Raw genomic sequence first — 111296 nt, forward strand, 5'->3', positions numbered from 1 at the left:
GGGAGGGGACCTTCGTCCGCTGGCCCGGCGGCCGGTGTCGGCACGGCAGTGGTGGCGGTTGGCGCGCTGGCCGCAGGCGTGGCCGGTGCGGCGGCCGGTGGCGCAAACGATGGCGGCTCCGGCAGGAAGGCGATATTGGCGATCAGGTCCATGGTGGTGCGGATGGGAGCGGCGTTGCCGGCCAGCCAGGCGTCGGCGCCGGCGTCGTCCAGCCGCGCGATCTGCAGGATCAGGTCGACCCCGGCCAGCAGCGCATCGACCCGGTTCGGCGTCAGTTGCATGCGGCCCTGCTGGGCGGCGACAAAGCTGTCCTCCATGCCGTGCGCCAGCTGCACCACAATGTCCAGCCCGACGATGGCGGCCGCCCCCTTGATCGAATGGGCGGCGCGCATCATCGCCTCCAGCGCGCCGGCGTCGCCCTTCAGGCGTTCCACCGCCAGCAGCCCGTCGGTCAGGATCTGGGTCTGGTTGTCGGCCTCCATGCGGAACAGGTCGCGCATGGAGAACTGGCTCAAATCGCCCTGCTGGTCCTGGCTCATCGCAGCGTCCTCGCAAGTTGGTGGCCGATCAGGGCCGCGTCCAGGCAGCCGATATGCATGTCCGCGTGCGACAGCACGCCGGACAGGTAGCGTTGCAGCCCCTTGTTGATGGTGGCGGCCGGCGGCTGCACGGTGGCCGACGCATAGCGCACGATGCCGTGCAGGTCCGCCACCGGCAGCGCGAACGCCTGCTCCTCCCAGCGTACCACCAGCAGCCGCGCGAAGGTATGGCGGCCGGTGGCGGCCACGCCTTCCGATTCGTCTATGCCCAGCAGGGCCGCCAGCGACATGCAGGGATAGAGCGTGCCGCCCACGTTGACGATGCCGCGCAGTTCGCGCGCATGGCGGTGCGGCAGCCGGTGCGGTGCCGCCTGCGGCGCCACGGACTGGAAGATGGACGTGGGCAGCGACAGCCATTCGCGGCCGATGCGAAACACCAGGCAGGAGGCGTCGGGCAGGGCGCCGGCATCGTCGGGCTGGCGGAAGTGGTCGGCCCATTCGCGCCTGTAGCTGTCGCCCACGGCGCGCTGCATGTTGCGTTGGGCCGCGTCGGCATAGACTTCGCAGTTGCGGCAATGGATATGGCGCGCCAGCTTGTCGCAGCTCTGGTCGCCGCTGACGCCGATGCGGTTCCAGCAGTTGACCAGGATAGGGCTGTCCAGGTTCGTCATGGTCTCTCCTTCAGGACGCCAGCTGGCGCTGGTAGACGCGCGCGGCGCGTGCCTTCAGCGCGGCGGCGGCCGGGTCGCGGTTGTGCTCGGCCAGCAAGGCCAGGTGGCACAGCGCTTCGTAATGGTCGGGGCGCAGGTAGATGCAGCGCCGCCAGTGCTCTTCCGCCCTGGCCAGCTTGCCGGCCTGCTCGTTCAGCAGGCCGAGGATGAAATAGGCGTCGGGGGCATCGGGCGTCTGCGCCAGGCAGGTCTGGCAGGCCCGCTCGGCCTCGTCGAAGCGGCCCAGGTCGGCCAGCTTGCGGGCTTGTTCCAGCAGCGCGGCCGGGGCAGCGGCCGTCCCCGGCGGCGGGGCGGACGCGGGTAAAGGCGCCCGCCCGGCAGCCGTCCAGGGGCCCGCTGCGGGGCCTGGGACGGGAGCGTCCGGCAGCGTTGATGCCGGCGCGGACGCAGGCCCTGCCCGCAGCGCCGCCACGGGCGCGGTGGAGCGGCCGCTGGGCGATATGCCGGCGCCCGGCGCCACCCCCGCGCCGGCGGACGTGGCGCGCCGTGCCCGCGCGGCAGCCGCCTTGGCCGCGCCGGCCGGCGGCTGCGCCGGCATCGGCTGTGGCGTGGCTGCGCTGTCCTTTCTCAGGCCGAAGGCCCGGGGAAACTGCAGCGGCGCGAAGCCATGCTGGCAGAACGCCGGCACTTCCGCATAGCCGGCAAAGAGCAAGCCGTCGTCGGTCAGCAGGGCCGCCAGGCGCTCGACGGCGGCCTTGGTGGTGGGCTTGTCGAAATAGATCAGCAGGTTGCGGCAAAAGAGGACGTCGTAGGCCGGCAGCTTGCCGGCATCGAGCGCGAACAGGCTGCCCTGGCGAAAGCGCACCTTGTTGCGCAAGGCGTCGCCGATGCGGTATTCGTCCTCGCCCGTGCGCGTGAAATGGCGCTCGCGGAAGGCCAGGTCGTCGCTGCGGAAGGCGTTGCGCCCGTAGACGCCGGCCTGGGCCCGCGCTACACAAGTCGGGCTGATGTCCCAGGCGTCGATCAGGTAGCGTTCCGGCGCCACCCCCGCGTCGGCCAGCGCCATGGCCATCGAATACGGTTCCTCGCCGCCGGCGCACGGCACCGACAGGATGCGCGCCACCCGGCCCGCCTCGGCGCCGGCCAGCACGGCCTTGACGTGGACGGTGGCGGCCTGGAATGCGACCGGATCGCGGAACAGCCACGATTCGGGCACCACCACCAGTTCCACCAGCTGCGTCAGTTCCTCCGGCGACAGGGCGGCCAGGTAGGCCTGGCGGTCGGTCACGCCCAGGCGCTCCATGCGGCACGCCATGGCCCGTTCGGCCGCCGCCTTCGACAGGTTCAGGCCGGTGGCCTGGCGCAGGGTGGTCTGCACATTCATGACGCGGCGCTTTGCGGCTGGAACAGCATGGCGCGCAGGTCGGGCGGCAGCAGCCGGTCCGGTTCCACCAGCTGCACGATGCCGGTGGCGTCGCTGGCCACCTGGCCGAGGAAGGGGGCGGCGCGCACGCCGCTGTCGGCCAGCGCCGCCGCGTCGACTTCGCCGACGCCCAGCACCCGTTCGGCCAGCAATCCCAGCAGATGGGTGGCGCCGTCCGGCGCGCGGTAGTGGACCAGCAGGATGCGGGTGTCGAAATGCTGCTGGCCCGGCGCCGTGCCGGCCAGCAGGCTGAGGTCGACCACGGGCACGGACTGGCCATGGAAGTCCATCAGGCCGGCCACGGCGGCCGGCGCCAGCGGCAGCTGCTTGAGTTCGAGCAGCGGCAGCACGCGCACCACGTCGCGCAGGCGCAGTGCGTAGCGGTCGGCGCCGATGTGAAAGAGCAGCTGTTTCATGGTCCTATGTTCTTTTTCGCCATTACGCCGCCAGCGTGAAGTTGCCCACGCCGGACTGCAGATCGCCGGCCGCATACTGCAGCTGGCGCACGGCCTCGCTGGTGGCCTTGAGCGATTCGACGGTCTGCTGGGTGGCGTCGTTGAGCTGGACCATGGTGCCGGAGATCTGTTCGGCGCCCACGGCCTGCGACTGCATGCCCTGCAATACGGCGTCGAACTGGGGCGCCAGCTTCTGCACCTGGTCCATCACGCCCGACAGCTGGTCCGTCACCTGGCGCACTTCGCCCACGCTGCGCCGGATCTCCTCGGAGAATTTGTCCATGCCCATCACGCTGGCCGAGACGGCCGACTGCATCTCCTTGAGCATCTGCTCGATGTCCCAGGTGGAGACGGAAGTCTGGTCGGCCAGGCGCCGAATCTCGGTCGCCACCACGGAGAAGCCGCGGCCGGCCTCGCCCGCCTTTTCCGCTTCGATGGCCGCGTTCAGCGACAGGATATTGGTCTGGTCGGCCACCTTGGTGATGGTCACCAGCACGCTGTTGATGTTGCTGGCCTTTTCCGACAGGGCGGCCAGCTTGGCGTTGATGGAGTCGGTGGCCGCCACCATGTGCTGCATGGTGCCGTCCATGCGCTGCAGGTTGGCCTGGGCGTCGGCCGTGGCGCTGGTGGTGTAGTCGGCCACGGCGGTGGCCTGCTCCATGGTCTTGAGCAGGGCGCTGGTGTTGGCCGAGATTTCCTTGGTGGTCGACAGGATCTCGACGCTGGTCTGGGCCTGCTCCACGCCCGTCGCTTCCTGCTGGCGGGCCGAGGCGGCGATTTCCGTGGCCGAACTGGCGACCTGGATGCCGGCTTTCTGGACGTTGTTGATCAGTTCGCGCAGATTGCCCAGCATGGTGGCGATGCCGTGCCCCAGCTGGCCCACGGCGTCGCTGCCGGCCACGCCGACCTGGCCCGTCAGATCGCCCGAGGCGGCCCTGGAGACAACGGCCAGCAACGCGTCCACCTTGGCCTTGAGGGTGTTGGTGGTGGCCAGCTCGCGCGCCTGGTTGTCCTCCACCGCCTGCGCCATGCGGTTGAACTCCTGCGTCACCACGCCCAGTTCGTCGTGTCCCAGCACGGGCGCCCGCGCGCCAGATTCGCCGGCCGCGATGCGGCCCACGGCCGCCGTCAGCTGGTTCAGTGGCGTGAGCAGGGCGCGCACCAGCAGCCAGGCCACGGTCAGCGCCAGCGCCAGGCTGACCACGCCACCGACCGTCAACACCAGCACCATCGATTGCTGCTGGCGGACCGACTCCTCGGCCCGCTGCTGCAACAGCCGCTGTTCTTCCGCGCGGGCGTTATCGAGCAGCTGGTACAGCCCGCCGATGACAGGATTACCATGTGCCATTTCCGGCGTATGGCCGATGGTGGAGGCCGCGTTCGGCGCATCGCCCAGCGCGCGGCGCTCGGCCAGCTGCGGTTCCAGCACCTGCTTGATCCACGTGTCGAGACGTGCCTCGAACTGGCGCAAGTGGCCCTGCTGGCTGGGATTGTCGGCCGTCAGCGTCTGCAGGCGTTGCACGGAACCGGGCAGGTCGGCCAGTTCCGCGTTGGCTCGTACCAGCCGCGGCTCGGCGCCCGTCAGGTAGTAGCCGCGCGCCTCCACCTGCACTTGCAGCAAGTCGGTATGCAGGCGGTCGATCGCCTGCAGCACTTCCAGCGAGTGCCGGTCCAGGTGGCGCGCTTCGGACAGGCGGATGAAATTGAGGTAGGCCATGGTCAGCAACAGCAGCACGATGGCGACGATGGCGCCCAGGCCGTAATACAGTTTCTTGCGGATGCTCAGGTTGGCTAACATGGCGTGCTCCGGGAAAGGGATGGGCCGCCTCAGGCGGCAAGGGCGAAATTGGCCACGCTCGATTGCAAATCGCCGGCCGCATACTGCAGCTGGCGCACGGCCTCGCTGGTGGCCTTGAGCGATTCGACGGTCTGCTGGGTGGCGTCGTTGAGCTGGACCATGGTGCCGGAGATCTGTTCGGCGCCCACGGCCTGCGACTGCATGCCCTGCAATACGGCGTCGAACTGGGGCGCCAGCTTCTGCACCTGGTCCATCACGCCCGACAGCTGGTCCGTCACCTGGCGCACCTCGCCCACGCTGCGCCGGATCTCCTCGGAGAACTTGTCCATGCCCATCACGCTGGCCGAGACGGCCGACTGCATCTCCTTGAGCATCTGCTCGATGTCCCAGGTGGAGACAGAAGTCTGGTCGGCCAGGCGCCGGATCTCGGTCGCCACCACGGAGAAGCCGCGGCCGGCCTCGCCCGCCTTTTCCGCCTCGATGGCCGCGTTCAGCGACAGGATGTTGGTCTGGTCGGCCACCTTGGTGATGGTCACCAGCACGCTGTTGATGTTGCTGGCCTTTTCCGACAGGGCGGCCAGCTTGGCGTTGATGGAGTCGGTGGCCGCCACCATGTGCTGCATGGTGCCGTCCATGCGCTGCAGGTTGGCCTGGGCGTCGGCCGTGGCGCTGGTGGTGTAGTCGGCCACGGCGGTGGCCTGTTCCATGGTCTTGAGCAGGGCGCTGGTGTTGGCCGAGATCTCCTTGGTGGTCGACAGGATCTCGACGCTGGTCTGGGCCTGCTCCACGCCCGTCGCTTCCTGCTGGCGGGCCGAGGCGGCGATTTCCGTAGCCGAGCTGGCGACCTGGATGCCGGCCTTCTGGACGTTGTTGATCAGTTCGCGCAGATTGCCCAGCATGGTGGCGATGCCGTGGCCCAGCTGGCCCACGGCGTCGCTGCCGGCCACGCCGACCTGGCCCGTCAGGTCGCCCGAGGCGGCCCTGGAGACGACGGCCAGCAGCGCGTCCACCTTGGCCTTGAGCTGGCTGGAAGCATCGAGTTCGCGCGCCAGGTTGTCTTCGATGGCCTGCGCCATGCGGTTGAATTCCCGTCCCACTTCGCTGTATTCATCCTTGCCGCCGGCGTCGGCCCGCACCCCGGCCTGGCCGGCCGCGATGGCGCCGACGGCCTGGATCAGGCGTCCCAGCGGATCGAGCACGGCGCGCGCCAGCAGCCACGCCACCAGCAAGGCGGCGGCCACGCACAGCACGCCGCCGGCCGACAGGGTCAGCTGCATGTTCTGCTGCAGCTGGGCCGATTGCTGCGAGCGCACGGCCAGCAGCTTTTCCTCCTCGCCGCCGATCTCGGTGAGCAGGCTCTCGATGGCGCTGATGTGATTGAGCCCGACGGCGAGCAGGGGCGCCACCTTGTTCAGCTCCAGCGTCACGCCGTTCTTGTCCGCCTCGGCGCGACGCGCCATCACCGGTCGCACCACGTCCGCCAGCCAGCTGTCGAACAGCTTGCCCAGCCTGGCGATGCGTTCCTGCTGGGCCGGATTGTCGGCCGTCAGCGTGCGCAGCTTGTCGATGTGCTGGCGCAGCAGCGCCTCGTTGGCGGCGCTGTCGCGGAAACGGCTGTCGCCCGTCAGCAGATAGCCCCGTTCGTTGGCCTGCATCTCCAGCGCGAGGATGTCGACCTTGTCGCTTTCATGCAGCACTTCCAGCGTGTGGCGGTCCCAGCGGCTGGCGTCGGACAGGCGCTGGAAATTGGCGTAGGCCAGCACCAGCAGCAGCAGGATCAGGCCGAGGATGGCGGCAAAGCCCAGATAGAGTTTGCTTTTGATGCTCAGGTCTTTGGTCACGGCGGCTCCGGTGTGGGGCGAGGGGAAGATGATGGCAATGTAACATTTTGCCGGGCGCGGCGCGAGGATCATGTTGCAGCGACGATCCGCACCGGGCGCCATAAAAAAATGGGGACGTACCCCATTTTCACGTTTTCCTGAAAATGGGGTACGTCCCCATTTTTTTGTGGGGTGAAAAAAAGAACGGGCCGCTGTGGCAGCGGCCCGTGGTGGGGCGGGCGCGGGGCGCCCGCTGCCCGTGCGGCGAATTACTGGCCGCGCTTGAGGCGGGCGTTCGCGGCGATGCGCATGCGCAGCGCGTTCAGCTTGATGAAGCCGCCGGCATCGGCCTGGTTGTAGGCGCCGCCGTCTTCGTCGAAGGTGGCGATGTTCATATCAAACAGGGAGTCGGTCTTGGAGTCGCGCGAGACGACGATCACATTGCCCTTGTACAGCTTGACGCGTACCCAGCCGTTGACGGTGGACTGGGTGTGGTCGATCAGCGTCTGCAGCGCCACGCGCTCGGGCGCCCACCAGTAGCCGTTGTAGATCATGGAGGCGTAGCGCGGCATCAGGTCGTCCTTCAGGTGCGCCACTTCGCGGTCCAGCGTGATCGATTCGATGGCGCGGTGCGCCTTGAGCATGATGGTGCCGCCCGGCGTTTCATAGCAGCCGCGCGACTTCATGCCCACGTAGCGGTTTTCCACCAGGTCCAGGCGGCCGATGCCGTGCTTGCCGCCCAGGCGGTTCAGTTCCGTCAGTACGGCAGCCGGCGACAGGCGCACGCCGTTCAGGGCCACGATGTCGCCCTTTTCGTATTCGATGTCCAGGTATTCCGGCGCGTCGGGCGCCGCTTCCGGGCTCACGGTCCAGCGCCACATCGATTCTTCCGCTTCCGCGCTGGGGTTTTCCAGGTGGCGGCCTTCGAACGAGATGTGCAGCAGGTTGGCGTCCATCGAATAGGGCGCGCCGCCCTTCTTGTGTTTCATGTCGATCTCGATGCCGGCGTCTTCCGCATACTTGAGCAGCTTTTCGCGCGACAGCAGGTCCCATTCGCGCCACGGGGCGATGATCTTCACGCCCGGTTTCAGTGCGTAGGCGCCCAGCTCGAAGCGCACCTGGTCGTTGCCCTTGCCGGTGGCGCCGTGCGAGATGGCGTCGGCGCCGGTCTCGTTGGCGATCTCGATCAGGCGCTTGGCGATCAGCGGACGGGCGATCGAAGTGCCCAGCAGGTATTCGCCTTCGTACACGGTGTTGGCGCGGAACATGGGGAACACGAAGTCGCGCACGAACTCTTCGCGCACGTCGTTGATGTAGATGTTTTCCGGCTTGATGCCGAACTTGAGCGCCTTGGCACGTGCCGGCTCCAGCTCTTCGCCCTGGCCCAGGTCGGCCGTGAAGGTGACGATTTCACATTGGTAGTTATCCTGCAGCCACTTGAGGATGACGGAGGTATCGAGTCCGCCCGAATAGGCCAGGACTACTTTCTTGATGTCGCTCATTTTCGATTCCAATCTACGGTTCTACGGTTATTCTTTGCTGTCGATGCGGCCCAGCAGCAGGTATTCGATCAGCGCCTTCTGGATGTGCAGGCGGTTCTCGGCTTCGTCCCACACCACCGACTGCGGGCCGTCGATCACTTCGGCCGCCACTTCCTCGCCGCGGTGGGCCGGCAGGCAGTGCATGAACAGGGCGTCGGGCGCGGCGCGCGCCATCTTGGCGCCATCCACGATCCAGCCGTCGAAGGCGGCGATGCGGGCCGCGTTCTCGGCCTCGTAACCCATGCTGGTCCAGACGTCGGTGTTGACCAGGTGCGCGCCTTCGCAGGCGTCGGACGGGTTGGCAAACAGGGTGTAGCGGTCGGTCGACACCAGCGACATGTCCATGTCGTAGCCCTTGGGGGTGGACACGTTGACGTGGAAGCCGAACACTTCGGCCGCCTGCAGCCAGGAGTACAGCATGTTGTTGGCGTCGCCGATCCAGGCCACGGTCTTGCCCGTGATGGGGCCGCGGTGCTCGTAGAAGGTGAAGATGTCGGCGAACACCTGGCAGGGGTGGTGTTCGTTGGTCAGGCCGTTAATCACCGGCACGCGCGAGTTGGCGGCGAAACGCTCGATGATGTCCTGGCCGAAGGTGCGCACCATGATGATGTCGCACATGCGGCTCATGACCTGGCCGGCGTCTTCCACCGGCTCGCCGCGGCCCAGCTGGGAGTCGCGCGTGTTGAGGTAGATGGCCGCGCCGCCCAGCTGGTGCATGCCGGCCTCGAACGAGAGGCGGGTGCGGGTCGAATTCTTTTCAAACACCATCACCAGGGTGCGGTCGATCAGGGGATGGTAGATCTCGTAGTTCTTGAATTTCCGTTTGATCAGGTGCGCCCGCTCGATGACGTACTCGTATTCGGCCAGCGTAAAGTCGGAAAACTGCAGATAGTGTTTGATCGTTTTTTGGTTAGACATAGTCACGGCGAGTCACAACGGATAGGGGCGTGGGCGCGGGGCGATGTGCCCGGGCGGCCAGCACAGCAAATCAATTATAAAGGGAATTTGGCGAAACGGCCTAACGGCGGCAGATTATGCTGTCTATACAGGTTAGCGGCGCGGCGCCGGGCAGGCGCTTGCCGCGCGGGCCGCCGCGCCGCTGCTCAATGGTAGATGCGCGGCGCGCTGGCGGCGTCGTGCTGGGGCGCCGTCAGGGGCAGGTCGAGCGTGAACACGGTGCCGTCGGCGCCGCTGGCCACGCTGATCTGGCCGCCCAGCAGCGAGGTGACGATGTTGTAACTGATTGACAAGCCCAGCCCGCTGCCGCCCTGGCCCAGCTTGGTGGTGAAGAAGGGGTCGAAGATGCGCGACAGGTGTTCCGGCGCGATGCCGTTGCCGTTGTCGCCGAACAGCACCAGCACCCGGCCCTCGACCGGGGTGGCCGCGCGCAGCCACATGCTGCCCGTCTGGCCGCGGCTGAAGGCGTGCAGCAGGGCGTTGTTGATGAGGTTGGCGATCACCTGGCCGAACGGGCCGGGATAGCTGTCGAGCGCGATGTGCTCGGGCACCTCCGAGGCGATGCCGTGGCTGGAGGCGCGGATGCGGTTCATCATGGTGGCGATCAGCTCGTGCGCCACCTGCTGCAGGTTGAACATGCGGCGCTGCTCGGTGGTGCGGTCGACGGCCACCTGCTTGAAGCTGTTGACCAGGTCGGCCGCGCTGGTCAGGCCCCGCATCACCAGCTCGGACGCCTTTTTCGCGTCCGTCACATAGGCGCTCAGGTCGGAGCGGCGCAGGCCGGGGCCGTTCATCTGCCGTTCCAGCTGCTCCGTCTTCTGGGCCAGGGTGCTGGCGATCAGCAGGCTGTTGCCGATCGGCGTGTTCAGTTCATGCGCCACGCCGGCCATCAGGGAACCCAGGGCGGCCAGCTTTTCCTGCGACAGCAGCTGGGCCTGGGCATCTTTCAACTGGCGGTAGGCCTGGGCGTTGTCGATGGCGATGGCGCCATAGGCGCACAGGGTGCGGAAGATCAGCCGTTCCCGCGCGCCGTAGGCGCCGGGGCGCAGCGCCTGTACCGTCATCACGCCCAGCGCCCGCTCGCCCACCAGCATGGGCGCGAACAGGGCCGACATGCTGGGCAGGGTGCCGGGGGTGCGGGTGTCGTGGGTCTCGCTGGGCACGTGCTCGATATAGACTTCGCGCCGCTCGCGCAGGCTGCGCACGGAGTGGGCATGCGGATGGTCGAGGGCGATGGTGTTGGTGGCCAGCGGCCGGCCCGCCTCCACCCCGAAGGCGCGGCTCAGGGTGGCGCCGCCGGGATCGGTCAGGTAGACGGCATAGGTGTCGGCCGGCAGCAGGGCGTGCACGTGGCGGTCCAGCGCCTGGAATACGGCTTCCACGTCCAGGTGGGTGGTGATCTCCTGGCCGATGGCCGACAGCCGTTCCAGCGTGTCGCTGGTCTGCTGCAGCACTTCGGCCCGGCGCGCCTCGGAGGCGGCCAGTTCGCGGTGGTGCTGGCCCTCGGCCCGCGCGTGCTCGGTCTGGTGGTGTACCTGCATGGCGATGGCGCGGTTGGTGGCCTCCTGGCTGTGGGTCTTGTCGCGCGCGGCGCTGGCGGCCAGCGCCGCCTCGTAGGCCTGGGCGTAGCTGCCCACCTGGGCGTACTCGCGCGCCAGCGCCTCGAGCAGGTCGCCGGGCAGGGTGTAGCCGTCGATGGTGGAGGCCACGGCCAGCGCCTGGTGCAGATAGTGCAGGGTAGCGTTGAGCTCCGTCATGCCGTCCGGCGCCGGCAGCCGGTGCTCGGTGTGGATCAGGGACAGCACGCGCAGCGCGGCGATGTGGTGGTAGGCGTTGGCCTGGGCCGCCGCCAGCGCCACGGCCTGCTGCGCCGTGGCCAGCGCCGCCTGATCCTGGCCGAGGAAGCACAGGGCGTGGGCCTGGCCGCGCCGGGACACGGTCTGGAAGTCGGCCTGCCGCAGGGCGTCGCCCCGCTGTTCGAGCCGGCGGAAGGTGTCCAGCGCGCGCCCGTAGTCGCCCTTGTCGAGCGCCAGTTCGCCCAGGTATTGCAGCGCCACCGCGTAGCTGCGCGCGCCCGATAGGGGCGCCAGGATGGCCAGCGCTTCCTGCAGCAGTTCCTCGGCCGCGTCCAGCCGGCCCAGGCGGCGCATGGTGTCGGCCGTGTGCATCATGCACGCGCCCACGCTGCGCGGCCAGCCCGTGGGGCGGGCCAGGTCGAGCGCGCACTGCATCCATTCCAGCGCCGAGTGGTGGTCGTTCAGGTTGGTGAAGTCTTCGCCGATGTTGGTGGCGGCCGTGATGGCGGCGCGCAGCTGGCCCGTCTGCAGGGCCGTCTCGTAGCACTGGATGTAGTGGCCGGCTGCCGTGCCGAAATCGCTCGACAGGCTGGCCGCCAGGCCCAGGAAGTCGCTGATCCAGGCCGCCGCGGCCGGCGGCTGGCGCTCGCGCAGCGGGGTCAGATGGGGATCCCAGCGCTGGCGGGCGGCGCGCGTGTCGCGCAGCACGTCCCAGCGCGCCATGGTCGCCTCCATCACCGTGGCGCGCAGGCTGTCGCCGGCGCGCCGGGCCGCCGCCAGCCCCAGCGCCAGTTCATCGTCGCAGCGGTCATGGTCGCCGCGGTCGATGGCGATCCAGGCCCGCAGCCAGTGGGCGTCGGCGCAGCCGGCCAGTTCGCCCTGGGCGCACAGCTCGGCGTAGGCGGCGTTGGCCAGCGCCTCGGCATGGTCGAGTTCGCCCTGCAGCCACAGGTGCTCGCCGCGCACCAGTTGCAGCCGTGCCAGGCAGGCGCGGGCGTGTTCGGCATCGGTGGCGGCGTCCGGCAGCAGGGTTTCGGCTTCGTCGGCCAGGGCGGCGGCGCGGGCCGGGTCGCGCTGGCGCAAGTGCCAGGCCAGCCGCACCAGCGGCGCCAGGCGCACTGCCCCGCGCAGCGGCAGCAGGGCCGTTTCCCATTGCGCTACCGCTTCGTCGACCACGAACATTTCCATCGTCTACCTCGGACAGGTGGGGACAGGCGCCGGCGGGCCGGCGCGTCACAAGTGGCGCCGGCAAGCCGGCGTTTCATTGCCTCACGGAATTGTAATCCTTAGTGACGGGATTTGTGCAACTGGTAACGCGATTGTTTTTAATACAGCGTTTGCGCCGACTCGTGCAGCAGCTGGCCGTACAGCGTGTGGCGCATGCGGGCGATCTTGCCCGCCTCCACGGCGGCCAGGATGGCGCACTGGGGCTCGATCAGATGCCGGCAGTTGTAGAACTTGCAATGGCCGAGATAGGGGGCGAAATCGACGAAGGCCCGCTCCAGCATGCCTTCGCTCAGGTGGTACAGGCCGAACTCCTGGAAGCCGGGCGAGTCGATGATGGACGAACCGGGCCCCAGCGCCGGCAGCTGGTACAGGCGGGTGAAGGTGGTGGTGTGCTTGCCCGTGTCGAGCGCGGCGGAGATTTCACGCACGGCGATGTCGGCGTCCGGCACCAGCAGGTTGATCAGCGAGGACTTGCCCATGCCGGACTGGCCGATCAGGATCGACGACTGGCCCGCCAGCAGGGGCGTGAGGGCGGCCACGGTTTCCTCGGGCCGGCCCTTGGCCGACACTTCGTGCACCGGATAGCCCAGCGCCGCGTACGGTTGCAGCCGCTCGCGCGTCTTGGCCAGCGATGCCGTCACGTCTGTCTTGTTGAGGATCAGGCGGGCCGTGATGCCGGCCGCCTCGGCCGCCACCAGCGAGCGCGACACCAGGTCGTCGGCAAAGCCCGGCTCGGTGGCCACCACGATGAACAGCTGGCTCACATTGGCCGCCAGCAGCTTGGACTTGTACTGGTCGGAGCGGTACAGCAGGGTCTGGCGCTCATCGATGCTGTCGATCACGCCCTGGTCGGGCGAGGTCAGCGTGACCTGCACCCGGTCGCCCACGGCCACGTTGGTCTTCTTGCCGCGCGTGACGCACTGCAGGCGCAGGCCGTCCGCGTCGGCCAGGTAGTGGCGGCCGTGAGCGGCGATGATGGTGGCGCCGGTGGTGGTGGCGCGGCTCATGCGCGCACCGCCTGGTCCTGCGCCGCCGCGTCCTGCACCAGGGCGCCGGCCCTGGCCGCGCAAATGAAATCGTTCAGGGACAGGCCGCCGTGGCCGCCGTTGACGGAGTGGGTGTGGTAGCGTACCCGGCAGTTGTTATAGGTCACGGTCAGTTCCGGATGGTGGTCTTCGTTGTGGCTGAGCCAGGCCAGCGCGTTGACGAAGGCCATGGTGCGGTAATAGTCGGCGAACGGGAAGTCGCGGCACAGCCGGCCGTCATCCAGCCGCCAGCCGGGAATCCGGGCCAGCAGGGCGGTGGCGTCGTCTTCGGCCAGCGCGGCCGTGGTGTGGGCGCAGTGCGTTTGCAGCAGGTCGGCGGTGGTGGGCATGGTGTGCTCCATCAGGCGGCCAGCTTGAGCTGGCGGATGCGCACGCTGGCCGGCGGGTGCGAATCGTAGAAGGCCGAGTGCAGCGGGTCCGGCGTCAGGGTGGAGGCATTGTCCTCGTACATCTTGACCAGGGCCGACACCAGGTCGCGCGCGTCCGTGTGGCGGGCCGCGAAGGCGTCCGCTTCGAATTCATGCTTGCGCGAGCTGAGCGAAGTCAGTGGCCCCAGCAGGAAGGTGAACACGGGCAGCACCAGCATGAACAGCAGCAGCACCATGGCGTCGCTGTTCTGGCCCGGCAGCAGCAGCGGATCCACGCCCAGGCCCGTGTAGAACCACAGCTGGGTCTTCAGGTAGCCCAGCAGGGCCAGGAAGGCCAGCGACAGGGCGAACATGATGGCGATGCGCTTGATGATGTGCTTGAGCTTGAAGTGGCCCAGTTCATGCGCCAGCACGGCCTCGATTTCCTGCGGCGCCAGGCGCGCCAGCAGGGTGTCGAAGAACACGATGCGCTTGTTGGCGCCAAAGCCGGAGAAATAGGCGTTGCCGTGGGCGCTGCGCTTGGAGCCGTCCATCACGAACAGGCCCTTGGAGGCGAAGCCCACGCGCGCCATCAAGCCTTCGATGCGCGCTTTGAGCGCTTCGTCGGCCAGCGGCGTGAACTTGTTGAACAGGGGCGCGATCACGGTGGGGAACAGCACCATCATCAGCAGCTGGAAGCCGCTCCACACGAACCAGGCGTACAGCCACCACAGGTCGCCGGCCTTGTCCATCAGGGTCAGCACCACCCACACCAGCGGCAGGCCGATCACGGCGCCCAGCGCCACGCCCTTGAACATGTCGGCGAAGAACAGGCCGGGCGTCATCTTGTTAAAACCAAAACGCTGCTCCATGCCGAACTGCTTGTAGTAGTCGAACGGCAGGTCGATCAGGCCCGTGATGAGGGCGAAGCCGGCCAGCAGGGCCAGCTGGTAAGTCATGCCGGGGCCCGTGTGCTTATACACGGCCACCGACAGCGCCTGCAGGCCGCCCAGCAGCGTGAAGCCGACCAGCACCACCGTGTTGACCATCAGGCCCAGCAGGCCGAACTTGGTCTTGGCCACCGTGTAATCGGCCGCCTTCTGGTGGGCCGCCAGCGGGATGGTCTGGGCGAATTCGGCCGGCACGGCGGCGCGGTGGCGCAGCACATGGCGGATATGGCGCGAGGCGAGCCAGAAGCGCAGTGCCAGCGTCAAAACGAGGAAGGAAACAAACAAAATCGAAAACGCGAGTGAATACATGCTGGGCCTGTGAGAAAATGGCGGATTGATTTCGCCAAGAGAGAATTATGTCACAAGCTACCGACTTCGCAGCAACCCAAGGTGTCACCCCAGCGCCCCAGCGTCCCAACGAGCTCAATCTGGTGTGGGTCGACATGGAAATGACGGGCCTGGAGCCGGATACCGACCGCATCATCGAAGTGGCCGTCGTCGTCACCGACATGCACTTGAACGTGCTGGCGGAAGGTCCCGTGTTCGCCATCCACCAGAGCGACGAAACGCTGGACAAGATGGATGCCTGGAACAAGGGCACCCACGGCCGTTCCGGCCTGACCGAGCGCGTCAAGGCGTCCACCGTGACGGAAGGCCAGGCCGAGGCGGACCTGATCGCCTTCCTCAAGCAGTGGGTACCGGCCGGCAAGTCGCCCATGTGCGGCAACACCATCGGCCAGGACCGCCGCTTCATGGTGCGCTACATGCCCAAGCTGGAAGCGTTCTTCCACTATCGCAACGTCGACGTGTCGACCCTGAAGGAACTGTGCAAGCGCTGGAAGCCCGAGATCGTGTCCGGCTTCAAGAAGCACCAGAAGCACACGGCCATGGCCGACATCATCGAGTCGATCGAAGAGCTCAAGTATTACCGCGAACATTTCATCAAACTGTAAGCGGTCGTTGCAAAACGCCCGTCATTACCCAGAGTGAGCCTATGCATGCTGAGAATTTTGTATTGCAAGATTATCTGGACCGCATCGGCTACGCCGGGCAGGCCCAGGCCGACCTGGCCACGGTAACGGCCCTCATGCGGCACCAGCTGTTTTCGGTGCCGTTCGAGAACCTGGACGTGCAGGCCGGCAAGATCGTGTCGCTGGTGCCGGAAGAGATCGTGGACAAGATCGTGGCGCGCCGCCGCGGCGGCTATTGCTACGAAGTCAACGGCATCTTCGCCATGGCCCTGCAGGCGCTGGGCGTGCCCTACCAGCTGGTGGCGGCCCGGCCCATGTTCTATCCGGCCCGGCGCCCGCGCACCCACATGGTCATCGTCGTCACGCTCGATGGCGTGCAGTGGCTGTGCGACCTCGGTTTCGGCAGCTACGGCATCCGCGCCCCGGTGCGGCTGGACCTGCTCGACACGGAGCTGGTGCAGGACGATGATGTTTTCATGCTGAGCAAACCGAACGAGCGGGAATTCCTGGTCCAGGCCAGGGTGGGCGGGGAGTGGCAGAACCAGTTTGGCTTCGACCTGTCGCACCAGGAGTGGATCGACTTCATGCCGGCCAATTACCTGAACTCGACCCATCCGGAATCGATCTTCGTCAAGATGCTGCTTCTGGTGCAGCACCGGGCCGACGGCCGTTCCATTCTGCTGGGCGATACGCTCAAGACCGTCACGCACGGCCAGCTGGCGCAGCGCAGCGTGGCGCCCGAGGAGCGGGCGGACGTGTTGCGCGAGTTGTTTGGATTGAGCTTGCCGGAACCGGCGTCGGGCGCGGCGGCCTGAAAAGAGGGGCGGGCGGCTGTCCGCCCCGTCGCCGGCCCTGCGCGGCCAGCAATGCGCCACTGCCATCAGCCCGTGATGACGGGCCGATGGTCTTGCTGCTTACTCGGCGCCCGATTCGGCGGCGCCGTGGCACTTCTTGTACTTCTTGCCGCTGCCGCAAGGGCAGTCGTCGTTGCGGCCCACTTTCGGCTCTTCGCGCTTGATGGTGGCCACCGGCGCTTTGCGGCGCGGCACCCAGAACTTGTGGATGGCCGGCAGGTTCGCTTCCAGTTCCACGCCCAGCTTGTGGGCCAGCACGGGGTCTTCCACCAGCGGCAGTTCCTCTTCCTCGATCTCGTCGGCGCCCAGCAGGTAGATGGGGCGCATCAGGTCGGCCACTTCCGAATCCCAGATCTCGTTCCACGAACCGGGGCGCAGTTCCATGCCTTCCCAGAAGCCCCAGCACCACGCTTCGGCATCGATCAGGGTCTGGCCTTCGTGCTCGTGCTCGACGAACAGCGGCTCGAATTCCTTGGGCGCCACCTCGAACGTCACCAGCACTTCGTTCATGAAGCGCATGATCAGGTTGACGATGCGTTCCTCTTCCTTCGCGTTCTTGAACTTGGGCACGTCCTTGCCATCCTGGCCCCAGATCTTGGGCAGCCATTCGGCCGGCATGATGGGCTCCGGGCCGATGGCGATGGCCGTCAGGAAGCCGTGCAGGGTGTCCATCGTCATCGCATCTTCAGGGCTGCGGTCGGACAGCAGGAAATTGTCTAATTCGTCGAATTCTTTTTCGCTCAGTGGCTGATCGAGTTGCATGGTTAGCTCTTTTTATATGGTTGAAGGCGACAGTATACGCTGCGCGGCGGCGCGCTGCCCACTTGTTTGCGCCGGGCAGGGCGCGGCCACGTACAATGGCGGCATGCATACCGACGACCCCTCCGGCGCCCGCGCCCACCATCCCTTTTCCGACCTGAGCCCGGATTGCGTGCTCGACGCGCTCGACAGCGTGGGCCTGCGCGGCGACGGCCGCCTGCTGGCGCTCAACAGCTACGAGAACCGGGTCTACCAGGTGGGCATCGAGGATAGCGCGCCATTGGTGGCCAAGTTCTACCGGCCGGCACGCTGGAGCGACGCCGCCATCCTGGAGGAGCACGCGTTTACGGCCGAACTGGCCGAGCGCGAGATTCCCGTGGTGCCGGCGCTGGCGCTGGACGGCAGGACGCTGCACCAGTACCAGGGCTTCCGTTTCGCCGTGTTCGAGCGCCACGGCGGGCGCGCGCCCGAGCTGGACGACCCGGCCGTGCTGGAGTGGGCGGGGCGCTTCATCGGCCGCATCCACGCCGTCGGCGCGCTCAAGCCTTATGCTGAGCGGCCCAGCCTCGATATCGGCACCTTCGGCACCGAACCGCGCGACTACCTGCTGGCCAACGGCTTCATCCCGCCCGAGCTGCTGGCCGCCTACACCAGCGTGGTGGACCAGGCGCTGGACGGCGTGCGCCGCTGCTACGACCGGGCCGGCCAGGACATCGCCCAGCTGCGGCTGCACGGCGACTGCCACGGCGGCAACGTGCTGTGGACGGACGCCGGCCCCCATTTCGTCGACTTCGACGACAGCCGCATGGGGCCGGCCGTGCAGGACCTGTGGATGATGCTGTCGGGCGAGCGCCAGGAGCAGGTCCGCCAGCTGGGCGACATCCTGGCCGGCTACGAGGACTTCTGCGAGTTCGATACGCGCCAGCTGTACCTGGTGGAAGCGCTGCGCACGCTGCGTCTGGTCCACTACTCGGCCTGGCTGGCGCGGCGCTGGGACGATCCCGCCTTTCCGGTCGCCTTCCCGTGGTTTAACAGCCAGCGCTACTGGCAGGACCGCATCCTGGAGCTGCGCGAGCAGGTGGCGCTGATGGACGAACCGCCCCTGTGGCCTGTGTGAGCCGGGACTACCGCGGCGCGTCATCGCGCGCCGCATAAGTCGGAAAACATATCGAAACCTTCCTGTGATACAAATCTGATATCGCTTCCATATGCGCCATATGCGGGAAATAGCGGGTATTTCCCGCTCTCCTTGCCGTTCTGCTTGTCCGGGCCATGTTTGATAATGGCAACTCAGAAGTCCCGGTTGGTGCCGGGGCGCAGCGAAAAGCGAGAACACTCATGCAAGCACAACTGGCTCAGCGCGAAGGCGCCACCCTCACCGTTGCATTTTCGGCCGATGACGCAGCCCATGCACAGGACCAGATGAGCGCCTCGCCGCAAGCGCCACGTGCCGCGCTGGAAATGCGCGCCATCCAGGAAGCCATCGCCCGGGTCGAGGCCGAAGCGAAGGCCGCCTGCGCCGCCGAGAGCCGGGCCCACGCCGAAGCGCGCGCCCGCGCCCTGGCCGAAGACCGCGCCGCCATGGATGCGGCCGCCGCCGCCGCCGCCTTGCAAAATGCCCAGGCTTCGGAAGATGCCATCGCCGCCAACCGCGACCGCCTGGAATCGCTGCGCGCCGCCGCCCAGGCCAGCGTGGCCCGGCTGGAAGCGGTCAAGCAGGAGACGGCCGAGCTGCGGGCCCGGGTCGAAGCGGACAACCAGATCCGCCTGGCCGCCGAACAGCGCGCCAAGGCCGAGGAAGAGAGCCGCAAGCGCGCCTCCGAACAGATGGCGGCCGAATCGGAACTGGCCGAGCAGGCCGCCCGCGCCGCCGAGGAACTGAAGGTGGAAACGGAGCAGGCCCGCTTGCAGGCCGTCGAGCGCGTGGCCGCCGTGCAGGCCGCGAAAGAAGAGGTGGTGGGCATCGCCGAGGCGGACGCCCGCATGGCCACGCTGGCCCGTGAGCGCGAGCGTCACGCCCACGCCGCCCGCCAGACGGCCCAGAACCTGGCGCAAGCCGAAGCGGAAGCGCTGGAACTGACCATGCAGCGCGAGCGCGCCGACAAGATCGCGCTGGAATCAGCCTTCAACCGCGCCGCCGCCGAAGTGCGCGCGCTGGAAGAAGCACGGGCCCTGGCCCACCTGGAGCAGGAGCGCGAACAGATCGCGCTGGCCCAGGCCGAGTCCGAGCGCAGCGCCGCCCAGTCGCTGCACCTGCGCCTGCAGACGGAAAAGGAAATCCGCGACGCCGCCATCCACCGCGAACGGTTGGAAATGATGGCCGTCACTACGGCCCAGGCCCGGCGCGATGCCGAAGCGCGCATCCTGCAGGCGACCGAAGCCCGTATCGCCGTCGACCGCCAGCTGCGCACCGTGGCCGACGCACGCGTGCAGGCCGAGGAAGAGGCCGAACTGAAAACGCTGGCCAAGGTGGAAGCGGAAGCCCAGGCGCTGGACCAGGCCAAGCTGCGCCAGGCGGCCGATGAAGCGGCCGCCGACGCCGCCCGTGCCGACAGCCTGGAGCAACAGCGCGCGGCCCAGCTGGCCGAAGAACGGGCCTCGCTGGCGCGCGCCGCATCGGAACTGGCGGCCAGCCAGAACGCGGCCGAGCAGCGCGAGATCGCATTGCTGGCCCAGCATGTGGAAGCGCAGAGCGTCGCCCAGGCGCTGGCCGAACAGAAAGCGCTGCGCGCCGCCGAACTGCTGGCTGCCGAGCAGGCCCGCGCCGGCGCCGAGCAGCAGGCGCTGGCCGCCATGAAGGACAAGATGGAAGTGGAGCGCGTCGCCACCGCCGCCGCCGAGCACCGCATCGCCGCCGAGCAGGCCCAGGCCGCCGCGCTGCGCCAGCAGCATGAAGCCGAGCAGCGCCTGGCCGCCGCCGCCGAACAGGAAACGGCCGCGGCCCGCATGATGGCCGAGCAGACGGCGCTGGAAGCGGAGCAGAAGGCCGCCGCCGCCACGGCGCTGGCCGCGCAGGCCCGCCTGGCCGTGGAACTGGGCGCGGTGCAGGCCGAGCGGGCCCGCGTCGAGCAGGACAAGGCCGCCGCCGCGCAAGCGCTGCTGCAGGCGGAACAGGAATTTGTGGAAGCGGAGCGCCAGTCGCTGGCGCTGATCGACCAGAAGCTGGCCCAGCAGCGCCAGACCACGGCCGCCGAAGCGCGCGCCACCAAGGCCATCGCCGGCCGCCTGGAAGCGGAAAAGCAAGTCGCGGCCGAAGCGCGCGCCCGTGCCGAGGCGGAGCAGGCCGAGCTGGAAGCGATGCGCCAGCGCGAGCAAGCCGAGCACGCGGCCCGCCTGGCCGCCGCCGACAAGGCCCAGGCACAGCAAGCGCTGCTGGCCGCAGCCCAGGCGCACGCCGCCATGCAGCGCAAGGTGGCCGACACCACGGCCGCCATGACGGCCGCCAAGCAGCAATTGCTGGAATTGGAAACGCGTCGTCAGCAAGCGGCCCGCAACGCGCTGGCCGCGCTGCAAGCGAAGGTGGAAGCGGAGCAGGGCGTCTGCCAGCAAGCCGAAGCCCAGGCCCGCGTCGCCTCGCTGGACGCAGCCCGTGCCCGCAAGGAGCGCGAGCAATCGGCCAGCATCGCCCGCGACGTCATCGGCCGCCTGACCCAGGGAGTGGAAACGGTGGGCGCCGTCTGGCGCGCCCGCTAAGGGCCGGTTCAATCGAGACGCAATCCAGGCAGGCAGGCAGCGCCGCAGCCTCCAAACAGAAATGCGAGAAAATGGGGACGTACCCCTTTTCTCTAAAATGGGGACGTACCCCTTTTCGTTCCTCTTTTTCCATCACAATTGGAAGCGCGCACCATTTTTTGCTCACCCTGCGAAGTGAGTGGGCACGCAACTCAATTCATCAGAAATGGGGTACGTCCCCATTTTTAGTGACCCCATTTTCTTTGGCTTGGGCGGGGCCTTACTGGCTGATCTGGACTTTGGCGATGTAGTACTCTGTCTCGCCGAAGCAGACCGTCGGTACGCCTTTGTGTTGTTCGTAGGTGAGCAGCACGCGCTTGCCGGTGGCGGCCAGCAGTTGCTGGGCGACGGCGTCGTCGCGTACGCTGAATTCAAACTTTTCCGGGATGGCGCCCGGCATGGATGTCATCAGGATTTCTCCTTCCCAGGTCTTGCAGACCCAGCCCCGCTTGGAGAACTTTTGCAGGAAGCCGGCCCGCTCGCCTTCCGAGTAGGTCAGGTGCAGCGTGATCCACGTGTAGGCGCAGAACAGCAGTACGGCGGCGCCCACCAGGGCGGTGAAGGACAGCAGGATGCGTTTGGATGTGGTCATGGGTGTCGCGTTAGGGTGAAGGCAAGGTTTGCAATCTTATCACCGGACGGCCTGCGCTTGCGCCGGCCGCCGGCGTGCTTCACCGTTCCCGCCGGCGCTTGTACAGGATGGACGACCACAGCGAGATGGCAATGAAGGCCACGCCCGACAGGCCAGTGAACCATTCGGGGATGTCGTACTTGACGCTGGCCAGCATGATCAGGGCCAGGATGCCGATGGCGTAATGGGCGCCATGTTCCAGGTAGACGAATTCGTCCAGCGTGCCCTTGTGCACCAGGAACACGGTGAGCGAACGGACGAACATGGCGCCGATGGCCAGCCCCAGCATGATGACCACCACGTCGCTGGTGATGGCAAACGCGCCGATCACGCCGTCGAAACTGAACGAGGCGTCCAGCACTTCCAGGTACAGGAAGGCGCCGATGCCGCCCCGTCCCGCCGCCGACAGGGCCAGCGCCGCCGCGCCGGCGCCCACCGCTTCCACTCCCGTCTCGGTGGCGTCGCTGTCGTCGTCCGGCTGCGGCTCTTCTTCCAGCAGGGTGCTGATCCAGTGCACGGCCAGGTACACGGCCACGCCCGTCACGCCGGCCGTCAGCACGCCGAATTTTTCCTCGTGACCGGCCACCGCCATGCAGGCGAACACGGCCAGCAGGGCCAGCAGCACGGCCAGGCTGTCGGTGCCGTGCTGGCCCATTTTCTTTTCCAGCCAGCCCAGCCAGTGCAGTTCCTTTTCCTCGTCGAACAGGAAATTGAGGAACACCAGCAGCAGGAAGGCGCCGCCGAACGCGGCCACCTGGGCGTGCGAGGCCGTCAGGTGGGCGGCGTACACGTCCGGCGTGGCAGTGGCCATGTGCCACACTTCCACCAGCCCCAGCCCGGTGGCGAAGGCGACGATCAGCAGCGGGAACAGCAGGCGCATGCCGAACACGGCCACCACGATGCCCACCGTCAGGAACAGTCGTTGCCAGAACGGGTTCCAGTGCCGCAGCACGGAGGCGTTGACGACGGCATTGTCGAACGACAGCGACACTTCCATCACGCCCAGCACGGTCGCGATCCACACGGCTTGCAGCACCCCGGCCGCGCCGCCGTGGTGGTAGCCCCACCAGGCGGCCAGGCCCAGCAGGACGGCGGTGACGGCGAACGAGAATTTGAAATGCTGCATGAGGCTTCCTGTGTTCAAGAGGGGGACGTAGCCCCCGATTTTATATTACTTGCTTGGGAGACAGCATAGCCATCTGCGATAATGGCCGCCAGCCCGCCCAGACGGGCATACCATGACTCGCTTAATTAAGGACACACCGATGGACCTCGCTTACCTCGTTACCCCCTTGCTGACCTGGATCACGGTCGGCCCGATCAAGTTCCTGATCAACAGCGTGCGCGCCCGCAAATGGGCGTTCAACCTGGTGGGTAACGGCGGCTTCCCTAGCAACCACAGCGCCGTCGTGTCCAGCATGGCGACCCTGATCGCCCTGCGCGAGGGCATCGGCCATCCGGCGTTCGGCGTGGCCGTCACGCTGTGCTTCATCGTCGTGATCGATGCCAACAGCCTGCGCCAGCACGTGGGCAAGCAGGCGGCCGCCATCAACCGCCTGGCCAAGGGCGACGCCGGCCACAGCTGGCTGCGCGAGCGCATGGGACACACGGTGGTGGAAATCTGCGGTGGCCTGGCCACCGGCATTGCCATGGGACACGTCGTGTTCGCCCTGTTCGGCCGCGGCTGATCGCGCCGACGGCGCCCGGCGGCCCCCAGCCGGCGGGCCGCCACACTCTCTCCAATTCTCACCCCGCCCTCCGTTCATCCGCCGATTCCGCGTTCCAGCCGCCCAAACCGGCAATCCAGCCATTGTGCGATTGACGCGCGCGCGGCGCTGGTTGATACTCTGCGCCTTGCAGTTTTAATAAAATTCCAACAGTACCGCCGTTCATCTATCTCGGAGATTTATATGTTGCGCAAAACCTTAGTTGCTCTCGCCGTCGCTTCGGTCCTGGTCGCCTGCGGCAAGTCCACCAAGGCACCGGACAAAGCAGGCGCCAGCGCCTCGGCCACGGCGGCGGCGGAGGGGAAGGGTAAGGGTGAGGCGGCTGCCAAGGGCCCGGCCGTCACCTTGCAGATCGCGCCGGAAGACATGCTGACGGTGGAATCGAATGCGCTGGCCTCGGGCCCCGTCATCACCGGTTCGATCCAGCCCGAGCGCCGCGCCGACCTGCGCGCCGAGGTGAGCGCCGTGGTGCTGCAAGTGCTGAAGGAGAACGGCGAAGCCGTGCACAAGGGCGACGTGCTGGTACGCCTGGACGAGACGGCCATCCGCGACAGCCTCAATTCTGCCGAGGAGGCCACCCGCGCCGCGGCCCAGAGCCTGGAGCAGGCCGAGCGCGCCTTCCAGCGCCAGAAGACGCTGCGCGCCTCCGGCATGGTGTCGACCCAGGCCCTGGAAGACTCTGAAATCCGCCGCAACAATGCCCAGAGCGAACTGGCGGCGGCCCGCGCCAGGTCGGTGTCGGCCCGCCAGCAGCTGGGCCGCACCAGCGTGCGCGCGCCGTTCGACGGCATCGTCAGCGAGCGCAAGGTCTCGAACGGCGACACGGCCGCCATCGGCAAGGAACTGATCAAGGTGATCGACCCGGCCAGCATGCGCTTCGAAGGCCTGGTGTCGGCCGACAAGATCGGCATCGTCAAGGTGGGCCAGCCGGTGCTGTTCCGGGTCAATGGCTATCCGGGCCAGCACTTCAACGGCAAGGTCAAGCGCGTCGATCCGGCCGCCAACGCCATCACGCGCCAGGTCGAGGTGCTGGTGGAGTTTGCCGACCAGGCCCAGCCGCGCGTGGCCGGCCTGTATGCGGAAGGGCGCATCGAGGCCCAGTCCGCAGCCACCCTGATGGTGCCGCCGACGGCCGTGGTGCAGGCCGGCGACAGCAATTTTGTGTGGCGCATCAAGGCCAACACCCTGGCCAAGGTGCCGCTGACCCTGGGCGCGCGCGACGAGCGCAGCGGCCTGGTGCAGGTGGTCAGCGGCCTGGCCGCCGGCGACATGGTGCTGCGCGTGCCCGGTTCCAGCTTCAAGGATGGCCAGAAGGTCGAGCTGACGGCGCCCAAGGCGGTGGCCTCGGCCGCCTCGCCGGCCGTGGCCGCCAAAGGGAACTAAGCAGAAAAACTAAGGAAAACCAGCCATGTTCTTATCCGATTTCAGTATCAAGCGGCCGATTGCCACCATCGTGCTGATCGTGGCCATGATGTGCCTGGGTATCATGGCGCTCAAGAAATTGCGCGTCAACCAGAACCCGGACGTGGAAATCCCCTTCATCGTGGTCAACATCCCGTATCCGGGCGCGTCGCCGGAAACGGTCGAGCGCGAAATCGTCAACCGCCTGGAAAAATCGCTGCAAAGCATTACCGGCGTGACGGAAACCAACAGCACGGCGTCCGAAGGCTCGGCCAGCATCCTGTTGAAGTTCACCTTCAGCAAAAACCTGATCGAGGCGTCCGACGAGATCCGCAACGCCATCGCGGCCGTACGTTACAAGCTGCCCACGGAGATGCGCGAACCGATCCTGCAGCGTATCGACCCCTCGGCCCAGCCCGTGATGCAACTGGCCTTGTCGTCCAAGACCCAGAGCCACGCCGTCATTTCCCGCCTGGCCGAGGACAAGCTGGCCGACCGCTTCCGCGCCATCGACGGCGTGGCCAGCGTCAACGTGGACGGTTCGCTCAAGCGCGAGCTGAGCGTGCTGCTGCGGGCGGAAAAGCTGCGCGAATACAATGTGTCGGTGGGCGACGTCGTCAACGCCTTGCGCAACCAGAACACCAATGCGCCGGTGGGCAAGGTGCGCGGCGAGCTTGACGAGAAGAGCATCCGCCTGGTGGGCCGTATCGAGCACCCGGAGGAATTCCAGCAAGTGGTGGTCAAGCGCAATGGCGACGAGCTGGTGCGCCTGGCCCAGGTGGCCACCATCGAGGATGGCTTTGCTGAACTGAACAGCGTGAGCGTGCGTTCGGGCAAGCCCAACGTGGGCATGTCCATCATCCGCTCGCGCGACGCGTCCACCGTCACGGTGGCCGACAAGGTGCGCGAAGTGGTCGAGGAAATCCGCAAGGAACTGCCGCCCGGCACCCAGCTGGAAGTGACCCAGGATGACGGCAAGGATGCCGAGAGCAGCCTTAACAACGTGATCGAGTCGCTGGTGTTCGGCGCCACCCTGACCATCTTCGTGGTCTACGCCTTCCTCAATTCCTGGCGCTCGACCCTGATCACGGCCCTCAGCCTGCCCACCTCGGTGCTGGCCGCCTTCATCGGCGTGTGGCTGTGCGGCTTCACGCTCAACTTCATGACGCTGCTGGGCCTGTCGCTGGCGATCGGCGTGCTGATCGACGACGCCATCGTGGTGCGGGAAAACATCGTGCGCCACATGCAGATGGGCGCCGACCGCCGCACGGCCGCCCTGAAAGGCACGGCCGAGATCGGCATGGCCGTGGCCGCCACCACCTTCTCCATCATGGCCGTGTTCATTCCCGTCGCCTTCATGACGGGCATCACGGGCGAATGGTTCCGGCCGTTCGCGCTGACGGTGACGTGCTCGGTGGCCGTCAGCCTGTTCATCTCGTTCACGCTCGACCCCATGCTGTCGGCCTTCTGGGGCGACCCGCCGGACCACCACACGGCGCCCCGCAAGGGCGTCGAAAAAGTGCTGCAGCGTTTCAATGAATGGTTCGACCATCAGGCCAACCGCTACGGCAACCTGATCGCGTGGGCGCTGCACCACCGCCGTTCGATGGCCGTGATCGCCATCGTCAGCTTCGTGGCGGCGTTGGGCATGCAGGCCAAGCTGGGCGGCTTCAGCTTCATTCCCTCGTCCGACTTCGGCACCATCGCCATCGACGTGCGCACGCCGTCGTCGAGCAGCCTGGAGTATTCACGCCTGAAGATGGAAAAGGCGGCCGAACTGGCCCGCTCCCTGCCCGAGACCAAGGAAACGAACAGCTACGTCAACCTCGGCGGTGGCCGTATCTATGTCGACATCGGCAAGAAGACGGAACGCAAACGTTCGGCCATCGAGGTGGCCAAGCAGTTGCGCGACAAGCTGGCCGGCCTGGTGGGGGCCGAATACACGGTGCTCGACGACTTGAGCAACGGCGCCCGCAAGCCGGTGCAGGTGGAATTCACGGGCACCGACTCGCGCAAGCTGATGGAAATCACCAATGCCTACATGGAACGGCTGCGCAAGGTGCCAGGCGCGGTCGATGTGGGCCTGTCGGAACAGGATCCCAAGGATGAGCTGCGGATCGAACTGAACCGCGGCCTGGCCAACTCCATGGGCATCGCGGCCGGCGACGCGGCGCAGGCGCTGCGGGTGGCGTTCGCCGGCATCGAGGTGGGCGACTGGGTCGACCCGACGGGCGAATCGCGCGACGTGGCCGTGCGCCTGGCGCCACAGGACCGCACCAGCGCCGAGAACATCGAGCGCCTGCCGATCGCCGTGGGCGGCACCGGCCAGATGGTGCCGCTGGAGCAGATCGCCCATGTGACCATGGGCAAGGGGCCGTCCACCATCAAGCACAAGGATGGCAAGCGCACCATCGCCGTGTCGGCCAACGTGCAGGGCCGCTCGGCCGGCGAGCTGACGGCCGACGCCATGAAGCTGGCCAACGAGATCGACTTCCCGCCCGGCTATGGCCTGGCCTTGGGCGGCGCCGGCAAGGACATGAATGAAGTGTTCGGCCGCATGGCGCTGGCCCTGGTGTCGGGCATCGGCCTGATGTATCTGGTGCTGGTGATGCAGTTCGGCTCGTTTACGGCGCCGCTGGCCGTGATGCTGTCGCTGCCGCTGTCGCTGATCGGGGTGGTGGTGGCGCTGCTGCTGACCCACAGCACCATCAACCTGATGAGCCTGATCGGGGTGATCATGCTGATGGGCCTGGTGGCCAAGAACGCCATCCTGCTGCTGGACGCGGCCCGCAAGCGCGAGGAAGAGGGCTACGGCCGCGAGGACGCGCTGATGCATGCGGGCCGCATGCGCTTGCGCCCCATCCTGATGACAACGTTCGCCCTGATCGCCGGCATGTTCCCCGTGGCGCTGGGGCTGGGCGAGGGCGGCGAGTTCTACAGTCCGATGGCGATCGCCATCATCGGCGGCACCATCACCTCGACCATTTTGACGTTGTTGATGGTACCCACCTTCTACGACAGCATCGAGATCGCCCGCGACCGGGCGCTGGCCAAGTTCCGCCGTCGCGAGCTGCGCTGGACCACGGTGCCGGCGCTGGTGATGACGCTGGTGGAGGCGCTGCTGACGCTGGTGTTCGTGCGGCTGGTGTACCGCTTGCTCAAGTGGGCGGTGCTCAAGCTGCTGGGACGGGGCGGCAAGGCCGGGCCGCCCGGCACGGCGCTCGACGCGCACTGATCGTGACCATGGAAAAGGACCTGCGGGTCCTTTTCTCATGGCGAGCGCCATTTGCGCTGGCGCAAGCGGCGCGTTCGCTTTATTAGCAAGCTTTTGCCGCAATGTGTTGTAATTAGTATTGTTACTCTATTTTAATATTTTATGCCTGTAGTATGCTGCCAACGACCCAGCACCATGCCCGCTGTGCAGGCCCAGTCACGGTGCCGGTCGTAGAAAAATCTGGCGTCGACTAGCCATTACTTACAAAGCGAGACCACCTTGAAACACAAATTCCTGCCCCTGATCATTGCCGCCGCCCTCAGCACCCTGTCCGCCAGCGCGCTGGCTTCCGGCTACCGCTTCGGTTCGCAAAGCGTAGCGGCCGAAGGCACGGCCGACGCCAACGCGGCCGAGGCGAATGACGCATCGACCATCTTCTACAATCCAGCCGGCCTGTCGCGCCTGGATGGCCTGCAAATGAACCTGGGCGCCACCGTCGTGGTGCCGCACTCGACCTACCAGGACACCGGCTCCACCCACTTCACGGGCGCCCCCACGGGCGGCACGGCAGCGCACGGCTATGCGCCGGACTCCGTGACGGCGCCATCGCTGTACGTGAGCAAGAAAGTGAACGACCAGTGGGCTGTTGGCCTGGGCCTGTTCGTACCGTACGGCGCCAAGCTCAACTACGGCAACACCTGGACCGGCCGCTACGCGCTGACGGACGTGAAACTGGAAGCGGTCACCCTGAACCCGTCCGCCTCGTTCAAGCTGAACGAACATCATGCCTTCGGTTTCGGCGTCATGGCGGAACACTTCAACGCCGACCTGGGTCAGGCGGTGGACGTGCCCGGTTCTATCGCCGCCTTGTCCAGCCCGGCGGCAGCGGCCACCCGCGCCCAGCTGCTCGGCACCATCGTCGCCCTGGGCGGCAACCCTGCCGTGCTGGGTTCGGCCAAAGACGCCCACGCTTCCATCACGGGCAAGGATTGGGGCTACGGCTTCAACCTCGGTTATATGTACACGATGGACGCCAACACCCGCTTCGGCATCGCCTACCGTTCGTCGGTGGCGCACTCGCTGTCGGGCGACGCCGTGTGGGACTTCTCGATGGTGACGAGCGACCAGATCGTCAACCACATCCTGGCCGCCAGCGGCCACCGCACCAACTCGGCTTCGATGGTCAAGCTGCGCACGCCGGAAACCCTGTCGCTGAACGCATTCCACCAGTTCGACGCGAAATGGGACGGCATGGCCGACCTGACGTGGACCCGCAACTCGCGCCTGGGCGACCTGCACATCCAGTTCCCCAACACGGTCGAAGGCGACCTGGTGATCCGCCAGCAGTGGAAGAACACCGTGCGCCTGGCGCTGGGCACCAACTACCGCTACAACGACAACGTGACGCTGCGCGCCGGCCTGGCTTACGACGAGACGCCAGTGCCTAACGCCGGCCTGACCGACCCGGCCCTGCCGGACAGCGACCGCTACCAGCTGTCGCTGGGCGCCGCCTACAAGCTGAGCCCGAAATCGACCATCGACGTGGCCTACAGCTTCCTGGACTTCAAGAACGCCAGCACCAGCTACACCAACAACTGCAACCCGCTGATCCCGACCTGCACCGGTAACGGCGAAACGACGCGTGGCACCTACAAGACCCATCTGCAACTGCTGGGCGTAGCGTACAACTACAAGTTCTGACCGTCCCCCCGGCAGCAACAACGAAAAGGGCCCGCGCAAGCGGGCCTTTTTTCATCGCGGGACTACGAAAAATGGGGACGTACCCCTTTTATCGAGGTATTGGGGTACGTCCCCATTTTTTGGGGTAGCAATTTTTCTAGTTCACGCCACCATGCGCTCGTCGTCGGCCGGTTCGCCGTCGCGCTGGAAGATGGCCATGTCGGTCTGGCCCAGCACGCGGCTGGTGACGGTGCCGGCCGTGATGGCGCCGCTGACGTTGAGGGCCGTGCGGCCCATGTCGATCAGCGGTTCGATCGAGATCAGCAGGCCGGCCAGCGCCACCGGCAAGTCCATGGCCGACAGCACGATCAGGGCGGCGAACGTGGCGCCGCCGCCCACCCCGGCCACACCCACCGAGCCGACCGTGACGATGGCCAGCAGCGGGGCGATGAAGTGCAACGTGAACGGGTCGATGCCCACGGTGGGGGCGATCATCACGGCCAGCATGGCCGGGTAGATGCCGGCGCAGCCGTTCTGGCCGATGGTGGCGCCGAACGAGGCGGCGAAGTTGGCGATGCCTTCCTGCGTGCCCAGGCGCTGGGTCTGGGTCTGCACGTTCATGGGGATGGCGCCGGCGCTCGAGCGCGACGTGAACGCGAAAGTCAGCACCGGCAGCACCTTCTTCAGGTAGCGCAGCGGATGCAGGCCGGTGCCCGCGACGATGGCCAGGTGCACGCCGAACATCAGGATCAGCGCGCTGTAGGAGGCGAACACGAAGCTGATCAGCTTGAGGATGTCGGCATAGCTGGAGGTGGACACCACCTGCGCCATCAACGCGAACACGCCGTACGGCGTCAGGCGCAACACCAGCGACACCATGCGCATGACGATGGCGTGCGCGACCTGGATGAAGTGCTGGAACGAGGCGAACGCTTCCGGCTTCTGGCCGTGAATGCCGGTGGCGGAAATGCCGATGAAGATGGAGAAGATGACGACGGCGATGGTGGACGTCTTGCGTCCGCCCGTCATGTCCAGGAACGGGTTGGTGGGAATGAAGCTGAGCACCATGCCGGGCAGCGACAGGGCCTGGGCCGCACCCAGCTTGCCCTGCAGGTATTCGCCGCGGGCCAGTTCGGCCGCGCTGGAAGTGAGGCCGACGGCGCTCAGCCCATAGGCCTTGGCCATCAGGATGCCGATGCTGGCCGCCACCAGCGTGGTCAGCATCAGGGTGCCGATGGTCAGCACGCTGATCTTGCCCAGCGACGCGGCGCCTTGCAGCTTGAGGATGGCGGAAATGATGGACACCATAATCAGCGGCATGACGATCATCTGCAGCAGGTTGACGTAGCCGGTGCCGACGATGTCCAGGTACTGGCTGGTGGTCTGCAGGGCCGGCGCGCTGGCGCCGTAGATCGCTTGCAGGGCCGCGCCCAGCACCACCCCCAGGCCCAGGCCCGTGAACACGCGCACCGTGAAGGTGGCCTGTTGCCGCTGCTGGCGGTACATGAAGCCGAGCAGGGCCAGCGCGGCCAGCAGATTGAGGATGACGTTCAGTGCCATGGGCAGCCTTTATTCGCGGTTGGGTAGAGTGACCGAGCGCGCCGCCGGAGCGCAGGCGCCGGCTGGTAACCGGGCCCGGCTGTGACGGCGCACAGCAAACGGGCATTTTATCGGGCTTTGGCGGACCCTGCACGGCGGCATGCCGCTGGCCTTGGCGGCGTCCGTAATCCCACGTGATCGGCTATTGCTGGTAGATGGCGGGGAAATAACGTTCCATCAAGGTGTGCGGCCGTAATGGCGCGGTAAAGCCGAACCGTGCATATAAAGCGTGGGCGTCGCCCGTGGCCAGCGTAAAGCGGCGCAAGCCCTGCAGCTGGGGATGGTCTTGCACGGCTTCCATGATGGCCTTGCTGCAGCCGCGGCCCCGGTAGGCGGGCAGCACGAATACATCGACCAGGTTGGCAAACGTGGCGAAGTCGGAAATGACACGGGCGAACGCGATCTGCTCCTGGCCCAGGTAGCCGCCGAAACAGAGCGAATGTTCGATCGCACGTTCGACCGTGGCGCGGGGAATGCCGATGGCCCAGGTCGATTGCTCGGAGAGGAATTGATGGATCAGGGGAATGTCTAGTTCCGCCTGATCGGTGCTGATGCGAAATGATGGCATGGTGGTCGGACGGGGTGATGGCGCATGCACGGCGGCGACGGCCAGCAAGCATAGCGCGGTTGTTAAAAACCAAAGCATATCCGATTTGTACTGGTTTGACTGCGCTTGACCCGACGGAAGGTCGATGCCGGCTGTTACGGTGCGTAATGCTTGCGGGTCGGCCGTCAGGCAAGGAGAGGCGCCGCATCATCATCCTGCCAGACGACGCGGCCGCTGCCCGCCTCGCCCAGCCGGGCGACGAGGGCAGGGGCGGCATCGTCGGGCAGGCTGAAGGTGAAGCGGACGGCGTCGCCGTGGGCCACCTCCAGCAGCTGTGCCTGGGCGCCGGCCAGTTCGCGCCGCAGCCAGCCTTCCAGCGCGTAGGGCACGGCGCAATGCAGGGTGCGCAGTTTGATGATGGCCACTTTCTGCGCCGTCAACAGCGCCTGCGCCACGCTGTCCGTGTAGGCGCGCACCAGGCCACCCGCGCCCAGCTTCACGCCGCCGAAATAGCGCACCACGGTGGCCAGCACGCCTTCCAGGTCCTGGTGGCGCAGCACATCGAGCATGGGCCGGCCCGCCGTGCCGCTGGGCTCGCCATCATCGACGGCCGCCGACTGGCCGCCGGCCAGCAGGGCCCAGCATACGTGGGCGGCCGCTGGGTGTTGCGCCTTCAATTGCGCCACCACCTGCTGCGCCGCGGCCCGGTCCGTCATCGGCTGGACGCAGGCGATGAAACGGCTTTTCTTGATCAGCAGTTCGCTGTGGGCGGGCGCGGCGAGGGTCGATGGCATGGACGGGGTGGGGCCGGATGTTGGACGGGGCTGAATTATAGATGTTGTCGAAACCGTGCGGAGTCTGCGGCCGATCGGCCGCGGCCATTGCGAGCCGCTTTTGTTAGACATACAATCGCGGCCTGCCGGGACTTTTTACCCCCGGATTTGATAAACAAGGAAAATAATGTCTTTACCGCAATACATCACCATCAACGGCACTTCCTACGCCTCCGAGAAACTGAACGATGTCGCGAAAATGCAGGCGGCCAATATCCAGGTCGTGGATGGCGAACTGGCCCGCCTCCAGCAGCTGATCGCCATCGCCCAGACGGCGCGCAACGCTTACAGCGCTGCACTGATCGACGCCGTGAAGGGCAAGGAAGAAGTTGTTGCCGAGAAGCCAAAAAAGCCGCGCGCCCCGCGCAAGCCTAAAGCCACCGCAGCGGCCAAGTGAGCGAGAACGCTGCTCCTGGCCAGTTATAACTGATCGGTCAAGAGTGGCTTGCTGTGCTGCCCGCTTGCCTGAGCGCAGGAGCGGCATGGCGCGGCTGTCATCAGGACGCCGCAATCAAGCAAATGTTTGCAGCAGCCAGCGCAACGTTTGCAAACGAAAATCAAAAATGAGGGATTGCGCCAGATGGGCGCGCCGTTCCAGTTTCGTCATGTCCGGCCGCGAAGCGACGCGAATGCAGAACCGGGCCAGCATGGCGCGGTAACGGCTGTTCTCGGCGGCATTGAACAGGTGCGCTTGCCGAAAATAATTTTCCTTGTGGAAGGCCAGCGTTTCCCGCGCGAGCAAGTCGTCGTCGGTCGTCAGCGCTGCGGCGTGATGGCGGTACCGGGCCACCGTGCGGTCCAGGAAGGCGATCCGCGCCGTCTCCGCGAAGCGGTACCACAACGAGATATCGTCCAATATGCGGTAGCGGACATCGAAACGCTGGCCGAGGATGATTTCGCGCCGGCACACGATGGTCTGCGTGCTCATGCCCGTGTGCACACCCGCCATGCAACCCCAAAAATTCCTGCATCGGTACAGCCCGTCACCGAGCGGCACCAGGTAGGCCTGCGCCTTCGTCGTGAACGCCTGGCGCGCCAGGTAAGCCGGCTGCGCCTGCAGCGCTGCGCCGAACGGTTCGAAGTCCGCAAAGACGATATCCAGATCGGGATGGCGCTGGAATATGCGCGTGGCATGTTCCAGCTTGTCCGGCAGCAGCACGTCATCCTGGTCGCAGAAGGAAATGTACTGGCCCCGCGCCAGCGACAGCCCGACGTTTTTCGGCAGCGCCGGCGCGCCGGAATTGATGGCGGTGGACACGACGCGCACGCGGCCATCGCGTGCGGCATAGCCGGCCGCAATCGCGGCCGAATCGTCGGTCGCGCAATCGTTGACGATGATCAGTTCAAGGTCCGCGCAGGTCTGATGCAGGATGCTGTCGATCGCCGCCGCCAGATAGGCCTGGCCGTTGTACACCGGCATGATGACGGAATGAAGCGGCATGACTACTCCTGGCGCTGTGCCGGTTTCGGCAGCAGCCGGCGCATGAGCTGGCGCGACGCCGCCATCAGGTCCGGCTTGATCTCATGGTTGAGCAAAACGACCCCGGCCACCCAGCTGGCCAGCGCGGCCAGGCCGGCCATGCCGAGCAGGACGGCCGGCCGCGCGCCGGCGAACCCCGGCCACAGCATCACCAGCGCCGGACCCGCAACCGCCAGCAGCGTCACGCCGGCCGAGCGCACAACGCTGTGGCCCAGTTCCGCCAAGCGCATGCCGGTCAGGGCCGCCAGGCTGCGGTAGAGCAGGGCCGAGCGCAACATTGCCGTCGCGGTGATGCTCCAGGCCACCGCCTCCAGTCCGAACGGCGCCGCCACGATAATACCGGCGATGCGCAGCGGCACGGAAACCGCCTCCAGTTGCGCGCGCAGCCGCACCTGGCCCATCGCGACAAACAGGTCGCGCGCCATGCCGAACAGGCAGAACACGGCAGCCGAGACGCACATGATGCGCACCAGCGGCGCACTGGCATCCCACTGCTGCCCGTACAGCAACCGTATCAGCGGCGTGGCCAGCACGGCCAGCACGGCAAAGAACGGCCAGGCCAGCCCTGCCATGTAGGCGATGGTCTGCAGATACAGCCGCTTCATGTCGTGGCCGTCGCGGGCGCTGGCGGAAAACAGCGGCAGGATCACGGGTGTGACCGCCTTCGTGATCAGCATGTTGAAAATATTCAGCGTGGCCTGCGCCTTGCCGAGCAAGCCCACCGCCGCCACGTCGATGAGCTTACCGACGATCATGTCCGGCGCGGCGACGCCGCATTCGTCGAGCACGTTCGAGCCCGTCGCATATGCCCCGAACGCCAGCAGCTTGCGCATACCCTTGAAACCGGGCACCCATGGCATGTCGGCGGGACGGAACAGCAGGCTCACCAGCACCGTCACCACGCTGCCGGCGACGGCGGCCCACGCCAGGCTCAGGTAGCTGAAGCCCAGTTTGACCAGTACCAGGCAGACGATCAGGTTGGCCAGCGCATTGGCGACGTTGATGCAGTAGAGCGCGCTGAAGCGCATTTGCCGGCGCAGCACCGGCAACGTGATGGAGCCGAACGGGATCAGCAGGATGTTCAGCGCCAGTATGCGCAGCACCTTGCCGACGCCGGGCTGGCCGTAGAAAGCCGCGATCGGGTAGCTGGCCAGGGCCAGCAGCGCGGCCATGGTCCAGGCGATCAGCAGCGTGAGGGTATAGGCGGCGCGGATGCGTTCAGTGTTCAGGTCCTGTTCCTGGATCAGGTACTGCCCGATGCCGAAATCGCGCACCAGCTGGGTGATACCGACCACGACGGCACCGATCGAAAAGATGCCGATCTGGGCCGGCGTCAGCAGCCGTGCCATGATCATGCTGCTGACCATACTGATCACCAGCACGCTGTACTTCTCGGCGAAGGACATCAACAGGGAACGTTTGGTCGCGTTCATTCGGGCTTTCCCCGCGTTAAACGCGGCGGCAACATGGCATAGGATTCCGTTGGCCTATTATTGTTGCTTCGGTCCTGAGTGGTTTGACCTTAAACGAATTGTGGTGCTTTAAGACGGTGGTCTGGTTTAGCGAGGGGTTCTGTCAGCCAGACGATAGCTGTCTTACGCCTTCCGCTGGCCAGCCAGACGAGCCGTGAGACGGGCGCTTTCAATCCGGAAGTGCCTGAAGAATTTGAATTTTCGACTCGCACCGCTCGGGTCGGAAAGGAAGGGGAGGGCAAATTCCCGCTCAGCGAGCAGCACCATGCGCCAGACGGTGTCACCGAAAAAGCGATACGTAAGCGCATCCGGGGGCTGCAGGCTCAACTCAGCAAACGCGCCGGTGGAATACATCGCCCCGAGTACTGCCGCATCGACCAATGTCATGTTGGCATCGAACATATAAATTCGCAGCATGTCTTCGAAAGGGATGTCATCGGTGAGGAAGGCGATGCGACAGCCCTGCCATTCCAGGGCCGCTTCCAGCACCGCTCCAGTCACGATCAGGCCGGTGGGCTTGCCATCCATCAGCAGCTCGGAAGACGCCAAGGCCGCATCCGAGTAGGGTGACGCCAGCCGTGCCGCGAATTCTGAGGTCGAAAGTAGTTTCACGCGCTTGCTCTACCAAATATGACCAGCGCCGAAGACTGCCAGAGCACCTCCGACGAACGCACCTATTGTCACATATCCCGGCGCGCCAGGGCCGCTTGCAAAACCCGGGAGAGCGCCAGTCGCCATGCTTCCTCCGATAGGCGCCGCAGAATCATGCGAGGATAACGAAGTTCATGTTGCGAGGCAGCTGCCTTGATCAAGGGCTGCGGAGTTCGGACCCATGGATCGGGTTGGCTTGCAATTGGAGTGGTTCGACGTGCGAGCGGCCAAGAGCAAAAAAGCCCACGAACCGAAATTCGTGGGCCTTTTCTGATTTGTCTTGGCTGGCCTTACGCGATTTGGATTCAGCTCGCGCGCGCCTTTTGCAACAGCGTCGTGACGACGGTGCCGACGTCCGTGCCTTGTTCGCTTGCCAGCGCATTGAGCTGGGCGACAAGCTCGGCGTTGAGCTTGGTGGCGAAGGGGACCAGACCGGCTGCCTGGTCGAGGCGGCGTTGTTCGCGGCGATCGACAGTTGCCACGGTCTTGCCGAATTCGGCGCCGGGGGCGACCATTTTGCCCATCAGTTTCTTGGCGTCGCTTTTTGCCATTCCGGTCTTTTTCATGAATTTCTTTCGTGGGGCTACAGGTGGAGGAGGGGGATTAAAAAAAGCTTATGCGCCGTGACGGATAAGCTTTTTTCGTACTACTGAATTCTTGGTGGCCCGTGCGGGTTGCAGACCTGCGATCAAGCGAAAAAATATTGCGAAGCAGGGATGCGTTTCTCCCATTGGGGCCGCTTATCGAGGCAGGGCCAAGCGGCATGCCGTTGCTCTGCCCGGATTATATCTGAATGGTGCTAGTCCTAAGCGATTTATTCGCCCCTGGCGATGCTGGGCCGGACCGAATTCGCTTGTGTTCAGCCCCGGCGCATCCAGCCCCGGCCAGAGACCAGATGCCCATTTCGGTAACGATTTTAGGTATTTGGACAACGTCGCTGAAATCGATCATGGATACTGCTGCCGTGCGTGGATGACGGAAAGAATTTCTATCGCACCCGCGTTAACGCGGTACACGACGACGTAGTTTCGATGGACAACCATTTCGTGCGTATCCGCTACCCGGCCCATGCGGTATAGATAGGGGTGATGCGGAAGTTGCGAGACGGCACGATCGATCTCGGTGTACAGGTAGGATGCGGCTTGCTGGTTGCGCTCCGCAATGTAGGCGAGAATCGTCGCCAGATCTACCTGCGCTTCAGCTCGCCATCGGATCGGAAGCATTGATGTCGCGCTTCGTTTCGATGATTTTTCGGAGTGCCGCCATCACCTCCTCGTGCGAAGCGGCCGGGCGATGATCGTCAAGCGATTTTTGAACTTTCGCCCGAAACCAACGATCGTAGGCTTCGGCTTCTCCAGGTGTCGCGAACTCGGATTCGATCGGGGATGAATTTTCACTCATGATCGGGCAATTATACGGCAGATGGATTGCGTCGCGCCGGACCGACCAGGTTCTTTGACTGATGTCACAAAAGGGCGTTGTTGCACAGATTGGGACGGGGAGGTACTCGGTGTAGTGCTGCAACGTGCTCGTTGCTGTTTTCCGAAGCAACCAGAGCGCAACCAAAAACAAAAAAGCCCACGAACCGAAATTCGTGGGCTTTTTTGATGAATCTTGGTAGGCCGTGCGGGATTCGAACCTGCGACCAACGGATTAAAAGTCCGCTGCTCTACCAGCTGAGCTAACGACCCCCGAAAGAAGCGAGATTATAGGGGACGCTGCCGAACCTGTCAAATGCCTGGCGGACTTTTCTGTTGATCCGCCGCCATGCCAGGGGACAGCCATCCCCCATCTCGCTTACTTGCCCTTGAGCCGCTCCTTGGCCGTGGCCGCCGCGCTGGAGTCGGGATATTGCTTGATCAAGTCCTGCAGCGTCTTCTTGGCCGCCTTGTCCTTGAGCTCGGTCTGGCAGCTGGCAATGTTGAGCATGGCGTCGGCCGCCTTGGGGCTGTCCGGATACGCCTTGAGCACCACCAGCTGGGCGGCGATGGCGTTCTTGCAGTCGCGCTGGGCATAGTAGGCGTTGCCCAGCCAGTATTGGGCGTTGGCCGCATAGCCCGATGCCGGGTAGCGGTGCACGAATTCGCTCAGGGCCGCGCCGGCCGTCTTGTAGTCGCCGGACTTGAACAGCTGCATGGCCGCTTCGTACGTCTGCTGCTCGTTGGGATCGACCTGGGATGCCTTGCCGTCGATTGTCACCTCGTGCGGCTCGAGCTTGCGCAGGCGCGCGTCCAGGTCCACGTAGAAGTCCTTCTGGCGCTTCTGGGCGTTGGCCAGGTCGTTGGCCAGCACTTCGATCTGGCCGCGCAGCTTGGCGATTTCCTGCATCGTCAGCTCGTTCTGGCTCACCAGGTCCAGCGTGCTCGATTTGTCGGACTTGGTGTCGATGCGCGCGTTCACATCGCGCGCCAGCGTGTCGACCTTGGCGCGCAGGTCCAGGATGGCTTTGCGCGCTTCGTCGTCGTCGAATACGCCGGCGCCGGCGTGCAGGGGCAGGAAGGCAAACGCAGCCAGCAGCGCGGCGGCCAGGCTGGATTTGGTAGGTTTCATCATGTAGGCGCTTTCAATTCGGTCGGACAAATGGAAACGGGGCGGGCACAGTAGTCTGCGCGCCGCCCCGTATTATGCCTGCGACCCGCTGAGGTCTGGCTTAATTTTGCTTACTTGTAGACGATGTCGGCACGGCGGTTCTGCGCCCATGCGGCTTCGTCGTGGCCTTCGGCCTTAGGCTTTTCCTTGCCCAGCGAGACGGCTTCGATCTGCGATTCCGGCACGCCCAGGGTGCTCATGGCTTTGCGCACGGCTTCGGCGCGCTTCTGGCCCAGGGCCAGGTTGTACTCGGCGCCGCCGCGTTCGTCGGTGTTGCCTTGGATCAGGATCGAACGCTGCTTGTTCTTGGCCAGGTAAGCGGAGTGGTTTTCCACCACTGGCTTGCCGTCGGCGCGCACGACGTAGCTGTCGAAGTCGAAGTAGACGCTGCGGTTAGCCAGCACGCCTTTTGGATCGTCCAGCGGATCGATCGACTTGGTCTCCACGGGAGCGACGGTGCGGGTGTCGGCTGCCGGTGCGGTCGGTTCCGGTGCGCGCTCTACCACGGGTGCGGGTTCGGCCAGTTTGACTGGGGTGCTGCAAGCAGACAGAATCGCTGCGGTGGTGAGGGCGAAGGCTAAGCTGCTGATTTTACGCATGTTGACTCTCCTGGTTGTAAATGAAGGATTTTACTGCATGAAAGGACCCCAGGTGGGCTCCTTGATATTGCCCGCCTGCGTGGTCAGGCGTTGCTTGACCCGCCCATCGACGGAAACCACGGCAAGCGACTTGCGCCGTCCCGATTCGGTGGCGTACATGATGTACTTGCCGTTGGGCGCGAAACTGGGCGCTTCGTCGCTGGTGGTGTCGGACAAGCGCTGCTCCTGGCCGCTGGCCAGGTCCAGCACGTACAGCTGGAAGTTGCCGTCGCGGCGGGAAATATAGGCCAGCGTCTTGCCGTCGGGCGAGATGCGCGGGCTGATGTTGTAGCTGCCGCCGAAGGTGACGCGCTGGGCGTCGCCGCCCGTGGCGTTCATGCGGTAGACCTGCGGGCCGCCGCTGCGGTCGCTGGTGAAGTAGATGCTCTGGCCGTCGGCCGACCATTTCGGTTCCGTGTCGATGCCGGCGCTGTTGGACACGCGACGCAGGCCGCTGCCGTCGGCATTGACGGTGTAGACCTGGGTGTGGCCGTCCTTGGACAGGGCCACGGCCAGCTTGCTGCCGTCGGGCGCCCAGGCGGGGGCAGAGTTGCTGCCCTTTTCATTGGCCACCACGGTGCGGGCGCGGGTGATCAGGTTCTGCACGTAAACCACCGGCTTGCGCTGCTCGAACGAGACGTAGGCCACCTTGGTGCCGTCCGGCGACCAGGCCGGCGAGATGATGGGTTCGTTCGAGCGCAGCGCCAGCTGCACGCCTTCGCCGTCGGCGTCGGCCACTTCCAGCCGGTAGCTGCGCCCTTCCTGGGTCACGTAGGCGATGCGGGTCGAGAACGCGCCGCGCACGCCGGTCAGCTTGAGGTAGATGTCGTCGGCGATCTTGTGGGCCGCCAGGCGGGTGAACTGGGGCGGGGTGGCCTGGTCCAGCTGCGACAGCTTGCCGGCTTTGATGGTGTCGAGCAGCTTGTAGCGCACGTCGTAGCGGCCGTCGGCCAGTTGCTGCACGGTGCCCACCACCAGCGCGTCGGCGCCGCGCGACTTCCAGGCGCTGTAGTCGATGTTGTTGACGTCGTTGATGGTGCCGGCGTCGATCACCTTGAAGGCGCCGCTGCGCTCCAGGTCGGCCTTGATGATGGCCGACATGTGCTGGGGCGCCACGTTCTCGTCCGCAAAGGCGGCCACGGCGACGGGGATCTGGTTGCTGCCCACGCCGGAAATTTCAATCCGCATCTGGGCCTGCGCGCTGCCGGCGGCGATGGCCAGGCCGGCGTAGATGACGTAATGGTTCAGTGTTTTCATGGTAGCCATTAATGTAAATCCTTCATATTGAAATCGGCGACAAACTCACGCTCCACCGTACCATCTTTTTTCTTCGGCAGCGGCGACGATTTCCAGATCGCGTTTTCCACCGCCGTATCGTAGGCCGCGTTGCCGCTGCCCTTGTTCTTGCGCACCGAGATGATTTCGCCGGTGGGCAGTTGCGAGATCTTGAAGGTGGCCGTCAGCGTGTCGTCCGTGCCGCTGTAGACCAGGTTGCCCTTGATCTTGCCGCGGATGGCCGCCTCGTAGCTGCCGTCCGAACGGGGACCGGTCGACTTGGCCGCCGTGCCGCTGGTGCCGGCGCCCACGGCGCCCGTGATGCGGCTCATTTCCGCCGCGCGCGCCTTCTCGGCTGCCTTGTCCTGCTTGGCCTTGGCTTCCTTGTCCGCTTTCAGCTTCTTGTCGGCCTGTTCCTTCTTGTCTTTTTTCTCCTGCTCTTCCTTGGCCTTCTGCTCTTCCAGCTTTTTCTTCAGTTCAGCCTTTTCCTTGTCGGCCTTGATCTTTTCCTGCTTGAATTTTTCCAGCTTCCGCTCTTCCAGCTTGATGCGTTCCTTCTGCAATTCTTCCTGCTTTTCCTTTTCGGCCTTGCGCTTGGCTTTCAGGCGTTCGAGCGCGATGTCCGGCGCCTTGGGCTCGGGCTTGACCTCTTCCGGCGGCGCCACGGGCGTCGGCGGCGGCTTCACTGCCGGTTCCGGTTCTACTTCCGGCGCGGGTGGCGCGGGCGGCGCTGGCGGCGCGGCCGTTTGCACTTTCATGTCCCACACTTCCGCTTCCACCGCCACCGGCTCGTTGCTTTGCCAGTGCACTCCCACCCACAGGAACAGGATCAGCACGGCGTGCATGGCGACAGCCATGGTGACCGAGCGCAGGCCGTCATGGTGCTTGGGTACCTTGTACGGGCCGCCGGCCGTTGCGTGTTTCATGGTCTGCGTCTGCATTACTTGGTTGCCAGGCCCACGCGATTGATGCCCATCTTCTTCGCTTCCGAAATGAGCTGGATCACGTCGTCATACTTGCTGTCCTTGTCGCCGGCGATCAGCACGGGGAACTCGGGATTCTCGTCATGCAGCGTGCGCAGCTTGCGCACCAGCGCCTCGCGGTTGGGCGCCGTTTCCGGCGCGTCCGCGTTCTTGCCCTGCACGCCGATCGACAGCGCGCCGTTGGGCTTGATGACGACCTGGATGTAGTCGTCGGGCGGACGGGTCGTTTTTTCCGCGTTGGGCAGGTTGACCACGCTCGGGTTGTTGGACGACGGCATCACCATGAAGATGATGAGCAGCACCAGCATCACGTCGATGTAGGGCACGACGTTGATCTCGGACTTGAACTTGCGGCCGCGGCCGCCGCGCATGCTGCTGTTGAAAGAGGAAGCCATGATGGTGCTGCCTTAATTAACGCGACTGCCGTTGCAGGATGTTCGAGAATTCTTCCACGAAGCTCTCGAAACGGATCGCCAGGCGGTCGATGTCGTGTGAAAAACGGTTGTAGGCCACGACGGCCGGAATGGCGGCGAACAGGCCGATGGCGGTCGCGATCAGCGCTTCGGCAATGCCGGGGGCCACGGCGGCCAGCGTGGCCTGCTGCACGTTGGCCAGGCCGCGGAAGGCGTTCATGATGCCCCACACCGTACCCAGCAGGCCGATGTAGGGCGACACGGAACCGACCGAGGCGAGGAAGGCCAGGTGCGATTCGAGCACGTCCATTTCGCGCTGGAAGGCGGCGCGCATGGCGCGGCGGGCGCCGTCCAGCACGGCGCTGCCGTCGAGCGCGTCGCGGCTGCCGTACGATGCCTTGCCCTTGATGTATTCGCCCATGCCGGCCTCGAAGATGCGGGCCAGGGCGCCGCTGCCGGCGCGGTCCTTGCCGGCGTTCTGGTGCAGGGCGTGCAGGTTGCCGCCGGCCCAGAACGTCTTTTCAAACTCGATGGTCTGGCGGCGCGCGGCGCGCACGGCGTACATCTTGCGGAAGATATAGGTCCAGCTGGTCAGCGAAATGCCGAACAGCAGCGCCATGATCAGCTGCACGATCAGGTGGGCGTTGGTGATGAGGGACAGGAAGGACAGGTCTTGGGTGACGTTCATGGGGTTTCGATCTGGGGTGAAAAGTACCGCTTCAGGATGGCATGACGCCGCGCATGCGGGCGGCAACGGCGGGTGGCACGGCGCGTGGGCGCAGGGCCGAATCGACGCAGCCCACCTTGACGCGGGCCGTGTTCAGCAACTGTTCGCCGCACCAGACTTGCTGCTCAAACAGGATGGAGGCGCGGCCCATTTTTTCTATCCTGAGCGTTAATTTTAGTACATCGTCGAGCTTGGCCGGCGCGTGGTAGTCGGCGCTGACGTTCTTGACGACGAACATGGCGTCATGTTCCTGCAGCAGCGCATGCTGGTTGACGTCTATGGCGCGCAGCCATTCCGTGCGGGCACGTTCATAGAACTTCAGGTAGTTTGCGTAATAGACAATACCGCCGGCGTCCGTGTCTTCGTAGTAGACGCGGACATTCCAGGTGAACTCTGCAGACATGTTGGATTTACTACTAGTGAGATTGAGCAACATTTTACGCGACTTTGTGATCGGGATTGAAGCGGACGGGCGATTTTCGTGGAATCACCGTCCATTTTGTCGTTTCTGCTATCCCGGGGCGCAAAGTTGCACCGCCAGCAGTTAAGCCGATGACGGGAAAAATGCCAAGCCCTGTAACAACCGCTTACCTTTGGGCCTGGTTTTGCAACATGGTTTTACTACCTGTGTAGCTAGTTTACTTAAATTGCTTAAGCGAACCGGCCCGGCTCAGGTGGTGCGCTTGATGGCGAACGGTCCGAAACCCTGGCAGGTTGGCATGATTTCAATGTTGTTGATGTTGACATGCGGCGGCAGGGTGGCGATCCAGTAGGCCGTGTTGGCGATGTCGTCCGCCGTCAGCGGCACGGTGCCTTCGTAGACCTTGGCCGCGGCCGCGTCGTCGCCCTTCATGCGCACGTTGGAGAACTCGGTGCCGCCGCACAGGCCGGGCGCCAGGTTGGTGGCGCGCACGCCCGTGCCCACCAGGTCGGCGCGCAGGTTGAGCGTGAACTGTTCGACGAAGGCCTTGGTGGCGCCGTACACATTGCCGCCCGGGTAGGGGTAGGCGCCGGCCGTGGAGCCGATATTGATCACGGTGCCCGTGCCGCGCGCCACCATTGAAGGCAATATGGCGCGGGTCATGGAGACCAGGCCGGCGCAGTTGGTGGCGATCATGGTCTGCCAGTCGGCCAGCGACGCTTCGTGGGCCGGGCCGGTGCCCAGCGCCAAGCCGGCGTTGTTAATCAGCACGTCGATTGGTTGCCAGTCGGCCGGCAGGGCGGCCAGGGCGGCGGCTATCGAGGCCTGGTCCGTCACGTCCAGCTCGACGGGCAGGGCGGCGGCACCCAGTTCGGCGGCCAGCGCCTGCAGGCGCTCGACGCGGCGGCCGCTGATGATGACCCGGTGGCCGTGTCCGGCAAAGGTGCGTGCCATGGCGGCGCCGAAACCGGCCGTCGCGCCCGTGATGAATACGATCATGTTCTGTCCTTGTGGGTGGAAGGGGAGGATAGGCCAAAATTGTAGCCGAAATGCCCGCCGCGCCAGCCTAACACGGGAAAATGACAGCTTGATTGCTAATTAGATAACATTTTCCTTGCCCAATTGCTGCCTTTAACTTACAATTTGCCTTCCATTACGTCTCACGTAACTGGCGAAAAGCTGCGATGATTCCCAGCCGGCATTCCCGGCAGGCGAGTTGGTCCGTTGGCGAAAGGTGGGCATCCACCGGGGAACGTGAGATTTCAATAGCCGTTCGCCTGGGCAGCCCACCGATGGTACGCACAATGAGGCTGTCTTTCCGCTATCGGCTTCCCTCATTCGATCCAACCTGCCAGAAACAAGTTACTCATACCGATTGGAGTTTTTACATGTTCGCAAAAGATCACACCCTCGCCAACGTAGACCCTGAGCTGTTCGGCGCCATCCAGAACGAAAACCGCCGCCAGCACGACCACATCGAGCTGATCGCTTCGGAAAACTACACCTCGCCCGCCGTGATGGAAGCCCAGGGCTCCCAGCTGACCAACAAGTATGCCGAAGGCTATCCAGGCAAGCGCTACTACGGTGGCTGCGAATACGTGGACGTCGTCGAGCAACTGGCGATCGACCGCGTCAAGCAGCTGTTCGGCGCCGAAGCGGCCAACGTGCAGCCAAACTCGGGCTCGCAAGCCAACCAGGGCGTATTCTTCGCCGTGCTGAAACCGGGCGACACCATCATGGGCATGTCGCTGGCCGAAGGCGGCCACCTGACCCACGGCATGCCACTGAACATGTCGGGCAAATGGTTCAACGTCGTCTCCTACGGCCTGACCGCCGCTGAAGACATCGACTACGACGCCATGGAAGCGCTGGCCAAGGAACACAAGCCCAAGCTGATCATCGCCGGCGCCTCGGCGTTCTCGAAAAAGATCGACTTCGAACGTTTCGCCGCCGTGGCCAAGGCCGTGGGCGCTTACTTCATGGTCGACATGGCCCACTACGCCGGCCTGATCGCCGCGGGCCTGTATCCTAACCCCGTGCCGCACGCCGACTTCGTCACCTCGACCACGCACAAATCGCTGCGCGGCCCGCGCGGCGGCATCATCCTGATGAAGGCTGAGCACGAGAAGATCATCAACTCGGCCATCTTCCCAGGCATCCAGGGCGGCCCCCTGATGCACGTGATCGCCGGCAAGGCCGTGGCCTTCAAGGAAGCGCTGACGCCTGAGTTCAAGGCTTACCAGCAGCAAGTGGTGAAGAACGCCGACGTGCTGGCCAAGACCCTGATCGCACGCGGCCTGCGCATCGTCTCCGGCGGTACCGAGTCGCACGTGATGCTGGTGGACCTGCGCGCCAAGAACCTGACCGGCAAGGAAGCGGAAGCGATCCTCGGTTCGGCCCACATCACCACCAACAAGAACGGCATCCCTAACGATCCGCAGAAGCCATTCGTGACTTCCGGCATCCGCCTGGGCAGCCCGGCCATGACCACCCGCGGTTTCAAGGAAGCGGAAGCGGAAAAGGTCGCGCACCTGATCGCCGACGTGCTGGACAACCCGCATGACGCCGCCACCATCGAGCGCGTGAAGGCCGAAGTCAAAGTACTGGCCGACGCCTTCCCGGTCTACGCTGCCTGATAGGTGTAGTATCGACAGGACGCTGGCCATGGCCGGCGTCCTGCCTGAACAATTGCAAGCGAACCCGCCGCCCACATGAAATGTCCGTTCTGTCAGCATGAAGAGACTCAGGTCCTCGATACCCGCGTATCGGAGGAGGGCGACGCCATTCGCCGGCGCCGGCGCTGCGCCAAATGTGATAAACGGTTTACCACGTATGAGCGTATCGAGCTGGTGATGCCGTTCGTGGTCAAGAAGAACGGCAGCCGCACCGAGTACGCCGCCGCCAAGCTGCGCGCCAGCCTGATGCTGGCCTTGCGCAAGCGCCCCGTCGCGGCCGCGGCCATCGATACGGCGGTCCAGTCGATCGAGGAAAAACTGCTCACCAGCGGCAAGCGCGAAGTCGATTCCGGCTACATTGGCGAACTGGTGATGCAGGAGCTCAAGCGGCTCGACAAGATCGCCTATATCCGTTTCGCCTCCGTCTACAAGAACTTCGAAGACCTGGAAGAGTTCCAGGACGCCATCGCCGAAGTGGGCCAGGAGCGCAAGCCCCGCAAGGGCTGAGCTTGCCTGACTGCGGACGCGTTCGCGCCGCGCTGCCTAGTCCGTTTTCCCTTTTCGTTTTCTCCTTTCCCACCGTCAGCGCGCTTTGGCGCACGGTTGACGCACCTCATGCGTTGAAGCGTCCACGCTGCTAACTTCATCCTCAGCCGCCAGGCAGGCGGCCAAGACGATGGAGCGATGGAGGTGCGGCATGCGATGCAAACAGGTACGCGGCTTTACCATGTTGGAAGTCATGGTGGCCTTGCTGGTGCTGGCGCTCGGTATCATCTGCGGCACGGCCATGCAATTGGCGGCGCTGCGCACCCGTCAGCAGTCCGCCTTGCTGACGCAGTCGCTGCACCTGGCCAACAGCCTGGCCGAGCGCATGCGGGCCAACAGTATTGCCGCGCCGCTGCCGGACGCGGCTAATCCCTATCTGTCCTTCAACTATGACGCGCTGGCCGAGCCATCGCCGTCGGCGCCGTCGCCACTGTGCTACGCGCCGGGTGCTCATTGCGACCGTACCCAGCTGGCGCTGTTCGACCTGTACGACATCAAGCAGCAAGTACGCGCCAGCTTGCCGGCAGGCCGTGCGCTGGTGTGCCGCGACGCGGCCATGTGGCAGGGCGGGCGCCTGCGCTGGAACTGCACGGGTGGCGCGGGCGCACCGCTGGTGGTCAAGGTGGGTTGGCGCGGCAAGAATCCGGACGGTACGGCGGCGCTGGACGCGGAAGGCGAATTCGTCCCCGGTGTGGCGGTGGCGGTGGGAGCGTTGCCATGATGGCCGGTCCAGCCGATCCAGTCGGTCCAGCCGATCCAGCCGATCTGGCCGATCCAGCCAGTCCGGCCAGTCCGGCCGTTGCGGGCGGGTGCCCCCGTTGCGAATCGCTACCAGGCGCGCGGCAGCGTGATGGCGTAGCCATATGTCCAGGCAAGCAGCAGGAGGGCATGGCGCTGGCCGAAGTCATGGTGGCCATGGCGCTGGGCATGCTGGTGGTGTTGCTGGCCTGCGGCATGCTGGTGCTCGCCAACGGCGCCTATCGCCTTCACAGCGAAAACGTGTGGCTCAATGACGGCGGCCGCTATGCGCTGGATATCATCGGCCAGGCCGTGCGCCAAAGCGCCTACCTCAACTGGGACGACGACACGGCGCCGGCCGCTTACGACCCGGCCGTCAGCGCCCCCATCGCGGGGCTAGATGCGCACAGCCTTGGTCGCGGCAGCGCCGGCATCGAGTTTCCCCTGGCGCCCGTGGCCAACGGCAGCGACGTGCTGGCGTTGCGCTTTGGCGGATCGGGTGCCGGCGCCAATGGCGACGGTTCCGCCGTCAACTGCGCCGGGTTCGGTGTGGCCGACAGCCATGCGGCCGATGCGCGCGGCTGGAGCATCTTCTATGTCGCCAACGATGCCGAAGGCGAACCTGAGCTGCGCTGCAAATACCGCAGCGCCAGCGGTTGGGGCGCCGACGCCATCGTGCGCGGGGTGGAAAGTTTCCAGGTGCTGTATGGCATCGATATGGATACGCCGCCGGACGGCGTGCCCGATACCTACCTGAACGCGAGCGCCATCAACGCGCTGGACGCGGGCCTTGCCCTGACGGGCGACACGCCGGACGAGCAGCAGCGCGACCGGAACCGCAAGACGTACTGGAAACGGGTGCGTACCGTCAAGGTCGCGCTGCTGTTGCGGGGCGATGGGCATACCCGGCCGGACGGGTTGCCTGCGGTCTACGATCTGTTCGGCGCGGCCTACGCGGACGGCCATGCGGGCGACGATCCCGGCGTCCGGGTGGCCGAACAGGCGATGGCGCCGGCCTTGCAACAGCGGGCGCGGCGCCTGTTCGTCGCGCTGTTCCAGTTGCGCAACCGGAGCGTCTAGCCATGCGTGGTCTGTCGAGAGCACGGCGGCAACGGGGCGTGACGCTGTTGGTGGCGATGTTGATCCTGGTCGCCGTCATGCTGGTGGGCGCGTCGGCGGCGCGCATGGCGTTGCAAGGGGAGCAGGCCGCGCGGGCAGGACGCGACCGGCAAATCGCTTTTCAGGCTGCGGAGGATGCGCTGATGGACGGGGAACGGGATGTGATACGGATGGCGACGGACGGGGGCGCCCCTGTCAGCGCCGGCCTTGGCGCCCGCCCCGTTGACGGCGCGGCACCGGCATGGCAGGCCGTCGACTTGAGCGGCGCGGAAGATGGCGGCAGTCACACGGCGCAGTTTGGCGACTACAGCGGCGCATCCATGCAGACCGGCAGCGGGTTCCTGCCGTTCCGGCGGCCGCGCTACCTGATCGAGCGCGTGCCCTGCCACCAGCCGGGAGAAGAGGTGGGCGCGCCCGGCGGCTTTTGCTATCGCGTGACGGCGATCGGTTTTGGGGCTAGGCCGGAGACGGAGGTAGTACTGCAGTCCGTCTATCGCCAGGCTGAATGACAGAGGGCACACACATGGCTACGACCTGTATCAGAATGCTGCTGCAGACGTTGTTGCTGGCATGGCTGGCGATCTGCTACGCTGGACCGGCCAGCGCCGCGCCGCCGCCATTGGATATTGCCAGCGAACCGATACTGGCCGGTTGCCTGGCGGCCGGCGGTGATCCCCCGGTGCGCAGCATGCCGCTGGTGCTGCCTGCCACCACTGCACCGCCTGCTGCCATTGTTCCGGCTGCCATCACTGTGCCGCCAGCCGCCATTGCTCCGTCTACCAGCGTTGTTCCGCCTGCCATAGTTGTTCCGCCTGCCACTGCTGCCGCTGGCGCGGATGGCGCCACGTTTACCGCATTCCAGGCCATCTACAGCCGCGCCGACTGGAGCGGGCACTTCGAGCGCTACGCCGTCCAGGCAGACTCGGCGGCTGCGCTGGCGGCCGCTGCGCCGGCGTGGGATGCCGGCGCCATTCTCACCGGCTCGGCCGGCAACGCCCCCAGGCCAGCACCGTCGGCGCGCAATATTTATACGGCCGTGGTCCAGGCCGATGGCACGCTGGCCATGGTGCCGTTCGCATGGGACGCCCTCAGCAGCGCCCAGCGGGCCATGCTCGACCGGGCGCCCGGGGCACGCAGCCGGCCGGACGGCATGGGGCGGCAACGGCTGGACTACCTGCGCGGCGAGCGCGCGCTGGAGGGCAGCCTGTTTCGCCGCCGCGGCAGCGTGCTGGGCGATGCCGTCAACAGCACGCCCGTCTTTGTCGGCGTGGCGCAGGCCATGGAGCGGGGTGCCGCCTACGCCGACTTCTACGCGCGCAGCAAGGCGCGCCGGCCCGCGATCTATCTCGGCGCCAATGACGGCATGTTGCATGCGTTCGATGCGGCCGACGGCAGTGAACTGTTCGCCTACGTGCCGGATGCCCTGTTCGGCACGCTGAACCGCTTGACCAGCCCAGCCTATGTACATGCCGCCTACGTCGATGGCCCGGCCAGCGCAGGGGAAGCCTATGCAGGCGGCGCCTGGAAGACGGTGCTGGTGTCGGGCATGGGCGGTGGTGCGCAGGGGGTGTTTGCGCTTGACGTCACGGACCCGCTGCACTTCGATACCGCCGGCGCGCTGTGGGAATTCACGGACCGGGACGATCCCATGATGGGCAACGTGAGCACCCGGCCGCAGCTCGCGCGCGTGCGCACGGGCGGCAGCGGCGGCGCGGCTGTGCTGCGCGACATGACCATCGTCGCCAGCGGCTGGAACAACTATGCCGCGGATGGCCACGCCAGCAGCGGCGGCAATGGCGCCTTGTTCTTGCTGGCGCTGGACAAGCCGCCGTCGCAGCCGTGGCGGCGCAACGACAATTACTACCGTCTGGTGACGCCGATTAGCGATCCGGCCCAGCCGAACGGGCTCAGTGCGCCCGCGCTCGTGACCGACGTGGACGGCGTACTGCGTTACGCCTACGCCGGCGACTTGCAGGGCAACCTGTGGCGTTTCGATCTGACCGGCGATGCGCCATGGCCCGGCGCGGTCGGACCGGGGCCGGGGAAGACGCCGCTGTTCGTGGCGCGCGATGCCGGCGGTGCGCGGCAATCGATCGCGCAGCAGCCGAAGGTGGTGTTTGCGACGGGTGGCGGGTATCTGGTCCTGTTCGGTACGGGGCGCATGGTCGAGGCGGACGACCGGCTGCCCGCGCGCTTCGCTCCGCAATCGTATTACGCCATCCTCGATACGTTGGCCGACCCGCCGCAACTGGTGGCGGGACGGGGTGACCTGACGCCGCGTTCGCTCACCGGCGACGCCGGTGCGCCGGCATTGAGGCTGACGGGCGCCGAGCTGTCCGCCGGCAGCAAGGGCTGGTATATCGATCTCCTCGATGCGCCTGCCACGGGCGAGCGCAGCCTGGACAGCGGCGTGCTGACCAATGGACAGCTGGTGCTCAATACCGTCTTGCCGGGCCGAACGCCTTGCGACGCAACCCGCAGCCGCAGTTATGTGCTGGATGCCTTGACGGGCTTGCCGTCTGCATCGATGACGGCGGCGGCCGGCGGTGGTTCGACGGGCAGCGCTGGCAGCGGCGGAACGAGCGGTGGAGGTGGTGCCGGTGGCAGTACCGGTAGCGGCGGTGGCGGCGGCGCGGTTGCCGAAGATTCCCGCATCACCGGCCGCCTCGCGCCGGACTACGCCTTGCGCCCCGTCTTGCTGCGATTGCCGGCCCCGTTGCCCGCGCGCGGTACTGCGCCGGGTGGGGCGCCGGCCGGCCCCGCCCCAGGCAGCTCCGCACCTGCCACCGTGGCAAGCGCAAGCCGGACTGTTGCCATCGCGGTTTTCAGCGCGCTCGGTACTGCGCCCGTGCGTTCCGCCGGCAGCCTGTCCGTGGCGGCGCCGTCGGGCCGCCTGAGCTGGCGCGAGGTGGTGAACTGGCGCGAGCTGCACGCGGCGGCCCGGCGCTAGCGCGGCGGGCATCGCACGCGGACGTGGCAACGATAGACATCGGAGGAGGCGATGATGGGACGCATTGGCGGGTTCAGCATGGTGGAAGCCTTGGTCACCCTGGTCATTTTTGGCGTATTGGCGGCGCAAGCTTATCCCAGCCTGCAACACTACGTGATACGGGTGCGGCGCAACGAAGGGGAGGCGGCCCTGATGCGGCTCATGCAACAGCAGGAGCGCTACTATTCGCGCTACAACAGCTATATCGCTTTTTCATCCAGTTCCACCGACCCGGAAGCCATGCTGTTCCGGTGGTGGACCGGCAGCAGCGCCCGCGCCAGCGCCTACGAGGTGGAGGGCAAGGCATGCGAGGGGGAGCTGATCAGTCAATGTGTGCGCCTGATCGCCAGGCCGGGTACCGGCATGGTGGACGTCCATTTTCACGACGATGATTGCCAGGAGTTGACGCTGACCAGCGCCGGCGTGCGGCTCGCCTCCGGGCCGGGCGCCCACTGCTGGCCATGAACGGCCATGGTGGGCTCCGGTCCCGATGCGGTCCTGGTCGCCACGCTGCCATGTGTGGCCTTGCCAGACTCCTGTTCCCTGCACCGGGACGTCAGCCGTCGCGTTCCCTGGCGCGCCGCCGTCATCGTGCCTTCAGCCTGGTTGAAACCCTGGTCGTGCTGGGGCTGGTTGCCATCCTCGCCGGCGTGGCCGCGCCGGGGCTGCAGCAGATGCTGCAAGCGCTGCGGCTGCGCACGGCCGTCAACGACCTGTGCAGTGCTATCGACCTGACCCGTTCGCAGGCCATCGCCCGCGGCCGTATCGTGTCGCTGGCGCCGCTGGAGCCGGCCGGCGTCGATTGGCGGCGCGGCTGGGTGGTGTTTATCGACGCCAACGGCAACCGCCGGCCCGACGGCGGCGAACAGGTGTTGTACCGCCAGGAGGCCCTATCTGACGACATTGTGATCCGGTCGGCGTTCTCTTCCGGTGCGGCGCCGCTCTACCTTGCTTATAATGCTGCAGGACGCAGTTGCAGCGCCGGCAATAGCCTGGTGGCGCACTGGGGCACGCTGTCGCTGTTGCAGGGGCGGCAGGCGCGCCATATCAAGATCAACATGCTGGGCCGGATGCGCGTGTGCGATCCGCTGGTGCAGCCGGAGGGCTGCACGGCGGCGGCCGCGGCGGACTAGGCCGCCGGCGCTAACGCAGGAAGAAGATGGAAATAAGCAACGATCTCGAGGGCATGACACTGGCCCTGGAATGGGCCGCCAAAGGCTTGTACACGACGTCGCCCAATCCCCGCATCGGTTGCGTGATCGTGCGCGACGGCCAGGTGATAGGCGCGGGCGTGACCCAGGCGGCCGGTTACGACCATGCGGAAATCCAGGCCCTCAAGGATGCCCAGGCCCGCGGTCACGACGTGCGCGGCGCCACAGCCTACGTCACGCTGGAGCCATGCAACCATTACGGCCGCACGCCGCCCTGTTCGGATGCGCTGGTGCGCGCCGGCCTGGGCCGCGTGGTGGCGGCCATGGAAGACCCCAACCCGCTGGTGGCGGGGCAGGGCATGGCCAAGCTGGCCGCGGCCGGCATCGCCGTCTCGAGCGGCGTGCTGGCCGACGCGGCCCATGAAATGAACATCGGCTTCTTCTCGCGCATGCGGCGTGGCCTGCCGTGGGTGCGGATGAAGTCGGCGGCCAGCCTGGACGGCATGACGGCCCTGCACAATGGCCAGAGCCAGTGGATCACGGGGCCGGAAGCGCGGGCCGACGGCCATGCATGGCGGGCGCGCGCCTGCGCCATCCTGACCGGCATTGGCACCGTCAAGGCGGACGATCCGCAACTGAACGTGCGGGCCGTGGACACGCCGCGCCAGCCGCGCCGCATCGTCGTCGATAGCAAGCTCGACATCGATCCCCGGGCCCGCGTGCTGGGAGGTGGCGGTACCTGGATCGTGGCCGCCGTGTCCGATCCGGAAAAGGAGGCGGCGCTGCGCGCGGCCGGCGCCGAGATCATCCTGCTGCCCAACGGGGCCGGCAAGGTCGACCTGCCGGAACTGATGCGCGAACTGGGCCGGCGCCAGATCAACGAGCTGCACGTGGAGGCCGGCGGCAAGCTCAACGGTTCACTGATACGGGAAGGCTGCGTGGACGAGTTGCTGGTCTACCTGGCGCCCGTGCTGCTGGGCGACGCGCAGGGCATGTTCGCCTTGCCGGCGCTGACGGACCTGTCGCGCAAGCACACGCTCAAATTTCACGAGGTTAAGCAAATCGGCGCCGATTTGCGTATCCTTGCCAGATTCAACCCACTTTAAGATTGGTATCGCATGTTTACTGGAATCGTAGCCGCCATCGGCAAAATTGAATCGGTGCAACCGCTGGCAGGCGGCATGGATGCGGGCGTGCGCCTGCACATCAACGCGGGCGGCCTGCCGCTGGCCGATGTGGCCCTGGGCGACTCGATCGCCATCAACGGCGCCTGCATGACGGTGGTGGAAAAGACGGAGCACAGCTTCGTGGTCGACGTGTCGCGCGAAAGCCTGAACTGCACCGTGGGCCTGGATACGACGACGGAAGTGAACCTGGAAAAGGCGTTGACCCTGGCCGAGCGGCTGGGCGGTCATCTGGTGTCGGGCCACGTCGATGGCCTGGGCGTGGTGCGCAAGTTCGAAGCCGTGGGCGAATCGTGGGAACTGGTGATCGAGGCGCCGCACGACCTGGCCAAGTATCTGGCGTTCAAGGGTTCCATCGTCGTCAACGGCGTATCGCTGACGGTCAACCGCGTGACCGATATCGGCAGCGGCGAACAGCTGGTGTGCCAGTTCTCCATCAACCTGATCCCGCACACCATCGCCATGACCACGCTCAAACACCTCAAGCCTGGCGCCAAGGTCAACCTCGAGATCGACCTGATCGCCCGCTACGTGGAGCGCATGCTGTCGGTCACCCAAACGGCAAACTGAGCCGCGGGGGGGGGGGGGGGGGGCGCACGGCCCCCCGCAACCCATCCGCCAGCAATCGAGAATGCAACAGGGGACGTCACACGAAATTAATCGTGTTACGTCCCCATTTTTTTCAGCGAAGCTTGGGACTGCAGTTCAAAATGACGATGTTAAAAATGGGGACGTACCCCATTTTCAAAAAGAGGTAGATCAAAATGGGGTACGTCCCCATTTTCAGGGCGAGAGGGGCACCCGTCGCTGATAACGGCGCCTTTGATCTCAAAATGGGGTACGTCCCCATTTTTGAGAGGGTCAGTCGTCGCTGAGGGCGGCGCCTTTGATCTTGCTTTTCGTGGCGTACGATACGCCGTGCTTGTCCAGGTAGCTACGGATCAGCTGGCGCACTACCTGCGATGGCGTCAGGTCTTGCGCTGCGCATAATTCTTCAAACGCTTTCTTCTTCACTGGATCGATCAATATCGTCAGGCGGGCGGATTTGGTTTCCATGGCGCGGAGGTCGGCAAGTCAAAACCAGCATTGTAATCGAATTGTAATTGGCGCCCGCGCATGCAGCGGCCAGACCGCTCCGCAAGCCTGCGGTTAGATGTTAATATCATGTGCATACAGTGTGCGTGTTTGGGGCGCGCCGGTGGGAAGATTTCACCACACGGGGTGATTTTCCCGCCAATTTGGCCTCAGATGACGTATGTTGTTCCTGTTGGTATCCAAGCTGCGGCGTGGCCGTTAGCGCAACGTTGACGATCGATTATGGCCATCCTGTTTCTTCGCCGCCTGTCCGGCAGAAAACGCACCACCGAAGCGAACCAGCTACTGGGGCTGGTTTTGACCTTCGTCGCGGGCGCCACCAATGCGGGCGGTTTCCTCGCCGTGCGGCGCTATACCTCCCACATGACGGGCGTGGTGTCGTCGATGGCGGACGATCTGGCGATGGGCAACGTGACGCTGGCCCTGTCCGGGCTGGGCGCCATCCTGTCCTTCCTGTCCGGGGCGGCCAGCTCGGCCATCCTGATCAACTGGGCGCGGCGCCAGCACTTGCACAGCGAGTACGCGCTGTCGCTGCTGCTGGAGGCGGCCCTGCTGTTGTGTTTCGGCTTGCTGGGCGCCAACCTGTCGTTGCAGATGGGGCTGTTCGTGCCCGTCACCGTCATGCTGCTGTGCTACATCATGGGGCTGCAGAACGCCATCATCACCAAGATTTCCAAATCCGAAATCCGCACCACCCACGTTACCGGCCTGGTGACGGACCTGGGCATCGAGCTGGGCAAACTGGTCTACTGGAACATGGAGCATGACCACGCGGCCATGCCCAAGGTGATGGCGAACCGCGACCGCCTCAAGCTGCTGGTGGCGCTGCTGAGCATGTTCTTCGTGGGCGGCGTGGTGGGGGCGCTGGGCTTCAAGCACATCGGTTTTGCGTCCACGGTGCCGTTGTCGGCCTTGCTGCTGGCGCTGGCCATCATTCCCGTGATGGACGACGTGGTGGTGCGCTGGCGGCGCTTCCGCAAGCATGCGTGAGGCGGCAAAACGGGCGGGATAGGCGAATTTCATTATAATGCTGTTGTAATTTGATTTGACAACCGCACGCCATTTTCGCCTCGTTTCCCCATGTCCCAACCCGCAGTCCCGCAACGCCGCAAGCCCATCGTCTTCACGGATGGCGATACCCGCGCACTCCTGTTCAGCGATGGCGCCATCCAGAGCGAAATGCTGCTGTCGCGCCCGGAAGCGCTGACGCTGGCCTACACCCGCGCCATGATGTGCTTCCTGCTGTTCCAGCCGCGGCCGCGCCACATCTTCATGGTGGGCCTGGGCGGCGGCTCGCTGGCCAAGTTCTGCCACCGCTATCTGCCCGGGGCGATGGTGACAGTGGTCGAGCTCGATGCGGACGTGATCGCCCTGCGCGAGCAGTTTGCCGTGCCGCCGGACGGTCCGCGTTTCCAGGTCATTCATGGTGATGCGGTGGACGTGATCGCCACCCATGCGGCGCAGTTCGACGTGCTGATCGTGGACGGCTACGACGTCAACGGCATGCCGCCGGCGCTGGGCAGTGCGGCGTTTTACGCCAGCTGCGTCCGGGCCCTGCGTCCGGGTGGGGTGCTGGTGGCCAATCTGCACGCGAACGACCGCGATTTTCCCGGCGTGTTCCAGCGGCTGCGGGCTGCGTTCGATGGGCGGGTATGCGGCTTCAAGGGGATGGCGTTCGGCAACCGCGTCAAGTTCGCCATCAAGGCGCCGGCGCCGGTGCGGCCGGGCTTGCCCGGGCGGGCCGTCGTCATGCAGCGCCTGGTCGCGGCCACGCGCGGCTTCAGCGCGCCGCTGAACCGGCTGCTGGCGCGGGCGGTGGTGGCTTGGGCTTCCCGGCGGCGTTGACGGTTCAGTCCGCGGCGTCACCCATGTAGGCGGCATACATATCATTGCCGGCAATGGCTTCGAAATCAGCCTGGCTGCGGCCGGCCGAGGTGGACAGGTTCTGCGCCAGTTGGCACAGGCCCAGTTCGCCGTGCCGCAATTCCTGCTGCACGGCGCGGCGCGCCAGCGACGATTGGAATGCTTCGGTGTCGATATCCTTGCACGAGAACACGATGCGATTCAGGCAATGCTGGGCGTGGCACCACCACAGCCTGGCGTCGAACACGCTGTGCAGCCGTTGCATGGCCGGCAGCAAGTCCAGGTCCTCGCCCCACAGGTTCGATACCAGCACCCCGTCCGGCGTCAGCGCCTTCAGGCACTGGCGGTAGAACGGGGTGGCGCTGAGCGGGGCGGGCAGGCCGTCGGCGCTGTAGCCATCATGCAGGATGATGTCGACCGGCTCGTGCATCTTGGCCACATAGTCGACGGCGTCGGCCTGCACCACCTGGAAGCGGGCGTCGTTGTCGGGCACGCAGAAGCGGCCGCGCAGGGCGATGATGGCCGGATCCAGTTCCACCACCGTGATGCGGCTGTCCGGCAAGTGGCGGTAGCAATATTTGGCCAGCGAACCGCCGCCCAGGCCTATCATGAGGATGTGGCGCGGCTGCGGCTGGAACAGCAGAAAACCCATCATGGCGCGCGTGTAGCTCAGCAGCAGGTCGTCGGGCTGGGAGATGCGCATGGCGCTCTGGATGAAGCGTTCGTCGAAATGCAGGGTGCGCATGTCGCCGTAATCGAACGTGAACGGCAGGCCGCCGCTGTCCGCGATGACGTCTTCAAAGCGGGTGGGGAGGGTGATTTCGTCGTCGCGCTGTGAATTGTGCATGGATGGGATACTACGGCGGGCCGCCCTGGTGGATATCGGACTACCATTTTACAGGCTTTTTATGATGCTCCTATTATCATTGGATGATAATGATTTTTGACCCGGAAACATGATGAATACTGCAACAACGTATGGCGTGGCAGCGCACCCCGGTCAGCCAGGGCCATGAGCGAGCGCGTCTACGAGCTGCGCTTCTTGCGCCGCCGCATCCCCGCCTTCGAATGCGTGCCGGGCTGCCACGACTGCTGCGGTCCCGTCACCGCCTCCAGCGAGGAAATGGCGCGCCTGCCCGAGCCCAGCGCCGCCGAGCGCGCACGGGCGCTGGCGGACTGGAGTTGCCCGCACCTGCGGGCCTCCGGCTGCGGCGCCTATGCCGAGCGGCCCCTCATTTGCCGCCTGTTCGGCACCACGCCCAGCCTGCCTTGCCCGCACGGTCGGCGGCCGCTGACGATGGTGGAACCCGCCATCGAGGAGCAGGTGCACAGCTTCCTGCGCCGGACGCGCCAGGTGCTGCTGTAGCGGCGGCCGGAAATACGGGGCAAAAAGAGAAAATTGGCCGGTAAAAGCCGGATAAAAGCCCGCATCGGCGGATGGGCGGGGCCAAAATCCTTTAAAATAGCAGGTTAAGGAAAGTTCTTGCTCAGCTACTAAGGATTAAAAATGTCAATTTCCAGCACTGAAGAAATCGTCGCCGAACTGCGCGCTGGCCGCATGGTGATACTGGTGGATGAAGAAGACCGCGAAAACGAGGGTGACCTGGTGCTGGCGGCTGATTTCGTCACGCCGGAGGCGATCAACTTCATGGTCAAGCATGCGCGCGGCCTGGTCTGCCTGACCCTGACCGAAGAGCGTTGCGACCAGCTGAACCTGTCGATGATGTCGACCCGCAACGGCACCGCCTTCGGCACCAATTTCACCGTCTCGATCGAAGCGGCCGAAGGCGTGACGACCGGCATTTCCGCCGCCGACCGCGCCAAGACCATCCAGGTGGCCGTGGCCAAGGGCACCTCGCCCGCCGACATCGTGCAGCCGGGCCACATCTTCCCCCTGAAAGCGCAAAAAGGCGGCGTGCTGATGCGCGCCGGCCATACGGAAGCCGGTTGCGACCTGACGGCCATGGCCGGCCTGACCCCGGCCTCCGTGATCTGCGAAATCATGAAGGACGACGGCACCATGGCGCGCCTGCCGGACCTGCTGGAGTTTGCCAAGGAACACGGCCTGAAGATCGGCACCATCGCCGACCTGATCCACTACCGCAGCCGGAACGAATGCCTGGTCGAGCGCATCGCCGAGCGTCCGCTGCACACGGCCCAAGGCAGCTTCCGCATGATCGCCTTCCGCGACAAGCCCAGCGGCTCGGCCCACCTGGCCCTGGTGCACGGTGAAATGGGCCCGGACAAGGAAGCGCTGGTGCGCGTGCACCAGCCCGTTTCCATCCTGGACTTGCTGGAATCCGAAGCGACCACCCACTCGTGGAACATCTCGTCCTCGCTGGCCGCCATCAAGGCTGCCGACCGCGGCGTGATCGTGCTGCTGAACTGCGAAGAGACGGCCGACCAGCTGTTCGCCCAGTTCGCCGCGCTGGACCAGCCGGAAGCGAAGCCGAAAGGCCGCGCCGCCAGCATGGACCTGCGCAGCTACGGTATCGGCGCCCAGATCCTGCGTGAACTCGGCGTGAGCAAGATGCAGTTGCTGGCCAGCCCGCGCAAGATGCCATCGATGACGGGCTTCAACCTGGAAGTGACCGGCTACATGACCAAGCCTCAGCAGTAAACCCTAAACAGATCATTCAACATTAAGAAGAGGTATGCCATGACCGTAGGAAGCTACGAATCGAATATGTCCGGCGACGGTTTGCGCGTCGGTATCGTCCAGGCCCGTTTTAACGAAGACGTCTGCCACGGCCTGCTGTCGGCCTGCCTGGCCGAGCTCAAGCACCTGGGCGTGGCCGATGAAGACGTGCTGCACGTGACCGTGCCGGGCGCGCTGGAAATCCCCCTGATTTTGCAAAAGATGGCCGAATCGCAGCAGTTCGACGCCCTGATCGCCCTAGGCGCCGTGATCCGTGGTGAAACCTACCATTTCGAGCTGGTCTCGAACGAGTCGGGCGCCGGCATCACCCGCATCGGCCTGGACTATGGTATCCCCATCGCCAACGCCGTGCTGACCACCGAGAACGACGAGCAGGCTGAAGTGCGCATGGCCGTCAAGGGCGCCGACGCGGCCCGTGTGGCCGTCGAGATGGCCAACCTGGCCATCGCCCTGGAAGAACTGAACCAGGACGAAGCTGAAGAAGAGTAAGAACGGCAGGCTGCGCCTGTCACGAGCGGGCGCAGCGGGCCGGATTTGTAGTGTATGTAATCAGAACAGGTAAGAAACCATGACAGAGAAAACTTTGCACGCCAACCCTAGCAAGAACCGTACGCCGCGCCACCGCGCGCGCGAGTTTGCGTTGCAGGGTTTGTATCAGTGGCTGCTCAACAATGAAGACGCGGCCACCGTGGTCAACAACATCCGCGCCGCGCACGGCTTCGACAAGGCCGACGGCGACCACTTCACCGTGCTGCTGTACGGCGCGATCAAGGATTCCGTGGCGCTGCGCGAAAGTTTCGCGCCGCTGGTGGACCGCGGCATCGGCGAACTGTCGCCCATCGAGCACGCCGTGCTGCTGATCGGCGCGTTCGAGCTGAAGAACAACCTGGAAATTCCGTACCGCGTCGTCATCAACGAAGCGGTGGAACTGACCAAGTCCTTCGGCGGCATCGACGGCCACAAATACGTCAACGGCGTGCTGGACAAGCTGGCCGCCCGCATCCGTCCCGACGAAGTGGCGGCCGACAAGAAGCGCTAAGCAACGGTCTATCCCGTCAGACGAGAGCCACCCCTGGGCAACCAGCGGTGGCTTTTTTCATGCCCGGCCCAACTGGGGCGTCAGAAAATGGAGGCGGAAAAATGGGGACGTACCCCGATTTGATAAAGATCAAATTGGGGACGTAACGGTTTAGGGGTGAGTTGGTCGAAAAAGGGGTACGTCACCATTTTTTTGAAAAAGGGGTACGTCCCCATTTTTTTGTGGTTTTGCGCTGGGGGAATGGGGAATAAAAAAAGCCACCTGGACGGTGGCTTGGTGCAGTACGCAGCGCGGGAAGAGGGGATTACAGCCCGGCGATCTGCTGGTCGGCCTTGGCTAGCCTGTCGTTGCTGGCTACGGCCGGGTCTTTCTGGATCGCTGGCGCGGCGGCCATCATCGGCGTGGTAGTCGGTACTTTCTTGCCGGCCGATACTTGCTTGAGGCGGTTGTACTCGGCCAGGACGCGCGAGCCGTAGCCGTCGTCGTTCTCGAACGCGGCGGCGCCCACGTAGGTCTTCAGGCCCGCTTCCACGGAGCCGCCACGGGTCACGTAATCTTTCAGGATCAGCGAGCCGACGCGGATGTTGGCCACCGGATTCAGCGCTGCCTGCACGCCGCCCATTTCCTGGAATTTGTCGTGGTGTACTTTCGACATCACTTGCATCAGGCCCTGGGCGCCGACGGGGCTTTCCGCGAACGGGTTCAAGCCCGATTCGATGGCCATCACGGCCAGGATCAGCAGCGGGTCCAGTTTGATTTCACGGGCCGTCAGGAATGCCGTGGAGACCAGCATGTTGGCCGCGTCGCCCGCCACATGGTAGCGCTTGGACAGCCAGGAGGTGACCCATTGTTGTTGCTTCTTGGTGCCCAGCAGGGCTTTTTCCTCGGCCGTCAGCGGCGCGTTGTTGACGACAGGTGCGGCGGCAGGTACTTCCATCAGTTCCGACAGCGGTGGGGCGACGATGGCTGCCACTTCGGCGGCCGGTTCTTGCAGCAGGCTTTGGCTCAGTTGTTTGGCCAGGTCGGGACGTGCGAACAGTACAGCGACAACCACCAGGGCCGAAATACCCAATACAGTCAGAGTGTGTTGTGCGGTGGTGAGCACGCCACGGGCCGATACGCGCGTCGTGGCGAACCACACGGCTGGCTGGCTGGCCAGTTGTCGGGCAAACTTCGTTGCCGCGGTAAAACGATTAGTCATAGAATTCCCCTGAAATGTCCGTAACGAGCGCTCCCCCGCCGCGTTGAACGCAGCTATGGAATCGCTAATGCCGTGCATCAGAAATAGCCTCGTCCGTCGCCGCTGGGAGCGCGCGTTGGACGCCGTCATTGCTTGCTTGAGCTGATCTTTCCCTGTGGTATTTGATCAGTGGCAATACAACTTTTTTCGGGGGTAAGGCAGACGCCTTTTGAAAACACTCCTTAAAATGTCATGTGGAGCCCCGACTCCGTGAATGAATGAGTGACAACTAAATAGGGCCAGTGGGCCGTGTCCTCTTCAAGTAGGGCAAATTGTAGAAGCCGTTTTATATCCAGTCAATACTAACGAATTTGTTTGTTATTACTTATAAGTCTTACTTTTTTGCTTGCATTGCAGCTAAAACCAATAAAATCAACCACTTGTCCTGGATTTTTGATCAATGTGGTTCACAGTCAAAAAAAATTAAAAAAACATGAAATATTCGGATTTACGAGATTTTATTTCTCAACTGCAACGAATGGGCGAACTTAGGCCCGTTTCCGTGCCCATTTCGCCAATTTTGGAGATGACGGAGGTCTGCGACCGTACTTTGCGGGCCGGCGGACCGGCTTTGCTGTTCCAGAATCCGACCGGTCACAACATGCCGGTGCTCGGCAATCTGTTCGGCACCACGCGCCGGGTGGCGCTGGGCATGGGGGCGGAAGACATCAGCGAATTGCGCAAGATCGGCCACGTGCTGGCGCGCCTGAAGGAGCCGGAGCCGCCGCGCGATTTCAAGGACCTGCTGGGCCTGGGCTCGCTGGTCAAGGCCGTGTGGGATATGTCGCCCAAGGAAATGCGGGGCGCGCCGTGCCAGGAAATCGTGTGGGAGGGCGCCGACGTGGACCTGTCCCGCCTGCCCATCCAGCATTGCTGGCCGGGCGACGTGGCGCCGCTCATCACTTGGGGCCTGGTGATTACCAAGGGACCCAACAAGAAGCGCCAGAACCTGGGCATCTACCGCCAGCAGGTATTGGGGCCCAACAAGGTCATCATGCGCTGGCTGGCGCACCGGGGCGGGGCGCTGGACTTCCGCGAGCACGCCATCCAGAGCAAGGGCCAGCCTTACCCCGTCTGCGTGGCGCTGGGGGCCGACCCGGCCACCATCCTGGGCGCTGTCACGCCCGTGCCCGACAGCCTGTCCGAATACCAGTTCGCGGGACTGCTGCGCGGCAGCCGCACGGAGCTGGTCAAGGCCATCGGCAGCGAGTTGCGCGTGCCGGCGTCGGCCGAGATCGTGCTTGAAGGCCATATCTACCCGGACCAGAACCACCCGTCCGGCTACGAGCATGCGCTGGAGGGACCGTACGGCGACCATACCGGCTATTACAATGAGCAGGATGCCTTCCCTGTGTTTACGATCGACCGCATCACGATGCGCCGCGATCCCATCTACCACTCGACTTATACGGGCAAGCCGCCGGACGAGCCGGCCGTGCTGGGCCTGGCGCTGAACGAGGTGTTCGTGCCGCTGCTGCAAAAGCAGTTCACCGAGATCACGGACTTCTACCTGCCGCCGGAAGGCTGCAGCTACCGCATGGCCGTGGTGCAGATCAAGAAGCAGTACGCGGGCCACGCCAAGCGGGTGATGTTCGGCGTATGGAGTTTCCTGCGCCAGTTCATGTATACCAAGTTCATCGTGGTGGTGGACGAGGATGTCGATATCCGCGACTGGAAGGAAGTGATCTGGGCCATCACGACCCGCGTCGATCCCACGCGCGATACGACGCTGGTCGACAACACGCCCATCGATTACCTGGACTTCGCTTCGCCCGTGAGCGGTCTGGGCAGCAAGATGGGCATCGACGCGACCAACAAGTGGCCGGGCGAGACGAGCCGCGAGTGGGGCACGACCATCACCATGACGCCGGCCGTGAAGGCGCGGGTCGATGAAATCTGGCAGCAGCTGGGTCTGTAAAGCGATCCCTTCCCACGATCGCGCAGGGTCGGTTATAATGGCGGCTGGCGGGCCCCTGCGCATTGTGGCATGGCTAACCTGGTCAGGTCGGGAACGAAGCAGCCACGGCCGTTCACCATAAGTGCCGCAGATCAGGCTCGCCTCCTTCGGGATACATCAAAAAAGCTGCCTCGGCAGCTTTTTCTGTTTCTGGAGCCAGCGCATGGCCGCTGTCCAGTCACCTCTTCATATGACCGTATCGCATCCGCGCCAGGCTTCCCTCTTCGGTGCGCCTGTTTTCGTCCGATTTATCGTGTTGCTGGAAGTGCAAATTGGTCCAGCGCCGGCCACTGTTAGCCAAGGCTGCGGCAGCTTGTTACAATTGCCCCTTTGGTGCGCCCGCCAACGCGGCGCATAGTCCTGGCGCGCAGGCGGCGCAGGATAGACCCGCACCCCTGCTATCTACGGTAAAATCTCAGCATGTCCTATCAAGTCCTCGCCCGTAAATACCGCCCCAAGAACTTCGAAACGCTCGTCGGCCAGGAGCACGTCGTGCGCGCGCTCACGCATGCGCTGCACAGCGGCCGGCTGCACCACGCCTATCTGTTCACCGGCACCCGCGGCGTGGGAAAGACCACGCTGTCGCGCATCCTGGCCAAATCGCTCAATTGCATCGGCCCGGACGGCAACGGCGGCATCACCGCCACCCCGTGCGGCGTGTGCGAAGCATGCACCGCGATCGACTCCGGCCGCTTCGTTGACTATATAGAGATGGATGCGGCATCCAACCGCGGCGTCGATGAAATGGCGCAGCTGCTGGAACAGGCCGTGTATGCGCCAACCAATGCCCGCTTCAAGGTCTATATGATCGACGAGGTGCACATGCTGACCAACCACGCCTTCAACTCGATGTTGAAGACGCTGGAGGAGCCGCCCGAGCACGTCAAGTTCATCCTGGCCACCACCGACCCGCAAAAGATCCCCGTGACGGTGCTGTCGCGCTGCCTGCAGTTCAACCTCAAGCAGATGCCGCCCGGTCACATCATCAGCCACCTGGACAACATCCTGGGCCAGGAAGGCATCAGCTTCGAGCAGCCGGCCTTGCGCCTGCTGGCGCAGGGCGCGCACGGTTCCATGCGCGACGCGCTGTCGCTGACGGACCAGGCCATCGCCTACGCGGCCGGCGAAGTGACGCTGGACGCCGTGCAGGGCATGCTGGGCGCGCTGGACCAGTCCTACCTGGTGCGCCTGCTTGATGCGCTGGCCAACCAGGACGGCGCCGACCTGCTGGCCGTGGCCGACGAAATGGCCACCCGCAGCCTGTCCTACAACGGCGCGCTGCAGGACCTGGGCACCTTGCTGCACCGGATCGCGCTGGCGCAGACCGTGCCCGCCGCGCTGCCGGCCGACTTGCCAGAATATGCGGACATCGTGCGCCTGGCCGCCGCCTTCGATGCGGAAGAAGTGCAACTGTATTACCAGATCGCCGTCCATGGCCGTAACGAACTGGGCCTGGCGCCGGACGAATATGCGGGCTTCTCGATGACGCTGCTGCGCATGCTGGCCTTTCGGCCCGGCGTAGGCGGCGCCGAAGGTGTGCCCGCTGCGGCGCCTGCCATGTCGCGTCCGGCTGCCGTGGGGGCCCCCCCCCCCCCCCGCGCCCGCTGCCCGCGCCGCCGCCCACGTCAATGCCAGCCACGCCAGCATGACGCCGCCCGCGGTCGTGGCCGGCGCGGCCGCCGCGATGGCGCGCAGTGAAGCGGCTGCACCAGCGCCCGTTGCCCGTGCGTCGATGACTGCACCGGCGGCGCAAGTTGCGGCGCCACAAGCGACGATTGCGCCGGCCGCGCCTGCCCCCGCGCAAGCCGCTGGTCCACAAGCGATGACGCCAGCGGCCGCGCAAGCCGCTGCGCCACAGGCGATGACGCCATCGGCGGCGCAGCCTGTTGTGTCGCAGCAGGCGGCCGCACCGGCTGCCGCCTATCAGGCAGCCGCACCGGCGCCGTCCAGTGCGCATGTCAGCCCGGCCCGCGCCGCCATCAATGCCGCGCTGGAAGCGGCGCGCGCCGCATCGAAGGTAGCGACCGGCGGCGCTCGTCCGCTGCCGCCGGCCAGTGCGCCTGCTGCCGCATCGCCAGCCGTGACGCCGCAAACGGCATCGCCAGCCGTGACGCCACAAACGGCATCGCCAGCCGTGACGCCACAAACGGCATCGCCTGCGGCATCGCAAGCCGTGGCATCGCGAGCGGCACCGTCAACCGTGGTACCGCAAGCGGCACCGCCAGCCATGGCGCCGCCTGCAGCACCACCGGCGATGCCACCGTCGGCGCAAGCATCGACAGCGGTATCGGCACCGTATTCTCCCAGCGCTCCCTCGGCCTCGGCACCGGCGATGAGGCCGCAGGCAGGCATGCCGTCGGCCACGGCCGCGCCGCGCAACCCGGCGCCATGGGAAGACATGCCGCCATCGATGGCGATGGACGACGGCCAGACGGCCGTGCTGGAAGCGCCGGTACGCCAGGCCGCCCCTCAGCAAGCGGCGCCGCAGGTCGCGCCGCCCGCACCCAGGCAAGTAGAACCTGAAGACGATTTGCCGCCCTGGGTGACGGAGTTTTCCGACGACACGGCTGTGGCCATGAATACGCCTGCCGATGCCGGCTATGGCGCCGCGCCCGCCGCGCAAGGCGGCCAGGCCAGCCACGGCCAAGGTGGCCAGGGCAGCCAGCAGGCCCCGGCGGCGCCGTCCGTCCGGCCTGCGCCCCAGCCGGCCAAGGCGCCGTATGCCTACGTGATCACCCCGGTGCCGGAACTGGACTGGGATGGCAACTGGCCGGCCGTGGCCGCCGCCTTGCCGCTGCGCGGCGTGGCCCAGCAGCTGGCCACGCAGGCCGAACTGGTCAGCTGCACCATCGACGGCAACAGCGCCGTGTTCAAGCTGAAGGTGCCGATCGAAACCTGGCGCACGCCGGGCAACGTGGAAAAGCTGACGGTGGCCCTGAGCGAGCGCTTCAACCGCCCTGTGCGCGTGGACGCGGAACTGGGCCCGGCCTGGTACACGGCCAGCGCCGAAGCGCAGGCCTTCCGCGCGGCCTGCCAGCGCGCCGCCGAGGACACCATCGCCAACGATCCATTCGTGAACAGCATGATCCGCGAGTTCGGCGCCTTCGTGGTGCCCGGCTCCATCGTGCCGCCGCCGCAAGCGGCGTCCGCTGCCAACTGAACCTGAATACCACCCTTAATTGACGGAGAATCCCATCATGATGAAGAACCAACTGGCCGGCCTGATGAAGCAGGCGCAAGCAATGCAGGACAACATGAAGAAAGCCCAGGACCAGCTGGCCCTGATCGAAGTGGAAGGCCAGTCCGGCGCCGGCCTGGTCAAGGTCGTGATGACCTGCAAGAACGACGTCAAGCGCGTTTCCATCGATCCGTCGCTGCTGGCCGACGACAAGGACATGCTGGAAGACCTGGTGGCCGCTGCCTTCAACGATGCCGTGCGCAAGGCTGAAGCGACCTCCGCCGAAAAACTGGGCGGCCTGACGGCGGGCATGAACCTGCCGGCCGGCTTCAAGATGCCTTTCTAAGCCACACCGACTGCCATGTTCATCATCACGCTCACGTATCTGAAGCCGGCCGAGCAGATCGATACGCTGCTCGGTGCTCACCGGGAATTCTTGCGTGAGCAGTATGCCAACGGCACCTTCCTCATGTCGGGCCGCATGGTGCCGCGCACCGGCGGCATCATCCTGGCCACGGCCGACAGCCGGGCCGACATCGAGGCCGTGATCGAACTCGATCCGTTCAACGAGGCCGGCATGGCCAGTTACCAGATCACGGAATTCGTCCCCACCATGACGGCCGATGCCCTGAGCGCGTTCCGCCAGGCGTAAGTCCATGTCCAAGTCGCTCGAATTTCTGACGGAAGCGTTGCGCCGCCTGCCCGGCATCGGCCCCAAGTCGGCCCAGCGCATGGCCTTCCACCTGCTGCAGCACGACCGCGAAGGGGCGGACATGCTGTCGCGCGCCCTGCACCAGGCGGTGGAGGCGGTGCACCACTGCGCCCTGTGCAACACTTTCACGGAAGAGGAAGTGTGCGACATGTGCGACGACGAGGGGCGCGACCGCCGCCTGCTGTGCGTGGTGGAAACCCCGGCCGACCAGCTGATGATAGAGCAGACCCTGACCTACAAGGGCCTGTACTTCGTGCTGATGGGCCGGCTCTCGCCGCTGGACGGCATCGGCCCCAAGGACATCCACCTGGAAAAACTGGTGGCGCGGGCCAACGACGGTGTCGTCAGCGAAGTGGTGCTGGCCACCAATTTCACCAATGAAGGCGAGGCGACGGCGCACTACATCAGCGAGATGCTGAAGGCGCGCGGCCTCAAAGTGAGCCGGCTGGCCCGCGGCGTGCCCGTCGGCGGAGAACTGGAGTACGTCGACGCGGGCACCATCGCCCGCGCGATGCTGGACCGCCGCAGTACCTGATCTCACCTGACCCTATGACGACATCCGCAAGCAACCTGGCCGGGCCGCTGGCCGGCATCAAAGTCCTGGAACTGGGCACCCTGATCGCAGGACCGTTCTGCGCCCGCATGCTGGCCGAATTCGGCGCCGAGGTGATCAAGATCGAAGCACCCGAAGGGGGCGACCCGATCCGCCAGTGGCGCGTGCTCAAGGATGGCACGTCGCTGTGGTGGTCGGTGCAGGCCCGCAACAAGAAGAGCGTCACGCTCAACATGAAGGATGAGCGGGGCCGCGCCATCGCCCGCCAGCTGGCGCTGGAAGCGGACATCATCATCGAGAACTACCGGCCCGGCGTGCTGGAAAAGTGGGACCTGGGCTACGAGCAACTGAAGGCCGTCAATCCGGCCACCATCATGGTGCGCCTGTCCGGCTTCGGCCAGACCGGGCCCATGAAGGACTTGCCCGGCTTTGGCGCCGTGGGCGAATCGATGGGCGGGCTGCGCTATGTGTCCGGCTTTCCGGACCGGCCGCCGCTGCGGGTGGGCATTTCAATCGGCGATTCCGTGGCCGCGCTGCACGGCGTGATCGGCGCCATGATGGCGCTGCGCCACCGCGACGCCACGGGCGGGCGCGAACATGGCCAGGGCCAGATGGTGGACGTGGCCCTGTACGAATCGGTGTTCAACCTGATGGAATCGCTGGTGCCCGAATACGACCACGCGGGCGTGGTGCGCGAGCGCACGGGCGGCGCGCTGCCCGGCATCGTGCCGTCCAACACCTACACCACGCGCGACGGCGACAACATCGTCATCGCCGGCAATGGCGACGCCATCTTCAAGCGGCTGATGCTGGCCATCGGCCGCATCGACCTGGCCGGCGATCCGCAACTGGCCCGCAACGACGGTCGCGTGCCGCGCACGGCCGAGATCGACCATGCCATCCAGTCCTGGTGCGACACCCAGGACATCGACACGGCGCTGGCCGTGCTGAAGGCGGCCGATGTCCCGTCGAGCAAGATCTATTCGGTGCGCGACATGATGAGCGACCCGCAGTTCCTCGCGCGCGACATGTTCGAGCAGCACCAGTTCCCGGACGGCACGCCCGTCAAGCTGCCGGCCATCTCGCCCAAGCTGTCGGCCACGCCCGGCCACACCAAGTGGATGGGGCCGGCGCTGGGCCAGCATAACGACGAAGTGCTGGCCGCGCTAGGCTACAGCGCGCAGGAGATCGCGGCCTTCAGGCAGGATAAGGTGCTTTGATGGTCAGTCGGAAATGGCGTGCAGGGCCGTGTTGCGCGCCGCCGCGTCGATAATCAAACCGTTTAGCCTGGCCAGAAATGCGCGTAGCTCACCCGGTTGCAGGTGGTGCTGCAATGTAGAAATATCATGCCGCAGCGCCTGCAAATCGGTGGGCGCCACTTCGACGTCGTCGTAATATTCCTCGAAGCGCAGGAGCTGGTCCAGGCCATATTCGGCGGCCGTCGCCATCAGTTCTTGATGTAATACCGGCGGCAACGCAATGCTGTTGGCGGGGCTCCCATCTTCGGTCAGCACGGCAAAATCGAGCGACATGGCAACTCCTACGGGCGGCCCGGAAATAACGTGATCAGCACGCCGTTGGGCTGCGTGATGACGGTGACGATGGAGGTAGCGCCGCCATGCTGCTCCGTACCAATATTTCGGCCAATATCGACGATATAGGCAAGCTTGCCGCCGGCTTGTACGATGGGCTCCCGGGCGGACGCCAGCCGTATCATTTCGAGCAAGTCCACATCAGACTTGAATTTACTCTTGGCGGCATATTTTGTGAAGCCGTTTTCTGTATGGCGTGCGATGGCATGCTGCAGCCCATTTCTGTCGACGTGAATAATGGCCATATCTCATTCCCAGCTGCCGACATAACTCTGGGCCGCATTTTCATATCGCCGGTGTGGCCAGCGCATATTGGTTGCTCAACATGAGCGTAATGGATTCGGGCGGCGAGGGGTGGCCCAGGTAGTAGCCTTGGGCCAGGTCGCAGCCGTACTGCTCCAGCAGCACCAATTGCTCGTCCGTTTCCACCCCTTCCGCCACCACGGCCATCTTCAGCCCGTGCGCCATGGCGATGATGGCGCGCGTGATGGCGGCGTTTTCCGAATCCTGCGGCAGGCCGCTGATGAAGCTCTTGTCGATCTTGAGCGCGCGCACGTCGAAGCGTTTGAGGTAGTTCATCGACGAGTAGCCGGTGCCGAAATCGTCGATCGACAGGTAGACGCCGATGCCGCGCAACTGGTCCAGCGTGATGATGGTGGCGCGCGCATCGTCCATCAGCGTGCCTTCCGTCAATTCCAGTTCCAGCAGGCGCGGCGCCAGGCCCGTTTCCTGCAGGGCCGACAGGACCACCTGGGTCAGGTTGTCGTCCTTGAACTGCTTGGCCGACAGGTTGACGGCCATGCGTATCGGCTGCGGGCCCATGTCGGCCCAGACGCGGGCCTGGGCGCAGGCCGTGCGCAGCACCCATTCGCCGATCGGCACGATGAGGCCGGTTTCCTCGGCCAGCGGGATGAACTCGGTGGGCGAGATGATGCCCCGTTCCGGATGGCGCCAGCGCACCAGCGCTTCCACCCCCACGATCTGGCCGCTGGGCACGTCGATCTGGGGCTGGTACAGCAGGTACAGCTCGTTGTTCTGCAAGGCGCGCCGCAAGCCCACCTCCAGCTTGACGTGGCTCATGATCTGCATGGTCAGCGACGAGCTGTACAGCTTGGCGTTGTTCTTGCCGCAGTTCTTGGCGTGGTACATGGCCGTGTCGGCGTACTTGAGCAGGGAGTTGCAGTCTTCCCCGTCCTCCGGGTAGAGCGAGATGCCGATGCTGGCCGTGACGAAGATTTCGTGGGCATCGATCAGGAACGGCCGGCGCATCGCTTCCTTGACCCGGTGCGCCACGTTGAGCGCGTTTTCCACCCGCTCCAGGTCGGGAATCAGGATGGTGAATTCGTCGCCGCCCAGGCGCGCCAGGTTGTTGCCATGCTGCTCGGCGCGCGACACCAGGTCGCTGGGCCGTATCGTTTCGCGCAGCCGCTCCGAGACCGCTTTCAGCAGATGGTCACCCACGTTGTGGCCCAGCGTGTCGTTGATGCGCTTGAATGAATCGAGGTCCATGAACAGCACGGCGAACTTCTTGCCGCCGTGACGCGAGCGGACCAGTTCGCGCTCCAGCGTTTCCAGGAACGCTTGGCGGTTGGGGATGCCCGTCAGGCTGTCGCAGTAGGCCAGGCGCCGGATCTGCTCTTCCGTGCGCTTGCGTTCGCTGATGTCGCGCACCAGGCCCAGCACCTCGTCGGGGCCGGTGGCCACCAGGCGCGCTTCGAAGTGGTGGATGGCGTCGTGCCGCACCAGTTCGTAGTCGACCGAGCGGATCTGCTGGTTGGCCAGCACGGCCTGGGCCTGTTCCAGCAGGCGCCGGGCGATGTCCTCCGGCAGCACTTCGCTCAGGTGGCGGCCCGCGCACTGTTCGAGGGCGAAGGCGGCGTTGGCGTCGTGGCCCTGTTCGTAGTCGAGGTAATAGCCATCCTTGTTGAGGCGGAAGAAGGTATCCGGGATGGCGGCCAGCACGGCCCGGTTGTGGGCGTCGGCGATGCGCAGGCGGGCGATGGCGTCGCTGGCGCGCAGCACGTACAGCACACGGTGGCCGAGGATGGGCCAGTTGATGGGCTTGGAGACGAAGTCCGTGGCGCCCTCCTCGTAGGCGAGGGTGACGGCCTCCAGTTCGTCGCTGCCCGTGACCATGATGATGGGGACGGTGACGTGGGTTTCCTCGGCGCGGATCGCGCGGCACACGGCGTAGCCATCCATGGCCGGCATGTCCACGTCCAGCAGCACCAGGTCGGGCGCCATGCTGCGGTAGCAGGCCAGCGCCTGGGCGCCGTCCTCCGCTTCCAGCGTGTCGAGGCCGACCTGGTCCAGCATTTCCCGCATCAGCAGACGCATGACGGGATCGTCGTCCGCGACCAGGACCAGGCCGCGTTTGGGGGAGAGGGGCGATGCCATGTCAGGTTTCCTTTTCCAGGATGGTATTGAGTGACTGGCGTACGGCCTGGAATTCCCGCTCCATGCCAGCCAGCATGTCGGCGGCGCCTTCCGTGCTGTCGTTACGGCCCAGCTGTTCCATTTCCTTGCACATCTGCGCCAACGCTTCGGCGCCCACGTTGGCGCTGCTGGACTTGAGGCTGTGGGCCGCTTTGCGCAGGGCGTTGGGATCGGCCGCGGCGACGGCCAGGCGCAGCGTTTGCAGATGCGTGGGCGTGTCTTTGACGTAGGCCTGCAGCACACGCTCGAGCAGGGCGTTGCCGTTGGCGGGACTGAGGGCGCGGATGTTTTCCAGCGCCTGGCGGTTGATGATGTCGCGCGGCGCGGCGGCAACTGGCGCTGTTGCCACCGCAGTGGCCGGCGCGGGCGCACGGGTAGGCGCATCCGTCGCCGCGGTCGCGGTCGCGGTCGCGGTCGCAGTCGCAGTCGCAGTCGCAGTCGCGCTTGCCGTTGCCGATGCGGGCGCGATGGCCGGTGTCGGCGATGGCGGGCGCGCCGGTGCTGTCGTTGCCGCCGTCGTTGCAACCGTCGCTGTCGCCGCCGGCGCCGTCCCTGCCGTCGCGGCGGCCCGGGCCGGCGCCGACCCTGCCAGCGGCTGTTGCAGGGCGGCGCGCGGCAGCTTGAGCCAGCGCGCGATGGTCTGTCCCAGGGCCAGCTGGGTGAATGGCTTGCTCAGGTAGTCGTCCATGCCGGCCGCCAGGCACGATTCGCGGTCGCCCTGCAGCGCGTTGGCCGTGATGGCGATGATGGGCAGGCTGCGCGCCCGACCCTGCTGCTGCTCGTGACGGCGGATTTCCGAGGTGGCGGCAAAGCCATCCATGACGGGCATCTGGCAGTCCATCAGGACCAGGTCGAAATGTTCCGTTTGCACCGATTGCAGTGCCTCGGCGCCATTGCTGGCACGGCACACTTCCAGCCCCAGTCCTTCCAGCATGGCGCTGGCCACTTCCACGTTGACGGGATTGTCTTCCGCCAGCAGCACTTTGCGCCGCTTGCGCGGGCGCGGCGTCGCGGACGGCGTAGCGGACACGCCGCCGTCGAGCGCGGCGCCGTCAAGCGCGGCGCCGGCGGGCCGGGCGGCGGGCAGGGCGGGGCGCAGCCCGCCCGGTATCGCCGGGATTGCCGCTTCGCCATGCGCCGCGGCGCTGCGCAGCGCCTCGCTGCGCGTGGGCGGCGGCGGCGGGCGGGCGCCGTCGGCGCCGCGCGCCGGGGCGGTGATGCAATCGTACAGGTCGCACACGCGGGCCGGCTTGATCAGTTGGAAGGCCACGCCCGCTTCGCGCCGTTGCACGGCGTCGGCCGCTTCCCGTTCCGTGCTCAGCAGCAGCAGCTTGACGCCGGCCAGCGCCGCGTCGGCCCGGATGGCGGCCGCCAGCGCCAGGCCGCTGGTGCGCGGCAATTCCATGTCGAGCAGGGCGACGTCGTAGGGCTGGCCGCGGGTGGCCGCCTCCTGCAGCAGTTCCAGGGCGGCGCCGGCGCCGGTGCTGTCGCAGGCCATGTGCCAGCTCGCCAGCAGGCGTTCCAGTCCGGCGCGGCTGGCGGGATTTTCATCGACGATCAAAGCTTTGAGCCCTTGGGTAAGTTTGCGATTGAAGGAATGATCGTCGGCATCGACGCGGCGCTTGTCAAAATTTACGGCAAACCAAAAGATGGAACCTTGCGTTAGCGCATTGTCGACGCCTATCTTCCCGCCCATTAATTCCACCAGCTGCTTGGAGATGGCCAGCCCCAGCCCCGTGCCGCCATGCTTGCGGGTGGTGGAACCGTCGGCCTGCGAGAACGAATCGAAGATGCGGGCCCGCGCTTCGCTCGACACGCCGATGCCCGTATCGTGCACTTCGAAACGCAAGCCCACGGCTTGCGCGTCCTCGTCCGTGACGGCCACCTTGACCGTGATCTTGCCCGTCTCCGTGAACTTGACGGCATTGCCCAGCAAGTTGACGATGACCTGGCGCAGCCGGTTGGGGTCGCCGCAGATGGCGATCGGGATATTGTTGGCGATCATCATTTCCAGCCGTATGCCCTTGGCCTGGGCTTGCGGCGCGAATACGTTGTCGATGTCGTCCAGCAGTTCGCGGAAATTGAAGTGGATATATTCCACCGTCAGCTTGCCGGCCTCGATCTTGGAGAAGTCCAGGATGTCGTTGATGATGACCAGCAAGTGCTCGCCCGAGCGCTGCACCATGCTCGTGTAGTGGCGTTGCTGCTCCGTCAGCGGGGTGGCCAGCAGCAAATCCGTCATGCCCAGCACGCCGTTCATCGGGGTGCGGATTTCGTGGCTCATGGTGGCAAGGAAGGCGCTCTTGGCCTGGCTGGCCGCCTCGGCCGCGTTCTTCGCCTTCTCCAGCTGCTCCGTGCGCACGCCCACCTGGCGCTCCAGCTGGTCGCGGTACTGGGCCAGCTTGGCGTCGCGTCCCTCGACCTGGGCCAGCATGTTGTTGAAGCTGTCGATCAGCACGCCCAGCTCGTCGTGGCGTTGGTGCTGCAGGCGGTGGGCGTAGGTCTGGCTGCTGGTGACGCGCTGGGCGGCGGCGATCAGGCTGGCCACCGGCTCGGCGATGCTGGCCCGGAAGCGGGTCGCCATCATCAGCGCCACCAGCAACGAGACGAGCGCGGCCACGCCGGCCGCCCCCACGTATTTGACGATGTCCAGCCACATGCCGGTCTGGACCGCCTCTATCATCACGGCGCCCACCAGTTGTCCGCCGCGCAGCACGGGACGGTACAGCCGTATGCCGGGCGCCCACAGGCTGCCGCTGGCCTCGGTGCGCCCGTGTTCGCCGAGGGCGGCCAGGCCGGTGCTGCCCAGTTCCGGCGGCGGGGCCGGCTGGGCGGCGCCGTCGTAGCTGGCCAGCAAGGCGCCATCGCCGTCGTACAGGGCCGCTTGCACGATGTCGTCCTTGACGGCCAAGGCCGCCAGCGTCTGGCCGGCGCGCCGGCGGTCGGACGCCAGCAGCGCCTCCGTGCCGCTGGCGCCGATCACGGCCGCCAGCGACGACAGCTGGCGCTGCGCGCTGTCGCGGTGACTGAGCACGGTGGTGGCCACGAACACGGCGAACACGAGCAACAGCGCGCTGCCGGTCGACAGCACGGCGATCATGGTCAGTTTCTGGCTCAGGCTGGAGCGTTCGAAATTGAACATGGCGCGGTTATCCGGTCGCCCGGTACGGGATCACGCTGTGGCGTTCTCTATGCATGTCGGTTGGCTCAGGCGCCGTATTGGCGGCGCGTCGTTGGTGGCAGGACGGTGGAGGTGGTGCTACGAGGAAAAATATAAGCCCGCGCTAACCAAGGGCTTTGATCTGTATCTAATCAGCTGACGTCGGCCGGTGCCTTGCGGCATGCCATCCGCTGCCTTGCGAGGTGCTCGTTGCCGGGCCGCTGGCGTCATGGTCGCGTCATGGCTCACTTTTGCGCTGCCTCAAACGGCACGGGCCGGGGCGCTGCAAGCTGCTAGTGGAGGCGGACAGCATGAAGCGCAAGAAAATCCTGTTTGTGGCCGAGGCCGTAACATTGGCCCACGTGGGGCGGCCGCTGGCGCTGGCCGGCATGCTCGACGCACGCCAGTACGATGTGCACTTCGCCTGCGCGCCCGGCCATGAAGCCATGCTGGCTGGCGGCGCGCTGAAGTATTGGCCCATCAGCAGCATTGCCGGCGCCCAGTTCCTGGCCGCGCTGGCGGCGGGCAAGCCCGTGTATGACGAGGCGACGCTGCGCCGTTATGTGGCAGACGACATGCGCCTGCTGACCGAGGCGCAGCCCGACCTGGTGGTGGGCGACTTTCGCCTGTCGTTGTCCGTCAGCGCCCGGCTGGCCCGCCTGCCGTATGTGACGATCAGCAATGCCTACTGGAGCCCCCATGTGCGGCAGCACTACAGCGTGCCCGCCATCCCCCTGTCCCGCCATCTGCCGCTGGCGCTGGCCGACGGCCTGTTCCGTCTGGTGCGCCCGCTGGCGTTCGCCTTGCACACGGTGCCGCTGAACCGGGTACGGCGCCATTACGGCCTGCCGTCGCTGGGCTGGGACTTGCGGCGCGTCTATACGGATGCGGACTGGACCGCCTACGCCGACATTCCCGAACTGTTCGCGCCGCAGGCCATGCCGGCCAGCCACCGCTATCTGGGACCGGTGACCTGGTCGCCGCCGGTCGCGTTGCCGCCATGGTGGGACATGCTGCCGCCCGAGTTGCCGGTGGTGTATGTGACGCTGGGCAGCTCCGGTCAGGGTGGCCTGCTGTCCAAGGTGCTGGACGGATTGGCCGGCTTGCCCGTGACCGTGATTGCGGCCACGGCCGGCAAGCCCATGCCCGCTTCGGTGCCGGCCAATGCACGGGTGGCCTCGCATCTGCCGGGCGACGAGGCGGCCCGGCGCGCCTGCCTGGTGGTGTGCAACGGCGGCAGTCCCACCAGCCAGCAGGCGCTGACGGCCGCCGTGCCCGTGCTGGGCATTGCCGGCAACCTGGACCAGTTTCTCAACATGCATGGCGTCGTGGCCGCCGGCGCCGGCGCCCTGCTGCGGGCGGACCGGCTGAGCGCGGGTGCCGTGTGCCGCTGCGCCGAAGCCCTGTTGAACCAGCCCCATGTCTACAGTGCGGCGCTGCGGATCGCCCAGCAATTCCGGCACTATCCGGCCGGCGAGCGTTTCGGCGCGCTGCTGGCCGGCGCGCTGGCTGCCCCGGCCGCGCCGCTGCCGTAGGGGCCGCGGCTTGGGCGGCAGCGTGGACCGCGGCTTGTACCTAAGCCTGGGCCGTGGATTGGGCCTAAGCTTGGGCCGTCGCTTGGGCCTCGGGCCACGGCGTGGACAGGGGCCGGAGCCGCCGTTCGACCGGCGGCTAGGCTGCCGGACGGCGGCGGGTGCCCAGGGCCAGGCCCGCGAAGCCCAGTCCCATCAGGGCCAGCGTGGCCGGTTCCGGCACGGCCGAGAAGCTGACCGAGCCATCGACCTTCAATTCCGGTACCGTGGTGGGCGCCGTGCCGTCCCACATCACGTCCGGCGTGAAGAACGACGGGACGTTGGTGGTGCCCGTTTCCTTGTTGCTGACGATGGAGCCGGTCACCACGTCGAGGAACAGCGGATTGACGTAGTCGATCATGAAGCGCGAATCGAAGGAGCCGGTACCGATCGGCCCGGCGGCCGTGAAGCTGGCGTCGTTGAAGATCAGGTGGGCCGACAGGATCAGGGTGCCGTCGCCATCCGTGTCGCCGGCGCCCGTACAGCCGGCCGACGTGACGCCGGTGCCGTAGCAGCGCACGGTGCCGCTGCCGTTGCCCGGCACGGCCTTGCTGTTGGGGCCGGCCACGGGCGTCAGGTTGTCGAAGTAGACGGCGAAGTTCTGCACGCCGGCGTGCAGCGGGTCCACATCCATCGCGGCCGACTGGGCGGCGGGCATGGTGAAGTGGGCCGTAGTGGCCGTCTGGGCGTCGACCAGCTCCTGGAAGCGCACCACGGTGCTCAGCTCAAAGCCCGCGTTGAGCCCGGGCGGGGTGACGATGGCGGGGATGTTGCTGTTGCTCATGGTGCCGACCACGTTCTGGGTGCGCAGTTCCGTCACGTACGGGGCGGCGCCGCCGGGGCCGACCGTCAGGCCGGGAATGAAGCCGGTGGCCACGGCCGTGTCGGTCACATTGGTCCACAGGTCGGCATAGGTGTTGTAGACGCCGTTACCCAGCGTGGACAGGCCGATGGTGGCGCCGGCGTGGGCCACCGTGGGGGCGGCCATCGTGGCGGCGATGGCGATGGCGCCCAGCGTGAGGTTGAAGTGTTTCATGGCTACTCCCAAGTAAAGTAAAGCACGGTCACATACGGGTTGGTGCTGCATGGACCCCGGCGAGGGATCGTAGCCAGAACATTGCAAATTCCATGCTAGGTTTTATTTTCATAGGAAAAACAAGGACTTGGCTTGAGCTTGGTAGAACGGGAGCGGAATAATGCCCGGCAGTGTAAAAAAATCCGGCAGGGGCTGCCGGATGCAAGGGGAAACGTGTCGCCACTGCGGCAGCTGCTCAGGCGGCCCGCCTGCGGCGCTGGCCGAGCGCCAGGCCGGCGAAGCCCAGACCCATCAGCGTCAGCGTCGCCGGTTCGGGGACAGCCGCAAAGCTTTGCGATGAATCCACCTTCAGGAATGGCACGCCGCCCGGGTCTGGCGCCGTACCGTCCCACATGGTGTCCGGGGTGAAGAAGGACGGCACGTTGGTGGTGCCGGTGAACTTGTCGAGGAAGATGCTGTTGGTGGTGATGTCCAGGAACAGCGGGTTGACATAATCGATCATGAAGCGGGAGTCGAACGAACCCGTGCCCACCGGCCCGCTGGCCGTGAAGCTGGCGTCGTGGAACACCAGGTGTCCGGACAGGATCAGGGTGCCGTCGCCGTCGGGATCGCCGCCGCTGGCGCCGCAGCCCACCGACGTGACGCCGGCGCCATAGCAGGCCACCGTGCCGGCGCCATTGCCCGGTATGGCCTTGCTGGTGCCCAGCTGGTCGAAGAAGATGGCCACGTTCTGGACGCCCGCATGGCCCGGGTCCACATCCATGGCGGCCGACTGGCTGCCGGGCAGGGTGAAGTGGGCGGTGGTGGGGGTCTGGGCGTCCACCAGCTCCTGGAAGCGCACGATCTTGCTGATCTCGAACGTGCTGTTCAGCCCGGCCGGGGTGACCAGGGCCGGGATGTTGCTGTTGGTCATGGTGCCGATCACCATCTGGGTCCGCAGTTCCGTCAGGTAGGGCAGGGAGCCGCCCGGGCCCACCGTCAGGCCGGGGATGAAGCCGCTGGCCAGGCCGGTGTCGGTGACGTTGGTCCACAGGTCGGCATAGGTGGTGTAGATGCCGTTGCCGGCAGTGGACAGGCCGATCAGCGGATCGGCTACGGCGGCGGCCGGTGCCGCCAGGGCGGCGGCCAGCGCCGCTGCCGCGAGCGCGCCCGGCAGCGCGGTTGGATGGATGTTCATGTATGCCTCCAGGGAAAGTTGGGCCAATTGTTTTGTCGCAAAACCCGTATCCGGATTTTGTGTAATGTTCTGAGCAAAATCCCTGCCATCGGAATTTTTGTCCATCCAAACAAGGACTTGGGACGTTAGTCTGGATGGGGCCGCCTACCCTGGCGGCGGCCACTGTAAAGAAAACCGGCAGCCGTCCACCAGCGGGCCTATGCCGCGCCGGCCGGCCCCTTCAGGCGCCGGGCCGGTATCCCGCCCCACACTTCGCCCGCTTCGATGCGGGTATCCTTGGTCACCACGGCGCCGGCCGAGACGATGGCGCCGTCCCCGATCCACGCCCCGGCCATGACGACGGCGGTGGCGCCGATGGTGGCGCCGTCGCCGATGGTGACGCTCTTCAATTCCATGCGGCTGCCTTCGATGACGTGGGCGAAGATCACGGCGTCATGGCCGATGATGGTGTTGGCGCCGATGCGCGTCAGGGGCGGGTCGAGCAGCACGCCGGCGCTGTAGGTGTTGGCGCCCAGGCGGGCGCCCAGCGCCAGGTACACCAGCCGCAGCAGCGGCACCGGCAGGAAGTGGGTGCGGATCAGGGAGTTGAACAGCATCAGGTAGAACAGGATGTTGACGTTGGCGGCGAATTCGTCGCGCGAGCCGGGCGCTACCGGCCCTTCGCGCAGCGGCACGGCCAGCAGGAACAGACGGTAGGCGAGGAAGGCCCACAGGTAGGTCAGCACCACGCCGGCCAGCACCAGCAGCACGCCGCGAAAGTCGCCCAGCGGCAAGCGCCCCAGCAGCAGCGCCGTGCTGCCCACGCCCAGCAGCAGGATCAGGCCCAGCAGTGACAGGAAGCAGGCGATCTCCCCTGGTTTGATGGCGCGCATGGCTTACTCCTGTTGCGGCGCGGACGGCACGATCAGCGCCCCTAGCGGCAGGCGCAGCGAGCGGGCCGTGGGTGCGGCGCCGGCGCCAATGCGGCCCATGAACACGGCGTGCTCGAAGTCGTGCCGGCCGATCAGCTGCTGCGCCTGCTGTGCCAGTTCGCGCGCCCGCGCGTGCATGCCGGGCGCGCGCGAGAAGGGACGGCTGTCGCGTACGTAGCGGGCAAAGATCAAGGGCGTCAGTTCGGGCTGCAGCTGCAGGCCGTAGCGGGCGGCCGTCAGCCAGAAGCGCTGCATGGCGCGTCCGGCCGCCACGTAGTCGTCCGTCGACTGCGGCCGCTGGTCGGCCACCAGCACGAAGTGGGCGGCGCAGGCCAGGGCCGGGACCAGGTCCATTTGCAGTCGCGGCGCCACCGTGCCGGCCAGCCAGGTGTTGAAAAATTCCACCCGCTGCCAGCTTTGCATGACCCAGTGCATGAGGCGCGCCGTCAGCGGATCGACACCGAGCGCCTGGTCGGGGATGCGGTCGTGGCTGAAGCGGGCGTGCCATTCAATCACGCTGCGGTGCACCTGGTGCGCTTCCGGCATGGTCAGGCGCAGTCCGGCGTTGCGGTACAGCAGCCTGGCCATGGCCCAGCGCTGGCGCCAGCCGGCCAGCCACACGGCGTGATAGCCGGGCGGCAAGGCGGTCTGCAGCGCATGGCGTTCCTCCTTGCTCAGTGGACGCGTGCTGAGCGGGCGGCGTTGCACGCTGCGGCGCTCGATGGCCGTGGCCAGCGGGTCGGGCTCGCTGCCTGGCGCGCTGGTGAAGGCGACGTCGAAGGTGGGCCGGTGCTCCGGCGCCTCGGGCCGGCGCCGCGCCTGCATGGCCAGGCGGAAGATGCTGGCGGCGCAGGCCATGGTTTCCAGCAGGGCGCCCAGCGACATCTGGCTGGGATGGCCGTCGAGGTCGTAGACGCAGTGCGCGCGCGTGTCGAAGCCGTGTACGACGAGGTGGCGGGCGTCGACGATCTCGAAGCGCCACGGCTGGGTGTTGTCGCCGCTGGGCGCCCAGCGGGCCAGGTCGAGGATATGTGCCAGCGTGGGGTCGAGCGCCGTCATGGCTGGCCTCCCGGCTGGCTGCGCCGCACCAGCGCCATGGCCAGGCGTTGCAGCGGATGGCGGTTGCCGCCCGGACGCCAGGTGCGCACCAGGCGGTTGCGGTAGGCGTCGAACTGGAAACCGTGGGGCGCGGCCAGCACGGGGCCGCGCCCCAGCAGGATCTTGAGGGCCTCGGTGGCGGCCACGCCCGCGCACAGCTGGCAACCCATGATGGTGGACGGCCCGCGCCGCCGGGCCAGGTCGATGCTGGACGGATCGACCAGGTAGCCGCTGTGCAGCCCGGCCGGCGCCAGCCCGACGAGAAAGCGCAGCGCCTTTTCCGCCTCGCTGCGCCGGCCCCAGCCAAAATAATCCTCGAACGTCATGCGGCCCGGCAGGAAGGTGAGCACGGCCGTGCCCATGCCCAGCGGTGCGGCCGTGATGGCCGGCACCCGCAGCCGGGCGCAGGCGGCAAAGGTGGCCTGGCGGGCCGCGAAGGCGAAGAAGTCCAGGCCGTCGACGTACAGGTCCACCCCGTCCAGGAAGGCGGCCAGGTTATCCTCGTGCACGCCGGTGGGAAAGCTCGTCAGCGTCAGCCTGGGATTGATGTCGCGCGCCATGGCGGCCAGCACCTCGACCTTGGGCTGGCCCAGGGTGGACATGGCGGCGCCGGCCTGGCGGTTGACATTGGCCAGGTCGAACTGGTCGAAGTCGGCGATGTGGAAGGCGCCTATGCCCAGCCGCGCCAGCGTCAGCAGGTGTACCCCGCCCACGCCGCCCATGCCGGCGATGGCGATGCGCTTGTTGCGCAGCACGGCCTGTTCGGCCGGTGTGACCCAGCCTATGTTGCGGGAAAAAGCTTCCTGGTAAGAAAAAGTGTCGGTCATGGCGCCCCTCGTCACGCGCCGAGGCTGGTTGCCCGGCTGAACTCAGTTAGACCGGAGGACGCATAAAAAAGTTCCGCACGGCCGGTCAGGGCGGTGCGGAACAAGAGGAGTAACTGACGGGGGAGCAATGCGGACGGGAAGTCAGCAGCAGCCGCCCCGCTTGCCGGCCCCGCCGTAGCGGGCTTCCTGGCGTTCGCGGAAGAATTCCTCGTAGCTCATCATCGGTTCGCCCGGGTGGGTCGCTTCCCGGTGCGACACGTAGGTATCGTATTCGGGCAGGCCCATCATCAGGCGCATGCTCTGGCCCAGGTAGCGGCCGGCCTTGACGAGGTCGTCCAACATCACTGCACCGTCGGCATCAGCACCAGCGGGCTTTCCTGGGTGCTGGGATGGGCGCTGGCGCGGGCCGCCAGCACGGTGCGGATGCCGAACACCAGCACCGCCAGCACCACCACCATGAAGAAGCCGGCCAGGGAAGCGTCGAGGTAGTCGTTGAAAATCACCTGTTGCATCTGGGCCACGGACTTGGCCGGCGCCAGCAGCTTGCCGTCGTCCAGCGCGCCCTGGTACTTGGCGGCGTGGGCCAGGAAGCCGACGCGCACGTTGGCGTCAAAGATCTTCTGCCAGCCGGCCGTCAGCGTGCACAGCAGCAGCCAGGCCGTGGGCACCATGGTGACCCACGCATACTTGCCGCGCTTCATCTTGAACAGCACGCAAGTGCCGAGGATCAGGGCGATGGCCGCCAGCATCTGGTTGGCGATGCCGAACAGCGGCCACAGCGTGTTGATGCCGCCCAGCGGATCGACCACGCCCTGGTACAGGAAGTAGCCCCAGGCCGCCACGCACAGGCCCGTGGCCAGCAGGTTGGCGTACACATTTTCCGTCTTCTTCAGGGCCGGCGCGAAGCTGCCCAATAAATCCTGCAGCATGAAGCGGCCGGCGCGGGTGCCGGCATCGACGGCCGTCAGGATGAACAGGGCTTCGAACAGGATGGCGAAGTGGTACCAGAAGGCCATCATGGTCTTGCCGCCCAGCACACCCGACAGGATGTTGGCCATGCCCACGGCCAGCGTGGGGGCGCCGCCGGCGCGCGAGATGATGGACACTTCACCCACGTCCTTGGCGGTCTGGGTCAGCATTTCCGGCGTGACGTAGAAGCCCCATTGCGACACGGCATGGGCAGCCGTCTCGGCCGAGGTGCCGATCAGGGCGGCCGGGCTGTTCATGGCGAAGTACACGCCCGGCTCGATGGTGGAGGCGGCCACCAGGGCCATGATGGCGACGAACGATTCCATCAGCATGGCGCCGTAGCCGATGAAGCGGGCATGGCGCTCGTTCTCGATCATCTTGGGCGTGGTGCCGGAAGCGATCAGGGCGTGGAAGCCGGACACGGCGCCGCAGGCGATGGTGATGAACAGGAAGGGGAACAGGCTGCCCGACCAGACCGGGCCGCTGCCGTCGATGAACTTGGTCATGGCCGGCATCTTCAGGTAGGGCGCCACCAGCACGATGCCCAGCGCCAGGCCGACGATGGTGCCGATCTTGAGGAAGGTGGACAGGTAGTCGCGCGGCGCCAGCAGCAGCCATACGGGCAGCACGGAGGCGATGAAGCCGTAACCGATCAGCATCCACGTCAGTTCCGTGCCGGTGAAGGTGAACATGGGCGCCAGTGCCGGATTGGCCTGCACGTACTGGCCGCCGAAGATGGCGCCCATCAGCAGGATGAAGCCGATGACGGAAATCTCGCCGATGCGGCCCACGCGCAGATAGCGCGAATACACGCCCATGAACAGGGCGATGGGGATGGTGGCCATGACGGTGAAGCTGCCCCACGGCGAATTGGTGAGCGCCTTGACCACGATCAGGGCCAGCACGGCCAGGATGATGACCATGATCATGAAGGTGCCCAGCAGCGCGATCATGCCGGGCACCTGGCCCAGCTCGGACTTGATCAGGTCGCCTAGCGAGCGGCCGTCGCGGCGCATGGAGATGAACAGCACGATGAAGTCCTGCACGGCGCCGGCGAAGACCACGCCGGCCAGTATCCACAGCATGCCGGGCAGGTAGCCCATTTGCGCGGCCAGCACGGGACCGACCAGCGGGCCGGCGCCGGCGATGGCGGCGAAGTGGTGGCCGAACAGCACGTACTTGTTGGTGGGCACGTGGTCGAGGCCGTCGTTATGCTGGTTGGCCGGGGTCATGCGGCGCCCGTCCAGGCCCAGCACCTTGTCGGCGATGAACAGGCTGTAGAAACGGTAGGCGATCAGGTAGACGCAGACGGCGGCGATCACGATCCAGATGGCGCTGATCGATTCGCCCCGCTTGAGGCCGATCACGCCCAGTGCGGACGCGCCGGCCAGCGACAGGGCCAGCCAGCCCAGCCGGCTCAGCAGTCGGTTTGGTGTGTGTTGCATACTTCCCTCCAGAGAGTGTAGAACGCTGCGTTGTGCACCTGCCCGGGGTTCCGTTATGGCATGCCCGCAGCTTATGGATAGTATTCAGGAATGCAATATCTGGAACAAGCGCAGCACTACGCAGCTTGGCTACGTGGAACTACGTAGGCCGGCGGACCCGGCCCGGCGTAGAATGCCCCTCCAGACCCCTGTAGCGGACGCGACATGAAACTGCGGCAAAAAGTCATCTTCCTGGCCATTACGCCGCTGATCCTGGCGCTGTTTGCCATTGCGCTGGCTGTGCGCCACCAGGCCATCACGCTGGCCCAGCAGCAACGCGCCACCATCCAGCAAGCCTATCTGGCCAGCAAGGAAGCGGAACTGAAGCACTACGTGGCGCTGGCCCAGCACTCGATTGCCCACCTGCACCAGCGCGGGCGCAAGGACGCGGCCGCGCTGGACGAAGCCAAGCGCATCCTGTCCTCGCTCAGCTACGGCGACGATGGCTATTTCTTCCTGTACGACATGGAAGGGCGGGCCCTGATGCACCCGCGCCAGCCGGAACTGGTGGGCCAGAACCTGTGGGAGCTGCGCGACGAGCAGGGCAACCCCACCATCCAGCGCCTGCTGCAGCGGGCCAGGGCCGGGGGCGGGCTGGTGCGCTACTCGTGGGTCAAGCCGTCCAGCCACAAGGCCGCGCCCAAGCTGGGCTATGTGGTGGCGCTGCCCGACTGGGGCTGGATGCTGGGCACCGGCATCTACCTGGACGACGTGGACCAGGCGCTGGCCAAGATCGACGCCCAGCAGTCGGCCAACATCCGCAGCACCATGCTGTGGATCGCCGCCATCGCCATCGCCGCCGCGCTGGTGGTGGGCGGCTCCGGGCTGGCGCTCAACATCAGCGAACTGCGGGTGGCCGACGCCAAGCTCAAGGTGCTGGCCCAGCGCGTGGTGGAATCGCAGGAAGAGGAGCGGGCCCGGCTGTCGCGCGATTTGCATGATGGCATCAGCCAGTGGCTGGTGTCGATCAAGCTGCAGATCGAGGCCGGCATCATCCGCCTGGGCGGCGACGCGGCCCAGCGTGAGGCGGCCCAGGCCGTGTTTGAACACACGGCCGAGCAGCTCAACAACGTGCTGGGCGAAGTGCGCCGCATCTCGCACAACCTGCGGCCGGCCATCCTGGACGACCTGGGCCTGGCCGCCGCGCTCGACCACCTGGCCCATGAAGTGACGCTCAGCAGCGCCATCCCCATCCACTTCGTGGCCGAAGGCGCCACGGACGGCTTGCCCGACGTGGCCAACACGGTGCTGTTCCGCGTGGCCCAGGAAGCGCTGACCAATATCGGCCGCCACGCGGGCGCGCACCGCATCGACATCGCCCTGGCCGGCGACGAGCGCGGGGTCACGCTCACCATCCGCGACGACGGCGGCGGCTTCGACGCGGACGGTATCGCGCTCCATCCCAAGCGCGGAATCGGATTGCGCAATATGATGGAGCGCATGGAAGCGATCGGCGGCCAGTTCGCCGTCACGTCCTCGCCGGCCGGCACCGTGGTGACGGCCCGTGCCTTCAATCAAAGTTGAGTACCCAAGCAATGAACGATGTGATCAAAATCCTGCTGGTCGACGACCACCCGCTGGTGCGCGACGGGCTGCGCGCCCGTCTGGAAGCCATGCCCCAGTTCCAGGTGGTGGCCGAGGCGGGCGGGGCGGCCGAGGCGCTGGAACAGGCCGGCCTGCACCGTCCCGACCTGGTGCTGATGGACATCAACATGCGCGGCAGCAACGGCATCGAAGCGACGGCCCAGTTCCGGCAAGCCTATCCGGCCATCGCCGTGCTGATCCTGTCCATGCACGACAAGCTCGAATACGTGAGCCAGGCCATGCAGGCCGGCGCCCGCGGCTACGTGCTCAAGGATGCGCCGGGCAAGGACATCGTGCTGGCCATCGAAACGGTGATGTCGGGCGGCATCTACTACAGCGCCGGGCTGGCGCGCCAGCTGGCCAAGCCCCAGGTGCAGGACAACCAGCTGACCTCGCGCGAGCACGAAGTGCTGCGCCACATCGCCAACGGCGAATCGAACAAGCAGATCGCCCGCGCCCTCGATCTGAGCGTGCGCACGGTGGAAACCCACCGCCTCAACATCAAGCGCAAGCTGGGCATCGAAGGGCAGGCCGAGCTGATCCGCTTTGCCGTCCAGCATGCCCAGTTCGGGCGGGGCGGACAGTGAGGCGAACTGGTCTGTGGTGAAAAAGTTGAAGGCCGCTTCTAATACCATTGAGAGATATTCAACTGTGTCCGGTTCCATTGAGAATATCTGCTATATTCGCCTTCCCCCCTAGGGGAAATTGTAAATTGCAAAAAATAGAACGTTGTGCGCGCGTCAATTGGTCTTAAAGTGGTTTTGTTTGCTATATTGCCCAGCAATTGATTGCTCTCGAACAATACTTGAACTAAGATAACGCGCACGACCCAACCGAGATTCCGATGTCCGTGCCTGAAATCAGTCCGTTTCCGCTAGTGCGCCTGCAAGCCGTGTCCAACGCCCACAACGAGTGGGTGGCATTGGCCTTTGAATGGGCGCCCGGCACGGACAACGTGCTGCAGGCCGCCCTGACCCTGCTCAATTATCCGGACGCGCTGGGCGCGCTGGCGCCGCTCGACTGCATCCTGCCGCTGCCCGACCCGCGGCAGCTGGAAGCGAACCACCTGGCCTCGCTGCCGCCGCACCGCGTGATCCTGCGGGTGCCGGCCGTGGCCTGCCTGGACGAAGCGATGCAGAAGAAATGCGGCGCCCTGGCCGAAGCCGGTTACCGCATCATGGTCGACGGCGTGGCCGGCCCGGCCGCCACCAAGGCCGGCGCGCGGGCCCTGCTGTTCAACTGTGCGGCCGACCTGCCGCCGGCCCTGGCCCTGATCGCCCAGCCCGGTCCCCACCTGGCCAGCCACGTCGACAGCGGGCAGCGCCAGGAAGCCTGCCGGGCCGCCGGCTTCAGCTGGTTCATGGGCGACTTCGCCAGCCACCCGGAGCGCGACGGCGCCGGCGGCGACGGCACCTCGCGCAAGCGCCTGCTGGCGCTGCTGGGCATGCTGGCGCGCGACGCCGACTCGCGCGAACTGGAAATCCTGCTCAAGCAAGACCCGGCCCTGTCTTACCACCTGCTCAAGCTGGTCAACTCGGCCGCCTTCGCCCTCAGCAGCCCGATCCACAGCTTCGGCCAGGCCATCAACGTGCTGGGCCGGCGCCAGCTGCAGCGCTGGCTGCAACTGTTGCTGTACGCGCGCCAGCAGGACGAAGGGGGCGTCAACCCGCTGCTGCCGCTGGCGGCCGTGCGCGCCTCGCAGATGGAAACGCTGAGCAAGGCACGCGGCGGCGACCGCGACCAGCAGGACATGGCCTTCGTGGCCGGCGTGTTCTCGCTGCTGGACGTGCTGCTCGACATGCCGATGGCCGACATCGTCAGCGCCCTGCACCTGGACCTGGACGTGGTGCGGGCCCTGCTCGAGCGCAGCGGTCCCCTGGGCGAACTGCTGACGCTGGTCGAACAGGCCGACCCGGCCGCGCTGGACGCGGCCGGCATCGATCACGAAACGTACTGGCAAGGCCAGCTCCATGCCTATCACTGGGCGATCCAGGTGAGCAGGAACCTATAGCCATGCTGGCCCATCCCGTCTCCAACTTCCTCAGTCACAGCGCCGCCCTTTGCGACGCGGTACTGCGTTTGCGGGGCCAGGCACTGGCAGACGAGCTGGGCCGCATCGTACGCGAAGTGCTCAACAGCCCCGTCGGCCACTACCTGCCGGCCGACCAGCAGGACGACGGCGGCGCGGCGGCCAGCGCCCTGGTGCAGGAAGTGCGATTCGAACACCAGCTGTTCGGCCGCTTCGTCGTGGCCGGGCGCGACAGTTACAGCGCGCTCGACGAACAGCACCTGGCCAGCCTGGCCAGCCTGGCCGGCAGCGTGCTGCAAGTGCACTCGCTGGCGCAGCGCTCCACTCACGCCTACGTGCAAGTGGAAGCCCAGCTGCAGCACCAGTCGCAGATCCTGGACCAGATGCACGAATCGGTGCTGACGATGGACTTGAACGGCTTCATCACCAGCTGGAACAAGGGCGCCGAGCGCCTGTTCGGCTACAGCGCCGTGGAAGCGGTGGGGCGCAACATCCTGTTCCTGTACGACGACGAAGACACGGGCTTCCGCGACGCCTTCCTGGAGCAGGGCGGGCGGCTGATGGAAGTACGGCGCAAGAAAAAGAACGGCGACATCTTCTGGGCCAGCCTGTCGCTGTCGCCGCTGTGCGACATCAACGACCGCTCGATCGGCCTGATCGCCTACCTGACCGACATTACCGAGCGCAAGCTGGCCGAAGAGCGCATCCACCACCTGGCCTATTACGACGCGCTGACGGGCCTGCCCAACCGCACGCTGCTGACCAAGCTGGTGGACCAGGCGCTGACGGTGGCCCAGCGCAGCAAGCTGCAAGGTTGCGTGCTGTTCATCGACCTCAACCGGTTCAAGCTGATCAACGACACCCTGGGCCGGCACGCCGGCGACGAACTGCTGCGCGAGGCGGCGCGCCGTTTCCGCAGCGTGTTGCGCGACCAGGACCTGGTGGCGCGCCTGGGCGGCGACGAATTTGCCGTTGGCCTGTTCGACATCAGCCAGCACTACGAAGCGAGCATGGTGGCGCACAAGCTGCTGACGGCGCTGAGCGCCCCGTTCCTGATCGACGGCCACGATTTGCGGGTGGGCGGCAGCATCGGCATCAGCGTCTATCCGCAGGATGGCGGCGACGGCGAAACGCTGCTGCGGCTGGCCGACATCGCCATGTACCGCGCCAAGCAGCAGGGCGACGCGGACGGCGACCATGTGGCCTTCTACAGCCAGGACATGAACCAGGGCATGCAGGAACGCATGCGCATCGAAACGGGATTGCGGCACGCGCTGGGCAATGGCCAGCTGCTGCTGCACTACCAGCCCAAGTTTTCCATCAGCACGGGCAAGATCATCGGCGCCGAAGCGCTGGTGCGCTGGCATCATCCGGAGCGGGGGCTGGTGCCGCCGGCCGAATTCATCCCCTTGGCCGAAGCGACGGGGCTCGTGGTGCAGGTGGGCGAGTGGGTGCTGGAAGCGGCCTGCGCGCAGGCCCAGCAGTGGAAGCAGGCCGGTTTGCCGCCGATCCGGCTGGCCGTCAACGTCTCGGCGCGCGAGTTCACCTCCGCGCTGCCGGGGCGGGTGACGGAGACGCTCAAGCGTTACGGGCTGGAGCCGTCGTGGCTGGAGCTGGAGATTACGGAAAGCACGCTGATGCACAACATCGACCGGGTGATCGGCATCATGGACCGCATCACGGCGCTGGGCGTCACGCTGTCGCTGGACGATTTTGGGACGGGGTATTCCAGTCTGTCGTATCTGAAGCGGTTCCCCATCGATACGCTCAAGATCGACCGCTCGTTTACCACCGGCATCCCCAGCGACGCCAACGATTGCGCGATTGCCAGCACCATCATCAGCATCGCGCAGCAGCTCAAGCACAAGGTGATTGCGGAAGGAGTGGAGACGGTTGAGCAACTGGCCTTCCTCAAGAGTTCCGGTTGCGATGAAGTGCAGGGCTATCTGTTTTCCCGGCCGTTGCCGGCGGAGCAGTTTGAACAAGCGCTGCGTGACAACTGGCGGCCGGCGCAGGCGGCCTGATGGCGGGTTGACTGGGGCTATGTTGCGCGGTGGTAGCTAACGGCTACCAAGGTGGGGTGAATTCTGTATAATGCTGCCACTCAGGAAGCGTGGCCGAGCGGTTGAAGGCAGCAGTCTTGAAAACTGCCGACGGGGAAACCCGTTCGTGAGTTCGAATCTCACCGCTTCCGCCAGGAAACAAAGAAAGCCGCCCTCGGGCGGCTTTTTTGTTTCCTGACGGAAGCGAGCAGGGCGCCTGCGCGCCCTGCGTGTGAGATTCGAAGGGCTTGGGCCTACTGGCCCAACCCGCCCCGAATCGCCCGATTGCTGCCCGCGGAGCGGGCAGCTACGCGCGCCGGGGGCGCGCGGTCAGCACACACTAGCATTCAAAGCTGGCGTACCGGCGGCGCATCCAAAAAAAAATTTCCGCATCGCAATCAATCCCTCCGGCAATCAGCTATATACGCATCGTGCTTGGTATCGGATGTCCAGGAAATCCGGGGTTCCTCAATGTCCCGCCAGCGTTGTTCGCTGAACTTTTCAGTAGACAGCCGCAGGTGGCTTGAGATAAGAGTGTCCGCTATTGACAGTACACCTCACTGACCCGGGTTCGTGCTGGCTCGTGAGCATGAGTCAATCGTGGTTCGGCCGCACGATTAAATGTCGAGCAATGAGGCGTTAATGCCAAGCGCAGCGGCGATCTTCTCGCGGCTGGCCTTGCGTGGCTTCTTGCCCACTTCCTGCTGGGCATAGGCGGGCTGGGTAATGCACATGCGTTCTGCCATCTGCTGTTGCGTCAGGCCCAAATGTTCGCGCCACGCACGCACAGGTGTCCAATCGTTCTTGACCATGAGGCCGACCACTTCATGCGGCGTGTAGTCGCTGTTTTCCTTGTGGTCACGGATATAGTCGTCGTAGGGAATGACAACGAAGGCGGGCCGGCCATCCGGCCCGTTCAGGATTTGTATGTTAGTAGGTGCGTTCATCGCGTTTCCTCACTTCTTCGATTTGTACAATGTGCAGCGCCCCAATGTCAGGCTGGGATGGCGGCCGCGCTGGAGCGCCACCTTCTTCATCGACAACGTGTTCGACAAGATCGGCCAGACGGGGCTGCCCGTGGCCATCTCGGCCGACCTGCCCACCACGCGCCGCATCGCCATCAGCCGGCCGTGCACCGCCGGCGTCAAGGTGGAGGCATCGTTCTAGCCCTTGCCCGGGCGGCGCGCGCATGGTCCTGCGCCACGCTGACAGTACTGCTGCATGGCGGTGCTTGTATACTGTGCGGTCATCCGCAATATCCCGCCGGGAAAAACGACGCCGAGGCGGCGCATGCGCGGCGGGCGCAGCACATGGAAGTCTTGAGAAGATAGCGAAGGTATATGTCCGAGGAAAACAAAACAGTGGCGCCCGATCCGGCGCCGCCGCAGGAGCGTGCGGTGCGGCGCTTGCCGCCGCCCAGGTCCGCATTCGAAGCCGCGTCGCCCGAAGCGGCCATGGCCAGAAAGCAAGCGCTGGAACAGAGGGATGCCCAGGTGCGGGGCGTGAGCTCGATCGCGGCGATGCGCGAGGCGATCAAGCGCGCCGCACGCACCATCCCCACGCTGTCGGCGGTGCCGCGCATGGGACCGCTCAACGCGGCCGCCTTCCGGGCGCAGGCGGAGCAGGGCGTGCCGTTCCTGATCTCGGGCCTCGTCAACCGCTGGCCGCTGACCACCCTCACGCAAGAAGTGCTGCGCGAACGCTACGGCCACGTGCCCGTGCGGGCGCGGGTGGGCGACTACATCAACACGGCGTTCGCGCCGGACCGCGCCATGCAGGACATGTCGCTGCGCGCCTACCTGGACCTGGCCGCCACCACGGAAGGCTTGCCGCCCTACCTGGGCAACCTGGAACTGCGCGAACTGAACAGCATGTGCCACTGGCCCACGTATTTCCGCAAGATGGGACCGCCGCGCTTCTGGCTGGGTCCGGCCGGCACGGTGACGCCGCTCCATTGCGACTACGACGACAACATCTTCGCCCAGATCTGGGGCAGCAAGCGGATCTTCCTGGCGCCGCCCCATCACGACGCATTCCTCTATCCCAGCGAAGCGAACGCCATCCTGTTCGGCTCGCCGTTCGATCCCGAGGCGCCGGACTACGAAAAATTCCCCCTGGCGCGCCAGGCGGCGATGATCGAATGCATCGTCCATCCGGGCGACATGCTGTATGTGCCGGCCGGCTGGTATCACCAGGTGCGGGCGCTGACGTTTTCCCTGTCCTCCAATCGGTGGGCCAGGGCAGTGCCGTTTGCCTTGAGCGGCGACACGTCGGTGCAACGGCCGGGCTGACGGGCAGGGGCCTTGCCAAGGTGTGCCGTCAGCCTGGCCCACAAATGGTGACGGCGATGGCTACCTTGCTTTTGCGCCTCGAATTGCCGTAGCGAAAATGTGGTCATTTTAAAAAAAAACAACACTGCCACTCGATATCATCGAACTATCCTGGCGTCTGGCAGACTCGGCTTTCCGCCGGTTCTATAATCGGCATTGGGTTTGCGTGCGCAACGGGCACAGCGGCGACTGTCCAATGCCATCATGGCTGCCCGCCGGCTAACGCCCGCGCACCCCATCCGCAACAGCTGGTCAGCAATCGAAGTCCGTCCTTTCCTCTCACAAACAGCACGCCGCGACGCGGCGCAAGGAGAAACGCATGGCGCATTTCATACAGATTGGTGGACTCAGGGACAAGTGCTACGTACAGATTCCGGATGGGATCTGGTCGGCGCGCAGCGACCTGGAGCAGAAGCAGATCACGGAGGCGGTCGAGAAGGGCTTTATTTCCGATACTGCCGGCGGGATAGGCATCAAGAAGTCGCCCCGCTATCACATCAGCATCAAGTCCGACTACCGGCTGTGCACCCAGTTGACGGCCGAGTTCGCCAGCCAGACTTTCCGTTCCAACCAGTTGACGCCATTTGTTTCGCCATACGAGGGGCGTACGCCGGCCACGGCCGGCGAGCAGCGCCGCTGGTTCGAGGAAGAGCGCACGGCGCGCACGGATTACGACCGCAACGTGACGGACGTGGTGCTCAAATTCCTCAATTTTGACCGCGAGAAGAACCATTCCAACCTCAGTACGCCCTGAGCGGCGGCAGGCATAGGGCGCGCGTGCCGCTGCCATGGCGATCCCGGCAGCTGATGGTGGCTAGTTCCAGGCAAGTGCGGGCGGCATGCTGCCGCGCGGCAGGGAGCGCGCGTCCGCACGGCGGCAGCGGTCAGTAATCGAACTTGGTGCTGCGCGCGTTGGGCCGGAACAGGGGCGGAGCCGTTTGTTCGGCCCGTGCCGCTACACGCGCGAGGCGGGCTTCTTCGGCCTGCCGCGCGCGCAGCTGCTTGTGCTCGTCGATGCGGCGCTGGGTGCGCAGATTGTGCAGGCAGGTCTGGAAATGATTGATCTTTTGCCGCATGGCGACGGCCCACACCAGGCCCAGCACGAGCAGGGCCAGCAGGTAGCCGGCCTGCCAGCTGCCGTAATTCTGGTCGATGACGGGAAAGAAGGGGCGGGCCCGCTCCAGGCTGTCCTGACCGAACAGGGCCAGCGGCACGGCGAGCACACCCAGCCCGAGGGTGGCGGCCATGTGCCAACCGCAGGTCTTTAATTGTTGATCCAAGAGTTCTTGTGTGATGGCTGCGCTGGTCATGGGGTTTTCTCATGCGTCGGCAACGACCTGCCGCGCGGGGCGCAAACGGCGCCGGGGCGGTCCGCTGTTACGGTCGTTATTATCTCATCTATTTTCCCCTGGGGAAAGTAAGTTGCCGTATGGGATTTCTCAAATACACGGCAAATCATGGCTGGCCGCTGCGGATGGATGCCGGGCCGCGCCGGCCCCATCCATTTCCTGAGATGCATCAAGGCCGGCGGCGCTGGCCATTGCATGCTTGGACCACACGACTTCCCACGGAGAACAAGATGAGCCTGCCATCGAAAGTGCTGTGGTCCGAAGGGTTGACCCTGGGGCCGCAACAGTTGCAGCAACTGGACCGCTATCACGAGGTGCGCCTGCAGCGCACGGCGGCCGCCATCAATCCCCATCTGTGGGGCGTGCGCGCCTTGCAGTGGGACGACGACGGCCTGGCCAACAACCGCCTGACGGCCGACATCATGTCGCTGATCTTTCCCGACGGCGAGCTGTACGAGGCGCCCGGTTCGGATGCGCTGCCGCCCACGGTGGATCTGTCCAAGCTGCCGCCCGACACGCAAAGCTGCCTGTTTTACGCGGCGCTGCCGCAGTTCACGGCTGACGGCGCCAACCTGGCGCATGGGGAAGCCGACGGCGCCCGCTACAGCCAGGTCGACCGCGAAACGCCGGACCTGTACACGGGCGCCGTCAGCATCGCCGTCAGCTATCTGCGTCCGCGCGTGCGCCTGCTGTCGGAGCTCGAACCGCGCAACGCCTGCGTCTGCGTTCCCGTGGCGCGGGTGCGGCGGCTGGCCGACGGCGGCTTCGAGCTCGATCCGGCCTATCTGCCGCCCAGCGTGACGGTGGGCGCCGCGCCACTGCTGCAGCGGCAGGTCGACAAGCTGCTGGGCAAGTTGAACGTGAAGATAGAGTCGCTTTACAGCCGGCACCGCCAGACCAGCAAGAACGTGTTCGAAATCCACAGCGGCGATATTTCCTCGTTCTGGATGCTGACCACCATCAGCACGGCCGGCGCCGGCCTGACCCATAGCGCGCAATACCGCCAGCACCATCCGGAGCTGCTGTTCGACCGGCTCATGATGCTGGCCGGCGGCCTGATGACGTTCTCGCAGAAATACGCGCTGGCCGACCTGCCGGCCTACGACCACGCCGACCCCGCGCCCGGCTTCGCGCGGGTGGACGCCATCATCCGCGACCTGGTGGACACGGTGATTTCGTCGCGCTACTTCACCATCGCGCTCGAACTGGACGAGACCAAGCCCACCCACCATAAGGGCAAGCTGGACGCGGCCCGCATCGATGGCAAGACCGCGCTGTGCCTGGCCGTGCATGCCGACATGCCGCCGCTGGAACTGGTGGCGGCCGTGCCGCGCCTGCTCAAGGTGGGCGCGCCGGACGACGTGGAGCGCACCATCCTGTTCGCCTTGCCTGGCGTGGAACTGATGCACATGGCACAGGTGCCGCCGGAAGTGCCGGTGCGGCCCAACACCTTTTATTTTTCCATCGAGAACAAGGGCGCGCTGTACGAGAACATGCTGAAGGCGCAAGCGATCGCCATCTACGCGCCGGTCAATTTCAAGTCGCTCAAGCTGGAACTGTTCGCCATCACGTCGTAGCGGGCGCCGTGGCGGGCAGCAGTGTGAAATGTGCGCGGGGGGCTTGTCAGCGCGCATTTCTTTCGGCTAGTATGGCTGCAGGCACACGCATGTGCCAACGTCGCTCGGACGGTTCCGGGCGCTTACGTAAAGACATTCATGACTACCACACCTCCTGTGCGCAGCTTTGCGCGCATCGACCGCCTGCCGCCCTACGTTTTCAACGTCACCGCCGAACTGAAGCTGGCCGCCCGCCGGCGCGGCGAAGATATCATCGACATGTCGATGGGTAATCCGGACGGCGCCACGCCCCCCCATATCGTCAACAAGCTGGTCGAGACCGTGCAGCGGCCCGACACGCACGGCTATTCCGCCTCCAAGGGCATACCGCGGCTGCGGCGCGCCATCACCAAGTGGTACAAGACGCGCTACGACGTCGAGTTCGATCCCGATTCGGAAGCCATCGTCACCATCGGTTCCAAGGAAGGCCTGGCGCACCTGATGCTCGCCACGCTGGACCGGGGCGACACGGTGCTGGTGCCCAACCCCAGCTACCCCATCCACATCTGGGGCGCCGTGATCGCGGGGGCCGACATCCGCTCCGTGCGCATGACGCCGGGCGTGGACTTTTTTGCCGAGCTGGAGCGGGCCATCCGTGAAAGCTATCCCAAGCCCAAGATGATGGTGCTGGGCTTCCCGTCCAACCCCACGGCCGAATGCGTGGAGCTGGAATTTTTCGAGCGCGTGGTGGCGCTGGCGCGCCAGCACAACATCCTGGTGGTGCATGACCTGGCTTATGCCGACATTGCCTTCGACGGCTGGAAGGCGCCGTCCATCATGCAGGTTCCTGGCGCGCGCGACGTGGCGGTGGAATTTTTCACCATGTCCAAGAGCTACAACATGGCGGGCTGGCGCATCGGCTTCATGGTGGGCAACAAGGAACTGGTGGCGGCACTGGCGCGCATCAAGAGCTACCACGATTACGGCAGCTTCACGCCGGTGCAGGTGGCGGCCATCGCCGCGCTGGAAGGCGACCAGAGCTGCGTGAGCGAAATCGTGGCCCAGTATCAGCGCCGGCGCGACGTGCTGCACAAGGGCTTGAACGAGGCGGGCTGGGCGGTCGACAAGCCGAAGGCGTCCATGTACATCTGGGCCCGGATACCGGAAGCGTACCGGCACCTCGGTTCGCTGGAGTTTGCCAAGCTGCTGCTGGCCGAAGCCAAGGTATGCGTGTCGCCCGGCATCGGTTTTGGCGAATACGGCGACGACTATGTGCGCTTCGCCCTGATCGAGAACGAGGCCCGCATCCGCCAGGGTTTGCGCGGCATTAAGGCCATGCTGCGCAAGGGCGACGGCGCCGGCGCGAAGTAAATCCTACACGGCGGGGACGGTGCGCCTGCCGTCCCCGCCGTAGCCGCCTTCGGTGGTGGCGCCATGCGCACCGGGCGTCCTGCCTTTGCGTCTCTCTTTAAGGTGGATCAAATTCCCTGCGCGTCGCGCATGATGGCCGTCCCCGCTTTTGCTACTGTAGCGTGGATCCTCATCCCGGAGCGACGCATCATGTCTACCGTGCCCGTCCGCGTCACCATACAGCGCCTGCTGACCAGCGTGCGCAGCCTGGAACAGCAACTGCGTGCCATGGGCCTGCCCCAGTGCATGGCGCGGCTGCCCGTGTTCTGGTTGTGCTGGCATTACTGCCGCATGTTGCAAAGGAAGATAGTGCGCATGCGGCGGGTCGCCGCCAAGTTCCAGCACTGGCTCGATACCGTGCGCCGGATAGCGGCCGACAGCGCGGCGCACCTGGAAATGCTGGATATGGACAAGGGCATGACGGACGAGGTGGAGTCCACCCGCAAGACGCTGTGGGAATTGCGCGACTGCTGCCTGGAGATAGGCGCCATGTTCGAGCAGCTGGGCTACACGTCGTCCCGCCTGCGGCGCAGGCAGGACGAATTCCTGCGCATCATCGCCGCATCGTACGAAGTGGCCGGCGTGCTGCAGGCCGAACTGGCCACCCATGACAACGCCGTGCTGGCGCTGCTGCGCGATATGCGGGCGCAGGAATTGGCCGCCTGCGGGCCGCTGCCCGGGGTGTAGCGGGCGCGGCCGGGCCGGCCGCCGCCGTCAGAACCCCTTCCAGGACGATCTTGCCCATGGCGCGCTGGCTTTCGATCAGCGCGTGGGCCCGCTTCAGGTTGGCTGCGTTGATCTTGCCATAGCGCTCGGACAGCGTGGTCTTGATGAGGCCCGTGTCGACCAGATGCGCCACGTCGTTCAGCAACTGGTGCTGTTGCTGCATGTCGGCCGTGCCGAACATGGAACGCGTGAACTTGGCGTCCTCTCCGCCCTAAAGGACGGAGATTCCCACAACTGGCGTCGCACGTCCGCGACGGAGTATGTTTAGCGCAGCATTACGATCACGATCATGTACCACACCGCAATCACTGCAAGTCCACACTCTTATTCCAAGGTCTGCGATACCTCTCGGCCTCGCGTCGGGCATCGCGCCGCAATGCGAGCAGACCTGGGTGGTGTAACGTTCGTCCACTTCCTCAAACCAGGCGCCATGCTTAACAGCCTTGTACGCCAGTTGAATGCGAAAGGACGACCAGCCAATGTCGTAGACCGACTTCGCCATGCTGGTTCTGGCGAGCGCACTGGCGTTGACGTTGCCGACCACGATGTAGTCGAAGGCGGCGACAAGCGCGCTGGTGCGGGTATGCAAGTAGTTCAGCCGCTGGTTGGCGACCTTGGCATGGATGGCCTGGACGCGCCGCTTCTTGCGCGCACGCTGCGCCACGGCCAGCGCCGCCTCGGCGTTGCGGTAGAAATGGGGCGCGGCGATGGTGCTGCCATCGCTCAGCGTGGCCAATTCCTTCAAGCCCAGGTCGATGCCGACGCCCCGAGCCGGCACCCGGGTCGGGGCTGGCGCCACTTCGACGACAATATTGAGATACCAGTTGCCGCGCCGGTCACACGAAAAGTTGGTGCCATCAAGAATTTTGCCTTCCGGCAGTTGCCGGGAATGGAATACGCGAAACGTGTTGCCGGCAAACCGGAAGGCATCACCCTCGCGCTTGAGTTCTCGTCCTTTCAGCGGCACCCAAGGCAAGGACTTCCTGCCGCGATAGCGCAGGTACGGGCGGTGCGACTGCGCACGGGACTTGGCGTATTGCTGACAGACATCATTGACCGTGCCGGAATGCAGTCCAAGTTCCTTGCTGCATCCCGTCGTCAGTTTGATCAGGTCGAAGCCTGTATGCCAACGCCGGCCGAAGCGCAAGGCATCCTTCTGCCGGTCGTTGCAGTAATTCCAGACAAAATTGACTGCCCGAGCCTGCTGCCTCAGCAAGCCAGTCAGCGATTTGACGCGGTATCGGTAGACCAGTTTCATAGCCATTCGACCGAAAGTGACTACAAGAGTTCCATATTGATCTTCCACCTTTGCCTGGTTGGTGAGAGCTTTGTCTTATAGTTTACGGGCTTGGTTGAATATGACGGTTTTTCTGCCGGTACAAACGACAGCGCAGCGGTGGGCAACGGTAGATTGCGGTGGACGTAGCTGCATTGAGGGCAATGGAAATATTTTGCGTCCCCATGGTTGCGGCAGGCGGAAATGCCCTTACCATTCGTTCAATCTTAACCGGAGGCATATCCATGACCGAAACCCAGCGCGACATATTGAGTGCCGGCTTTTCCCTGACCCTGATCGCGCTGGCCGCCTTCGTGATGCAGCGCTTTTTCCTGCCGCTGGTGTGGGCCGGCATCCTGTGCGTGGCCACGTGGCCGCTGTACCGCCGCGTGCTGGCCCGCATGGGTAACCGGGCCGTGCCGGCGGCATTGCTGTTGACACTGGTCTGTGCCTGCGTGTTCGTGCTACCGGTGCTGCTGGGCCTGACCCAGGCCGCGCGCCAGGCGCCGCAACTGGCCGCCTTTATTGCCGGCGCCAACACGGATGGCATCGCCGTGCCTGCCTTTCTGCATGGACTGCCGTTCGCCGGCGAGGCCATTGCCGACTGGTGGCAGGCCACGCTGAGCCAGCCGCATGGACTGTCCCATCTGTTGTCCGGCAGCGGCCTGGGCAGCTTCCACACGGCCGGTGACATGCTCAAGAGCATGGGCGCCGGCTTTTTCCATCGGCTGGTCGACTTCGGCCTGGCCTTGCTGTGCCTGTTCTTCTTCTACAAGGACGGCATGGCCTTGACGCGCCAGATTACGGCCATCGGCAGCCATTGCTTCAGCGAGCAGCGCTGGGGCCGCTACGCGGCCAAGATACCCACGGCCATCCGTGCCACCGTCAACGGCCTGGTGCTGGTGGGCCTGGCCGAGGGCGTACTGATCGGCATAGGCTATGCGCTGGCCGGCCTGTCATCGCCGGCGCTGTGGGCGGCCGTGACGGGCATCCTGGCCATCATTCCGTTCGGTGCGCCGCTGGCCTTCGTCAGCGCGGCGGCTGTACTGGTCGTGCAGGGCAGCATACCGGCGGCCGTTGCTGTCGCCGTCTGGGGCACGGTGGTGCTGTTCGTGGCCGACCATTTCGTCCGTCCCGGCATGATAGGCAATGCAACGCGCTTGCCTTTCCTGGCCGTGCTGTTCGGCATCCTGGGCGGCGTGGAAACGATGGGGCTTGTCGGCCTGTTCATCGGTCCCGTCGTCATGGTGCTGTTCGTGACCCTGTGGTACGAGGCGGATGTGTTCGATAGCCGGGCAGCGGTCGCCAAGACGGATCACAGCGTGTGAGCAGCGTGCACACGTAAGCTGCATGGCATACACCTGGCCCGCTTGCCGTCAGTACAAAGATCGGCGCAAAGATCAGCGCAAGCGGCCGGTGCCGGACGGCATCAGTGCGCTTTCGACAGGATCAGCAGCCAGCGGCGCAGCAGCAGCACTTCCAGGTGGCCAGGTTCGACGCCGGTGTCCATTTCGATGACGGGATTGACGGCGTAGTAGCGCTTGCGGAAGTCACGGCACACCAGCATTTCGCGTTTGCCCATGCGAAGCAGGAAGGACATCGGTGCGTACTCCAGACCAAAACGGGAACCAAAGCTGCTATTCAGTGTTGTCATGACAATTCCTTTGTAGGGAGATGTGTTTAACGAGTCATCAGAATAGCATAACTACTGTATGAATACACAGGTACTGTACAAATAATCAGTAAAACCGCCGGCTTGTGGTTTTTCCGCCAACGCCGCGCCGCGGCCCGTCACAGCCAGTACGTCATGATGCGGGCCAGCCATTCGCGCAGGCGCTCGGCCAGCGGACGCGCGCGCCAAGCCTGCAGTGTGATCTCGGCCGAATCGCTCAAGTCTTCCCGGAACGCGCTTTCCATTTCGGTACCGAAGCTGTCGCCCAAAACCACCACGTTGAGCTCGCTGTTGTGCAGGAAGCTGCGCGTGTCGATGTTGGTCGATCCCACCGTGGACCAGTTGCCGTCGATGACGGCGGTCTTGGCATGCAGCACGGCCAGTTTGAGCGCATGGATGTGGACGCCCGCCGCCAGCAGATCGTCATAGGTGGCGCGGCCCGCGTAGAGCACCAGGCCCAGGTCCGACTTGCCGGGCACGACGATGCGCACGTCCACCCCGCGCCGGGCCGCGGCCGCCAGCGCGGCCACCGTCTGCTGGTCCGGCACGAAATAGGCGGAGGTCAGGTGGATGGCGCGGCGCGCCTGCTGGATCGCCAGGCTGTAGGCCTTGTAGATTTCGAAGTGGCCGTCCGGATCGCTGGCCAGCACGCGCACGATCTTGTCGCCGGCCTTCGCCAGGGACGGGAAGTAATGGGCGTCGCGCAGGTCGGCCGCGTCCTGGCCAGCCCAGGTGCGCATGAAGACCCACTGGAAGGCGGCCACGGCAGGGCCTTCCACCATCAGTTCCGTGTCGCGCCAGCCCGGCTGCGTGGCGGCGGCAGGCTGGCTGCGGGCCCGGAACAGCGAACTGCGCGAATACATGCCGCTGATGTTGAGGCCGCCCGTGAACGCCACCTTGCCGTCCACGATCAGCAGCTTGCGGTGGTCGCGGTTGTTGAGGCGCCACTCGTCGCCGCGCAGGCGCGCCGGATTGACGGGGTTGAACGCCACCAGGTGGATGCCGGCCTCGCGCATGCGGTCGAAGAAGGCCTGCGGCACGTCCAGCGTGCCGACGCTGTCGTACAGGATGTTGACGGTGATGCCGTGGCGCTGGCGTTCCATCAGCAGGTCGGCGAACTGGCGGCCCAGCGCGTCCTGTTCGAAGATGTAGGTTTCCAGATTGATGTGGTCGGTGGCGGCGGCAATCGCGGTGGCCATGGCCGCCATGGTCTGCGGGCCGTCGTACAGCAGCGTGCATTTGTTGCCCGCGATGAGGGGCACGCCGGTGGCCGCCTCTTCCAGCGCGGCCTGGGCCTGCAAGTCCAGCGTGCCCTTGGGCCAGCGCTTGCGCAGCAGGGCCTGGGTGCGCGTCTCGCTGAGGGCACCGTGCGCGCCCGTGACGTTGGGGGTGGACGCGGGCGTCAGGGTGCTGCCCAGTTCCTGCACATCGGGCAGCGAGGCGCAGCTGCCGACTGTCCAGCACAGCAGTGCCATGGACAGCCAGCGTGCCGCGCCCGGCCCGTTCATCTGAGCGCCTTTGACGGTGAGGCATCGGGCGCCGCGCCGTCCCGCGCGCCGATGAAGAAGGTCACCGGTCCGGCCAGGAATTTTTGTCCCAGCACCTTGAGCAGCCGCAGGCCATGGCGGAAGCGGACCTGGCGCGAACGCAGCGCCACCCACAGCGCCAGCCCGAAGCTGACCAGCAGGTTGACCGCACCGATGGCCAGGAAGCCGAGCACCGACTGCGCAGCCAGCTGCCAGCTGATCTGGTAGTCGAGGCCGACGAGGGCGGTGGCGAAGTTGGCCGACGAAAAAGTGACGTGGCGGATATCGAGCGGCAGGCCCAGCAGGAAGCCCAGCGTGCCTATCGTGCCCAGCAGGATACCGAAGTAGCAATTCCCCATCAGTCCTCCCAGATTGTTTTCCAGGTAGAGGCCCAGGCGCACCAGGCGTTGCTGGCCGATCAGCCGGCCCAGGCCGCGCCGCTGCGCGATGCGCTGGGCCCAGCGCGTGTAGAGCGCCTGGTTATCATAATACCCCGAGATGAGACCGGCCACGAACAGGCACACGCCGGCGATCATGGCGTAGAACAGGGCGGGGCTGCCGATGGGATCGATGTCGTGCAGCAGGTGCATGGCCTTGTCCGGTGTGACCAGCTGGCGGCCCGTGATTTCCCGGTAGCCGACGGCGATCAGCCAGGCCGTGGGAATGGCCGTGGCCAGGTTGCCCAGCACGGCCGTGAGCTGGGTGCGGAACACTTTACTGATGAGCTCGGCCATGCTGTCGAGGTCGATGTTGCGGCCATCCTGGCTGTGCAGGCCGGCTGCGATGCGCGAGGCCGTCATGGCCGGTTGCTTGGTAGCCACCGTGAAGTGCAGCAGGTGGATGAACATGAAGCCCAGCGAGTAGTTCATGCTGTACAGGAAGGCTTCCACCAGCGGCGCGGCGCGCAGGTAGGACATCAGGATCTTGAACATGGCCATGAAGCCGATCACCAGTCCGGCCCCGGCCGAGGACATGAACATGGCCGCCAGTTGCCGGCGGTCGTCGGCCACGTAGTGCTCGCCCGTGCGGCTGGCGTTTTCCGTGATGTTGCGGGCCAACAGGTCGATATTGTCGGCCAGCAGGTCGCGCACCGTGTACTTGTTGTTGTGCGCCGCGATCAGTTCCAGCGCCAGCGCCACGCCGGCCGCGCGGCGCTTGCCGACCGCCTCCGGTCCCGCATCGGGCGGCGCGGCGTCGGCCGCCACGGCCTCCAGGTCCACCGTGGGCGCGCTGGGCAATTCGCCGCTCAAGTCCACCAGGAACAGCAGCTTGCGCAGCCGGTCCGTGCTTTGGGTGAGCGATACCAGCAGGTAGGTGAGGGCGATGCTGGTGCCCTGGCTCAGGGCCTTCTTGCGGATCTTGGCCACCACGGCATCGCACTGGTCCAGCATCACCAGCAGGTGGCGGGCATCCTCGATCGTGTCCGCGCTGCCGGCCAGCAGGCGCTGGTAGCCTTCCAGGTAGGCGGCCACTTCCACGTTCTGTTCGACGAAGGGCGAATCGTAGGTTTCCACTTCGGTGTGGAAATTGGTCAGGCGCGGCTCCAGCCCCAGCGCACAGACGCGGTAGGACAGGGTGCGTATCGCTTCCAGCAAGCCGGGCAGGAACAGCCGGCGGCCATCATCCGGGCTGCCGCCGGCCTGGCTCAGCACGTCCAGCAGGGCCAGCCAGTCGGCGGCCGGTACGGCGCTGATCCACAGGTAATCGCTGCGCTTGCACAGCAGCTGGTCGAGCGCATCGCTCAGGTAGTCGTCGCCCAGCGCGGGCGGCAGCATGCGGTAGGCGATGCGCCGCTTGAGTTCGGTGAAGAAGCCGTCATTCGACAGCACGCCGATCTCCGTGTACAGGCTGGCGTGGCGGCGCGCGGCCAGCAGCCGGCAGGCATAGGCGCGCAAGGCGGCGGCGTGGGCCGGATTACCCTTGAGCAGCTGGCATAAGGTGCGAACGTTGGCCGTGGCCCGTTCTGCGTCGGTGGGGCGCCGGGGGCGCAAGGTGTTGAACAGCTCGACCATCAGGCCGATATCGCTGCTCTCCGCGGTGATGCGTTCGAGGATAGCGAGCATGCAGGGATACGGACCAGCCGCATTGGTGAAAACGACAGTGTATCCTTTTTGGCCAGCGTGTTCCGTGCGCTGGCGTACATGGCCGCCAGCGCGCCCTGGGCCCGCGCCTGCTAGCAGAGCAGCATCTTGCTGGCGGCGGCCCGCAGCTCGGCCCGGAAGTTCGGGTGGGCGATGGCGATCAGGGCCTCGGCCCGCTGCTTGGCCGACTTGCCGCGCAGCTGGGCCACGCCGAACTCCGTCACCACGTAGTTGACGTCGTTCTTGCTGGTGGTGACATGGGTGCCCGGCGTGAGCGTGGGCATGATGCGCGAAATGGTGTCATCCTTGGCCGTCGACGGCAGCACGATGAAGGACTTGCCGCCGCGCGAGCGGTTGGCGGCCCGCACGAAGTCGGCCTGGCCGCCCGTACCGGAGTAGGGCAGGTGGCCGATGCTCTCGGAGCCGCACTGGCCCAGCAGGTCGACTTGCAGGCTGGCGTTAATGCTGATCAGGTTGTCGTTCTGGCCGGCGATGTAGGGATCGTTGGTGAAATTGACCGGATGCATTTCCAGCATGGCGTTGTGGTGCATGAAGTCGTACAGGCGCTTTGAGCCGAGGGCGAAGGTGGCCACCATCTTGCCCGGCAGCAGGGTCTTGCGCCGGTTGGTGACGACGCCCGCCTCGACCAGGGACAGGATGCCGTCGCCGATCATTTCCGTATGGATGCCCAGGTCGTTCTTATTGGTCAGCTGCATTACGACGGCGTCGGGAATACCGCCGTAGCCGATCTGCAGGGTGGAGCCGTCGGCGATCATGTCGGCCACGTATTTGCCGATCGCTTCCTGCACCGGGCCAATCTTGGGCAAGCCCACTTCCAGCACCGGTTCGCTGCTTTCCACCACGGCGCTCACCTGCGACACGTGGACGTGGCACTGGCCGTGCGCGAACGGCACGTTGGGATTGACTTCCAGCACGATGACGCGGGCCTTGGCCACGGCCGCCATCGTGTAGTCGGCGCCCAGGCTGAGTGAGAAGAAACCGTGCTCGTCCATCGGCGAGGCCATGGCGAACACGACGTCCGACGCGATCTGGCCCCGTTCGATCAGGCTGGGCAGCTCGGAGAAATAGGCAGGGATGAAATCGGCCCAGCCGGCCTGGCCGGCCGGGCGCGAGGCCCCGCCGAAGAACAGGGCCACGTGCCGCACGTGCTCGACCGTCTCGCAATCGAAATAGCCGTATTTGCGCATGGCCAAAATCTGCGCCACCTTGATGTCGCGGAACTGGCGGCGTTGCTCCGACAGGGCAGTGAGCAGGGTGGGCGGTTCGCCCACACCGGAGGGGACGATGATGGCGTCACCGTCGCGCAGCAGCCGCAGTGCGTCGCTGGCCGTGCCGCGTTTGCTGTCGTAGAGCGCTTGTGCAGATGGGCGTTGCATGGGTATTCAGCCTTTCACAATAATTGTCCCGCAGTATTGTGGTTCACTATAAACCGGCATGGCTGCGGTGCGACGGTCCATGAAAGTATTTTATTTTTGTTGTTGCCGGATAGGTCACAAGGCGCAGTTTCGTCAGGACGATGTAAGGCTGATCCGCTTAGATGCAAGGTGGTTTGCCGCTGTTGGGCGCAAATGTTGATCAGCGCTGGCCCTGTGCGCAACTGGGGGCCAGCCAGCGGCCGGCTGTCTCCACCGTCATCTGTTCCGGCGCGCCGCGGGCGCTGGTGGTCACGTTCATGTGCATGGTGAAGGCCGTATCGCCGTGGAAGCGCACCTGGCCCTGGCCGCTCGATGGCGGATTGGTGCAGCTGAAACTGACGTTCATGCCGCCGTTCACCTGCTGGCTGTGGCTGCTGCACTGGCCTTGCTGGCCGGTGGGCAATTCGTGGCGGGCCGCCATTTCCGGCGTAATGCAGGCACTCATGACGACGCCGCCATTGCCCGCCAGGCGCGGCATGGTGGCGCCGTTCTGGGCCATCATCTGTTCCATTTGCTGGCGCTGGGCCGGCGGCAGGTTGTTCAGCTGCTGGAGCGCCGCCGTCATGGCCTGGTCGACCTCGGCGTTGGCGCTTTTCATCTTGCTGTTGAGTTCCCACTGTCCCGGTTTCATCGTTTGCGCGCCCGCATGGGCGGCGGCGAAGATCAGCAAGAGGGCAGGCAGGCGTGACATGGCAGCTCCAGTTGGTGGGGGAGCTTGCAGGATATACCGAACGGGGCGGCGATGCGAGCGGCGCGCAACGGGACGGTTGCGCGCGCGATGGGGACAGTTAAATACTGCGTCCGCTGATCAGGCGCAGCAGCACCATGACGATGGCTACTACCAGCAGGATGTGGATGAAACCGCCGATGGTGTAGGAGCTGACGACGCCCAGCAGCCAGAGGACGAGCAGGATGACGGCAATGGTATAGAGCATGATAATTCCTTCGCGAAGGGTGTGCGCCGGACGGAGGCCGGTTTGCCGGTTGGCAATCGCGGCGCCGTGCTGTATCGCACAGCGCCCTATCCGATTCCGATTCTCACCCTGGTGCCGCGCATGGTCTGTACGGTGCCGTACACGTGCGCCCGGCCGTCAGCGTGCGGCGCGCAGGGTGCCGTTGACAATGCGCACCGGATCGCCGGCGCGCCAGTTCTGTGCCGACTTCAGGTGCACGGTGCGGGTGCGGCCATCGTCCATGCGCACCACGACGTTGTAACTGTGGCTGGACTTCATATTGCCTTCGATCTGGTTGCCGGCCACGGCGCCGCCGATGGCGCCGGCCACGGTCGCCAGCTGGCGGCCATGGCCGCTGCCCACCTGGTTGCCCAGCAGGCCGCCCAGCACGGCGCCGCCGGCCGCGCCCAGGCCGCTGCCCTGGCCCCGGGTCTGCACTTCATGGATGGCGGTGATCACGCCGCAATTGCTGCAATGGTGGGCCGGCGGTGCGGACGGGGCCGGTCGCGGTGCCGATGGTTCGTCCGCCTGCGGGGCCTGGGCCCATTGCTGGGCCGGCACCGGTGGCTGGGCCGCCGGCGGGGCCGCCGGCGCCGGCTGCGTGGCCTGGGTGGCCAGGGCCAGCTGTACCGGCTCCTGCGGCGCCGGCGCGGATGCTACCGGGCGCTGCAATGCCGGCACCGGCTCGTAGCCGCTGCCGGACGACGACGGCAGCCAGCCCAAAATGGCGGCCGTGCCGACGCTACAGAACAGCACGACGGCCACGGCAGCAATGATGAGTATAGGATGGGTGACCTGCTGGGCCGAGGCTTCGTGTATATGCATGACGCTTCCTGGGTTGGATAAGTGGCAACGGCCTGGGGCCGCTATCGGGATGCAAGGATTTTCCTCTGTTGCATCTCCCCGTTCTGTGCGTCAGCGTACATACGGAGCCAATTGGTGCCGTTACAGGCGTATCCGGCGCGCCTGGGCCAGGCGGCGGCGGCGCGGCGCCGCGGGCGGCATGCCCGGGCGCTTGCGCGCGCCGGCTTGCACCGGCTTGCGCTTACCTGTGCTTGTCGATCTGGTTGCCGATCACGCCGCCGACGGCGGCGCCACCGACCGTGCCCACCGAGCTGCCGTTGGTCAGCACGGAGCCGGCCACGGCGCCCACGCCCGCCCCCACGGCCGTGTTGCGGTCGCGGGTGGACATGCCGGAGCAGGCGCTCAGGCCGATAGTGCCGATCAGCATGGCCGCGGTCGCGACCAGTTTTGCTGTGGTAACCATAATGTTCTCCTTGATGATGGCGACGGTGCGGCGAGCGCTCCAGTGCCAATAATTGCAGGCTACGGCGGTTCGGACCGGCAGTCCGTACGCCAGCACACATAGACAGGCGGCGCCGCGGCCGGCCGTCAGTGACGGGTCGCGGCGCCGCGCGGCGGCTGGTTGGCGGCCTGGGCCAGCAGGGGCGCGCAGCCGCTGACGGGCGTGCCGCCGGGGCCGGCGTTGACCAGCGGCAAGATGGCCGCCACCGGCGCCACGGCCGCCAGCGCCAGTGCGCCGCCCGCGCGCAGGGCCAGTACGCCCTTGTCCAGGCTCACGTTCGGCTGCTTGAAGGTGCCGCGCACGTAGATGGGGGCGCGCAGCGAGAAGATGCGCAAGCCCTTGCTGTCGGGCTTGAGCGTCAGGTCCAGCTTTTCCTGCGCCAGGCTGACCGTGCCCGTCACGTGCAGGGTGGCGTCGTCGGTGTCGACGATGAACTGGCGTGTGTGCATCAGGCCGTTGTTGACGCCGAAGTCCGTCAGCATGCAGTTGAGCTTGACCTGCTTGTCGCCGAACAGCTTGGCCAGCACCACGTTGCCGATGTTCAGGCCCATTTCCTCCAGCAGCAACTTGCTGACGCTGCCCTGGTTGATGACGGTGTGCAATTCGCCATTGGACGAGGCCAGCAGGCTGGCCACGGAATTGCCGGTGGCGGCCAGGTTGGCGTCGCCGTTCAGCTCGCCCACGCTGGCCTGCTGGGCGGCCAGGGCCGGGAACAGTTGCTTGAGCTGCAGGTGGCGGGCGCTGGCCTTGAGCGTGCCTTGCAGGGCGTGCGGGTTGCGCTTGCCGCTGCCGTCGAGCCGGATGTCGGAATTGAGCTTGCCGCCGGCCACATCGAAGGTCAGCGGCGCCAGCGTCAGCACGCCGTCCTGCAGGCGCAGCGTGGTGTCGAGCTGGTGGATGGGCAGCTCCCGTTCGCGCACGATGCGCTGGGCCCGGAAGCGCACGTCGGCGTCGATGCTGGTCCAGCGTTCCGTCTTGAACGTTTCCACCGGCAATACCTTGTCGCCCGGCTGCACCGGCGCCACGCCGCGCGCCTGCTTGCTGGCGTTGGAGTCGGCGCCGATCAGCGGCGCCAGGTCGGCAAATTGCAGCAGCGTGGAATGGACGGTGCCGGCCAGCCGGGGCCGCGCACCGCCGGTGGTGAATTCGAGCTTGCCGCCGATGTCGCTGGCCCCCACCTTGCCCGTAAAGCGGTCATAGGTCCAGTGGCTGGCGTGCGGCCCCAGGCTGGCGCTGAGGTGGCCGGCCGTGCGGTAGGCCGGCGTTTCCGGCAGCAGCACCCCGGTCAGGCCGTACAGGCGCGCCATGCTGGCGCCCGCCACCTGCAGCTGCAGGTCGAGCGCGGCCAGTTCCGTCGGCTTGGTCAGCGTGCCGGTGACGGCGATGTCGGTGGCGCCCACTTTCAGGCGCGCCGTGAGGGGGTAGGGCAGCAGTTGCTGCTGCAGCGACAGCACGGCGCCGGCCTTGCCGCTGCCTTGCACGGGCAGGCCGTTCCAGCGCCCGCGCAGCTGCCAGGCCACGCCGTAGAGCGGGTCGTCGGTGACGGTGTCGACCTCGGCCGTGGCATCGGCCCGGGTCAGGGCGTCGAGGTAGTGCGCGCTGCCCTTGGAAAACACCACCTGGCGCAATTGCAGCCGCCACGGCGAGGGCCGTTCGGCCGGCTTGAAGGTCCAGTTGTCGTGGCCCTGGGCGTCACGCTGCAACAACACGGCCGGCGTGTCGAAACGCAATTCCGGGATCACGATGCGGTGTTCCAGCAGCGGCAGCAAGTCCAGCGTGAAGGCGAACTGGCGCACGCTGGCCATGTCGTCGCCGGCGGCGGCCGGCATGGACGGCGGCTGGCCCAGGTGCACGTCGTTGGCCACCAGGTGGGGCAGCGGCAAATAGTCGCGCCAGGTGGTGTCGGCCGCCGTGTGGCCCTGCCGTTGCCACGTCAGGCGCAGCTCGCCGCGGATGGCGAACGGCCGGCCCAGCGCCTCGCTCACGCGGGCGTCGAGCCAGGGCCGGGCGCTGTTCCAGTCCACGTTGAGCAGCACGGCGACGGCCAGCGCCGGCAGCGCGATGGCGACGGCGGCAATGATCAGGGCGATACGGGCGGGACGGGACAGGGACATGTTCAGCCTATGGGTTGGTCGAGCGCGCGAGCATAACCGAGGCGGCGCCCTTTGGGTATGGCTGCGCGCACGTTGTCAGCCTACACCCGTGCGCGCGGCGGCGGCGCAGCAATGGTGCGGCCTGGATTCAATGTGCGGCAGCGTACTGAATCGCGGTCGGCATGGGCCTATAAGAGTAGGCATTGTGGCCGCTGTGTTTCCTGTGGCCCCACTATCACAAGGAGAATGGACATGCGAACTAGCCAACCCGATATGCAAACCCGGCCATCCCGGCCATCCCGGCCACGCTGGCCGTGGCTGGCCGGCGCGGTACTGCTGGCCATGTGCGCCGGCTGCGCCAGCCAGAAGACGCCGGCCACGGCCGATGTGGCCGCTTCGCGCGCGGCCGTCGAAAGCGCAAGCAATGCCGGCGCCGGCGAACTGGCGCCGGACGAGATGCTGGCGGCACGCGACAAGCTGCAGCGCGCCAGCCAGGCGCTGGCGGCCAAGGATTACCGCACGGCCGAAAACCTGGCCGCCCAGGCCCAGGCCGATGCGGCGCTGGCCCAGAGCAAGGCCAGTGCCGGCAAGGCCAGCACGGCCGCTGCCCAACTGCAGGACAGCATCCGGGCGCTGCGTGAGGAAATCGAACGCAACCGCAGCATCCAGCAGCAATGACGCCGGGCGCCGCGTCCGGCGCCAACCAAGGAGAACATCATGAAACAGTTCCATTGCATTCCCGCAGCGTTTGCCCTGTCCGTGCTGATGGCTGCGTGCAGCACCACCCCGACCACCACCAGCCTGCTCGACCAGGCCCGCGGCGACTATCTGGCCGCCCAAGGCAACCCGGCCGTCGCGCGCGATGCGCCGGCCGAACTGCAGCAGGCGTCGGCGGCGCTGGAGCGCGCCAACGCGGCCGCGGCCCGCAAGGAAAGCTTGAACACGATCGACAGCCTGGCCTATGCGGCCAAGCAACGCATCGCGGTGGCGCAGGAAGCGGCACGCCAAAAGGCAGCCGAACGGCAGGCCGCCGACGCCGGCCATCAGCGCGACCAGGTGCTGGTGCAGGAACGGACCCTGGAGGCTGACCAGCAGCGCCAGAAGGCGCAGCAAGCCCAAGTCCAGGCCCAGGCCGCCAATACACAGGCCCAGGTCGCCAACGCCCAGGCCAGCGCCTTGCAGCAGGAATTGGCCGACCTCAAGGCCAAGCAGACCGAGCGCGGCCTCGTCATCACCTTCGGCGACGTGCTGTTCAACGTCGACCAGGCTCAGCTCAGCGCACAGGGCGTTACCACGGCGGCGCGCCTGGCCGATGTGCTGCGCCAGCAGCCGGGCAGCAACGTGCTGGTGGAAGGCTTCACCGACAGCACCGGCAGCCCGGCCCACAACCTGGAGCTGTCGCAACGGCGCGCCGAGGCCGTGCGCAATGCCCTGGTCGGCATGGGCATCACGCCCGAGCGCATCGCCACCCGCGGCTATGGGCAGGCGTTTCCGGTGGCCAGCAACGATAACGCCGGCAACCGCCAGCTGAACCGGCGGGTCGAGATCGTGCTGTCGCAGGACGGCGCGCCGATCGCCAACCGCCATTGAATCTCAAGCACAGGAAGGGAACATCATGGATGATAATCAACCCACGCCGCGCAGCGGCATCGACACGGTGGCCATCCGGGCCGCCGCGGCCCACCTGCAGGACGGCCCCGTCACGGTCGGCTACCAGGGCGACCGCGCGGCCGTGGTGGCACTGCTCAACGGCGCCCTGGCCACGGAGCTGGTGTGCGTAGCGCGCTACCGGCGCCACTAC

At 65.8% G+C, this 111296-nt stretch carries 102 protein-coding genes, 2 tRNA genes, 1 other RNA gene, 3 pseudogenes and 1 riboswitch (1 of these 109 running past the window's edge); of the genes and pseudogenes, 48 read left to right on the forward strand and 60 right to left on the reverse strand.

Going from position 1 to position 111296, the window contains the following annotated elements; all coding sequences use genetic code 11:
• The 12 genes from AC3WOS_RS12455 to AC3WOS_RS12510 form a co-directional block, all read right to left on the reverse strand.
• A partial coding sequence (locus AC3WOS_RS12455; RefSeq protein ID WP_492716276.1) for an Hpt domain-containing protein occupies positions 1–539 on the reverse strand: 539 nt, incomplete at its 3' end.
• Complete coding sequence (locus AC3WOS_RS12460; RefSeq protein ID WP_492716277.1) at positions 536–1210, reverse strand: chemotaxis protein CheW; 675 nt, start codon at positions 1208–1210, stop codon at positions 536–538. The genes AC3WOS_RS12455 and AC3WOS_RS12460, both read right to left, overlap by 4 nt.
• 10 nt (positions 1211–1220) lie before the next feature.
• The gene (locus AC3WOS_RS12465) at positions 1221–2594 is read right to left on the reverse strand and encodes a CheR family methyltransferase (protein WP_492716278.1); all 1374 of its coding nucleotides are present in this window, start codon (positions 2592–2594) and stop codon (positions 1221–1223) included.
• Positions 2591–3049 (reverse strand): chemotaxis protein CheW, encoded by a 459-nt coding sequence (locus tag AC3WOS_RS12470; RefSeq protein ID WP_492716279.1) that lies wholly within the window; start codon positions 3047–3049, stop codon positions 2591–2593. The genes AC3WOS_RS12465 and AC3WOS_RS12470 overlap by 4 nt, the downstream gene beginning before the upstream one ends.
• 22 nt (positions 3050–3071) lie before the next feature.
• Entirely contained in the window at positions 3072–4886 is a 1815-nt protein-coding gene (locus AC3WOS_RS12475; protein ID WP_492716280.1) for a methyl-accepting chemotaxis protein, read from the reverse strand.
• 29 nt (positions 4887–4915) lie between these two features.
• Positions 4916–6727, reverse strand: coding sequence for a methyl-accepting chemotaxis protein (locus AC3WOS_RS12480; protein WP_492716281.1), 1812 nt, complete (start codon positions 6725–6727; stop codon positions 4916–4918).
• A 248-nt stretch (positions 6728–6975) separates the two neighbouring features.
• Entirely contained in the window at positions 6976–8208 is a 1233-nt protein-coding gene (locus AC3WOS_RS12485) for an argininosuccinate synthase (RefSeq protein ID WP_492716282.1), read from the reverse strand.
• 27 nt (positions 8209–8235) lie between these two features.
• Entirely contained in the window at positions 8236–9165 is a 930-nt protein-coding gene (argF, locus tag AC3WOS_RS12490; RefSeq protein ID WP_492716283.1) for an ornithine carbamoyltransferase, read from the reverse strand.
• Between the two features lie 185 nt (positions 9166–9350).
• Positions 9351–12188, reverse strand: coding sequence for an ATP-binding protein (locus AC3WOS_RS12495; protein ID WP_492716284.1), 2838 nt, complete (start codon positions 12186–12188; stop codon positions 9351–9353).
• 137 nt (positions 12189–12325) lie between these two features.
• Positions 12326–13234, reverse strand: a complete 909-nt coding sequence (gene rsgA / locus AC3WOS_RS12500; protein ID WP_492716285.1) for a ribosome small subunit-dependent GTPase A — start codon at positions 13232–13234, stop codon at positions 12326–12328.
• Entirely contained in the window at positions 13231–13602 is a 372-nt protein-coding gene (locus AC3WOS_RS12505; RefSeq protein ID WP_492716286.1) for a 4a-hydroxytetrahydrobiopterin dehydratase, read from the reverse strand. Before AC3WOS_RS12505 ends, rsgA begins: the two co-directional genes overlap by 4 nt.
• 11 nt (positions 13603–13613) lie before the next feature.
• The gene (locus AC3WOS_RS12510; RefSeq protein WP_492716287.1) at positions 13614–14879 is read right to left on the reverse strand and encodes a M48 family metallopeptidase; all 1266 of its coding nucleotides are present in this window, start codon (positions 14877–14879) and stop codon (positions 13614–13616) included.
• A 47-nt stretch (positions 14880–14926) separates the two neighbouring features.
• Here AC3WOS_RS12510 and orn point away from each other — a divergent pair, with 47 nt between their 5' ends.
• Both orn and AC3WOS_RS12520 read left to right on the forward strand, forming a co-directional pair.
• Complete coding sequence (gene orn, locus AC3WOS_RS12515; protein WP_492716288.1) at positions 14927–15523, forward strand: oligoribonuclease; 597 nt, start codon at positions 14927–14929, stop codon at positions 15521–15523.
• 62 nt (positions 15524–15585) lie between these two features.
• Positions 15586–16356, forward strand: a complete 771-nt coding sequence (locus AC3WOS_RS12520) for an arylamine N-acetyltransferase family protein (protein WP_492716289.1) — start codon at positions 15586–15588, stop codon at positions 16354–16356.
• 99 nt (positions 16357–16455) lie between these two features.
• On the opposite strand, the gene AC3WOS_RS12525 is transcribed toward AC3WOS_RS12520, so the two are convergent.
• Positions 16456–17157 (reverse strand): UPF0149 family protein, encoded by a 702-nt coding sequence (locus tag AC3WOS_RS12525; protein ID WP_492716290.1) that lies wholly within the window; start codon positions 17155–17157, stop codon positions 16456–16458.
• A gap of 103 nt (positions 17158–17260) precedes the next feature.
• On the opposite strand from AC3WOS_RS12525, the gene AC3WOS_RS12530 reads away from it, so the two are divergent.
• The gene (locus tag AC3WOS_RS12530) at positions 17261–18271 is read left to right on the forward strand and encodes a serine/threonine protein kinase (RefSeq protein ID WP_492716291.1); all 1011 of its coding nucleotides are present in this window, start codon (positions 17261–17263) and stop codon (positions 18269–18271) included.
• A gap of 221 nt (positions 18272–18492) precedes the next feature.
• A complete protein-coding gene (locus tag AC3WOS_RS12535) occupies positions 18493–20847 on the forward strand; it encodes a coiled-coil domain-containing protein (protein ID WP_492716292.1) in 2355 nt (784 codons plus the stop codon).
• 259 nt (positions 20848–21106) lie between these two features.
• Here AC3WOS_RS12535 and AC3WOS_RS12540 read toward each other — a convergent pair whose 3' ends face one another.
• Together AC3WOS_RS12540 and AC3WOS_RS12545 are read right to left on the reverse strand one after the other, a co-directional pair.
• Entirely contained in the window at positions 21107–21478 is a 372-nt protein-coding gene (locus AC3WOS_RS12540; protein WP_492716293.1) for a DUF8785 domain-containing protein, read from the reverse strand.
• Positions 21479–21557: 79 nt separating this feature from the next.
• Positions 21558–22643 carry a DUF475 domain-containing protein gene (locus AC3WOS_RS12545; RefSeq protein ID WP_492716294.1) on the reverse strand — a complete coding sequence of 362 codons (1086 nt, stop codon included), beginning with the start codon at positions 22641–22643 and terminating at the stop codon, positions 21558–21560.
• Between the two features lie 139 nt (positions 22644–22782).
• Here AC3WOS_RS12545 and AC3WOS_RS12550 point away from each other — a divergent pair, with 139 nt between their 5' ends.
• The 4 genes from AC3WOS_RS12550 (at position 22783) to AC3WOS_RS12565 (ending at position 29560) form a co-directional block, all read left to right on the forward strand.
• Positions 22783–23205: a divergent PAP2 family protein gene (locus AC3WOS_RS12550; RefSeq protein WP_492716295.1), complete on the forward strand. Its 423-nt coding sequence runs from the start codon at positions 22783–22785 to the stop codon at positions 23203–23205.
• A gap of 222 nt (positions 23206–23427) precedes the next feature.
• Entirely contained in the window at positions 23428–24627 is a 1200-nt protein-coding gene (locus tag AC3WOS_RS12555; RefSeq protein ID WP_492716296.1) for an efflux RND transporter periplasmic adaptor subunit, read from the forward strand.
• Positions 24628–24652: 25 nt separating this feature from the next.
• Complete coding sequence (locus AC3WOS_RS12560) at positions 24653–27880, forward strand: efflux RND transporter permease subunit (RefSeq protein ID WP_492716297.1); 3228 nt, start codon at positions 24653–24655, stop codon at positions 27878–27880.
• A gap of 258 nt (positions 27881–28138) precedes the next feature.
• Positions 28139–29560, forward strand: a complete 1422-nt coding sequence (locus AC3WOS_RS12565; RefSeq protein WP_492716298.1) for an OmpP1/FadL family transporter — start codon at positions 28139–28141, stop codon at positions 29558–29560.
• A gap of 141 nt (positions 29561–29701) precedes the next feature.
• Here the strand turns inward: AC3WOS_RS12565 and AC3WOS_RS12570 are convergent, their stop codons facing one another.
• From AC3WOS_RS12570 to AC3WOS_RS12580, 3 genes are all read right to left on the reverse strand, one after another.
• On the reverse strand, positions 29702–31099 hold the full coding sequence (locus AC3WOS_RS12570) for an L-cystine transporter (RefSeq protein WP_492716299.1): 1398 nt from the start codon (positions 31097–31099) through the stop codon (positions 29702–29704).
• 181 nt (positions 31100–31280) lie between these two features.
• On the reverse strand, positions 31281–31706 hold the full coding sequence (locus AC3WOS_RS12575; protein WP_492716300.1) for a GNAT family N-acetyltransferase: 426 nt from the start codon (positions 31704–31706) through the stop codon (positions 31281–31283).
• A gap of 164 nt (positions 31707–31870) precedes the next feature.
• A complete protein-coding gene (locus AC3WOS_RS12580) occupies positions 31871–32479 on the reverse strand; it encodes an IMPACT family protein (protein ID WP_492716301.1) in 609 nt (202 codons plus the stop codon).
• 166 nt (positions 32480–32645) lie between these two features.
• Here AC3WOS_RS12580 and AC3WOS_RS12585 point away from each other — a divergent pair, with 166 nt between their 5' ends.
• Positions 32646–32915, forward strand: a complete 270-nt coding sequence (locus AC3WOS_RS12585; protein WP_492716302.1) for a hypothetical protein — start codon at positions 32646–32648, stop codon at positions 32913–32915.
• 114 nt (positions 32916–33029) lie between these two features.
• On the opposite strand, the gene AC3WOS_RS12590 is transcribed toward AC3WOS_RS12585, so the two are convergent.
• The 15 genes from AC3WOS_RS12590 to AC3WOS_RS12660 all read right to left on the reverse strand — a co-directional run bounded on the left by AC3WOS_RS12590 (position 33030) and on the right by AC3WOS_RS12660 (position 44166).
• Positions 33030–33959 carry a glycosyltransferase family 2 protein gene (locus AC3WOS_RS12590; protein WP_492716303.1) on the reverse strand — a complete coding sequence of 310 codons (930 nt, stop codon included), beginning with the start codon at positions 33957–33959 and terminating at the stop codon, positions 33030–33032.
• A 2-nt stretch (positions 33960–33961) separates the two neighbouring features.
• Positions 33962–35431 carry a lipopolysaccharide biosynthesis protein gene (locus tag AC3WOS_RS12595; protein WP_492716304.1) on the reverse strand — a complete coding sequence of 490 codons (1470 nt, stop codon included), beginning with the start codon at positions 35429–35431 and terminating at the stop codon, positions 33962–33964.
• A 162-nt stretch (positions 35432–35593) separates the two neighbouring features.
• A complete protein-coding gene (locus tag AC3WOS_RS12600; RefSeq protein WP_492716305.1) occupies positions 35594–36082 on the reverse strand; it encodes a hypothetical protein in 489 nt (162 codons plus the stop codon).
• 344 nt (positions 36083–36426) lie between these two features.
• The gene (locus AC3WOS_RS12605; protein WP_492716306.1) at positions 36427–36687 is read right to left on the reverse strand and encodes a hypothetical protein; all 261 of its coding nucleotides are present in this window, start codon (positions 36685–36687) and stop codon (positions 36427–36429) included.
• Positions 36688–37068: 381 nt separating this feature from the next.
• Positions 37069–37344, reverse strand: a complete 276-nt coding sequence (locus AC3WOS_RS12610; RefSeq protein ID WP_492716307.1) for a type II toxin-antitoxin system RelE/ParE family toxin — start codon at positions 37342–37344, stop codon at positions 37069–37071.
• Entirely contained in the window at positions 37319–37522 is a 204-nt protein-coding gene (relB, locus tag AC3WOS_RS12615; protein ID WP_492716308.1) for a type II toxin-antitoxin system RelB family antitoxin, read from the reverse strand. Before relB ends, AC3WOS_RS12610 begins: the two co-directional genes overlap by 26 nt.
• A 214-nt stretch (positions 37523–37736) precedes the next feature.
• Positions 37737–37812: transfer RNA gene (locus tag AC3WOS_RS12620), tRNA-Lys, on the reverse strand.
• A 106-nt stretch (positions 37813–37918) separates the two neighbouring features.
• Complete coding sequence (gene ybgF, locus AC3WOS_RS12625) at positions 37919–38674, reverse strand: tol-pal system protein YbgF (protein WP_492716309.1); 756 nt, start codon at positions 38672–38674, stop codon at positions 37919–37921.
• Between the two features lie 107 nt (positions 38675–38781).
• On the reverse strand, positions 38782–39309 hold the full coding sequence (gene pal / locus AC3WOS_RS12630; RefSeq protein WP_492716310.1) for a peptidoglycan-associated lipoprotein Pal: 528 nt from the start codon (positions 39307–39309) through the stop codon (positions 38782–38784).
• 30 nt (positions 39310–39339) lie between these two features.
• Positions 39340–40614: a Tol-Pal system beta propeller repeat protein TolB gene (gene tolB, locus AC3WOS_RS12635; protein WP_492716311.1), complete on the reverse strand. Its 1275-nt coding sequence runs from the start codon at positions 40612–40614 to the stop codon at positions 39340–39342.
• Positions 40614–41549 (reverse strand): cell envelope integrity protein TolA, encoded by a 936-nt coding sequence (tolA, locus tag AC3WOS_RS12640; RefSeq protein ID WP_492716312.1) that lies wholly within the window; start codon positions 41547–41549, stop codon positions 40614–40616. The genes tolB and tolA overlap by 1 nt, the downstream gene beginning before the upstream one ends.
• Positions 41550–41563: 14 nt before the next feature.
• On the reverse strand, positions 41564–42001 hold the full coding sequence (locus tag AC3WOS_RS12645) for an ExbD/TolR family protein (protein WP_492716313.1): 438 nt from the start codon (positions 41999–42001) through the stop codon (positions 41564–41566).
• Positions 42002–42017: 16 nt separating this feature from the next.
• Positions 42018–42707, reverse strand: coding sequence for a protein TolQ (gene tolQ, locus AC3WOS_RS12650; RefSeq protein ID WP_492716314.1), 690 nt, complete (start codon positions 42705–42707; stop codon positions 42018–42020).
• Positions 42708–42738: 31 nt separating this feature from the next.
• On the reverse strand, positions 42739–43149 hold the full coding sequence (gene ybgC, locus AC3WOS_RS12655) for a tol-pal system-associated acyl-CoA thioesterase (RefSeq protein WP_492716315.1): 411 nt from the start codon (positions 43147–43149) through the stop codon (positions 42739–42741).
• A 267-nt stretch (positions 43150–43416) separates the two neighbouring features.
• On the reverse strand, positions 43417–44166 hold the full coding sequence (locus AC3WOS_RS12660) for an SDR family NAD(P)-dependent oxidoreductase (protein WP_492716316.1): 750 nt from the start codon (positions 44164–44166) through the stop codon (positions 43417–43419).
• Positions 44167–44321: 155 nt separating this feature from the next.
• Positions 44322–44457, forward strand: a riboswitch (ZMP/ZTP riboswitch).
• A 98-nt stretch (positions 44458–44555) separates the two neighbouring features.
• On the opposite strand from AC3WOS_RS12660, the gene glyA reads away from it, so the two are divergent.
• From glyA to AC3WOS_RS12710, 10 genes are all read left to right on the forward strand, one after another.
• Positions 44556–45803, forward strand: a complete 1248-nt coding sequence (glyA, locus tag AC3WOS_RS12665) for a serine hydroxymethyltransferase (protein ID WP_492716317.1) — start codon at positions 44556–44558, stop codon at positions 45801–45803.
• Between the two features lie 75 nt (positions 45804–45878).
• Positions 45879–46349 (forward strand): transcriptional regulator NrdR, encoded by a 471-nt coding sequence (gene nrdR / locus AC3WOS_RS12670; protein WP_492716318.1) that lies wholly within the window; start codon positions 45879–45881, stop codon positions 46347–46349.
• A 190-nt stretch (positions 46350–46539) separates the two neighbouring features.
• Positions 46540–47109, forward strand: a complete 570-nt coding sequence (pilV, locus tag AC3WOS_RS12675) for a type IV pilus modification protein PilV (RefSeq protein ID WP_492716319.1) — start codon at positions 46540–46542, stop codon at positions 47107–47109.
• Positions 47110–47276: 167 nt separating this feature from the next.
• Positions 47277–48206, forward strand: coding sequence for a PilW family protein (locus AC3WOS_RS12680; RefSeq protein ID WP_492716320.1), 930 nt, complete (start codon positions 47277–47279; stop codon positions 48204–48206).
• 2 nt (positions 48207–48208) lie between these two features.
• Positions 48209–48754, forward strand: a complete 546-nt coding sequence (locus AC3WOS_RS12685; protein WP_492716321.1) for a pilus assembly PilX family protein — start codon at positions 48209–48211, stop codon at positions 48752–48754.
• 14 nt (positions 48755–48768) lie between these two features.
• Positions 48769–51195, forward strand: coding sequence for a pilus assembly protein (locus tag AC3WOS_RS12690; RefSeq protein WP_492716322.1), 2427 nt, complete (start codon positions 48769–48771; stop codon positions 51193–51195).
• Between the two features lie 51 nt (positions 51196–51246).
• Positions 51247–51699, forward strand: coding sequence for a type IV pilin protein (locus AC3WOS_RS12695; protein WP_492716323.1), 453 nt, complete (start codon positions 51247–51249; stop codon positions 51697–51699).
• 107 nt (positions 51700–51806) lie between these two features.
• Positions 51807–52367: a GspH/FimT family pseudopilin gene (locus AC3WOS_RS12700; protein WP_492716387.1), complete on the forward strand. Its 561-nt coding sequence runs from the start codon at positions 51807–51809 to the stop codon at positions 52365–52367.
• A gap of 26 nt (positions 52368–52393) precedes the next feature.
• Positions 52394–53491 carry a bifunctional diaminohydroxyphosphoribosylaminopyrimidine deaminase/5-amino-6-(5-phosphoribosylamino)uracil reductase RibD gene (gene ribD, locus AC3WOS_RS12705; RefSeq protein ID WP_492716324.1) on the forward strand — a complete coding sequence of 366 codons (1098 nt, stop codon included), beginning with the start codon at positions 52394–52396 and terminating at the stop codon, positions 53489–53491.
• A gap of 12 nt (positions 53492–53503) precedes the next feature.
• Complete coding sequence (locus tag AC3WOS_RS12710; protein ID WP_492716325.1) at positions 53504–54139, forward strand: riboflavin synthase; 636 nt, start codon at positions 53504–53506, stop codon at positions 54137–54139.
• A 291-nt stretch (positions 54140–54430) separates the two neighbouring features.
• Here AC3WOS_RS12710 and AC3WOS_RS12715 read toward each other — a convergent pair whose 3' ends face one another.
• Positions 54431–54625, reverse strand: a complete 195-nt coding sequence (locus AC3WOS_RS12715; RefSeq protein ID WP_492716326.1) for a CopG family transcriptional regulator — start codon at positions 54623–54625, stop codon at positions 54431–54433.
• A 261-nt stretch (positions 54626–54886) separates the two neighbouring features.
• Between AC3WOS_RS12715 and AC3WOS_RS12720 the strand changes: the two are divergent.
• Positions 54887–55636 (forward strand): annotated as a pseudogene (locus tag AC3WOS_RS12720) (YoaK family protein); the annotation flags it as partial.
• Between the two features lie 108 nt (positions 55637–55744).
• On the forward strand, positions 55745–56509 hold the full coding sequence (locus AC3WOS_RS12725) for a fused MFS/spermidine synthase (protein WP_492716327.1): 765 nt from the start codon (positions 55745–55747) through the stop codon (positions 56507–56509).
• A gap of 4 nt (positions 56510–56513) precedes the next feature.
• On the opposite strand, the gene AC3WOS_RS12730 is transcribed toward AC3WOS_RS12725, so the two are convergent.
• Positions 56514–57374: a fused MFS/spermidine synthase gene (locus tag AC3WOS_RS12730; protein WP_492716328.1), complete on the reverse strand. Its 861-nt coding sequence runs from the start codon at positions 57372–57374 to the stop codon at positions 56514–56516.
• Positions 57375–57539: 165 nt separating this feature from the next.
• On the opposite strand from AC3WOS_RS12730, the gene AC3WOS_RS12735 reads away from it, so the two are divergent.
• From AC3WOS_RS12735 to nusB, 4 genes are all read left to right on the forward strand, one after another.
• Positions 57540–57893, forward strand: coding sequence for a YkgJ family cysteine cluster protein (locus tag AC3WOS_RS12735; RefSeq protein ID WP_492716329.1), 354 nt, complete (start codon positions 57540–57542; stop codon positions 57891–57893).
• A gap of 141 nt (positions 57894–58034) precedes the next feature.
• On the forward strand, positions 58035–59147 hold the full coding sequence (gene ribBA / locus AC3WOS_RS12740; protein ID WP_492716330.1) for a bifunctional 3,4-dihydroxy-2-butanone-4-phosphate synthase/GTP cyclohydrolase II: 1113 nt from the start codon (positions 58035–58037) through the stop codon (positions 59145–59147).
• A gap of 39 nt (positions 59148–59186) precedes the next feature.
• Positions 59187–59675 carry a 6,7-dimethyl-8-ribityllumazine synthase gene (gene ribH / locus AC3WOS_RS12745; RefSeq protein ID WP_492716331.1) on the forward strand — a complete coding sequence of 163 codons (489 nt, stop codon included), beginning with the start codon at positions 59187–59189 and terminating at the stop codon, positions 59673–59675.
• Positions 59676–59754: 79 nt separating this feature from the next.
• Positions 59755–60225: a transcription antitermination factor NusB gene (nusB, locus tag AC3WOS_RS12750; protein ID WP_492716332.1), complete on the forward strand. Its 471-nt coding sequence runs from the start codon at positions 59755–59757 to the stop codon at positions 60223–60225.
• A gap of 304 nt (positions 60226–60529) precedes the next feature.
• On the opposite strand, the gene AC3WOS_RS12755 is transcribed toward nusB, so the two are convergent.
• Positions 60530–61426 (reverse strand): transglycosylase SLT domain-containing protein, encoded by an 897-nt coding sequence (locus tag AC3WOS_RS12755; protein WP_492716333.1) that lies wholly within the window; start codon positions 61424–61426, stop codon positions 60530–60532.
• A 472-nt stretch (positions 61427–61898) separates the two neighbouring features.
• On the opposite strand from AC3WOS_RS12755, the gene ubiD reads away from it, so the two are divergent.
• The 7 genes and pseudogenes from ubiD to AC3WOS_RS12790 all read left to right on the forward strand — a co-directional run bounded on the left by ubiD (position 61899) and on the right by AC3WOS_RS12790 (position 69085).
• Entirely contained in the window at positions 61899–63383 is a 1485-nt protein-coding gene (gene ubiD, locus AC3WOS_RS12760; protein ID WP_492716334.1) for a 4-hydroxy-3-polyprenylbenzoate decarboxylase, read from the forward strand.
• Positions 63384–63429: 46 nt separating this feature from the next.
• Positions 63430–63528, forward strand: an RNA gene (gene ffs, locus AC3WOS_RS12765) — signal recognition particle sRNA small type.
• 314 nt (positions 63529–63842) lie between these two features.
• Positions 63843–66582: pseudogene (gene dnaX / locus AC3WOS_RS12770) on the forward strand (DNA polymerase III subunit gamma/tau).
• A gap of 37 nt (positions 66583–66619) precedes the next feature.
• On the forward strand, positions 66620–66946 hold the full coding sequence (locus AC3WOS_RS12775) for a YbaB/EbfC family nucleoid-associated protein (protein ID WP_492716335.1): 327 nt from the start codon (positions 66620–66622) through the stop codon (positions 66944–66946).
• 15 nt (positions 66947–66961) lie between these two features.
• On the forward strand, positions 66962–67252 hold the full coding sequence (locus AC3WOS_RS12780; RefSeq protein WP_492716336.1) for a YciI family protein: 291 nt from the start codon (positions 66962–66964) through the stop codon (positions 67250–67252).
• A 4-nt stretch (positions 67253–67256) separates the two neighbouring features.
• Positions 67257–67847, forward strand: coding sequence for a recombination mediator RecR (gene recR / locus AC3WOS_RS12785; RefSeq protein ID WP_492716337.1), 591 nt, complete (start codon positions 67257–67259; stop codon positions 67845–67847).
• Positions 67848–67861: 14 nt separating this feature from the next.
• The gene (locus AC3WOS_RS12790) at positions 67862–69085 is read left to right on the forward strand and encodes a CaiB/BaiF CoA transferase family protein (RefSeq protein WP_492716338.1); all 1224 of its coding nucleotides are present in this window, start codon (positions 67862–67864) and stop codon (positions 69083–69085) included.
• A 3-nt stretch (positions 69086–69088) separates the two neighbouring features.
• Here AC3WOS_RS12790 and AC3WOS_RS12795 read toward each other — a convergent pair whose 3' ends face one another.
• From AC3WOS_RS12795 to AC3WOS_RS12810, 4 genes are read right to left on the reverse strand one after another with little or no spacing between them, the layout of a single operon-like run.
• Positions 69089–69397 carry a hypothetical protein gene (locus tag AC3WOS_RS12795; RefSeq protein WP_492716339.1) on the reverse strand — a complete coding sequence of 103 codons (309 nt, stop codon included), beginning with the start codon at positions 69395–69397 and terminating at the stop codon, positions 69089–69091.
• 8 nt (positions 69398–69405) lie between these two features.
• Positions 69406–69702, reverse strand: coding sequence for a hypothetical protein (locus AC3WOS_RS12800; protein ID WP_492716340.1), 297 nt, complete (start codon positions 69700–69702; stop codon positions 69406–69408).
• Between the two features lie 40 nt (positions 69703–69742).
• The gene (locus AC3WOS_RS12805) at positions 69743–71854 is read right to left on the reverse strand and encodes a putative bifunctional diguanylate cyclase/phosphodiesterase (protein WP_492716341.1); all 2112 of its coding nucleotides are present in this window, start codon (positions 71852–71854) and stop codon (positions 69743–69745) included.
• Between the two features lies 1 nt (position 71855).
• Entirely contained in the window at positions 71856–75035 is a 3180-nt protein-coding gene (locus AC3WOS_RS12810) for a hybrid sensor histidine kinase/response regulator (protein WP_492716342.1), read from the reverse strand.
• A gap of 329 nt (positions 75036–75364) precedes the next feature.
• On the opposite strand from AC3WOS_RS12810, the gene AC3WOS_RS12815 reads away from it, so the two are divergent.
• Positions 75365–76588 (forward strand): glycosyltransferase, encoded by a 1224-nt coding sequence (locus AC3WOS_RS12815; protein ID WP_492716343.1) that lies wholly within the window; start codon positions 75365–75367, stop codon positions 76586–76588.
• Positions 76589–76724: 136 nt separating this feature from the next.
• Here AC3WOS_RS12815 and AC3WOS_RS12820 read toward each other — a convergent pair whose 3' ends face one another.
• The 7 genes from AC3WOS_RS12820 to AC3WOS_RS12850 all read right to left on the reverse strand — a co-directional run bounded on the left by AC3WOS_RS12820 (position 76725) and on the right by AC3WOS_RS12850 (position 84087).
• Positions 76725–77660, reverse strand: coding sequence for a PEP-CTERM sorting domain-containing protein (locus AC3WOS_RS12820; protein ID WP_492716344.1), 936 nt, complete (start codon positions 77658–77660; stop codon positions 76725–76727).
• Positions 77661–77895: 235 nt separating this feature from the next.
• On the reverse strand, positions 77896–78837 hold the full coding sequence (locus AC3WOS_RS12825; protein WP_492716345.1) for a PEP-CTERM sorting domain-containing protein: 942 nt from the start codon (positions 78835–78837) through the stop codon (positions 77896–77898).
• 197 nt (positions 78838–79034) lie between these two features.
• Positions 79035–79709 (reverse strand): acyltransferase, encoded by a 675-nt coding sequence (locus AC3WOS_RS12830; protein ID WP_492716346.1) that lies wholly within the window; start codon positions 79707–79709, stop codon positions 79035–79037.
• 3 nt (positions 79710–79712) lie between these two features.
• Positions 79713–80807 (reverse strand): nitroreductase family protein, encoded by a 1095-nt coding sequence (locus AC3WOS_RS12835; protein WP_492716347.1) that lies wholly within the window; start codon positions 80805–80807, stop codon positions 79713–79715.
• Positions 80804–81673, reverse strand: coding sequence for a ThiF family adenylyltransferase (locus AC3WOS_RS12840; RefSeq protein ID WP_492716348.1), 870 nt, complete (start codon positions 81671–81673; stop codon positions 80804–80806). Before AC3WOS_RS12840 ends, AC3WOS_RS12835 begins: the two co-directional genes overlap by 4 nt.
• A 141-nt stretch (positions 81674–81814) precedes the next feature.
• Positions 81815–82015, reverse strand: coding sequence for a YbdD/YjiX family protein (locus tag AC3WOS_RS12845; RefSeq protein WP_492716349.1), 201 nt, complete (start codon positions 82013–82015; stop codon positions 81815–81817).
• Positions 82015–84087 carry a carbon starvation CstA family protein gene (locus AC3WOS_RS12850; protein WP_492716350.1) on the reverse strand — a complete coding sequence of 691 codons (2073 nt, stop codon included), beginning with the start codon at positions 84085–84087 and terminating at the stop codon, positions 82015–82017. Before AC3WOS_RS12850 ends, AC3WOS_RS12845 begins: the two co-directional genes overlap by 1 nt.
• Before the next feature lie 204 nt (positions 84088–84291).
• On the opposite strand from AC3WOS_RS12850, the gene AC3WOS_RS12855 reads away from it, so the two are divergent.
• The 5 genes from AC3WOS_RS12855 to AC3WOS_RS12875 all read left to right on the forward strand — a co-directional run bounded on the left by AC3WOS_RS12855 (position 84292) and on the right by AC3WOS_RS12875 (position 89936).
• Positions 84292–85650 (forward strand): cache domain-containing protein, encoded by a 1359-nt coding sequence (locus tag AC3WOS_RS12855; RefSeq protein WP_492716351.1) that lies wholly within the window; start codon positions 84292–84294, stop codon positions 85648–85650.
• Positions 85651–85661: 11 nt separating this feature from the next.
• Positions 85662–86297 (forward strand): response regulator, encoded by a 636-nt coding sequence (locus AC3WOS_RS12860; protein ID WP_492716352.1) that lies wholly within the window; start codon positions 85662–85664, stop codon positions 86295–86297.
• Between the two features lie 257 nt (positions 86298–86554).
• Complete coding sequence (locus tag AC3WOS_RS12865) at positions 86555–87721, forward strand: EAL and HDOD domain-containing protein (protein WP_492716353.1); 1167 nt, start codon at positions 86555–86557, stop codon at positions 87719–87721.
• A gap of 2 nt (positions 87722–87723) precedes the next feature.
• Positions 87724–89763, forward strand: a complete 2040-nt coding sequence (locus AC3WOS_RS12870) for a putative bifunctional diguanylate cyclase/phosphodiesterase (RefSeq protein WP_492716354.1) — start codon at positions 87724–87726, stop codon at positions 89761–89763.
• A gap of 83 nt (positions 89764–89846) precedes the next feature.
• Positions 89847–89936, forward strand: a tRNA-Ser gene (locus AC3WOS_RS12875).
• A 462-nt stretch (positions 89937–90398) separates the two neighbouring features.
• Here AC3WOS_RS12875 and AC3WOS_RS12880 read toward each other — a convergent pair.
• A complete protein-coding gene (locus AC3WOS_RS12880; RefSeq protein ID WP_492716355.1) occupies positions 90399–90728 on the reverse strand; it encodes a helix-turn-helix domain-containing protein in 330 nt (109 codons plus the stop codon).
• Here AC3WOS_RS12880 and AC3WOS_RS12885 point away from each other — a divergent pair.
• The 3 genes from AC3WOS_RS12885 (at position 90709) to AC3WOS_RS12895 (ending at position 92865) form a co-directional block, all read left to right on the forward strand.
• Complete coding sequence (locus AC3WOS_RS12885) at positions 90709–90948, forward strand: hypothetical protein (RefSeq protein WP_492716356.1); 240 nt, start codon at positions 90709–90711, stop codon at positions 90946–90948. The two genes, AC3WOS_RS12880 and AC3WOS_RS12885, sit on opposite strands and share 20 nt — an antisense overlap.
• A gap of 173 nt (positions 90949–91121) precedes the next feature.
• The gene (locus AC3WOS_RS12890; RefSeq protein WP_492716357.1) at positions 91122–92072 is read left to right on the forward strand and encodes a cupin-like domain-containing protein; all 951 of its coding nucleotides are present in this window, start codon (positions 91122–91124) and stop codon (positions 92070–92072) included.
• Positions 92073–92430: 358 nt separating this feature from the next.
• A complete protein-coding gene (locus AC3WOS_RS12895) occupies positions 92431–92865 on the forward strand; it encodes a hypothetical protein (RefSeq protein ID WP_492716358.1) in 435 nt (144 codons plus the stop codon).
• Between the two features lie 130 nt (positions 92866–92995).
• On the opposite strand, the gene AC3WOS_RS12900 is transcribed toward AC3WOS_RS12895, so the two are convergent.
• Positions 92996–93391 carry a hypothetical protein gene (locus AC3WOS_RS12900; RefSeq protein ID WP_492716359.1) on the reverse strand — a complete coding sequence of 132 codons (396 nt, stop codon included), beginning with the start codon at positions 93389–93391 and terminating at the stop codon, positions 92996–92998.
• 299 nt (positions 93392–93690) lie between these two features.
• Here AC3WOS_RS12900 and tssK point away from each other — a divergent pair, with 299 nt between their 5' ends.
• The 3 genes from tssK to AC3WOS_RS12915 all read left to right on the forward strand — a co-directional run bounded on the left by tssK (position 93691) and on the right by AC3WOS_RS12915 (position 97113).
• Entirely contained in the window at positions 93691–95037 is a 1347-nt protein-coding gene (tssK, locus tag AC3WOS_RS12905; protein ID WP_492716360.1) for a type VI secretion system baseplate subunit TssK, read from the forward strand.
• 138 nt (positions 95038–95175) lie between these two features.
• Positions 95176–96387 carry an alanine transaminase gene (alaC, locus tag AC3WOS_RS12910; protein ID WP_492716361.1) on the forward strand — a complete coding sequence of 404 codons (1212 nt, stop codon included), beginning with the start codon at positions 95176–95178 and terminating at the stop codon, positions 96385–96387.
• Positions 96388–96576: 189 nt separating this feature from the next.
• Complete coding sequence (locus tag AC3WOS_RS12915; RefSeq protein WP_492716362.1) at positions 96577–97113, forward strand: hypothetical protein; 537 nt, start codon at positions 96577–96579, stop codon at positions 97111–97113.
• A gap of 34 nt (positions 97114–97147) precedes the next feature.
• On the opposite strand, the pseudogene AC3WOS_RS12920 reads toward AC3WOS_RS12915, so the two are convergent.
• Together AC3WOS_RS12920 and AC3WOS_RS12925 are read right to left on the reverse strand one after the other, a co-directional pair.
• A pseudogene (locus AC3WOS_RS12920) lies at positions 97148–97345 on the reverse strand (zinc-binding dehydrogenase); the annotation flags it as partial.
• 18 nt (positions 97346–97363) lie between these two features.
• On the reverse strand, positions 97364–98410 hold the full coding sequence (locus AC3WOS_RS12925; protein WP_492716363.1) for an RNA-guided endonuclease InsQ/TnpB family protein: 1047 nt from the start codon (positions 98408–98410) through the stop codon (positions 97364–97366).
• 263 nt (positions 98411–98673) lie between these two features.
• Here AC3WOS_RS12925 and AC3WOS_RS12930 point away from each other — a divergent pair, with 263 nt between their 5' ends.
• Positions 98674–99756, forward strand: a complete 1083-nt coding sequence (locus AC3WOS_RS12930) for an AI-2E family transporter (RefSeq protein ID WP_492716364.1) — start codon at positions 98674–98676, stop codon at positions 99754–99756.
• A 101-nt stretch (positions 99757–99857) separates the two neighbouring features.
• Here AC3WOS_RS12930 and AC3WOS_RS12935 read toward each other — a convergent pair whose 3' ends face one another.
• The 9 genes from AC3WOS_RS12935 to AC3WOS_RS12975 form a co-directional block, all read right to left on the reverse strand.
• Positions 99858–100082: a hypothetical protein gene (locus AC3WOS_RS12935; RefSeq protein WP_492716365.1), complete on the reverse strand. Its 225-nt coding sequence runs from the start codon at positions 100080–100082 to the stop codon at positions 99858–99860.
• Between the two features lie 137 nt (positions 100083–100219).
• Positions 100220–101608 carry a cardiolipin synthase gene (gene cls, locus AC3WOS_RS12940; RefSeq protein WP_492716366.1) on the reverse strand — a complete coding sequence of 463 codons (1389 nt, stop codon included), beginning with the start codon at positions 101606–101608 and terminating at the stop codon, positions 100220–100222.
• The gene (locus tag AC3WOS_RS12945) at positions 101605–103689 is read right to left on the reverse strand and encodes a site-specific recombinase (RefSeq protein ID WP_492716367.1); all 2085 of its coding nucleotides are present in this window, start codon (positions 103687–103689) and stop codon (positions 101605–101607) included. Before AC3WOS_RS12945 ends, cls begins: the two co-directional genes overlap by 4 nt.
• Positions 103690–103799: 110 nt before the next feature.
• The gene (locus tag AC3WOS_RS12950) at positions 103800–105104 is read right to left on the reverse strand and encodes an acetyl-CoA hydrolase/transferase family protein (protein ID WP_492716368.1); all 1305 of its coding nucleotides are present in this window, start codon (positions 105102–105104) and stop codon (positions 103800–103802) included.
• Positions 105105–105303: 199 nt separating this feature from the next.
• On the reverse strand, positions 105304–105834 hold the full coding sequence (locus AC3WOS_RS12955) for a DUF3617 domain-containing protein (RefSeq protein WP_492716369.1): 531 nt from the start codon (positions 105832–105834) through the stop codon (positions 105304–105306).
• Between the two features lie 97 nt (positions 105835–105931).
• Positions 105932–106078 carry a lmo0937 family membrane protein gene (locus AC3WOS_RS12960; protein ID WP_492716370.1) on the reverse strand — a complete coding sequence of 49 codons (147 nt, stop codon included), beginning with the start codon at positions 106076–106078 and terminating at the stop codon, positions 105932–105934.
• Between the two features lie 156 nt (positions 106079–106234).
• Positions 106235–106921, reverse strand: coding sequence for a glycine zipper 2TM domain-containing protein (locus tag AC3WOS_RS12965; RefSeq protein ID WP_492716371.1), 687 nt, complete (start codon positions 106919–106921; stop codon positions 106235–106237).
• A gap of 220 nt (positions 106922–107141) precedes the next feature.
• Positions 107142–107363, reverse strand: coding sequence for a YMGG-like glycine zipper-containing protein (locus tag AC3WOS_RS12970; protein ID WP_492716372.1), 222 nt, complete (start codon positions 107361–107363; stop codon positions 107142–107144).
• 125 nt (positions 107364–107488) lie between these two features.
• Positions 107489–109516, reverse strand: coding sequence for an AsmA family protein (locus AC3WOS_RS12975; protein WP_492716373.1), 2028 nt, complete (start codon positions 109514–109516; stop codon positions 107489–107491).
• 231 nt (positions 109517–109747) lie between these two features.
• Here AC3WOS_RS12975 and AC3WOS_RS12980 point away from each other — a divergent pair, with 231 nt between their 5' ends.
• The 3 genes in view from AC3WOS_RS12980 to AC3WOS_RS12990 are tightly spaced (at most 39 nt apart) and all read left to right on the forward strand, a layout consistent with a single transcriptional unit that may run on beyond the window.
• Entirely contained in the window at positions 109748–110173 is a 426-nt protein-coding gene (locus AC3WOS_RS12980; RefSeq protein WP_492716374.1) for a DUF4398 domain-containing protein, read from the forward strand.
• 39 nt (positions 110174–110212) lie between these two features.
• Complete coding sequence (locus AC3WOS_RS12985) at positions 110213–111085, forward strand: OmpA family protein (RefSeq protein WP_492716375.1); 873 nt, start codon at positions 110213–110215, stop codon at positions 111083–111085.
• 25 nt (positions 111086–111110) lie between these two features.
• Positions 111111–111296 carry the beginning of a ferritin-like domain-containing protein gene (locus tag AC3WOS_RS12990; RefSeq protein ID WP_492716376.1) on the forward strand. The gene runs 351 nt beyond the window's last position, so 186 of the gene's 537 nt are visible here — the first part of the coding sequence; its start codon is at positions 111111–111113; its stop codon lies beyond the right edge, outside the window.

This window comes from Rugamonas sp. FW305-51 (assembly GCF_058786935.1).

Excerpts from the sequence above, each read along its gene's own strand:
- AC3WOS_RS12460 (WP_492716277.1), bottom strand. The coding sequence starts at position 1,210 with ATGACGAACCTGGACAGCCCTATCCTGGTCAACTGCTGGAACCGCATC.
- AC3WOS_RS12465 (WP_492716278.1), bottom strand. The coding sequence starts at position 2,594 with ATGAATGTGCAGACCACCCTGCGCCAGGCCACCGGCCTGAACCTGTCG.
- AC3WOS_RS12470 (WP_492716279.1), bottom strand. The coding sequence starts at position 3,049 with ATGAAACAGCTGCTCTTTCACATCGGCGCCGACCGCTACGCACTGCGC.
- AC3WOS_RS12475 (WP_492716280.1), bottom strand. The coding sequence starts at position 4,886 with ATGTTAGCCAACCTGAGCATCCGCAAGAAACTGTATTACGGCCTGGGC.
- AC3WOS_RS12485 (WP_492716282.1), bottom strand. The coding sequence starts at position 8,208 with ATGAGCGACATCAAGAAAGTAGTCCTGGCCTATTCGGGCGGACTCGAT.
- argF (WP_492716283.1), bottom strand. The coding sequence starts at position 9,165 with ATGTCTAACCAAAAAACGATCAAACACTATCTGCAGTTTTCCGACTTT.
- AC3WOS_RS12495 (WP_492716284.1), bottom strand. The coding sequence starts at position 12,188 with ATGGAAATGTTCGTGGTCGACGAAGCGGTAGCGCAATGGGAAACGGCC.
- rsgA (WP_492716285.1), bottom strand. The coding sequence starts at position 13,234 with ATGAGCCGCGCCACCACCACCGGCGCCACCATCATCGCCGCTCACGGC.
- AC3WOS_RS12505 (WP_492716286.1), bottom strand. The coding sequence starts at position 13,602 with ATGCCCACCACCGCCGACCTGCTGCAAACGCACTGCGCCCACACCACG.
- AC3WOS_RS12510 (WP_492716287.1), bottom strand. The coding sequence starts at position 14,879 with ATGTATTCACTCGCGTTTTCGATTTTGTTTGTTTCCTTCCTCGTTTTG.
- orn (WP_492716288.1), top strand. The coding sequence starts at position 14,927 with ATGTCACAAGCTACCGACTTCGCAGCAACCCAAGGTGTCACCCCAGCG.
- AC3WOS_RS12525 (WP_492716290.1), bottom strand. The coding sequence starts at position 17,157 with ATGCAACTCGATCAGCCACTGAGCGAAAAAGAATTCGACGAATTAGAC.
- AC3WOS_RS12530 (WP_492716291.1), top strand. The coding sequence starts at position 17,261 with ATGCATACCGACGACCCCTCCGGCGCCCGCGCCCACCATCCCTTTTCC.
- AC3WOS_RS12535 (WP_492716292.1), top strand. The coding sequence starts at position 18,493 with ATGCAAGCACAACTGGCTCAGCGCGAAGGCGCCACCCTCACCGTTGCA.
- AC3WOS_RS12540 (WP_492716293.1), bottom strand. The coding sequence starts at position 21,478 with ATGACCACATCCAAACGCATCCTGCTGTCCTTCACCGCCCTGGTGGGC.
- AC3WOS_RS12545 (WP_492716294.1), bottom strand. The coding sequence starts at position 22,643 with ATGCAGCATTTCAAATTCTCGTTCGCCGTCACCGCCGTCCTGCTGGGC.
- AC3WOS_RS12550 (WP_492716295.1), top strand. The coding sequence starts at position 22,783 with ATGGACCTCGCTTACCTCGTTACCCCCTTGCTGACCTGGATCACGGTC.
- AC3WOS_RS12555 (WP_492716296.1), top strand. The coding sequence starts at position 23,428 with ATGTTGCGCAAAACCTTAGTTGCTCTCGCCGTCGCTTCGGTCCTGGTC.
- AC3WOS_RS12560 (WP_492716297.1), top strand. The coding sequence starts at position 24,653 with ATGTTCTTATCCGATTTCAGTATCAAGCGGCCGATTGCCACCATCGTG.
- AC3WOS_RS12570 (WP_492716299.1), bottom strand. The coding sequence starts at position 31,099 with ATGGCACTGAACGTCATCCTCAATCTGCTGGCCGCGCTGGCCCTGCTC.
- AC3WOS_RS12575 (WP_492716300.1), bottom strand. The coding sequence starts at position 31,706 with ATGCCATCATTTCGCATCAGCACCGATCAGGCGGAACTAGACATTCCC.
- AC3WOS_RS12580 (WP_492716301.1), bottom strand. The coding sequence starts at position 32,479 with ATGCCATCGACCCTCGCCGCGCCCGCCCACAGCGAACTGCTGATCAAG.
- AC3WOS_RS12585 (WP_492716302.1), top strand. The coding sequence starts at position 32,646 with ATGTCTTTACCGCAATACATCACCATCAACGGCACTTCCTACGCCTCC.
- AC3WOS_RS12590 (WP_492716303.1), bottom strand. The coding sequence starts at position 33,959 with ATGCCGCTTCATTCCGTCATCATGCCGGTGTACAACGGCCAGGCCTAT.
- AC3WOS_RS12595 (WP_492716304.1), bottom strand. The coding sequence starts at position 35,431 with ATGAACGCGACCAAACGTTCCCTGTTGATGTCCTTCGCCGAGAAGTAC.
- AC3WOS_RS12605 (WP_492716306.1), bottom strand. The coding sequence starts at position 36,687 with ATGAAAAAGACCGGAATGGCAAAAAGCGACGCCAAGAAACTGATGGGC.
- AC3WOS_RS12610 (WP_492716307.1), bottom strand. The coding sequence starts at position 37,344 with ATGCTTCCGATCCGATGGCGAGCTGAAGCGCAGGTAGATCTGGCGACG.
- relB (WP_492716308.1), bottom strand. The coding sequence starts at position 37,522 with ATGAGTGAAAATTCATCCCCGATCGAATCCGAGTTCGCGACACCTGGA.
- ybgF (WP_492716309.1), bottom strand. The coding sequence starts at position 38,674 with ATGATGAAACCTACCAAATCCAGCCTGGCCGCCGCGCTGCTGGCTGCG.
- pal (WP_492716310.1), bottom strand. The coding sequence starts at position 39,309 with ATGCGTAAAATCAGCAGCTTAGCCTTCGCCCTCACCACCGCAGCGATT.
- tolB (WP_492716311.1), bottom strand. The coding sequence starts at position 40,614 with ATGGCTACCATGAAAACACTGAACCATTACGTCATCTACGCCGGCCTG.
- tolA (WP_492716312.1), bottom strand. The coding sequence starts at position 41,549 with ATGAAACACGCAACGGCCGGCGGCCCGTACAAGGTACCCAAGCACCAT.
- AC3WOS_RS12645 (WP_492716313.1), bottom strand. The coding sequence starts at position 42,001 with ATGGCTTCCTCTTTCAACAGCAGCATGCGCGGCGGCCGCGGCCGCAAG.
- tolQ (WP_492716314.1), bottom strand. The coding sequence starts at position 42,707 with ATGAACGTCACCCAAGACCTGTCCTTCCTGTCCCTCATCACCAACGCC.
- ybgC (WP_492716315.1), bottom strand. The coding sequence starts at position 43,149 with ATGTCTGCAGAGTTCACCTGGAATGTCCGCGTCTACTACGAAGACACG.
- AC3WOS_RS12660 (WP_492716316.1), bottom strand. The coding sequence starts at position 44,166 with ATGATCGTATTCATCACGGGCGCGACGGCCGGTTTCGGCGCCGCCATG.
- glyA (WP_492716317.1), top strand. The coding sequence starts at position 44,556 with ATGTTCGCAAAAGATCACACCCTCGCCAACGTAGACCCTGAGCTGTTC.
- nrdR (WP_492716318.1), top strand. The coding sequence starts at position 45,879 with ATGAAATGTCCGTTCTGTCAGCATGAAGAGACTCAGGTCCTCGATACC.
- pilV (WP_492716319.1), top strand. The coding sequence starts at position 46,540 with ATGCGATGCAAACAGGTACGCGGCTTTACCATGTTGGAAGTCATGGTG.
- AC3WOS_RS12680 (WP_492716320.1), top strand. The coding sequence starts at position 47,277 with ATGGCGCTGGCCGAAGTCATGGTGGCCATGGCGCTGGGCATGCTGGTG.
- AC3WOS_RS12685 (WP_492716321.1), top strand. The coding sequence starts at position 48,209 with ATGCGTGGTCTGTCGAGAGCACGGCGGCAACGGGGCGTGACGCTGTTG.
- AC3WOS_RS12690 (WP_492716322.1), top strand. The coding sequence starts at position 48,769 with ATGGCTACGACCTGTATCAGAATGCTGCTGCAGACGTTGTTGCTGGCA.
- AC3WOS_RS12695 (WP_492716323.1), top strand. The coding sequence starts at position 51,247 with ATGATGGGACGCATTGGCGGGTTCAGCATGGTGGAAGCCTTGGTCACC.
- ribD (WP_492716324.1), top strand. The coding sequence starts at position 52,394 with ATGGAAATAAGCAACGATCTCGAGGGCATGACACTGGCCCTGGAATGG.
- AC3WOS_RS12710 (WP_492716325.1), top strand. The coding sequence starts at position 53,504 with ATGTTTACTGGAATCGTAGCCGCCATCGGCAAAATTGAATCGGTGCAA.
- AC3WOS_RS12715 (WP_492716326.1), bottom strand. The coding sequence starts at position 54,625 with ATGGAAACCAAATCCGCCCGCCTGACGATATTGATCGATCCAGTGAAG.
- AC3WOS_RS12725 (WP_492716327.1), top strand. The coding sequence starts at position 55,745 with ATGTCCCAACCCGCAGTCCCGCAACGCCGCAAGCCCATCGTCTTCACG.
- AC3WOS_RS12730 (WP_492716328.1), bottom strand. The coding sequence starts at position 57,374 with ATGCACAATTCACAGCGCGACGACGAAATCACCCTCCCCACCCGCTTT.
- AC3WOS_RS12735 (WP_492716329.1), top strand. The coding sequence starts at position 57,540 with ATGAGCGAGCGCGTCTACGAGCTGCGCTTCTTGCGCCGCCGCATCCCC.
- ribBA (WP_492716330.1), top strand. The coding sequence starts at position 58,035 with ATGTCAATTTCCAGCACTGAAGAAATCGTCGCCGAACTGCGCGCTGGC.
- ribH (WP_492716331.1), top strand. The coding sequence starts at position 59,187 with ATGACCGTAGGAAGCTACGAATCGAATATGTCCGGCGACGGTTTGCGC.
- nusB (WP_492716332.1), top strand. The coding sequence starts at position 59,755 with ATGACAGAGAAAACTTTGCACGCCAACCCTAGCAAGAACCGTACGCCG.
- AC3WOS_RS12755 (WP_492716333.1), bottom strand. The coding sequence starts at position 61,426 with ATGACTAATCGTTTTACCGCGGCAACGAAGTTTGCCCGACAACTGGCC.
- ubiD (WP_492716334.1), top strand. The coding sequence starts at position 61,899 with ATGAAATATTCGGATTTACGAGATTTTATTTCTCAACTGCAACGAATG.
- AC3WOS_RS12775 (WP_492716335.1), top strand. The coding sequence starts at position 66,620 with ATGATGAAGAACCAACTGGCCGGCCTGATGAAGCAGGCGCAAGCAATG.
- AC3WOS_RS12780 (WP_492716336.1), top strand. The coding sequence starts at position 66,962 with ATGTTCATCATCACGCTCACGTATCTGAAGCCGGCCGAGCAGATCGAT.
- recR (WP_492716337.1), top strand. The coding sequence starts at position 67,257 with ATGTCCAAGTCGCTCGAATTTCTGACGGAAGCGTTGCGCCGCCTGCCC.
- AC3WOS_RS12790 (WP_492716338.1), top strand. The coding sequence starts at position 67,862 with ATGACGACATCCGCAAGCAACCTGGCCGGGCCGCTGGCCGGCATCAAA.
- AC3WOS_RS12795 (WP_492716339.1), bottom strand. The coding sequence starts at position 69,397 with ATGTCGCTCGATTTTGCCGTGCTGACCGAAGATGGGAGCCCCGCCAAC.
- AC3WOS_RS12800 (WP_492716340.1), bottom strand. The coding sequence starts at position 69,702 with ATGGCCATTATTCACGTCGACAGAAATGGGCTGCAGCATGCCATCGCA.
- AC3WOS_RS12805 (WP_492716341.1), bottom strand. The coding sequence starts at position 71,854 with ATGGCATCGCCCCTCTCCCCCAAACGCGGCCTGGTCCTGGTCGCGGAC.
- AC3WOS_RS12810 (WP_492716342.1), bottom strand. The coding sequence starts at position 75,035 with ATGTTCAATTTCGAACGCTCCAGCCTGAGCCAGAAACTGACCATGATC.
- AC3WOS_RS12815 (WP_492716343.1), top strand. The coding sequence starts at position 75,365 with ATGAAGCGCAAGAAAATCCTGTTTGTGGCCGAGGCCGTAACATTGGCC.
- AC3WOS_RS12820 (WP_492716344.1), bottom strand. The coding sequence starts at position 77,660 with ATGAAACACTTCAACCTCACGCTGGGCGCCATCGCCATCGCCGCCACG.
- AC3WOS_RS12825 (WP_492716345.1), bottom strand. The coding sequence starts at position 78,837 with ATGAACATCCATCCAACCGCGCTGCCGGGCGCGCTCGCGGCAGCGGCG.
- AC3WOS_RS12830 (WP_492716346.1), bottom strand. The coding sequence starts at position 79,709 with ATGCGCGCCATCAAACCAGGGGAGATCGCCTGCTTCCTGTCACTGCTG.
- AC3WOS_RS12835 (WP_492716347.1), bottom strand. The coding sequence starts at position 80,807 with ATGACGGCGCTCGACCCCACGCTGGCACATATCCTCGACCTGGCCCGC.
- AC3WOS_RS12840 (WP_492716348.1), bottom strand. The coding sequence starts at position 81,673 with ATGACCGACACTTTTTCTTACCAGGAAGCTTTTTCCCGCAACATAGGC.
- AC3WOS_RS12845 (WP_492716349.1), bottom strand. The coding sequence starts at position 82,015 with ATGTTGGACGACCTCGTCAAGGCCGGCCGCTACCTGGGCCAGAGCATG.
- AC3WOS_RS12850 (WP_492716350.1), bottom strand. The coding sequence starts at position 84,087 with ATGCAACACACACCAAACCGACTGCTGAGCCGGCTGGGCTGGCTGGCC.
- AC3WOS_RS12855 (WP_492716351.1), top strand. The coding sequence starts at position 84,292 with ATGAAACTGCGGCAAAAAGTCATCTTCCTGGCCATTACGCCGCTGATC.
- AC3WOS_RS12860 (WP_492716352.1), top strand. The coding sequence starts at position 85,662 with ATGAACGATGTGATCAAAATCCTGCTGGTCGACGACCACCCGCTGGTG.
- AC3WOS_RS12865 (WP_492716353.1), top strand. The coding sequence starts at position 86,555 with ATGTCCGTGCCTGAAATCAGTCCGTTTCCGCTAGTGCGCCTGCAAGCC.
- AC3WOS_RS12870 (WP_492716354.1), top strand. The coding sequence starts at position 87,724 with ATGCTGGCCCATCCCGTCTCCAACTTCCTCAGTCACAGCGCCGCCCTT.
- AC3WOS_RS12885 (WP_492716356.1), top strand. The coding sequence starts at position 90,709 with ATGTTAGTAGGTGCGTTCATCGCGTTTCCTCACTTCTTCGATTTGTAC.
- AC3WOS_RS12880 (WP_492716355.1), bottom strand. The coding sequence starts at position 90,728 with ATGAACGCACCTACTAACATACAAATCCTGAACGGGCCGGATGGCCGG.
- AC3WOS_RS12890 (WP_492716357.1), top strand. The coding sequence starts at position 91,122 with ATGTCCGAGGAAAACAAAACAGTGGCGCCCGATCCGGCGCCGCCGCAG.
- AC3WOS_RS12895 (WP_492716358.1), top strand. The coding sequence starts at position 92,431 with ATGGCGCATTTCATACAGATTGGTGGACTCAGGGACAAGTGCTACGTA.
- tssK (WP_492716360.1), top strand. The coding sequence starts at position 93,691 with ATGAGCCTGCCATCGAAAGTGCTGTGGTCCGAAGGGTTGACCCTGGGG.
- alaC (WP_492716361.1), top strand. The coding sequence starts at position 95,176 with ATGACTACCACACCTCCTGTGCGCAGCTTTGCGCGCATCGACCGCCTG.
- AC3WOS_RS12915 (WP_492716362.1), top strand. The coding sequence starts at position 96,577 with ATGTCTACCGTGCCCGTCCGCGTCACCATACAGCGCCTGCTGACCAGC.
- AC3WOS_RS12925 (WP_492716363.1), bottom strand. The coding sequence starts at position 98,410 with ATGAAACTGGTCTACCGATACCGCGTCAAATCGCTGACTGGCTTGCTG.
- AC3WOS_RS12930 (WP_492716364.1), top strand. The coding sequence starts at position 98,674 with ATGACCGAAACCCAGCGCGACATATTGAGTGCCGGCTTTTCCCTGACC.
- AC3WOS_RS12935 (WP_492716365.1), bottom strand. The coding sequence starts at position 100,082 with ATGACAACACTGAATAGCAGCTTTGGTTCCCGTTTTGGTCTGGAGTAC.
- cls (WP_492716366.1), bottom strand. The coding sequence starts at position 101,608 with ATGAACGGGCCGGGCGCGGCACGCTGGCTGTCCATGGCACTGCTGTGC.
- AC3WOS_RS12945 (WP_492716367.1), bottom strand. The coding sequence starts at position 103,689 with ATGCTCGCTATCCTCGAACGCATCACCGCGGAGAGCAGCGATATCGGC.
- AC3WOS_RS12950 (WP_492716368.1), bottom strand. The coding sequence starts at position 105,104 with ATGCAACGCCCATCTGCACAAGCGCTCTACGACAGCAAACGCGGCACG.
- AC3WOS_RS12955 (WP_492716369.1), bottom strand. The coding sequence starts at position 105,834 with ATGTCACGCCTGCCTGCCCTCTTGCTGATCTTCGCCGCCGCCCATGCG.
- AC3WOS_RS12960 (WP_492716370.1), bottom strand. The coding sequence starts at position 106,078 with ATGCTCTATACCATTGCCGTCATCCTGCTCGTCCTCTGGCTGCTGGGC.
- AC3WOS_RS12965 (WP_492716371.1), bottom strand. The coding sequence starts at position 106,921 with ATGCATATACACGAAGCCTCGGCCCAGCAGGTCACCCATCCTATACTC.
- AC3WOS_RS12970 (WP_492716372.1), bottom strand. The coding sequence starts at position 107,363 with ATGGTTACCACAGCAAAACTGGTCGCGACCGCGGCCATGCTGATCGGC.
- AC3WOS_RS12975 (WP_492716373.1), bottom strand. The coding sequence starts at position 109,516 with ATGTCCCTGTCCCGTCCCGCCCGTATCGCCCTGATCATTGCCGCCGTC.
- AC3WOS_RS12980 (WP_492716374.1), top strand. The coding sequence starts at position 109,748 with ATGCGAACTAGCCAACCCGATATGCAAACCCGGCCATCCCGGCCATCC.
- AC3WOS_RS12985 (WP_492716375.1), top strand. The coding sequence starts at position 110,213 with ATGAAACAGTTCCATTGCATTCCCGCAGCGTTTGCCCTGTCCGTGCTG.